This is a genomic window from Anabaena lutea FACHB-196 (genome assembly GCF_014698305.1).
Lineage (GTDB): Bacteria > Cyanobacteriota > Cyanobacteriia > Cyanobacteriales > Nostocaceae > Anabaena > Anabaena lutea.
Genome location: NZ_JACJST010000018.1, coordinates 1 through 115,343, shown reverse-complemented (window position 1 = coordinate 115,343; position 115,343 = coordinate 1). Strand labels below are relative to the sequence as shown.

At 38.3% G+C, this 115,343-nt stretch carries 92 protein-coding genes (1 of these 92 running past the window's edge); 48 read left to right on the top strand and 44 right to left on the bottom strand.

Going from position 1 to position 115,343, the window contains the following annotated elements; genetic code table 11:
* Positions 1 to 659 carry the 5' portion of an AAA family ATPase gene (locus H6G59_RS18685; RefSeq protein ID WP_190717048.1) on the bottom strand. 724 nt of this gene lie to the left of the window's left edge, so 659 of the gene's 1,383 nt are visible here — the first part of the coding sequence; its start codon is at positions 657 to 659; the stop codon falls past the left edge of the window.
* A 233-nt stretch (positions 660 to 892) separates the two neighbouring features.
* Between H6G59_RS18685 and H6G59_RS18680 the strand changes: the two genes are divergently transcribed.
* Positions 893 to 1,285, top strand: coding sequence for a hypothetical protein (locus H6G59_RS18680; RefSeq protein ID WP_190717046.1), 393 nt, complete (start codon positions 893 to 895; stop codon positions 1,283 to 1,285).
* 68 nt (positions 1,286 to 1,353) lie between these two features.
* Here the strand turns inward: H6G59_RS18680 and H6G59_RS18675 are convergent, their stop codons facing one another.
* On the bottom strand, positions 1,354 to 8,385 hold the full coding sequence (locus tag H6G59_RS18675) for a phytase (protein ID WP_190717044.1): 7,032 nt from the start codon (positions 8,383 to 8,385) through the stop codon (positions 1,354 to 1,356).
* A gap of 312 nt (positions 8,386 to 8,697) precedes the next feature.
* On the opposite strand from H6G59_RS18675, the gene H6G59_RS18670 reads away from it, so the two are divergent.
* Positions 8,698 to 8,859 carry a hypothetical protein gene (locus tag H6G59_RS18670; protein WP_190717042.1) on the top strand — a complete coding sequence of 54 codons (162 nt, stop codon included), beginning with the start codon at positions 8,698 to 8,700 and terminating at the stop codon, positions 8,857 to 8,859.
* Positions 8,860 to 9,170: 311 nt separating this feature from the next.
* Here H6G59_RS18670 and H6G59_RS18665 read toward each other — a convergent pair whose 3' ends face one another.
* Positions 9,171 to 13,139: a glycerophosphodiester phosphodiesterase family protein gene (locus H6G59_RS18665; RefSeq protein WP_339327977.1), complete on the bottom strand. Its 3,969-nt coding sequence runs from the start codon at positions 13,137 to 13,139 to the stop codon at positions 9,171 to 9,173.
* A 595-nt stretch (positions 13,140 to 13,734) separates the two neighbouring features.
* Between H6G59_RS18665 and H6G59_RS18660 the strand changes: the two genes are divergently transcribed.
* The 5 genes from H6G59_RS18660 to H6G59_RS18640 all read left to right on the top strand — a co-directional run bounded on the left by H6G59_RS18660 (position 13,735) and on the right by H6G59_RS18640 (position 26,001).
* Positions 13,735 to 16,044, top strand: coding sequence for a TOMM precursor leader peptide-binding protein (locus H6G59_RS18660; RefSeq protein WP_190717038.1), 2,310 nt, complete (start codon positions 13,735 to 13,737; stop codon positions 16,042 to 16,044).
* Between the two features lie 672 nt (positions 16,045 to 16,716).
* Positions 16,717 to 17,802, top strand: a complete 1,086-nt coding sequence (locus H6G59_RS18655) for an amidohydrolase family protein (RefSeq protein ID WP_190717035.1) — start codon at positions 16,717 to 16,719, stop codon at positions 17,800 to 17,802.
* A gap of 207 nt (positions 17,803 to 18,009) precedes the next feature.
* Positions 18,010 to 18,495 carry a hypothetical protein gene (locus H6G59_RS18650; RefSeq protein WP_190717033.1) on the top strand — a complete coding sequence of 162 codons (486 nt, stop codon included), beginning with the start codon at positions 18,010 to 18,012 and terminating at the stop codon, positions 18,493 to 18,495.
* Positions 18,496 to 18,773: 278 nt separating this feature from the next.
* On the top strand, positions 18,774 to 20,180 hold the full coding sequence (locus tag H6G59_RS18645) for a radical SAM/SPASM domain-containing protein (RefSeq protein WP_190717031.1): 1,407 nt from the start codon (positions 18,774 to 18,776) through the stop codon (positions 20,178 to 20,180).
* A gap of 58 nt (positions 20,181 to 20,238) precedes the next feature.
* A complete protein-coding gene (locus H6G59_RS18640; RefSeq protein ID WP_190717029.1) occupies positions 20,239 to 26,001 on the top strand; it encodes an AAA family ATPase in 5,763 nt (1,920 codons plus the stop codon).
* A gap of 171 nt (positions 26,002 to 26,172) precedes the next feature.
* Here H6G59_RS18640 and H6G59_RS18635 read toward each other — a convergent pair whose 3' ends face one another.
* On the bottom strand, positions 26,173 to 26,595 hold the full coding sequence (locus H6G59_RS18635; protein WP_190717027.1) for an META domain-containing protein: 423 nt from the start codon (positions 26,593 to 26,595) through the stop codon (positions 26,173 to 26,175).
* A 205-nt stretch (positions 26,596 to 26,800) separates the two neighbouring features.
* On the opposite strand from H6G59_RS18635, the gene H6G59_RS18630 reads away from it, so the two are divergent.
* The 5 genes from H6G59_RS18630 to H6G59_RS18610 all read left to right on the top strand — a co-directional run bounded on the left by H6G59_RS18630 (position 26,801) and on the right by H6G59_RS18610 (position 29,835).
* On the top strand, positions 26,801 to 28,204 hold the full coding sequence (locus tag H6G59_RS18630) for an AAA-like domain-containing protein (protein WP_190717025.1): 1,404 nt from the start codon (positions 26,801 to 26,803) through the stop codon (positions 28,202 to 28,204).
* A 335-nt stretch (positions 28,205 to 28,539) separates the two neighbouring features.
* Entirely contained in the window at positions 28,540 to 28,812 is a 273-nt protein-coding gene (locus H6G59_RS18625; protein ID WP_190717023.1) for a hypothetical protein, read from the top strand.
* Between the two features lie 209 nt (positions 28,813 to 29,021).
* Positions 29,022 to 29,285 (top strand): hypothetical protein, encoded by a 264-nt coding sequence (locus H6G59_RS18620; protein WP_190717021.1) that lies wholly within the window; start codon positions 29,022 to 29,024, stop codon positions 29,283 to 29,285.
* Positions 29,266 to 29,670, top strand: coding sequence for a type II toxin-antitoxin system VapC family toxin (locus H6G59_RS18615; protein ID WP_190717018.1), 405 nt, complete (start codon positions 29,266 to 29,268; stop codon positions 29,668 to 29,670). The genes H6G59_RS18620 and H6G59_RS18615 overlap by 20 nt, the downstream gene beginning before the upstream one ends.
* 27 nt (positions 29,671 to 29,697) lie before the next feature.
* Positions 29,698 to 29,835, top strand: coding sequence for a hypothetical protein (locus H6G59_RS18610; protein WP_190717016.1), 138 nt, complete (start codon positions 29,698 to 29,700; stop codon positions 29,833 to 29,835).
* Here H6G59_RS18610 and H6G59_RS18605 read toward each other — a convergent pair.
* Both H6G59_RS18605 and H6G59_RS18600 read right to left on the bottom strand, forming a co-directional pair.
* Complete coding sequence (locus tag H6G59_RS18605; RefSeq protein WP_190717014.1) at positions 29,828 to 30,214, bottom strand: type II toxin-antitoxin system VapC family toxin; 387 nt, start codon at positions 30,212 to 30,214, stop codon at positions 29,828 to 29,830. The genes H6G59_RS18610 and H6G59_RS18605 overlap by 8 nt on opposite strands.
* Entirely contained in the window at positions 30,211 to 30,429 is a 219-nt protein-coding gene (locus H6G59_RS18600) for a type II toxin-antitoxin system Phd/YefM family antitoxin (protein ID WP_190717012.1), read from the bottom strand. Before H6G59_RS18600 ends, H6G59_RS18605 begins: the two co-directional genes overlap by 4 nt.
* 102 nt (positions 30,430 to 30,531) lie before the next feature.
* Between H6G59_RS18600 and H6G59_RS18595 the strand changes: the two genes are divergently transcribed.
* Complete coding sequence (locus H6G59_RS18595; RefSeq protein WP_190717010.1) at positions 30,532 to 30,690, top strand: hypothetical protein; 159 nt, start codon at positions 30,532 to 30,534, stop codon at positions 30,688 to 30,690.
* Positions 30,691 to 31,209: 519 nt separating this feature from the next.
* Here H6G59_RS18595 and H6G59_RS18590 read toward each other — a convergent pair.
* The 8 genes from H6G59_RS18590 to H6G59_RS27410 form a co-directional block, all read right to left on the bottom strand.
* The gene (locus H6G59_RS18590; RefSeq protein ID WP_190717008.1) at positions 31,210 to 31,677 is read right to left on the bottom strand and encodes a hypothetical protein; all 468 of its coding nucleotides are present in this window, start codon (positions 31,675 to 31,677) and stop codon (positions 31,210 to 31,212) included.
* Positions 31,678 to 32,197: 520 nt separating this feature from the next.
* Complete coding sequence (locus H6G59_RS18585) at positions 32,198 to 33,316, bottom strand: IS701 family transposase (RefSeq protein ID WP_190717006.1); 1,119 nt, start codon at positions 33,314 to 33,316, stop codon at positions 32,198 to 32,200.
* A 55-nt stretch (positions 33,317 to 33,371) separates the two neighbouring features.
* The gene (locus H6G59_RS27645; RefSeq protein WP_277924644.1) at positions 33,372 to 33,497 is read right to left on the bottom strand and encodes a hypothetical protein; all 126 of its coding nucleotides are present in this window, start codon (positions 33,495 to 33,497) and stop codon (positions 33,372 to 33,374) included.
* Between the two features lie 464 nt (positions 33,498 to 33,961).
* Positions 33,962 to 34,627, bottom strand: a complete 666-nt coding sequence (locus H6G59_RS18580; protein WP_190717004.1) for a hypothetical protein — start codon at positions 34,625 to 34,627, stop codon at positions 33,962 to 33,964.
* Between the two features lie 624 nt (positions 34,628 to 35,251).
* Complete coding sequence (locus H6G59_RS18575; RefSeq protein ID WP_190717002.1) at positions 35,252 to 35,953, bottom strand: DUF2589 domain-containing protein; 702 nt, start codon at positions 35,951 to 35,953, stop codon at positions 35,252 to 35,254.
* Between the two features lie 57 nt (positions 35,954 to 36,010).
* Positions 36,011 to 36,931: a hypothetical protein gene (locus tag H6G59_RS18570; protein WP_190717000.1), complete on the bottom strand. Its 921-nt coding sequence runs from the start codon at positions 36,929 to 36,931 to the stop codon at positions 36,011 to 36,013.
* A gap of 400 nt (positions 36,932 to 37,331) precedes the next feature.
* Positions 37,332 to 38,237 carry a DUF2589 domain-containing protein gene (locus H6G59_RS18565; RefSeq protein ID WP_190716998.1) on the bottom strand — a complete coding sequence of 302 codons (906 nt, stop codon included), beginning with the start codon at positions 38,235 to 38,237 and terminating at the stop codon, positions 37,332 to 37,334.
* 105 nt (positions 38,238 to 38,342) lie between these two features.
* Positions 38,343 to 40,151 (bottom strand): tetratricopeptide repeat protein, encoded by a 1,809-nt coding sequence (locus H6G59_RS27410; RefSeq protein WP_190716996.1) that lies wholly within the window; start codon positions 40,149 to 40,151, stop codon positions 38,343 to 38,345.
* 290 nt (positions 40,152 to 40,441) lie between these two features.
* Here H6G59_RS27410 and H6G59_RS18555 point away from each other — a divergent pair, with 290 nt between their 5' ends.
* A complete protein-coding gene (locus tag H6G59_RS18555; protein WP_190716994.1) occupies positions 40,442 to 40,738 on the top strand; it encodes a hypothetical protein in 297 nt (98 codons plus the stop codon).
* 594 nt (positions 40,739 to 41,332) lie between these two features.
* Here the strand turns inward: H6G59_RS18555 and H6G59_RS18550 are convergent.
* Positions 41,333 to 42,199 carry an RNA polymerase sigma factor gene (locus H6G59_RS18550; RefSeq protein WP_190716992.1) on the bottom strand — a complete coding sequence of 289 codons (867 nt, stop codon included), beginning with the start codon at positions 42,197 to 42,199 and terminating at the stop codon, positions 41,333 to 41,335.
* Between the two features lie 182 nt (positions 42,200 to 42,381).
* Between H6G59_RS18550 and H6G59_RS18545 the strand changes: the two genes are divergently transcribed.
* Positions 42,382 to 44,628 carry an AAA-like domain-containing protein gene (locus tag H6G59_RS18545; protein WP_190716990.1) on the top strand — a complete coding sequence of 749 codons (2,247 nt, stop codon included), beginning with the start codon at positions 42,382 to 42,384 and terminating at the stop codon, positions 44,626 to 44,628.
* A 248-nt stretch (positions 44,629 to 44,876) separates the two neighbouring features.
* Here the strand turns inward: H6G59_RS18545 and H6G59_RS18540 are convergent, their stop codons facing one another.
* Positions 44,877 to 47,057, bottom strand: a complete 2,181-nt coding sequence (locus H6G59_RS18540; protein ID WP_190716987.1) for an alkaline phosphatase PhoX — start codon at positions 47,055 to 47,057, stop codon at positions 44,877 to 44,879.
* Positions 47,058 to 47,642: 585 nt separating this feature from the next.
* Here H6G59_RS18540 and H6G59_RS18535 point away from each other — a divergent pair.
* Positions 47,643 to 47,861, top strand: coding sequence for a hypothetical protein (locus H6G59_RS18535; protein ID WP_190716985.1), 219 nt, complete (start codon positions 47,643 to 47,645; stop codon positions 47,859 to 47,861).
* Positions 47,862 to 47,932: 71 nt separating this feature from the next.
* On the opposite strand, the gene H6G59_RS18530 is transcribed toward H6G59_RS18535, so the two are convergent.
* A complete protein-coding gene (locus H6G59_RS18530; protein WP_190716983.1) occupies positions 47,933 to 49,456 on the bottom strand; it encodes a phenylacetate--CoA ligase family protein in 1,524 nt (507 codons plus the stop codon).
* Between the two features lie 254 nt (positions 49,457 to 49,710).
* Here H6G59_RS18530 and H6G59_RS18525 point away from each other — a divergent pair, with 254 nt between their 5' ends.
* From H6G59_RS18525 to H6G59_RS18505, 5 genes are all read left to right on the top strand, one after another.
* Positions 49,711 to 50,217, top strand: coding sequence for a DUF1993 domain-containing protein (locus tag H6G59_RS18525; protein WP_190716981.1), 507 nt, complete (start codon positions 49,711 to 49,713; stop codon positions 50,215 to 50,217).
* A 218-nt stretch (positions 50,218 to 50,435) separates the two neighbouring features.
* Entirely contained in the window at positions 50,436 to 50,663 is a 228-nt protein-coding gene (locus H6G59_RS18520; RefSeq protein ID WP_242038915.1) for a hypothetical protein, read from the top strand.
* Positions 50,664 to 50,694: 31 nt separating this feature from the next.
* Positions 50,695 to 51,081 (top strand): type II toxin-antitoxin system VapC family toxin, encoded by a 387-nt coding sequence (locus H6G59_RS18515; protein WP_339327976.1) that lies wholly within the window; start codon positions 50,695 to 50,697, stop codon positions 51,079 to 51,081.
* Between the two features lie 11 nt (positions 51,082 to 51,092).
* On the top strand, positions 51,093 to 51,206 hold the full coding sequence (locus H6G59_RS18510; RefSeq protein WP_277924643.1) for a DUF1993 family protein: 114 nt from the start codon (positions 51,093 to 51,095) through the stop codon (positions 51,204 to 51,206).
* Positions 51,207 to 51,597: 391 nt separating this feature from the next.
* A complete protein-coding gene (locus H6G59_RS18505; protein WP_190717057.1) occupies positions 51,598 to 53,346 on the top strand; it encodes a serine/threonine-protein kinase in 1,749 nt (582 codons plus the stop codon).
* Positions 53,347 to 53,379: 33 nt separating this feature from the next.
* Here H6G59_RS18505 and H6G59_RS27640 read toward each other — a convergent pair whose 3' ends face one another.
* Positions 53,380 to 53,511 (bottom strand): hypothetical protein, encoded by a 132-nt coding sequence (locus H6G59_RS27640; RefSeq protein ID WP_277924642.1) that lies wholly within the window; start codon positions 53,509 to 53,511, stop codon positions 53,380 to 53,382.
* Here H6G59_RS27640 and H6G59_RS18500 point away from each other — a divergent pair.
* The gene (locus tag H6G59_RS18500) at positions 53,511 to 55,601 is read left to right on the top strand and encodes a serine/threonine-protein kinase (protein ID WP_190716977.1); all 2,091 of its coding nucleotides are present in this window, start codon (positions 53,511 to 53,513) and stop codon (positions 55,599 to 55,601) included. The genes H6G59_RS27640 and H6G59_RS18500 overlap by 1 nt on opposite strands.
* Positions 55,602 to 55,765: 164 nt before the next feature.
* Here the strand turns inward: H6G59_RS18500 and H6G59_RS18495 are convergent, their stop codons facing one another.
* Positions 55,766 to 56,131: a winged helix-turn-helix transcriptional regulator gene (locus H6G59_RS18495; protein WP_190716975.1), complete on the bottom strand. Its 366-nt coding sequence runs from the start codon at positions 56,129 to 56,131 to the stop codon at positions 55,766 to 55,768.
* Positions 56,132 to 56,200: 69 nt separating this feature from the next.
* Here H6G59_RS18495 and H6G59_RS18490 point away from each other — a divergent pair, with 69 nt between their 5' ends.
* Positions 56,201 to 56,956, top strand: coding sequence for a glucose 1-dehydrogenase (locus tag H6G59_RS18490; RefSeq protein WP_190716973.1), 756 nt, complete (start codon positions 56,201 to 56,203; stop codon positions 56,954 to 56,956).
* A gap of 33 nt (positions 56,957 to 56,989) precedes the next feature.
* Positions 56,990 to 57,712 carry an SDR family NAD(P)-dependent oxidoreductase gene (locus tag H6G59_RS18485; protein WP_190716971.1) on the top strand — a complete coding sequence of 241 codons (723 nt, stop codon included), beginning with the start codon at positions 56,990 to 56,992 and terminating at the stop codon, positions 57,710 to 57,712.
* Between the two features lie 149 nt (positions 57,713 to 57,861).
* On the opposite strand, the gene H6G59_RS18480 is transcribed toward H6G59_RS18485, so the two are convergent.
* From H6G59_RS18480 to H6G59_RS18450, 7 genes are all read right to left on the bottom strand, one after another.
* The gene (locus tag H6G59_RS18480; protein ID WP_190716969.1) at positions 57,862 to 58,419 is read right to left on the bottom strand and encodes a DUF4276 family protein; all 558 of its coding nucleotides are present in this window, start codon (positions 58,417 to 58,419) and stop codon (positions 57,862 to 57,864) included.
* On the bottom strand, positions 58,416 to 59,609 hold the full coding sequence (locus tag H6G59_RS18475) for an AAA family ATPase (protein ID WP_190716968.1): 1,194 nt from the start codon (positions 59,607 to 59,609) through the stop codon (positions 58,416 to 58,418). The genes H6G59_RS18480 and H6G59_RS18475 overlap by 4 nt, the downstream gene beginning before the upstream one ends.
* Positions 59,610 to 59,663: 54 nt before the next feature.
* Positions 59,664 to 60,248, bottom strand: coding sequence for a Uma2 family endonuclease (locus H6G59_RS18470; RefSeq protein ID WP_190716967.1), 585 nt, complete (start codon positions 60,246 to 60,248; stop codon positions 59,664 to 59,666).
* Between the two features lie 81 nt (positions 60,249 to 60,329).
* On the bottom strand, positions 60,330 to 60,752 hold the full coding sequence (locus H6G59_RS18465) for a DUF29 family protein (RefSeq protein ID WP_190716965.1): 423 nt from the start codon (positions 60,750 to 60,752) through the stop codon (positions 60,330 to 60,332).
* 64 nt (positions 60,753 to 60,816) lie between these two features.
* A complete protein-coding gene (locus tag H6G59_RS18460) occupies positions 60,817 to 61,401 on the bottom strand; it encodes a DUF4276 family protein (RefSeq protein ID WP_190716963.1) in 585 nt (194 codons plus the stop codon).
* 11 nt (positions 61,402 to 61,412) lie between these two features.
* Positions 61,413 to 62,639, bottom strand: coding sequence for an AAA family ATPase (locus H6G59_RS18455; RefSeq protein WP_199332073.1), 1,227 nt, complete (start codon positions 62,637 to 62,639; stop codon positions 61,413 to 61,415).
* Positions 62,640 to 62,702: 63 nt separating this feature from the next.
* Positions 62,703 to 63,905, bottom strand: a complete 1,203-nt coding sequence (locus H6G59_RS18450; RefSeq protein ID WP_190716961.1) for a phosphoglycerate kinase — start codon at positions 63,903 to 63,905, stop codon at positions 62,703 to 62,705.
* 88 nt (positions 63,906 to 63,993) lie between these two features.
* Here H6G59_RS18450 and H6G59_RS18445 point away from each other — a divergent pair, with 88 nt between their 5' ends.
* From H6G59_RS18445 to H6G59_RS18360, 18 genes are all read left to right on the top strand, one after another.
* Positions 63,994 to 64,401 (top strand): universal stress protein, encoded by a 408-nt coding sequence (locus H6G59_RS18445; protein WP_016949615.1) that lies wholly within the window; start codon positions 63,994 to 63,996, stop codon positions 64,399 to 64,401.
* A 353-nt stretch (positions 64,402 to 64,754) separates the two neighbouring features.
* Positions 64,755 to 65,735, top strand: coding sequence for a hypothetical protein (locus tag H6G59_RS18440; RefSeq protein WP_190716959.1), 981 nt, complete (start codon positions 64,755 to 64,757; stop codon positions 65,733 to 65,735).
* A 20-nt stretch (positions 65,736 to 65,755) separates the two neighbouring features.
* Complete coding sequence (locus tag H6G59_RS18435) at positions 65,756 to 66,019, top strand: asr0689 family protein (RefSeq protein WP_190716957.1); 264 nt, start codon at positions 65,756 to 65,758, stop codon at positions 66,017 to 66,019.
* Between the two features lie 8 nt (positions 66,020 to 66,027).
* Positions 66,028 to 66,252, top strand: a complete 225-nt coding sequence (locus tag H6G59_RS18430; RefSeq protein ID WP_190716955.1) for a hypothetical protein — start codon at positions 66,028 to 66,030, stop codon at positions 66,250 to 66,252.
* A gap of 94 nt (positions 66,253 to 66,346) precedes the next feature.
* Positions 66,347 to 67,171 (top strand): NifU family protein, encoded by an 825-nt coding sequence (locus H6G59_RS18425; RefSeq protein ID WP_190716953.1) that lies wholly within the window; start codon positions 66,347 to 66,349, stop codon positions 67,169 to 67,171.
* A gap of 138 nt (positions 67,172 to 67,309) precedes the next feature.
* Positions 67,310 to 68,464, top strand: coding sequence for an NHL repeat-containing protein (locus H6G59_RS18420; RefSeq protein WP_190716950.1), 1,155 nt, complete (start codon positions 67,310 to 67,312; stop codon positions 68,462 to 68,464).
* Positions 68,465 to 68,495: 31 nt separating this feature from the next.
* Entirely contained in the window at positions 68,496 to 70,847 is a 2,352-nt protein-coding gene (gene hypF / locus H6G59_RS18415) for a carbamoyltransferase HypF (protein WP_190716948.1), read from the top strand.
* Between the two features lie 60 nt (positions 70,848 to 70,907).
* Positions 70,908 to 71,168 (top strand): HypC/HybG/HupF family hydrogenase formation chaperone, encoded by a 261-nt coding sequence (locus H6G59_RS18410; RefSeq protein ID WP_190716946.1) that lies wholly within the window; start codon positions 70,908 to 70,910, stop codon positions 71,166 to 71,168.
* A gap of 56 nt (positions 71,169 to 71,224) precedes the next feature.
* A complete protein-coding gene (gene hypD / locus H6G59_RS18405) occupies positions 71,225 to 72,376 on the top strand; it encodes a hydrogenase formation protein HypD (protein ID WP_190716944.1) in 1,152 nt (383 codons plus the stop codon).
* Between the two features lie 24 nt (positions 72,377 to 72,400).
* Complete coding sequence (locus tag H6G59_RS18400) at positions 72,401 to 72,655, top strand: tautomerase family protein (RefSeq protein ID WP_190716942.1); 255 nt, start codon at positions 72,401 to 72,403, stop codon at positions 72,653 to 72,655.
* A 72-nt stretch (positions 72,656 to 72,727) separates the two neighbouring features.
* A complete protein-coding gene (gene hypE / locus H6G59_RS18395; RefSeq protein ID WP_190716940.1) occupies positions 72,728 to 73,822 on the top strand; it encodes a hydrogenase expression/formation protein HypE in 1,095 nt (364 codons plus the stop codon).
* Positions 73,823 to 73,876: 54 nt separating this feature from the next.
* Positions 73,877 to 74,218, top strand: coding sequence for a hydrogenase maturation nickel metallochaperone HypA (gene hypA, locus H6G59_RS18390; RefSeq protein WP_190716938.1), 342 nt, complete (start codon positions 73,877 to 73,879; stop codon positions 74,216 to 74,218).
* Complete coding sequence (gene hypB / locus H6G59_RS18385; RefSeq protein WP_190716937.1) at positions 74,209 to 75,012, top strand: hydrogenase nickel incorporation protein HypB; 804 nt, start codon at positions 74,209 to 74,211, stop codon at positions 75,010 to 75,012. Before hypA ends, hypB begins: the two co-directional genes overlap by 10 nt.
* A gap of 362 nt (positions 75,013 to 75,374) precedes the next feature.
* Positions 75,375 to 76,166, top strand: a complete 792-nt coding sequence (locus tag H6G59_RS18380; RefSeq protein ID WP_190716935.1) for a DUF928 domain-containing protein — start codon at positions 75,375 to 75,377, stop codon at positions 76,164 to 76,166.
* A 54-nt stretch (positions 76,167 to 76,220) separates the two neighbouring features.
* A complete protein-coding gene (locus H6G59_RS18375; protein ID WP_190716932.1) occupies positions 76,221 to 78,473 on the top strand; it encodes a CHASE2 domain-containing protein in 2,253 nt (750 codons plus the stop codon).
* Positions 78,474 to 78,619: 146 nt separating this feature from the next.
* Entirely contained in the window at positions 78,620 to 82,726 is a 4,107-nt protein-coding gene (locus H6G59_RS18370) for a two-partner secretion domain-containing protein (protein WP_190716930.1), read from the top strand.
* 179 nt (positions 82,727 to 82,905) lie between these two features.
* Positions 82,906 to 85,470 carry a CHAT domain-containing protein gene (locus tag H6G59_RS18365; RefSeq protein ID WP_190716928.1) on the top strand — a complete coding sequence of 855 codons (2,565 nt, stop codon included), beginning with the start codon at positions 82,906 to 82,908 and terminating at the stop codon, positions 85,468 to 85,470.
* A gap of 68 nt (positions 85,471 to 85,538) precedes the next feature.
* Entirely contained in the window at positions 85,539 to 89,687 is a 4,149-nt protein-coding gene (locus H6G59_RS18360) for a two-partner secretion domain-containing protein (RefSeq protein ID WP_190716925.1), read from the top strand.
* A gap of 131 nt (positions 89,688 to 89,818) precedes the next feature.
* On the opposite strand, the gene H6G59_RS18355 is transcribed toward H6G59_RS18360, so the two are convergent.
* From H6G59_RS18355 to H6G59_RS18320, 8 genes are all read right to left on the bottom strand, one after another.
* Entirely contained in the window at positions 89,819 to 91,585 is a 1,767-nt protein-coding gene (locus tag H6G59_RS18355) for a ShlB/FhaC/HecB family hemolysin secretion/activation protein (protein WP_190716923.1), read from the bottom strand.
* A 269-nt stretch (positions 91,586 to 91,854) separates the two neighbouring features.
* Positions 91,855 to 92,466 (bottom strand): class I SAM-dependent methyltransferase, encoded by a 612-nt coding sequence (locus H6G59_RS18350; RefSeq protein WP_190716921.1) that lies wholly within the window; start codon positions 92,464 to 92,466, stop codon positions 91,855 to 91,857.
* 396 nt (positions 92,467 to 92,862) lie between these two features.
* Positions 92,863 to 93,234: a hypothetical protein gene (locus H6G59_RS18345; protein ID WP_190716919.1), complete on the bottom strand. Its 372-nt coding sequence runs from the start codon at positions 93,232 to 93,234 to the stop codon at positions 92,863 to 92,865.
* Positions 93,227 to 94,228: an LLM class flavin-dependent oxidoreductase gene (locus tag H6G59_RS18340; RefSeq protein WP_190716917.1), complete on the bottom strand. Its 1,002-nt coding sequence runs from the start codon at positions 94,226 to 94,228 to the stop codon at positions 93,227 to 93,229. Before H6G59_RS18340 ends, H6G59_RS18345 begins: the two co-directional genes overlap by 8 nt.
* A 126-nt stretch (positions 94,229 to 94,354) precedes the next feature.
* Entirely contained in the window at positions 94,355 to 94,690 is a 336-nt protein-coding gene (locus H6G59_RS18335; protein WP_190717054.1) for a hypothetical protein, read from the bottom strand.
* Positions 94,691 to 95,094: 404 nt separating this feature from the next.
* A complete protein-coding gene (locus H6G59_RS18330) occupies positions 95,095 to 95,406 on the bottom strand; it encodes a hypothetical protein (protein ID WP_016949635.1) in 312 nt (103 codons plus the stop codon).
* Between the two features lie 2 nt (positions 95,407 to 95,408).
* Positions 95,409 to 95,672 carry a hypothetical protein gene (locus H6G59_RS18325; RefSeq protein WP_016949636.1) on the bottom strand — a complete coding sequence of 88 codons (264 nt, stop codon included), beginning with the start codon at positions 95,670 to 95,672 and terminating at the stop codon, positions 95,409 to 95,411.
* A gap of 36 nt (positions 95,673 to 95,708) precedes the next feature.
* Positions 95,709 to 96,137, bottom strand: coding sequence for a hypothetical protein (locus H6G59_RS18320; RefSeq protein ID WP_190716915.1), 429 nt, complete (start codon positions 96,135 to 96,137; stop codon positions 95,709 to 95,711).
* Between the two features lie 1,302 nt (positions 96,138 to 97,439).
* On the opposite strand from H6G59_RS18320, the gene cysK reads away from it, so the two are divergent.
* Positions 97,440 to 98,381 (top strand): cysteine synthase A, encoded by a 942-nt coding sequence (gene cysK / locus H6G59_RS18315; RefSeq protein ID WP_190716913.1) that lies wholly within the window; start codon positions 97,440 to 97,442, stop codon positions 98,379 to 98,381.
* A gap of 195 nt (positions 98,382 to 98,576) precedes the next feature.
* Here cysK and H6G59_RS18310 read toward each other — a convergent pair whose 3' ends face one another.
* The 4 genes from H6G59_RS18310 to H6G59_RS18295 form a co-directional block, all read right to left on the bottom strand.
* A complete protein-coding gene (locus H6G59_RS18310) occupies positions 98,577 to 99,068 on the bottom strand; it encodes an ArsC/Spx/MgsR family protein (protein ID WP_190716910.1) in 492 nt (163 codons plus the stop codon).
* A 186-nt stretch (positions 99,069 to 99,254) separates the two neighbouring features.
* On the bottom strand, positions 99,255 to 99,866 hold the full coding sequence (locus tag H6G59_RS18305) for a cysteine dioxygenase family protein (protein ID WP_190716908.1): 612 nt from the start codon (positions 99,864 to 99,866) through the stop codon (positions 99,255 to 99,257).
* 228 nt (positions 99,867 to 100,094) lie between these two features.
* On the bottom strand, positions 100,095 to 100,580 hold the full coding sequence (locus H6G59_RS18300) for a hypothetical protein (RefSeq protein WP_190716906.1): 486 nt from the start codon (positions 100,578 to 100,580) through the stop codon (positions 100,095 to 100,097).
* A gap of 181 nt (positions 100,581 to 100,761) precedes the next feature.
* The gene (locus H6G59_RS18295; RefSeq protein WP_190716904.1) at positions 100,762 to 101,031 is read right to left on the bottom strand and encodes an antitoxin; all 270 of its coding nucleotides are present in this window, start codon (positions 101,029 to 101,031) and stop codon (positions 100,762 to 100,764) included.
* A gap of 355 nt (positions 101,032 to 101,386) precedes the next feature.
* Here H6G59_RS18295 and H6G59_RS18290 point away from each other — a divergent pair, with 355 nt between their 5' ends.
* Positions 101,387 to 101,953: a Uma2 family endonuclease gene (locus H6G59_RS18290; protein WP_190716902.1), complete on the top strand. Its 567-nt coding sequence runs from the start codon at positions 101,387 to 101,389 to the stop codon at positions 101,951 to 101,953.
* 39 nt (positions 101,954 to 101,992) lie between these two features.
* Positions 101,993 to 102,241, top strand: coding sequence for a type II toxin-antitoxin system RelE/ParE family toxin (locus tag H6G59_RS18285; protein ID WP_190716900.1), 249 nt, complete (start codon positions 101,993 to 101,995; stop codon positions 102,239 to 102,241).
* A 64-nt stretch (positions 102,242 to 102,305) separates the two neighbouring features.
* Here the strand turns inward: H6G59_RS18285 and H6G59_RS18280 are convergent, their stop codons facing one another.
* The 4 genes from H6G59_RS18280 to fdxB all read right to left on the bottom strand — a co-directional run bounded on the left by H6G59_RS18280 (position 102,306) and on the right by fdxB (position 106,607).
* Positions 102,306 to 102,902, bottom strand: coding sequence for a cytochrome c oxidase subunit 3 (locus H6G59_RS18280; RefSeq protein ID WP_190716898.1), 597 nt, complete (start codon positions 102,900 to 102,902; stop codon positions 102,306 to 102,308).
* A gap of 336 nt (positions 102,903 to 103,238) precedes the next feature.
* Positions 103,239 to 104,882, bottom strand: a complete 1,644-nt coding sequence (ctaD, locus tag H6G59_RS18275) for a cytochrome c oxidase subunit I (RefSeq protein ID WP_190716896.1) — start codon at positions 104,880 to 104,882, stop codon at positions 103,239 to 103,241.
* A gap of 98 nt (positions 104,883 to 104,980) precedes the next feature.
* Positions 104,981 to 105,949 (bottom strand): cytochrome c oxidase subunit II, encoded by a 969-nt coding sequence (locus H6G59_RS18270; protein ID WP_190716894.1) that lies wholly within the window; start codon positions 105,947 to 105,949, stop codon positions 104,981 to 104,983.
* 364 nt (positions 105,950 to 106,313) lie between these two features.
* Positions 106,314 to 106,607, bottom strand: coding sequence for a ferredoxin III, nif-specific (gene fdxB / locus H6G59_RS18265; RefSeq protein ID WP_190716893.1), 294 nt, complete (start codon positions 106,605 to 106,607; stop codon positions 106,314 to 106,316).
* Between the two features lie 1,083 nt (positions 106,608 to 107,690).
* On the opposite strand from fdxB, the gene H6G59_RS18260 reads away from it, so the two are divergent.
* The gene (locus H6G59_RS18260) at positions 107,691 to 109,280 is read left to right on the top strand and encodes a helix-turn-helix domain-containing protein (protein WP_190716890.1); all 1,590 of its coding nucleotides are present in this window, start codon (positions 107,691 to 107,693) and stop codon (positions 109,278 to 109,280) included.
* A 122-nt stretch (positions 109,281 to 109,402) separates the two neighbouring features.
* Here the strand turns inward: H6G59_RS18260 and H6G59_RS18255 are convergent, their stop codons facing one another.
* On the bottom strand, positions 109,403 to 110,386 hold the full coding sequence (locus H6G59_RS18255; RefSeq protein ID WP_190716888.1) for a sucrase ferredoxin: 984 nt from the start codon (positions 110,384 to 110,386) through the stop codon (positions 109,403 to 109,405).
* 1,010 nt (positions 110,387 to 111,396) lie between these two features.
* Between H6G59_RS18255 and H6G59_RS18250 the strand changes: the two genes are divergently transcribed.
* Complete coding sequence (locus H6G59_RS18250; RefSeq protein WP_190716886.1) at positions 111,397 to 112,365, top strand: ROK family protein; 969 nt, start codon at positions 111,397 to 111,399, stop codon at positions 112,363 to 112,365.
* 289 nt (positions 112,366 to 112,654) lie between these two features.
* On the opposite strand, the gene H6G59_RS18245 is transcribed toward H6G59_RS18250, so the two are convergent.
* Positions 112,655 to 114,343 (bottom strand): potassium channel family protein, encoded by a 1,689-nt coding sequence (locus tag H6G59_RS18245; protein WP_190716884.1) that lies wholly within the window; start codon positions 114,341 to 114,343, stop codon positions 112,655 to 112,657.
* A gap of 167 nt (positions 114,344 to 114,510) precedes the next feature.
* On the opposite strand from H6G59_RS18245, the gene H6G59_RS18240 reads away from it, so the two are divergent.
* Complete coding sequence (locus H6G59_RS18240) at positions 114,511 to 114,999, top strand: hypothetical protein (protein WP_190716882.1); 489 nt, start codon at positions 114,511 to 114,513, stop codon at positions 114,997 to 114,999.
* The last annotated feature ends 344 nt before the right edge of the window (positions 115,000 to 115,343 follow it).

Sequence of the window (115,343 nt, the reverse complement as noted above, 5' to 3'; positions counted from 1 at the left end):
TAATTACCAAAAACTTCCGAAGGACTGGAATACAAGAAGTTAAATAATGGATTTTGAGAAATAATATTATATTTTTCTTTTGTAGATAATGAAAACTCTAAAAAACACCTATTTCTGTTAACAATCCATGTCATTCTATTTTTTAAAGTTTCTGTATCTTGAATTGCATCATATATTTCTATATATGGCTTTGGTAAAACATTCATTACATCTCCTGGCAACATATCTGGTAAAAGGGAAAACTCTTGTTCATTTCCTTTATATATCATTTCAACAATTTCTATGGCTTCTTTTTTATGTGTTGTAAATACATTACTAATAATTTGATCATTCTCTATACCAATACCAACGGTAAACTTATTATTAGGTTTGATTCTAGATATTTTAGAGAATAATTGTGTGGCTGAAGTAAACTTAACATTGGGTCCATTAAGTAATAATGCACCAGGATCATAAGTTGCTTCTAGAGTTTGTTTCATCAACAATAAGGGTTGCATGATGCTAGATTTTCCCGAACTATTAGCACCTGCAAGAATTGTTAACGGGCGTACTTCAATACTGCATTCATCATAAAGTGACTTATAACCACTGACAGAAATTTTTGTAATTCCTTTGACATTTTTGTTTTGTTTGTCATTATTGGAATCAGATTGATTCATAATTCGACTTTCCCTAATTTCAGTTTATATTATAATAATACTCTGTGATTTCTGATAGGTTGCGTGGTGCAGCTATATTTACTTGTGTGGGTAATTAACAAAGTTTATTGCTTTGTTATATATCACTACTGGTAGATTTATTGTGGTGGTTTATAGCAGTTTATCACAAAGAGAGAAAAATACACCAATTTACTACTATGATTGATACATAACAGATATCCTTGATCAGCATTATGACTACAGTTGCTATTATACCTACATCAAATGCCAGTGGAGAAAGGTATTATCGCGCTATTGCTGGAGATAAACAGTCTGTTGGCAAAACTGCCGATCAAGCTTTAGATGCTTTAACTACACAGCTAGGTGAAGTTGAATTTCGGGCATTATTAATTATTGATAACTTTCGTCCTGATCAATTTTTCACTAATGAGCAAAAACAACGTTTATCCGAACTAATGAGTATGTGGAGAACAGCACGAGATCAAGGACAAACACTTCCCTCAGAAATACAAATTGAATTAGATAATCTTGTTAATGCTGAACTCAATGCTGCTACAGCCAGAACTGCATCTTTAGCACAACAAAAGTTTTCATATTTATTATTCCCACAATTATCAAAAAAATAGTCGGCTTAAGCCGACTTTTACTATTAGCCTGGGAATATGGCTTACGCTATCATTCCCAGGCTCAATTATTAAGCAACTGAAGCAATGGAAAAATTGAATCGAACAATTAGATCATTGTAATCTGCATCACCACCACCAGGTAAATCTTCAAAACCAAAAGTGTTATCTCCTAACAAACGAATGTGATCTACTCCATCAGAATTTACTCCCAAATAAGGGAAGTAAACTTGAGGATCATTACTAGTGTTACTATCGGTTAACTGGGACAAAGTCCCATTGACAATTATCATCGGAGCCAATATTGAACCACCGGCAATCATGGCGCTGTCTGTAAATAAACCTTGGTTAGCAACAGCAAATTTGATGATTTCACCAGTGTCTGCATCTTTAATGATATTGTTGATTGCAGCTTGCAGATAATTGGCTCGATTAGCTGCATTTGCTTGTAGACTACCAATTAATCCTTGAGCATTATCTACTTCATAAAAGTAGACTTCGTTATTAAATGCGGCTTCTCGATAAACAGAGAAATCTGCTTTCACCTTACCTGATATATCTTGAAAATCAATTAGTTCTGCTTGGTTTTTCCCTTGCAATGCTGTACCTGTAGTTAAGGATTCATCAGTGGACTGAATATTAACTACTAGAGAATTGAATTCTGTAACAGTGGTACTTTCCTTCCAAGAAATTGTGAAACCATCATCTTCTTCTGTAATTCTTTGGGTGGAAGAATCTGCAAAGATAATGTTTGTAGCTGATATCTTTCCAGCCCGGAAGGAGTCAATTGTACCGTCTTTTACTAAGAAGAATTTCAAGTTATGACCGGAATTAAATTCCAGCAAGCGTCTCAGATTGTCAGTCTCAAACTGATTTGGACGATTAGCAATAGCAGAGAAAATCGTTTTACTTTGGCTTCTGGCACGATTTATCGCTGCTTGGTTATAACCTTGTTCTCCAGGTGCAATACCGTTGATTCTTCCTTGAGCATCGTCAACAATAAATACACCTAGTTCATTGACAAAACTAGAATTGCTTTCGAGAAGAGTGGCTTTGAGTCTGACTGTGTCACCAATACCTTTAATGGTAAAGATGTTGTTGTTAGTAATAGCAGCTAGTGGAATATCTTCGTCATTGATAGTTCCCTGGGTTGTACCATTTGTAGAACCTATAACCGCGCCGTTGGTAGCATTAATTAACTTGACTGTGAAAGTCTCATCTTCTTCCACCCGGAAATCTTGTTTTGTTTGAACAGTAAAGATTTTCTGGGTTTCACCAACTGCAAAGGTAAGATTTTCACTTTTACTAGTAAAGTCATTATTACTAGCTGTATCGCCGGCGTTAATAGCTGTGGAAACCGTTACTTTCTGTTCTGTTTGAGCATCCCCTGTACGAGTAACAGTAAAGGTGATAGCATTTCCTTCTGTAGCTTCAGCAGATGCGATCGCAAATACGCTGACATCATTAACTACTCCAACTGCTATATTAACCGTTGCATCTGTTGTCGCGTAGACAGTTCCATCAAAACCATTCCAGCTAAAGCTAGTATTACCATTGAAGTTAGCTGTGGGAGTGAAGACGAGTTTAGCAATATCAGCAACTACGATTTCTTGATTAACTGTAACCGCTGTACCGTCTAACTTTAAAGTTCCGTTCCCAGGTAAACTGGTAATTTTAATCTTCGTCAGACTATCACTGTCTATGTCAGTGAATGCAGATGTGAAGTTCTCAACGGTGAAAGTGATATCGGTGTCTTCGGTTCCAGATTTACTGATGTTGGTGATAGTAGGTGCATCGTTAACTGGTGTGACTCCTATATTAACCGTTGCATCTGTTGTCGCGTAGGCAGTTCCATCAAAACCATTCCAGCTAAAGCTAGTATTACCATTGAAGTTAGCTGTGGGAGTGAAGACGAGTTTAGCAATATCAGCAACTACGATTTCTTGATTAACTGTAACCGCTGTACCGTCTAACTTTAAAGTTCCGTTCCCAGGTAAACTGGTAATTTTAATCTTCGTCAGACTATCACTGTCTATGTCAGTGAATGCAGATGTGAAGTTCTCAACGGTGAAAGTGATATCGGTGTCTTCGGTTCCAGATTTACTGATGTTGGTGATAGTAGGTGCATCGTTAACTGGTGTGACTCCTATATTAACCGTTGCATCTGTTGTCGCGTAGGCAGTTCCATCAAAACCATTCCAGCTAAAGCTAGTATTACCATTAAAGTTAGCTGTGGGAGTGAAGACGAGTTTAGCAATATCAGCAACTACGATTTCTTGATTAACTGTAACCGCTGTACCATCTAACTTTAAAGTTCCGTTCCCAGGTAAACTGGTAATTTTAATCTTCGTCAGACTATCACTGTCTATGTCAGTGAATGCAGATATGAAGTTTTCAACGGTGAAAGTGATATCGGTGTCTTCGTTTCCAGATTTACTGATGTTTGTGACAGTAGGTGCATTGTTTGTAGGTGCAACAAAGTCGAAGTCCGCTGCTGTGAGAGTATTGGCTTGAACATTTCTTAAAATGCCAAAATCTCGTACAGAACCATTGATAGTGGCTTTGACAATTGTATCAGCCCCAACTTGCACTAGGATGAGGTCTGCAAATTCTTGAACTTCAGGGATGCCAGCAACTACAACCTTATCTGCACCTTTCGTGAAATCTAATACTTCCCCAGGGGCTTCGGGAACTGCGCCATTACCCAGGAAAAAGCGGTCTAACCCAGCACCGCCGGTCATTTGCGTACCTTTGCTACCAGCGAACAGTGAATCATCACCAGATTCACCAAATAAGCGATCGCTTGCTAATAACCCAAATAAAGTATCATCATTGTCACCACCATAAAGGCTATTGTTACCTGTTGTGCTGGATGTACGTAGTAAATCGCTGCCAATTCCACCTCTGAGGGTGTTATTGCTACCTTCTATCACAAAAAGCTCATCGTCTCCAGCACCACCATCAAGGGTGTTATTAGTACCTTCGACTACAAAAAGCTCATCATCTCCAGCACCACCTTTGAGGGTGTTATTGACACCTTCAACTACAAAAAGCTCATCATTTCCATCACCACCATCAAGGATGTTTCCACCCAAAATACCTTCAGCATATAAGCTGTCATTTCCTCCCAGTCCTTGAATTTCCTCACCCTGTTGGGCATATAACTCATCGTTACCCGCAGTACCCAATGTGAGTTGAAGATTATTAGGTAGTTCGAGAATTCCTAGTTTCTCTGGAATCGTTGTACCGGCAACATTGAAATCGTTATCGTTCATCAAAGCCAAAGTGTTCGGTGCAACTAACGCCAAACCCTCTAATTTTTCAACTCCGGTGTAACCAAGTTGGGCTGCATTTGCAATCAAACTTTTGCTAACAACAGTAATCCCAGCCGCAGTTAACTCCGCAGGAGATAGTTCTTCAATCGTCTTCCCAGCTGGCAAAGTAAAATTAGCAGGATTATTGATATTAGTCGCTGCGGCTAAATCAATTTTGTAGATGAGTTTATTAGAAGTGTTATCACTTCTGTCATCTCGTTCCACAACGGCAAATTTACCATTACCTAGGGAAACAGCATCACCAATCTTATCTGTTTTCGCAGTCCCACTACCTGTAATATCGTCGAGAAGATAGAGATACTCACCTGTTACCTGTTTAGTAACTATGTTAAATTCCAGAATTCTGAGATTACGAGAACCTCTAGAGGTTGTATCACCAGCATTATCTGGATTATCAATGGGACTCTGAATAAAAGCATAAAGCTTGTTGCCTTCTAGTGCTACAGCTTCAAACCCTCGGTTATTCCGGCGTTGGGCGTAAACTGCTGGTAATACCTCAGTTCCAAATGTTCCTGCTGGTTGGTCTGGTTCGGTTGCTGTGGCTGTTCCTTGGGGAATAAAACGCTCAAGTAACTTCCCATTCACATCAAAATGATAAATCGCTGGACGGTATTCATCCACCAGCCAATAGTCGCCATTTTCAGCAACGACAATTCCCTCTACGTCTGCACCAAAAGGGTCATTAGTTAAAACTTGACCATTTAAATCAACAGCAATTTCATCAGTGTAAGCTGTACCACCTTCCCCAGCTTGCACATTAGGAAGTCCAGTTAACGGAGTTGTACCATCAGCACGGAACAAGCCCGTTCTATCGGTAATGGTAATTGCACCTGTCGTTTGATTAAGTTCAAAACTGACTATTTCTGGTTGAAAATCGGGTAATAAAAATGGTCTGTTTTGACCTGTGGGTTCACCATTAGGACCACGATCTGTATGGGTAACAAATTTCAAATTACCGTTAGCTGCTACTCCTTGGAAATACAACCCCGAAAATCCACCTAAGAAGATATCTTGACCTGCGGAGGTTGTCCCTAATTTGGGCAAGTTGGTAAATTCGTAATTAGTTAATCTGGGTTGGGCTACGGGGTTGCGAGGGTCGTAACTAGTGGTATCAATTTTTAGAACATCGGGTAGGGTATTAGCGATATTTTCCCAAGGTACAAACTTAAAGTTGCTGCTGATGTTTTCTATTTCACCATCATCTTCAACTAGAACAGCCGGATCATTATTACCATCTTGGGTAACAAATAAACCATTGGGAAATGCAGTTCCTAAAGGTACGTTAACGACATCTGCACCGTCTGACTCTTGTACACTGTCAATTCCCCCATTATTACCAACACCAAAACGCCCCAAAAAGTCGTTATTGCCTTCGCGGGTGTATGCTGCAAAGGTATTATCACCTTGGCTGGATGCGAGTAAGTAGCCTGTACCATTTGCACCGTAGTAGATAGTTAAACCTTCTACGTCATCGACAAGATTATTACCACCCAAAGCTTTGACTTGATCAATGAGTTTGCCTGTGTTGCTACCATTGGGTTCGGCATCAAATTTCCAAATACCGACATTTTCTTGACCAATGTAGAGGAAACCTGTTTCTTGGTCTGCAACCATACCCTCGGTTTGGGGGTCAACATCACCAAACTCAGCCGGAGGAGTAATAGTAAAATTACGTACTCTTTCTGCACCTATTTTACCATTACCCATATCAATGAGTTTGAATTGGGCAACATCTCCAGTTTCACGACGACTGGTAAAGACGTAGTAATCATTGGTGAAGGGGCTACGATAGAGAGCGAGTCCATAGGAACTACGAGATGATGGTTCGTAGGGAAGATCAAAGGGTGCTGCTTGAAAAAGAGTACCAATGCTGCTATCGGTGATATCTTCTAAATAGTTGCCGTTGCTAGAGTTGGGGTTAATTTTGAAGATTGCTAGTTTATCATTATTGCGATCGCTTGCTACTGCAAAGTCTACCGTTTCACTACCCAGTTGGAAACCATATTGCAAGTCAATATTGTTGTAACGAATCCCACCCGGATTAACTGTTTGCAATAATTCACCAGACAAGTCATAAACCCGCAAACCGCCATTTTTTACCGAAGTTAATACCAAGCTATCAGCAGAATCAGTAGCATTGACATAAATAGCTGGGTCATCAGCATCAGCCCTTTGATCTACAGGCAGATTATCATCATCCAACAGTGCCGGCGTGGTTTCTACTGTAGGTGTAGCACTGGGAAGGATTTCATAAAAGCTCACAGTATTACTCACTTCATGAGAAACTGCCAGCATTGGTTTAGCATTAGGACTATCTTGTGCAGAGATAAATTTTAGACCTTCAGGACTAACATCACCTTCAGTTGTAATATACTGAACAAATTCAGGTGCAGTCGGGTCACTCAGGTTATAAACCATCACCCCACCACCAGCACGTTCTAAACCCACAAATCCATAAGGTACATCATCAATCACACCAACAACTACACTTTCTGGTTCAGGACCCTTATTATCGGAACGAGTGTCAACCTCATCAGCAGATCCATCATTAGCATTGAAAAGTGTCGGTGTGGCTTGTGACAGAATTTGTTCAATCTGATCGCCGCTATCATATACTAATTGACCTTGATCATTCCAAATTGAGAAAGAACGACCACCGAAAGCATAAAGTTGATCAAAATCTCCGTCTCCGTCTGTATCTCCCAGAGTATTGGTAATAATCAGACGACCCAGATTTTCATCCTTTTGTAATTCAGCCGCATCGGGAAAAGCTGTAGGATCAAGTATGACATCCTTAACTCTTGTTTCTTCATTGAAAATGTCACCTTCTCCATCATTAGGTGCAGGTAAAATATCATCACCAGTGGGACGAATGCGAGCATCTCCTTCATTGGCTGTGATGTAATAGGTTTCATCACCAACTTGAAAAGAGCTAATTCCATCCGGTAGATACATCCCCAAGACAGGCCAATTTTGGATATTGATGCCATCGTCTCTATCACTAGCATCTAGACCATTTCCAGGTAAACTATGGTCTTTAAAACCTAGAGGTACAACATCAGTAATAGTCCCGCTGGCAATATCAAGAATAGCAACAGCATTATTTTCTTGGAGAGTAATAAAAGCAGTTTGATTATCATCAGAAACTGCAATATACTCTGGTTCAAAATCTTCAGATGCTGAAGCATTAAGTCCAAAAATCCTGACTCCTTCTGCTTTTAAAGTTGCTTCCTGTCCATTAAATGCAGTGAAATCAGCAGTGGTAACTTTACTATTATCTAAACTGGCAATATCTCCAGAAACATCAATAATGCTAACTGAACCTTCTGGATCAATAGTATAATCTTCACTTGGTTCTCCTTCATTAGCAACAAGTAATTTGCTACCATCAGGAGTAAAGGTGAGCATATCAGGTAAAGCGCCTACATTCACTTCAGAAAGTTTAGTGAGAGTAGTAGCATCATAGAAAGCAACTTTACCAGCATCGGTACTGTTATTAGCGGAAATGGCAACAGCAATAATGCTATTTGCATTTCCTATTCCTTGTCTAACAGCGACACTCTGAATTCCTCCACCTAAGCTAGAAAGATCAATATTAGTAATCTTAGTAGGATTGTTTGGGTTAGAAGCATCAATTACTTGAATAACTGGTTTACCTTCAAATTGCCCAGTCACAAAAAGGCGTTTTGATTTGGGGTCAAAATCAGAAATTTCTGCACCGTCTAATTCAATTGTGCCTAGTTGATTAAGTTGAATTGTATTTGTCATTGTTATGTCTAGAATTAGATTTTGAATGTTACTGAGTTTGTAGTCAGGACTTTAGTCCTCTGGAAATTTCGCCAAAAGGGTTAAAACCGTGACTACAAACCAAAAGCTATCCCAGCAAAATTAAGAAATAAATAATAACACGTTAAGAACTCAGTGAATTCAAAATAGAGTCTACGGCTTCTTTGCAGAAGGAGTTGACACCAGTCAACAAGTATGTCACTATTGTGCTTATATATTTTAGTCACAAAACAGAATCATCTTTAACTAGTCTCATATCCGCAAAATTACGATTTTCATTGTACTTCAACCTGTATGTATTATACATTTGTCCGCATTGGTGATGGCACAATTGGTAATACTGGTTTTGGAACTGGTCAGTTATTAGCTACTTTATCAGGTACATCTGGCTTTATTGATGCTGATGTGAATGTCAATCTGTTTGCATTTTTTCAGCAAACCCTAATTAGTGGTTGATATTGTTGGTGGGTTTCGTTCCATTGCTACGCGAAAGTTCACGTTCCACAACCCAACCGAGAATACTGGTAATTGAAGACAGAATTTTCATCTTCATCCTGTTCATCCTTAAATCCTGGAAATCCTGATTCAGACAATCAATTTAACGCTGAGAGAGGAAGAGAAGTGTTGACATGGAGTTTTATATGTGTTATCCTTATCTTGATAAGGAAGAACTATTTTATTAAAAATAATCAGCATCAAGAAAGCGATCGCACTTCATCTACAATGCGATCGCTTTTAATATCCTCTTTTTATTTGCCTACACTAATTTATGATTCAAAAACGAAATTAGCAGCAGTCAAACTAGTGGTATTCACTCCTGTGAGAATAGCAATAGTTTTGTCACCAACGGCAATACTGTTACCACTCAGGGTCAAGTCTGCAAAGTCAAAACCTGCACCTTGACCAGCAATACCTAACACATCAGTACCGATTTCAAAGTCAACAACGGTGTTAGCAGCACTGGGTAAATCACCGTTGAGAATCCAGAATTGGTCAGCACCTGCACCACCAGAGAGTAAATTACCACCACCTTCAACAACGTAGAATTTATCATTACCTACACCACCTAGGGCGCGACCATCTGCACCTAAGTAGAATTCATCATTACCTACACCACCAGAGAAACGGTAGCCACTGGCATCAACAGCATAGAATTTGTCATTTCCACTGCTACTAAAAGCGTCATCGCCATCAGCAGCAAAAATTTTATCCTCACCACTACCTGTAAAGATGCGATTGTTACCAGCTAAACTGCCGCCAAAAGGAACATCTACTGTATCGTTCTCTGCACCAGAGAACACTGTGTCATTGACTCCATCAAAGTCAACTCCAGCTACTAGGTCATCTTTACCCGGTGTTCCTGTAACTAGGTTATTGGTCTCTTGACCTATACCAGGTGCAAGGTTAAGGGGCTGATCTAATTTGAGCAGAATGATTTCGTTGTTGTCAATGACTGGATTTTGTGGATCATTACCCGGACGACCGATTGAGAAGGGATAGTTGTTATCATTGGCAACTAAAATGGTATCTTTGTCAACAACCAAAACATTTTCAATCGTCACAAATGGGAAGTCAAAGGTTGTTTGTCCATCTCCATTGAGGTCGTTGGGGTCTTGGATATTCAGAAGGTCAGCTACTTCTACTTTTTCTACAAAGCCGTTAGCATCTTTTTTGGACAAATCAACTTTGTAGACTTTCTTAAATTCAGCAGTGCTTCCCTGACCATTATCCCGCTCAATCACTAAATACTCATTATTATTAATGACTGTGAAATCACCAATAGCATAGCTGGGGTTTTCCAACTTGTAGAAGCCTTGTAAACCCTGGAATTCCTGAGAAGCGACATCAAATTTATAGATTCGTAGTGAACCTGCGGGATCACCGAAAACTGTTCCTTCCAGTAAAGGATACAAGGTTTTTTGGTCGGGACTAATAGCCATACCTTCAAAACCTTTTGAACCACCAAGATTGGAAACAACAGCTTCACCTACAAATTGGTCACGCACCAAATCTCCTGTACTGGGGAAGTCGGTAAAGTAACCGTCAATTCCTAGTTCAATAAACTGTTCATATTCCTTTTTGGGATCTCCGTTGTAGTCTGATGCGAGGAAAACATCTTCGTTACGGAAGGTGTAAGGGTGGACAAGCAATTCGGCATTATGGGCATCTTGGACTAGAGTTGTGGGAGTACCAAGAACTCTATCAGCTTCGTTAATTGTTCCATCCCCATTCAGGTCATCTGGTTGACCATCACCATTGTTATCTACGGTGTTAGCAGGAATAATTAAACGCTTGCTGGGACCAATACCAGAGGCATATTCGGCAATTTTAGCTAGTTCTGCTGGGGTGGTAAGATCTCCATAGGTGCGAGAATCTCCACTAACTACGAAATCATAGGGCTTTTGTGTGGCTCCGCCATATAATTGAATTAGTGGGATGTCAATATTCTTCGCAGGCATAAGAACATTATTGAGTTCTTGGAGATTGCCTACTTCAAAAGATTGAATAAATACCCGCGTTGGATCGGTGAAGTTATTAGCAACTAAGGTGTCAACTAGTAACTGTCCTAAATTGGTGTTGATTTTGGTAGTACCATCTAGGCGTGTACCTTCAGTTGCAAAGTAGGTGGGGTGTTTGGTTTCTGGATAAATACCAATTTTGCGACCTGTTTCTGTTTCTACCTGTTTGACTAATTCAATGATTTCTTGCAGAGTGGGAACTTCTAAGTTGTCGTTATCATATTCTGTTCCCCGCAGATCTGGTAGACGTTCGATCGCTTTGAGGGTTTTAATTTCTGCTAAAGTCAAGTCTTCGGTAAACCAACCGATAATGGTGCGACCATCAACAACTTTGGTGGTTTTACGGTCTGCAAATTCTGGACGGGTAGCAATATCTGTGCTGGTATCTGTGCGGTTGATTGTACCATCAGCATTGAGAATTGCTAAGGCGTTTTCGTGACGGGCGATTAAAATTCCGTCTTTGGTAGCTACCAAATCAGGTTCAATAAAATCAGCCCCATCTGCGATCGCTAATTTGTAAGCTGCTAGAGTGTGTTCTGGACGTGAACCACTTGCACCTCTGTGGCCGATTACTAAAGGTGCATTACCATCTAAGGTATTAAACTCGGTTTTAGCAAGAACATCGGGGTTTTGGGGCGATCTTACAAATTCTGCGGTAATGCGATCGCGTGCTAAGTCACCTGTACCGGGAAAATCGGTAAAATATCCATCAACACCTAAATTGATAAACTGTTTAAATTCTTCCTGTGGATTGCCATTATAATCTGAGGCTAAATAACGTCCTTCATTGCGGAAAGTGTAGGGATGTACCAGCAAACCCGCATCATGGGCATCTTGGACTAAAGTAGTAGGAGCAGTCAGAGTTTTATCAGCATCGTTAACTGCACCATCACCATTGACATCATCCGCTAAACCATCGTTATTAGCATCCACACCCTTAACAGAAACAATCATTCGTTTCCAGGGGCCAATACCATCCGCATAGGTAGCAATTTCCTCTAACCCTGCAACTGTCCGCAAGTCTGCATAATCGCGGTTGTCACCACTAACCACGAAATCGTAGGGTTGAACTTCTTGCAGAGAACCATCAAGATTCACATCATAAGCATCCAACAACTGAACCAGAGGAATATCAGTTATCTCATTTAGTTCTTTGAGGTTAGCAACTTCAAAAGATTGAATAAATATCCGACTAGGATCTGTGAAATCTGCTGCTTCCAGAGTTGCTAACAGCGGTTCTTCTAAAGATAAATCAAGATTATCGTGAAAAGTTGGATGTTTAGTTTCTGGATAAATACCAATTTTGCGACCTGTATCTAGTTCTACCTGTTTAACTAAATCAATGATTTCCGCCAAAGTAGGAATTTCATACAAATCATTAAACACTTGAGTGCGGAAATTTTGGGGCATTTTTGCCCGCAGGGTTTTGATTTCTGCCAGAGTAAAATCAGAAGCAAAGTATGCAGTGACTTCTACACCATCCAGCATTTTCGTAGATTTACGGTCTGCACCAAAAACTTCTGCTACGTTGGTAGTATCATCTAGCATTGGTTCATGACGCGCAATTAGCACACCATCTTTAGTAGAAACCAAATCTGGTTCAATGAAGTCTGCACCTCTTTCAATTGCTAACTTATAAGATCCCAGGGTATGTTCTGGAAGTTCACCACTAGCACCCCGGTGTCCAATCACAATTGGCGCTTCACCATTTAAGGTATTTAGTGTGACTGTGTTAGGTGTAGGAATAGGTGCATCTAACAGCTTACCACTAGCATCAAAATGTAATAGATAAGGCCCAAATTCGTCACCAATCCAGATTGAACCATCTTCCGCAATTACAAAAGATTCAATATCAAAATCTGCACCAGTTAATAATCTTGCGCTAGTTCCCTCATTCACAATTGTGAAAGGAACTTTGTTATTAGGGTCAGACAATTGAATGAAATCTAAAGTATTAACAGTACCATCACCATTTTCTGTTCCCTTAAAATTGGGATCTACACGATGGATACGCAGCAAATAATCGGCACTATTATCTTTGCTTCCATAACCATTATCTGATAGGAAATACAAAGTATTATTTTTAGCGAATTGTACGCCGCTAAAACCTTGGATTGGCTGTCCGGGAAAGGGTCCAGTTCTACCATTTCCAGAGATCCCATTTCCCGAATCAGGACCCTCAGCAAAGGTATCAGCAGGTAAAGAAGCAAAACCGATTAACTCTACTTGGGAAACCATATATTTAGTATTTCTCTTCTTGCTTTTTGTGTTTTACGCATTATTGAATTTCTCTTTACATCTCTGCGGTGATTAAAAATTAAATTCAAATCCGCTAAATTTGAGTTTAAAAAATGAGATTTTTAATTCAAATTCATCGAAGTTAGTATGAAGAAATTCAACTAGCAATCACAATAATTTCATTGAAAGATTAAGGTAAAAATAAATTCAGTAAAATAAAAGGTTAAAATAAGTTTATATATATAGTTAAGACTTACGTAAGTATTCAGGATAGAGAATACTCCAAGTTAGGAGAATAAAGACTTTTCGAGTCAAATTTAATGATTTTGATAAAATCTTGCTTCTCTCTATTCTTCATTTCATAAGCATTCTGAACCAAAGGTCTGCGAAGCGTCTCCTGAACCGGAGGTCTGCGTAGCGTCTCCTGACTCCTGAATTCTTACAGACTTACGCAACTGTCACAAATTTTTATACCAATTAAACCCTCTGGATTTTGTAGGTCTCAAACCCTTGCAGTACCGTTAAATTTTAGTGAACCAAATAAATTACACTTTAATTAATACAAATATAGAAGATGATCAATAAACCCGATTTCCAGCCTTGTTACTCCGTTGAAACCATAGAACCAGACCAGGTATTTCTCTTATCCGAGAGAGAAGCAGTTTGGTTGAGCGATCGCTTTTCCTGTCGCATAGCTTCTTTAGTACGAGATGCTCATCTTAGCATAGACGAAATTATCGACATAATCCAACTCGAACTACTGCAACAACAACCAACTGATCAAGAAACAACCGACTTTTTCCAAAATGCTCTCAATGTCACTATCAAGACCCAATATGCCCTATTTCAAATGGAACAACAGGGCTATCTGGTAGAACAAGATGACTCACTACCCTCCCACCTAGCCATCTTCTGTCATCATCTCAACATTACTCCCACAGTCGCTGCTCAACGATTACAATCAGCCACAGTCGCAGTCAAAGCCATAGGTTCTCTTCCTAGCGACGACTTCATAGCCATCCTCAAATCTCTGCATATTCAAGTAGCTGATACAGGAGATTTCACAGTAGTCTTAACTGACAACTACCTCCACCCTCAGCTAGAAGAATTTAATCAACAAGCATTAAAGTCACAATCTCCTTGGATGCTAGTTAATCCCTTAGGAACAATTACCTGGATGGGACCGATATTTTCTCCCCACAAAACCGGGTGCTGGGAATGTCTAGCACACCGTTTACGAGACAATCAACCAGTCCAAAGTTTTATCCAAAGACATAAGAAGAATTCCCCCTCATTTTCCCCTCCTCTAGGGTTTCTCACTTCTACAGTGCAAACAGCATTAGGAATGGTAGCTACAGAGGTTTTTAAGTGGATTATCCAAGGTGGAAATCAACAATTAGAAGGGACTTTATTCACCTATGATACGCTGACTCTCCAAACCCAAAACCATATCCTCATTAAGCGTCCCCAATGTTCTAGCTGTGCAGAGATAGCCAATGGATTGAACAACAAACCCCTACCCATTGTTCTAGGACACCGTAAGAAAAATTTCACCGCAGACGGAGGACATCGTTATTGTTCACCCCAAGAAACTTTCAGAAAATATCAACATCATATTAGTCCTATTACGGGCATTATCCGAGAACTACAAAAACTACCAGGAAATGGGTTAACTCATACTTATTTAGCCAAGCATCATTTTCTCAGTATCTTTGACGATTTAGACAGTTTACGTCAAAACATCGGCGGTAGAAGTGCAGGAAAAGGGAAGACTGACATTCAAGCCAGAGTGAGCGGTTTCTGTGAAGGTATTGAAAGGTATTCTGGAGTATTTCAGGGAGATGAAATTAGACACAAAGGCAGTTATCAACAATTGGGAAATACAGCTATTCATCCCAATGTCTGTATGAATTTCAGCGAACAGCAATACCAGAATCGGGAACAATGGAATGCCAAAAGTAAAGGTTGGTTTCAAAAAATCCCTGAACCATTTGATATAGAAAAAGAAATCGACTGGACACCAGTTTGGTCTTTAACCCATCAAGAATTCAAATATCTGCCAACAGCTTATTGCTATTATGGCTATTCTCAACCCCATAAACCTGACTGTTGGGCAGACTCCAATGGATGTGCGGCAGGTAATACCCTCGAAGAAGCTATTCTCCAAGGATTTATGGAATTAGTTGAGCGTGATTGTGTAGCCTTGTGGTGGTATAACCGTCTACAAAAACCTCAAGTAGATTTAGATAGTTTCAACGAGCCTTATTTTCAAGAACTCAAGAAATATTACCAAGCCATTAACAGAGAATTATGGGTTTTAGATATTACTAGTGACCTCAATATTCCAGCTTTCGCTGCAATTAGTCGCCGCACAGATCAAGAAACAGAAGATGTTATCTTAGGCTATGGAACCCATTTTGACCCTCAGATTGCCATTAGTCGAGCTTTAACAGAAGTTAACCAAATACTACCTAACGTTTTATCGGCTCAAGCAGATGGAACTACCCAATATCCCCCATCGGCTGATCCCTTAGCAATAGAATGGTGGAAATCTGCGACTGTAGCAAATCAACCTTATCTCCTTCCTGATACTCTCAGTGTCCCGAAAGTCTGTGCAGATTATCCGCAACTAGCCAGTGATGATCTTCTCGAAGATATTAGGCTTTGTCAACAAATAGTTGAAAAAAATGATCTGGAAATGCTAGTTCTAGATCAGACTCGTGCCGATATTGGGCTGAGAGTAGCTAAGGTAATTGTGCCAGGAATGCGACATATGTGGAAACGCTTAGGTACAGGACGGCTTTATGAAATTCCTCTCAAAATGGGTTGGTTGAAAGAGTCTTTGACAGAAGACCAACTCAACCCTTATCCGATGTGGATGTAGTTTAACCTGAGAAAGCATTGTCGGTCTTCGAGAATAGAGACTTCCAAATAAAAAAATCTCCTGTAGGGTGGGTTAGGACTAAAGTCCGTAACCCACCATAAATTTAAGGGATAATGGTGGGTTATGCTGCGTAACCCACCCTACAATTTTTGGGTAATTTATTTTTTTGTGTTCCCTAAACTTTACAACTCGGAGGCTTTTGGCATCTGCCATACCTGAATTAAACTGAATTAAACTGAATTTAACTTAAGTAAACTGAATTTAGTTAATTTTTAATAGTCCTGATTTTAACTCAACTCTTGAGGTGAAAAACCAAAGATACTATAGTAGTCCGGTTAAACTTCTAATAGCTTGCGTGCCTTAGGCATACTAACTCGTAGAAGCTATTCCTAAAGTTTGTTCACCTTTCATTTTTCATTTAAGATTGCTGTACTTGTATTAGGACAGAATTAATTACATGATTTCTATCAATTCTTTATCATCCAAAGATTTCAGCCTAGATTTTGTGTAATTAATTTTGTCTATTTATTTAAATAACCTCAAATTTTTAATTCTCTGTTCGCATAGTAAACTGTAGAGAAAGCTTTGACAGGTAGCAATATGAATGATGTTTGCTCAAAGTTTTAAACAGGATAATTTATACTGATAACTGTCTGAAATTTTCCAGGTTTTATGCTGCACGGATATAAAATTATTGATGCTGATTCCCATGTGATTGAGCCGCCGCAGATATGGGCTAAGTACCTAGCCCCGGAATTTAAGCATTTTGCACCCTCCCCAGACATGAAAATTCACGGGGAAGATATTGTAGAAAAGATATCTCTACAAGTGCGAGAAATGGGCAATCAAGAGATGATGCAGGCTCATCCCCATGCTTATCTTCATCGCTACGATCCAGAATCTCACCTCCAAGCAATGGTGCAGATGGGGGTCGATATAGCGTTTATTTATCCAACTTACGGATTGTGGCTCTTTGCCATTGATACCATGCCCGCCGAAGTGGTGGGAGCGTTTACCCATGCTTACAATACGTGGTTATACGAAGAATTTTGTAGCTATGCTCCAGACAAATTGAAAGGAGTAGGAGCGATTAATCTTCATGCACCAGAGCAAATGGTATCAGAATTATATCGTATAGCTGATTTTGGCTGGAAGGCGGTGTTTTTACGTCCTAACCCCGTTAAAGGGCGACTCTTGAGTGATCCTGCCTATGAGCCATTTTGGACAGTCTGCGAGGAGTTAGGCATAGCTGTAGGAATTCATGAAGGAACCCATAGCCGCTTACCAACTACAGGTGCAGATAGGTTTAATACTCGTTTTGCCCTACACGCTTGTTCCCACCCTATGGAACAGATGATGGCCTTGTTGGCCTTAATTGAAGGAGGGGTGTTAGAACGTCATCCTCAGCTAAAGGTAGGGTTTCTAGAGTCTGGTTGTGGTTGGCTTCCTTATTGGCTCTGGAGAATGGATGAAGAATATAAAAATTTACAGTGGGAGGTTAAAAATCATGTAAAAATACCTCCATCGGAGTATTTCCGTCGTCAGTGTTTTGTGTCTATTGAACCATCTGAACCTTATCTAGCTCAAATTATCGAGTATATCGGTGATGATAACTTAATTTTCGGCTCTGATTATCCTCACATGGATCATAAACCGGACATCGTGAAAACCGTTGTCGAGCTTGAAGCGAAGTTATCTCCAGAAACAGTGCAGAAGATCGTTTGGGATAATCCGACTCGATTCTATTACTGTACATAAATTAAGATTTGTTTGTAATTATCAAACATTAATTAAACTGTTTGGTATTTATCCAAAAATAAATCTTTCCATTTTTATCGATAACATTTACTAAATCATAAAAGGAGAATCATCATGTTTGGAGGCAGAAATTTTGTGTCAAAGTGTAGAGAGATACATGAGAACGAGAACAACATCGAAATAATACCAGTAAAAGAACTATTGCAAATGAGCAAAAAACTTTCTCAAGTTATTGCTTATATATGGCTGAATCAAAATAGTGAAATTGCGAAAGAGTTAAGTAAATACTTCACAGACACTCATATAGACGGTGATAATCATGATAAAATCTATTACCTGTTATTTGCTCACGAGAGTGGTGAGAGAGAATATCAGAAAGCATATGAGTTACTATCGGAAGCCTTTGGAGATCGAGAAGGCTTTCTTCCCATATTCAACCCATCATATAGGGAATATTGGGGTACGAAAGTCATATATAATGCTTTTGAAGGTTGTATTTTGGATGTTGATCGCAATGACAAGCAGACGTTGGTTTGCCACATTCCCTATCCTCCACGTCCTATAATTTCAGATAGCGAATGTGATAAAACGGCACCACTCACTACAGGAGAATTGGCAGAATGGATAGAGCAACCTTTTAATATACCTCCGTACTGTTCACCAAACCCTTATATTCCTACAACCTGCACTTAAATGAAATAATCAAGGTGTTGTAATTTTGAGTATTAAGCTTGTTACCGCGTTTCCCTAGTACATGAAAGCCTGTAAAGCTTATAAATCAAGGGTTAGATTGTACTTAACTCAAACAGGAACTGCGATAAGTTTAATAACGAATAGGGGTAATATTTAGTGATTATTGCCCCTCAAAGACTTACCATCTGACTTATTGAAACAGTCTGTAAAAAAAAACTTTTGTACTTCTTGATAAAATAAGACTTAACAAGTATTAAAATTATCTAATATAAAAAATTATGATTATTAAAGACCCTCAGCAACTTTTACCAAATCAAAGAAATTGTGATTGGGCAATACCAGAAATGATACTTGAAATTCCCGCTCACAATGTTCCCTTACATCCAAAAAGTATAGAAAAACTGTTAATAACAGCAAACGCAAAAAAGCAAATAATAGCTTTTCAACCTATCCTGCCAGTAGCATCAGAATTAGGTTTACCCTCCTATCCCATACTGGCATATTTATATCCGCAAGAATTAAGTCATATTTGGCATCAATTACGCCAAAAAATTGAACTTCAAACTCAAGAAAATTTATTTACTAAAATATCTTATACTCTCATTTCTCAAACTGATATTGATGAGCAAATACATTACTTTGCTAACTATTATGGAGTAGCAGTTAAACCCTCATATGTTAGAGTAATTGTCGGGAATACTTGTAATCTCAAATGCGTCATGTGTCCTTACCATAGTGCTGTGATAAAACCCACCCATAGCACAGACTTCTTCAAAGGTAACAAAGCAATGTCTTGGCAGATGATGCAGAAACTAGCTAAAGAGTGTGGAGAAGCAAAAATTGGCATCTTAGTTGGTAGTATTGAAGAACCAATACTTCATCCTAAAATTGTAGAGTTTGTCCAACTCTGTAAACAGCAAGGAGTTCCCAGAGTCCATATCACAACCAATGGACAATTATTAGATAAAACTTGTTCTCAAGCATTATTAGAAGCTGGTTTAACAAGTATTGATATTAGTATTGATGCTGCTACTCCAGATACTTATCGAAAAGTTCGGGGAGCCGATTTTAACAGAGTTATATCTAATGTTATTAATTTTATTCAACTCAGAGATAAATTGAATATTAACTGTGAAATTAGAACATCTTTTGTGAGAAATAAAAATGTATCTCTTGAAGAAGAAGAACAGTTTCGAGAGTATTGGTTATCAAAAATAAATAGTATTTTTATATTGAACCTTGCCGAGTATAAAGAAAGTAATATGCGTCTTAAAACCATGAACGAAATTGGCAATAGTTCTTTACAATATTACAAACAAAAAGCGGATGGACGTTGGCCTTGTTTGTTCCCTTTCACTGAAATTGTAGTTTTACCTGATGGCGCAATATACTACTGTATTGAAACCTTGTTTAGACTTGGGTTTGAACAAAATATCGAAAGTTTAGGAAATTATAATGAACAAACACTAGAAAATATTTGGTGTGGAGATTTATTTAACAGACTGAGACAAAATTTAATACTTAATCAGTTAGAAAATACACATATATGTAAAAACTGTGATACGTGGACATCACAAGTAATGACAACATATATAGAAGAAAAATATCAAGTTTTAACAACTACAATTACAGAAATTTACCAGAAAATGAACTCTAATGATAAAGGTTATCTATCTAGAGGATAATTAAAATTTTAAATATGATCAAATCAAGTGCATAAAAAAATGGATGGCTACAAAATTTATGGTTAATATAGCAGAATATCAGACAAATGAAAAAATATATGAAAGTGCTAATTCACTAGTTTATCGAGGCATTTTTAAGCTCAATAATCAACAAATTATTCTAAAAATCCTTAAAGATAATTACCCTACTCCTTCAGAATTAACTCGATATAAACAAGAATATGAAATCATTAGTTTATTGAACGATAATAATATTATTAAAACCTATAACTTACTTCGATATCAAAATAGTTTAGTAATAGTATTGGAAGATTTTGGGGGTCAATCTTTAAAGATATTAACATCCAAACATCAATTTACCTTAGAAGAATTTCTAACTATCGCTATCAAAATTACTGAGAGTTTGGCAGCTATTCATACTGCTAACATTATCCATAAAGACATTAATCCTTCTAATATTGTCTATAACCCAAAAACTGAACAACTTAAAATAATTGATTTTGGGATTTCTACCCGTTTATTTCAAGAAAATCAGACAGTTGACAACATTAATCAATTAGAAGGAACTTTAGCTTATATCGCTCCAGAGCAAACTGGTAGAATGAACAGATCAATAGATTATCGTGTTGATTTTTACTCTCTAGGTGTTACTTTTTATGAACTGTTAACTCATCAACTGCCCTTTGTAACTGATAACCCAATTGAATTAGTTCATTCTCATATCGCACAACAACCGCAAAGACCTCATGAACTAATTTCTTCTATTCCTGTGCCAATATCTAATATTGTCATGAAATTATTGGCTAAAACCCCAGAGGAAAGATATCAAAGTGCATGGGGAATTAAAGCCGATTTAGAAACCTGTCTTCAGCAATTAAAAACTACAGGCAAAATTGCTCATTTTTCTTTAGGTAATCAAGATATTGCTGATAAGTTTTATATTACTCAAAAACTCTATGGACGAGAGCAGGAAATTAATCAACTATTAACCACTTTTGAGCGAGTCAGCCAAGGTAAATCGGAAATAATTCTGGTTACTGGTTATTCAGGTATCGGTAAATCTGCCTTAGTCAATGAAATTCATAAACCCATTACGCAACAAAGAGGATATTTTATTAATGGCAAATTTGACCAGTTACAGCGAGATATTCCTTACACAGCAATCACGCAAGCTTTTCAAGGTTTAATCCGCCAACTTTTGAGTGAACCGGAAATAATTCTACAAAATTGGAAAGATAAAATATTAGCAGCTTTAGGAAATAATGGTCAAATAATTATTGATGTCATTCCTGACTTAGAAAAGATTATAGGTAAACAGCCATCTGTTGAGCAACTAGGAGCAAATGAAGCGCAAAACCGCTTTAACTCATTCTTTGCTAGATTTATTCAAATTTTCAGTCAAAAGGAACACCCTTTAGCTATCTTTTTCGATGACTTACAATGGGCAGATTTATCATCTTTGAATTTACTTGAAAAATTAATTACCAATGCTGACAGCCAATATTTATTAATTATAGGAGCTTACCGAGATAATGAAGTCAGTCCTACCCACCCTTTAATGCAAACATTAGAACAAATTAAAAAATCTGAAACTACAGTTAATCAAATCATGCTTCAAGCTTTGGGAATCAGCGATGTTAAACAATTAATTGCTGATACTTTAAATTGCTCCAGGGAATATATACAATCTTTAGCAGAGTTAGTGACTAAAAAAACTGCTGGTAATTCTTTCTTTATTACTCAATTACTCCGTACATTATACAAAGAAAAACTCTTGGTATTTAACGTTCCTCAAGCTCCTATTAATCAAGGAGAACATAGCCGAGGTTTTTGGCAGTGGGATATTCAGCAAATTCAACAAGTAGGAATAACTGATAATGTAGTTGATTTGATGGTTAGAAAAATTGAAAACCTAGACTATAATACCCAGAACGTTTTAAAATTAGCTGCTTGTATAGGAAATAAATTTACTTTAGAAGTTCTTTCCATTGTCAATAAAAAATCTCAAACACTTACTTCTCAAGAATTACAGCCTGCACTCAAAGAAGGATTGATTATTCCCTTAAGTAATGATTACAAAGTACCCTTGCTATGGAGTCAGGAAGAACTTTTAAATACTACTGCCAATATATCCTCTAATTTTATTCCAAAATATCCTAAATTTGTACATTATAAATTTTTACATGACAGAGTTCAACAAGCAGCTTATATTTTAATTCAACAAGACGATAAAAAAGCAGTTCATCTAGAAATAGGTCGCCATTTATTGAAAAATACTCAACAAAATGAATTGGCAGAAAACATTTTTAATATCGTCAATCAACTGAATGAAGGAATAGATTTGATTAGTGACCAGCTAGAGAAAAATGAGTTAGCTAGATTAAATTGTCAGGCTGGAAAAAAAGCAGAAATGTCAGCAGCTTATGAATCAGCTTTAAAATATCTAGAAAATGGAGCAAAAGCATTAGCCTTAAATAGCTGGGAAGATGAATATGAATTAACTATTGAAATATATATAAAATATTTGGAAGCTATTGCTTTAACTACAAAATTTGAACAAGTAGAAGAATTGTCTAAAATAATTCTCAAATATGCTAAACAAAGTCTCGAAAAAACAAGAGTGTACCAGATTATAAACTTGTCATACTATGCTCAATTACAACCAGAAAAAATCATAGATATTGGACGAAAAGCTTTAGCAGAATTAGGAATATATTTACCAAGCGAAGCAAGTGAAATAGAAAAAGAAATTAACCAAAAACAAAAAGATATAAATTGGTTATTAAATCAAATAAATATAGAAGATTTAATTAATTACCATTTAATGAATGAGTTAGAGCATACTGCCATAGTATCAATACTACAGCAGATGAATACTGCTACGCTTACCATAAATTTTTCCTTATTTATTTTAGTTATATTAACTCAGGTACATCTCTGTCTTCAATATGGAAATCCTCCTCAATCTCCTAGCATATATATTCTTTATGGAATGATTTTATGTTTAAGGGGAGATACTGATTTAGGATTTGAGTTTGGTAATCTGTCTCTAAAACTACTTAAAAAATTTAATATTTTTAAATTAGAAGCCTTGGTAACGCATGTTTACTATTTTTCATTATGGCACTGGAAAGAGTCTATTCAAAATAGAATTGTAGAAGAAAAATTACTAAAAGCATTTCAGATAGGTATAGACACAGGAGACTATGAATACGCTAGCTACACAGCCATAGACTATTGCCTTATCCGGTTTTTTAGAGGAGATAATTTAGATGATGTTGAGTATAGCTATACGAAATATACCAGACAAATATTAAAATTGCGGCAAAGATATTCACTTAATTATATTAAAATATGCCAAAGCATCGTAGTGGAATTAGTACGTAAAGAAAATATCTATTTGGAAGATTTAACGCAAGATAATAACGAATGGTTGTTATTTATCAGATACTTTGCTACAACAACTTCCTGCTATTTTTTAAAAAATTATATTCAGGCTGCTGCTAACGCAATTAATGCAGAAAAATATGTTAAAGCTTGCGGCGTATTTTTACCTGCTACACAGCATAATTTATACTATTCTTTGAGTTTAATTGCCTATTATAATACTTGTGAGAAAAATCAGCAAAAGGAATTTATTGAGCAAGTAGACAAAAATCAGGAGAGTATGAAAATATGGGCTAATAATTGTCCAGCCAATTTTCAACATAAATACGATTTAGTTGCAGCTGAGAAAGCACGAGTATTAGGAGAAAATTGGCAAGCAGAAGAATTGTATGAAAAAGCTATTCAAGGTGCTAAGAAATATGAATTTATCCATGAAGAAGCTTTAGCTTATGAACGAGCAGCAGAATTTTATTTAGAACTGGGTAGGGAAGAAATAGGTCAGTTGTATCTGAGAAATGCTCATCATTGTTACGCTCGCTGGGGAGCTAAAGCCAAAGTCAAACAATTAGAAGATGAATATCCAGAATATTTTATAGGAATTACAAACCAAGGGAAAGTTAAAAGCCTCAGCACAACTATCTCTACTAGCGGTAGTAATGGAGAAATCCTCGATTTAACAACAGTTATTAAAGCATCTCAAGCCCTAGCAGGAGAAATTGTTCTAGGTAAGTTGCTGGCAAAGTTAATGAAAATTGTGATTGAGAATGCAGGCGCTCAAAAAGGCTTTTTGCTTCTACATTCTGATGATAACTGGGTGATTGAAGCAGTGGGAGCAATAGATTCTGATGATATTACCATACTACAATCCATCCCAGTAGAGTCACCAGATGCCTCTACCCAGACTCCCTTACTCTCAACCTCTATCATCAACTATGTAGCCCGCACTCAGGAAAATGTAGTTCTCAATGATGCCTCTCAGGAGGGACAATTTACCCGCGATTCATATATTGTCACTACTCAACCTAAATCAATTCTCTGCACTCCTTTACTGAACCAAGGGAAACTGAGCGGTATTTTATATTTAGAAAATAATCTCACAACCGGGGCATTTACACCAGAGCGTGTTGAAGTCTTAAATATCCTTTCTAGTCAAGCTGCTATCTCGATTGAAAATTCTCGCCTTTACACAACCTTAGAAGAAAAAGTAGAACAACGTACTCAAGAGCTATCACAAACTCTGGAAATTCTCAAAGCAACTCAAGCTAAATTAGAATTTGAAAATGCCCTGCTAAAAAGTGCCGAAGAAAATTCAATTTATGATTATCAAGTTGGCGGTAGTTTGCCAATTGATGCTCCTACTTATGTAGTGCGTTCTGCTGACCGTTATCTTTATAAAGCATTAAGAAGTGGAGATTTTTGTTATATTCTCAATACCCGACAAATGGGTAAATCAAGTTTGATGGTGCGGATGATGCATTACTTGCAGCAAGAAGGTTTTTGCTGTGCTGCTATTGATATGACTCGAATTGGCAGTGAAAACATTACTCCAGAACAATGGTACAAGGGATTGGCGGTGGAATTGTGGCAAGGTTTTGACCTGCTTGGTAAGGTTAATTTAAAAGCTTGGTGGCAAGAAAATATCGAACTTTCTCCTGTACAGCGATTGAGTAGATTTTTTGAAGAAGTTCTGTTAAATGAAGTTAAATTATCAGATAATACTCCTGCACCTAAAATAGTCATCTTTTTAGATGAAATTGATAGTATTTTAGGTTTAGATTTCTCAGTTAATGATTTCTTTGCCTTAGTTCGCTCCTGCTATAATCAGCGCGGTATTAATCTAGAGTATAAGCGGTTGTGCTTTGTTTTATTGGGAGTTGCTACTCCGAGTGATTTAATCACAGATTATCGCCGCACGCCTTTTAATATTGGTCAAGCAATTCAATTGCATGGCTTCCAACTTCACGAAGCTCAACCTTTGCTGCACGGGTTCTCAGACAAGGTTAGCAACCCGCAAGCGGTACTTAAAGAAGTTTTATTTTGGACTAATGGCCAACCTTTTTTAACTCAAAAAATTTGCCGAATGATTTGTAGTTCTTCAGCTGCTATTCCCGAAAAAAATGAAAAAGTCTGGATTGAAAATTTAATCCGCACAAATATTATAGAAGATTGGGAAGCTCAAGACGAACCAGAGCATTTAAGGACGATTAAAGATCGCATTCTCAAAGGTGAACAACAAGCTAAATCACTGCTAGAACTCTATAGACAAGTTTTAGAGTATGAAAAGGTGAAAGCAGTTGATAGTCCTCAAGAGCGAGAATTGATATTATCTGGGTTATTGGTTAAAGAACAAAATTATTTAAAAGTTCACAACCGAATTTATGAAGCTATATTTAATAATAGTTGGATTTCCCAACATACAGCACTTTGCAACTAAATGAGGTACAGAACCAAGGATTCACAAATCAAATTATTCTTCTTCCTCCTGCCTCCTGCCTTCTGCCTCCTGCCTCAAAACCAGTGACTTTGTACTTCATGCAAAAGAAAACTGCTGTATATGATACGCTTGGCAATAATAAATCAGCAAGCCCTTATTACTTAGTTAACTTTATTTGCGAAATATTAAATTGATGCTTTGTTGGTTGCTGGCGTTACTTAGCATCATATATGATTCGTTTATTGGTATATATTTAGTCACTTTAGTAATAGTATCAAAATATTCTGCTTCTCGTTGCTCGGACAAAGGGTCAGGGTGAGGACAGTCTTTTTTGGTGACCACTAAATTGAAAATCTTAATGGATGTTTCGTATTCTAATCTGTAATCAGCAGTGTAGCTATTGCATACTGTAGAGCCGTTAAGCGTCCTTTCACCAAAATTGATACTAATCGGGCTATATCCTAGTGTTCTTAGACCACCTAAAAGGTTATAAGTATCATTAATACGATTAGCAAAAGCTTTATCAGTCAAGCCAGACGGATAAACAAAAGCGAACGGTAAATATAAGGCAGATTTAACAAAAGAACTACTCATAAAGTCCTTTGAATATTTGGATTGTTAAATTTAGAGTATATTTTGTTTTATCAATTAAGAATTGAGTTAAATTCAGGATCATCAAAATTCAGCTTAATTCAGTTAAATTTATATATTATAGAATTCCGTGTAGTATTATATACGTAACTTAGTCTTAAATTTCCTAAAAAATACCAATGTTTACCCAAATCAACGCCACTTCGTTATGGTTTTTAATTTAGATGAGGCAATTAAAATTGCTAACTATGCAGTTTTGGCAAAGTTCAATAGAGCCTTAACGGATATTGAGATAATTGTACTTAAAGGAGCTTGGCAACGAGAAGAATATGACCAAATTGCAGCTAAAAGCCAGTACACAACAAGTTATATCAGTCAAGATATTGCACCAAAGCTTTGGAAATTATTAACAGAAGCTCTAGGAGAAAAAGTTAAAAAAAGTAATTTTAAGGAAGCTTTAAAACGACGTTGGGAAAAGCAATGTTGGGATAGGCAATTTACATCTGAATATTACTTACCAAACCCAGAATTAATAACGACTAACAGCCAACAGTGTCACAGCAAGCTGAAAGAAGCTCGTCCTCAGACCTATTTAACTCAAGCTAAACACAGCTTACCGATTTCAGAATTATATGTGGAGCGTTTTGGCATTGAATTTCTCTGCTATGAAACTCTGTTGCAGCCCGGTTCCCTGATTCGGATCAAAGCACCTAAACTAATGGGTAAAACTTCCCTCATGGAACGGGTGTTAGCTAAAGTGGCAAAGCAGGGGTATCGTACAGTCAGTTTAAGTTTAGAAATGGCAGATCGGCAAACTCATCTGACTCACCTGAATAAATTTTTACGCTGGTTCTGCCTCAATCTTAGCCGAGAATTGAAGCTACCTAATCAGTTAGATGAATATTGGGATGAAGAAGGTATGGGTGCTAAGGTAAGTTGCACAACTTATCTAGAAGAATACCTCTTAGCAGCAGCAGATAGTCCTTTAGTTTTATACTTAGATGATGTGGATGCACTTTTTCCTTATCCTGAAGTTTATGAAGATTTTTTTGGGTTGTTGCGTTCTTGGTATGAGAAAGCCAGAAGCCGCTCAAACTGGAAAAAGTTGCGATTAGCGATCGCACATTCCACCGATGTTTATATCCGCCTAAATATTAATCAGTCTCCTTTTAATGTGGGATTACCCATTGAACTGCCAGAATTAACTAAAGACGAAGTTCAGGTATTTGCTCAACAATATGGATTAGCTGATAATTTATCTTTAGTAGATCCTTTAATGCAACTGGTAGGTGGTCATCCTTATTTGTTGCAACAAGCATTTTCTCACCTCAAAAGTTATCCTAACATCACTCTTGAGCAATTGTTAGCAGAGGCTAGAACTGACGCAGGTATTTATCGCCATCATTTAAGAGAATTTTGGTTGAGTTTACAACAGGAACCAAAACTGATGACAGCGTTTAAAACAGTGATTTCTGCAACTAAGCCTGTGCGATTGGAAACAATATCAGCTTATCAGTTACAGAGTATGGGGTTAGTAAAGCTTGCGGGTAATGAAGTCGAGCCGCGTTGTCAATTGTATCGGAGTTATTTTGGTGATGTGATTAGGAGTTAGGTGAATGTAAACTATCTTTTTCGCGCTCTTGAGCGATCGCAATTTCTATAAAGCAACTTTTGTCAATTAGCTAAAGTATTCAAAATGTTTGTAGTTTTCTACAAATTCTCCCTATTCTCCTGTGCAGACAGCCTGACAGATTCTACGTCAACTTTTACCGATAAATTAAGCGTGGGGTAGGGGTTTAGCAGTGCTAAACCCCTACGATAAATATGATTTTTACGGAAATACATATTCAATATTTTTTGTCAATGCGTAACTCCTAGCTTTACTTATCGCTCTTTGGTTAAAATTCAGCTAAAATAATTAAACAGCACAAAGCAGGTGTAATGATCATGCAGGCTATTTTTTGGACTGTAGAAGAAGTTGCCCAAAGAGCTAAACAATTTTACGAAAATGGCATTCGGCAACAAGTAGAGTGTGATGATAACATTGGCAAGATGATTGTAATTGATGCGGAAACCGGCGAATACGGAATTGATCAAACTGGTGTAGAAACAGCATTAAAGTTAAAGCAGAAAAAACCAAATGCGAGATTATTTACGATGCGGATTGGTTATGATGTTGCTGTCAGCTTTGGGGGAGCGATTGAGCGTACTGTCAAATGATTTACGGGAGATTGATTGACGGTAAAGCAGTAGTGCCAGTAATTTTTCGTTTACCTACACAACCAGATTTTTCTGTTGATTTTATTATTGATACTGGATTCAACGACCATCTTACCTATAAAGTGGTCATTTCACTGTTACAATCCTGTAAATAAATGGAATGTGAGATATAATTAACTTGTTACTCAATCAATTTATATTAACTGGCTATGGATTCTTTCAACCTACGCACAAAAGTTATTACAGAAATAAATCTTGTCCCATCAGATAAATTAGAAGAATTATATAATTTTATTCATTATTTTCGATTAGGTATAGAAGTATCTCAACCTTCACTTAAAAAAAATATGCAGTTTGCTGGCTGTTGGAATGATATGACAGATGAAGTATTTGCTAACTTCAATGAAGAAATGATCACACGTCGCCAGCAAGCATTTTTAGGAAGAAGAAGTGATGAAGCCAGTCTTGATTGACACAAACATTTTATCCTTTTTCTTCCGAAATCATAGTCTAGTTGTTGAGCGTTTTCAAGCCTATCTGAAAGAGCATAACAAAATCAACATTAGCATCATCACTTATTATGAAATTGTCAGTGGATTAAAACATCGTGACGCGCAAAAACAACTTATATCTTTTTTAGAATTTGCTTCATACAATACGGTTTTACCCCTAACGACAGGTTCTGCAACCATCTCTGCTGATATTTATGCCAATTTAAGAAATAAAGGAACGCCAATTGACGACATTGATATTCTGATAGCAGGAATTGCCATAGCCAACGATTTGATTATGGTCACAAATAATATCAGAGATTTTGGAAAAATAGAAAACTTAGAAATTCAAGATTGGAGTCAGTAATATTACAATTTGCTACGCCTATTACTTATGATTGTAAATAAAAGGCGATCGCACTTCTCCCCACAAAACAGCGATCTGCTTGCAGCAGCGCTTCGCTATCGCTCTCTGGGACAGGTAGGGCGATCGCATTTCCAATTTCCCCAATGCGATCCCCTGGCTAATTGATGATGGTTGCAGGGTACTGCGAAAAAATAGCATCAGCAGAGATGAGAGGAATATTTTCGGCTATGGATTGAGCAATAATCAGCCGATCAAAGGGGTCTTTATGGTATAAAGGTAGATGAGTATTAACATAAAGGTGGTTTACTTTGATGTCAAGTACATTAAGACAACTTTGAATAATTTCTGCCTCCACAAACTCTTGATATGAACTCTCAAATTTTAGCTTTCCTAAATTATGCTTAATAGACATTTCCCAAAGACTAGCAATACTCAAATAAATAGTATTATTTTTATCTTCGATTAAATCTTTTAGACGATCGTTCAGTTGCGGATCGTCATTGACGAACCAAAGAAATATATGGGTATCTAATAATAACTTCATTCCATATAATCCTGAAAGTCTTCGAGAGGCTCGTTAAAATCTGATGACATCCATACTTTCCCTTTAGCACTGCCTCGTTTTAAGGGGTGTTGAATTGGGGAAATCTCTGCCACTGGTTTATCATTTTGGGTAATAACGATCTTCTCTCCTTTGATTACCAAGTCGAGATATTTACTCAAATCAGACTGGAATTGATTTATTTCTAGTTTAGTCATGATTAGCAATTCTCTTAAAAGAAGTGTGAGATTCGTTTTTTTGCCTATCGCTAGTGTAGCCCATAAATCGTCAGCGATCGCACTTCTCCCTACAAAACAGCGATGTCTACGACGGGCTATGCCTACGCATTTCCTATTTCCCCAATGCGCTCACCCTTCTCCTCACAAAAACGCGATGTCTACGACGGGCTATGCCTACGCATTTCCTATTTCCTGAAAGCGATCGCTATTAAATCCATCGGCGATCGCCCTAAAACGTAGGGTGGGTTAGCAATAGCGTAACCCACCGAGATAGGAATGGTGCGTTACTTGCTTAATAAAGCTAAAACTTAGATATATCAAGAGTTTGAAGGTGAAAACGGTGAATCAGGTGCAAGGAATAAGCTCTGAAACTAGAAAAAACCTATCACTTGAACAGATTCAAGACGATTCTTGTCTTCTTCTAATTCTTCCTCCTGACTCCTGAACCGGAGGTCTGCGAAGCGTCTCCTGACGGATGTATTCTGACTCCTAGCCCATGACTTACGTCACGCTGCGCGAACACAGATAACTTTTATGCCTACGGCACGCTACGCGAACAGCAAACCCTAGTTACACATGAACAAGGATCTGAACCTTAATTTATAGCAATCCTAAATGATTCCTAAACACTAAGCTCCCCGACTTTTTCAAAAAGTCGGGGATGTGAACACCGAAAGAGCGTCGGTTCACTAACAATCAAGACCTTGATTCTCGGTTATCAATGAGCGCCGAAATGCCCATTTCTCGTCATGGGTTGGATTACTTGCCAGGCGGTTTAGCCCTCAATAGATCGGAAAAGTCGTTTCCGTCGATACCTGGGTCGGGCGGATTGAATCCTGCATCTATATATTTATTGTCTTTATCAATTAACCACATTCTTAGATACTGATAACAGGTTTCAACGTCCCCACCTGGTGCTTTAGTGTTGCAGAAAGTCAATATTCTTTGCTTCCTGTCTGATTGCTTCCAAGCCGCTTCAAATTCTGCGATATAAACAGATGAATTAGGCATCATTCTAAGTAGAGAACCAAAATCAAATGCAATTAATTTAGTATCTGGTGTTAAATTTAACTGCCTAGATGGAATACTTTCAACAGGAATTTTAACGGTGACTGACTGATTTTTTCCTGGGGTAATAGTGTTGGTAGCAGCAAAGCTGCTGACTGATGTAGATGACCACAGGAGAATTGCCCCAAGTGCAATCTGTATTTTGCGGGATGTACTCATTTTGTGTTAAGAAAGATGTAGCTATGTCATGGACTCTAAGCGGTTTTCTCTGACCGCTTACTTAATTAGACGTTCGCCAACCCCAATTTGGGAATTTTTCGAGTTACAGGCAAATTTTCTCCCAAAAAATCCACCCTAAACTCCTAGAACTCTTTCTCACATTGCTTTTGAGCCGTTGCAAAATCTTCTCGACTTCCCCACGCGCCGCCCAACTTATCAGCTACGCCCTTGGGTTTACCTGGGGGATGCTACGCTTTTGCGATCGCACTTCTCCCTAGAAAAAAAGCGATTCCTGCGGTGTTCTCGTTGCGATCGCTCTCTGGGACAGTTAAGGAAATGTAGGTTGGGTTGAGCGACAGCAAAACCCCACATTAACCAACAATAATAAATAAGTTGGGTTGCATTTCATTTAACCCAACCTACGATATAATGACTTTTCGAGGCTTAACCGAGCAGTAATGTAGGGTTGGAGTAGTAAGCGTAAATTATTCAGTCGGTTATTCCAGCCAGAAATTTTGTTCTACCAAGGATGTTGGCGCAATTTTAATAACAAGTTTTTATCTGAATAATCATTACTAGTATTTTCTGGCTGATTGATGCCAGAGAATTGCAAACTTATCATCAAAAATGCACTGGAGACAATTTCCCACCACCGCTCAATTTGATGGTAATCAGTACAACGAAAATCTGCCCAACCTAGCTGATTTTTATATTGTTTAAATCCATACTCTATCCAAGTCATTAAACCATAATTATTGCCAATTACAGACGGAGGTGCATCTGATAAGTTGGTCATCACATACCAAGTAGAATTATCAGGTAGGTTATTTTTATCTGTTGTTATTTGCCAATATCTCCAATTTCTACGTTTGCCAAAAATGATTTCTCTCATATAGCAGTTTGTACTTTTACTATTGGTAAAAATTCGCTCAAATTCTTTCCATTTATTGACTTTAACCCTTTGCTCATTAGGCATTAAGACTGCATGATTACTTCTAATTGCCATGATAAATGGCAGTTTATATTGATTCAATATGCTCAAGAATGTTTCACTCTCCTCGTAAAGACTGTCTGCTAACACCAATTCCAATTTCAACCCCATTTCTTGCAGTTCTGTAATTATTTCTGCTACTAGTTGCGTTTTCGTTTTATAGATATCATTCTCTTTGAGTCGCTTTTTAGGTTTATACACCTTGAATAGTAATGGAAATGTTATTCCCTGCCAGATTCCATAAGCATTTACCGATACTATTCCATTTTCTATTTTCCCTAGATTTCCTATATACTGTCTATCCACATAATCTGTTGTTTTTCCCTTCTTTTTATCTCCAGTTTCATCAAGAATTAAGACGATTTCTTTCCCTCCTAATTTCTGGAGAATTATCTCTAGTCTTTGTTTTCTTATTTCCTCTATAGACCAAGGTGATTCTGTTAGGAAATAAACCAATGATTCTTCGTTAATTAATCCTACTGCTTTGGCAATTGCTGGTAACGTCTTCCTCTTAATTTCTGCTGTCATTCCCAAATGTAATTGCTTGAATGCTTCGTAACTTTTCACTTCTGGGAAGAATTTTTGGTAGACGGTACAATAATTATCTATAAAGCTGACTGTCGTGTTAGGAATTCTTGGCTGTGTCATAGTAACAGAACTCCTTGTAGTTTGGGAGTGGATTCCAGAACCTAAACCTTTGGCTTTATGGTTTTTGGACTACCTTAATATGAGTTAGACGTTTCCCCACCGCAATTTGTGAATTTTTCATGTTACGAGCAAATTTTCTCTCCAGAAATCCACCTTCAAACCCCAATATCCTTTCTTTCATTACCTTTTGGCTCTTGTAAAATCTGTTCAACTTCCCCAAAAGCCGGAGAAAACTGCGATGTTTGAGAATATTAGGCTATGAAAGGCGAACTGCTTGCAGCAGCGCTAGTTCCTCGCACTTCTCCCTACAAAAAAAGCGATTCCTGCGGTGTTCTCGTTGCGATCACTCTTTAGGGTAAGGTGAGTTAGCGACAGCGTAACCCACCGAATTTAATCATAGGAGTAGTAGCGTACTTTCCGATTCAGAGCGATCGCACTTATCGCTTTCGGAAAGGTCGGTTAAGTTCCAGAGTGATGTGAGAGAAATCTGGTCAGCGTTTAATGCACTGGTGTTGAAAGCGTTGTCTATTGTTCTATTTGAGGAATTACAACCTCACCTGTCACCTCACTGCTTTCATCTTCTCGCCAGAATTGGAGGACTTATATATTATATCACATCCGGTTTCCTCATCTTCCTCTCCTTACTTATCTAATTAATTGTTTAAGCACAATTACAATTTCTTTCTCCCCAGATACTTGTATTAGACGATCGCAATCATCAAGCACTGCTCTATTGATTCTGCAATTTGTAACCGCCGCACGATAACTCGCAATTACTGGGTTCAATCCTGACCCCGAATAATTGTTATTCAACTCTTTGCTTACGAATTCCCATTTTTTATAATCTTGTTGTACTCGATAGTTTTTCTTCTCTATTTCCTGCGCCACCCTCCTAATTTCTCTTATTACTATATACTCCTCCTGCCTCATTTGTTGCCACAGTTGGGGTCCGCTTATTGGAAAGAAATGGTTCACCATTTGACGCGGATTCTGGGCTACATTATCTACTTTATATATCCTTCCACTTGTCACCTTAACTTTCTGTTCATATAGGTGCGCTGGGGCTACCATCCCTTGTTTGAAAAGATCCTCTAGCTTATTTCCTACTTCCATCGCATCTCTTCTGACTTCTTGCTTTGCTACTGAATGATACATCAGGCTATTTATAGGCAACGCCTCCGCTAAATGGCAATATAAATAATGATGTCTTTGCAGCGACATCTCTATTTCTACTCTCAGCTTATTATTGTTGGTCGCAACTACTCTTACTACATTGTTATTGTCGATATCTACATAAGGCATATCTTTCATCCTTCTTGTTTAGGGGTCGGTTTTTCTGCTTTGTACTTTAGTGTTTTCGATTTTTTTTTACTTGTACACACACCAAGATCATGAGAGTACGTTTGTCTCGCATATATTCCCACAAAAATAACGATGAATTACCCAAGTTCTACCGGCTTCCTATCTGTCCTCATCTAGATTATTTAACCCACTTCTCTGTTCGCGTGATACAACTACTTCTGTTACAAATCAAACTTCTTATGCTTTTGGATGTTTTCATTTTGTACGTTGACTGTTTGTAGTAATTCCAAAGCAGATTTCGACGCATTCCGATCCATATTTAAAGTCAACAAACAACCCGGACATTTGAACTCAGATTGAGAAAGTAAGCTGTATATAGACATTTCAATGAAAAAATTGCACTTCGGGCATGGGATACCAGGAGAACGGGGCTGTGAAGGTGTTGCAGACATAGATTAAATCCTTGCAAAAAAATATAAACTAAAAGATTTCGGCGTTAGAATGTGTCTGGTGCAGAGGCACTCCAGGCACAGAGAGGAAGAGTTAAGAGGGTGGAATGTTTGTACTTTGGCTTACACTATGCCACACTAACATACCCCAAGCAATGCTAGATTTAGCCACTCAATAGTTTAGTTAACCAGCATTAGTAGTTCCTTCCTCTGGAGACGTTTCTGGAGATGTTTTTTCGCTCTCGGCTTTTTTGAGGCTGTGTTGTGTAACAAATGTAGTACTATTAAATACTGTCATTAAACTGGCTAATCCCACAGGTAAATCTGCTTGCTTCATTTTTACAGTTACCTTCATATTGGCATCCAGACTGGAAGTTACTTTACCATCCTCCGAACGCCCAGCGGAAGGAGACAAGCGAGCCTTAAACCCCTTTAATTCTCCAATTTCGTTCGTATTAGCTTTCTCCTCCACAGACTTAACACCATTTTCCAAAGCACCCTTTTGTCCAGCAGGTTCGCTTTTGTATTCAATTTCCGAAAAAAGGCGAATGTTAAAATCAAAATCTGCTTGCTGAATTTGTAGCAGTGGTAGTGGAATTAGGGACAGCAGTGGAACTTCAACGCGGAAATAATCATTTTCTCCCGTTTTAGGGTTAGCCTGAGTATACCAGAATGTCACCATTTTGAGGCGGCCGAATGGCTTTTTTGTCTGTGGATCTATCGCAATATCTGGAACATTTTCATCAGACAATTTTTCCATGCCATACTCAAGCATATACTCAACAAAACGTTGAGATGCGGTAAAATCAGCCTCAATTGTGGCGATGAGAGGTCCACCAATCAAATCTCGAAAATTAATCAGCTTATCGTCTTCTACACTACTCATAATCAATTTACCTAAAAGAATTGTAAATTTCTAGTTAACTTCATCTAGCTCCTAATTCTACTCTTGGACTTTTTGCAAGCTTTGGCTGCTTTCAGATATCATCCATCGGTAGTTATCCAATTGTGCTTTAATTCTGAGAGAGGAAATCATTTCTGGAGGTAGTTCTTTTAATTCAGTAGGGTTGACAATAATATTAGCATTAGAACCTCCGGGCATTAATGTAATTAATTCTTTAGTATCTCGCCTACTCACAACACTATTAGCAACTTCATTAAATAACTGCCTTAAACGATTCCTGATATCTTCTGTATCTCTATTAAATATCTCTTGTGTTTGTTCTAGTAACTCTTGAATATCTTCATGTCCTATTACGCCATCTTCAAGTTTATCTGCAATAATCTCTTTCACATTAGCTTCAGTAACACGACTATTACGCAAATAAAGATTTTTTCCTCGTTCAAAAAGTTCTTGAGCAATAATTTTTTGCAAAAATTTTGCAAATTTTCTATCGCGCATATTTTCTTTGACTGATTGCCAAAAATTGATTACATCACGTCGCTTTTTTTCTTCGTTAGAGATTGAAGATTCTGATTCCGTCCGAGAGACTAAGGGTGCTACTGTAGTAATTTGCCCCGTTTCAGTTTCTGGTATGCGATTGGTTATACCCAGTTCGCCCATAAATTTTATCACCGCTTCAATTGCCTGCTTAACTGCTTTACGGGCAATTTCATCGCAATTTTGCCGTGTTTGTTCAATATCAAGGGTAGAACTATCTTCTAAAGTTTGAATTGCAAATTTTAAGTCAAATTCAATTGCTTGTAACATCCCCACCGGGACTTGAAAATTACTCAGGGTGTTTTCTTTCCCATCCTCAAATTTTTTGTATTTGTGGCTCAGTTGACTGGAGTATTCATTGGCTAAGTCTTGAGCCGTTGTCAAATCATTAAGAATTGAACTTACAAGTTTGCTAAGTAACATTTGATCCTCGCTATTTTACAAGACCTTACCCTCTGACCAGATAATTACTAATTCGTAATTCGTAATTCGTAATTAATGGACAGAGCAACTCAATTTATTGATGGAGATAAAAACATTATTCCTTTTTTTTCAAGCCCCCGACTTGAGTCGTGGGTTAACAACTACGAATTACGAATTATCAATTACGAATTATTTTGACAAACTCATCTGCTGATGCCAGTTGTATAAGTCATCAAAAATATTTGCAAAAGCATTAAGTAGAAGAATGGGGCTTTCATTCTTCTACTTAGGGAGCAATTTGTACCCAAATCGACTAAAGTCTTTACAATGGTAACAAAGTCAGCAGCAAGCCACCAGAATTTGAAGATTCAGTAGATGAGGACTTAGCTCCTAGTTGCTCCTATGGTTTGGCCGGGATAAGCACAGTAATGGTTTTTGAAGCCTTAGGATCGGCACATTCAATTTTCAGTTTAATTTTTTGTAGCTCTGTTTTTTTGTTAGTGTCAGGGTCATAGGTTAAATTGAACTCGACAATACCGTCTTCGTTTGTAGTACCAAGAGTAACTGCTAACCCAGTATCGGTGAGAGTCGTTGCAGTAGTAAGCTCCTTGCCAGCAACACGTAAACCTTTGTCGTCAAACAAAGTAGCTGTAATCTCTACTGTTTCCTTCTTGTCTCCAGACTTAATAGCTATGACATCCGGTGATACTTGTATGCTTGGCTTAGTTGATGTTGGTGCGATGCTACTTTCTAAGATGTTGAGAACTTTCGCCAGCCCCGCAGGCATATCATCTTGCCCCGCATGGATTTTTAGATCCATAGTGTACTCAACAGAGTATTTGGATTCCTGTGTGGCCTTAGAATCCTTTTTACTGGAATAACTGGCGTTGAATTCAGTTGAACCCTTGGCAAACCAACCCCCAAAGGTCGCCGATGACTTATTGCCAACACTAGTTTCTGAGGAACTATTATCCTCTTGGTATGTGGATGCCTCAGCCTTGATGTTGGCTTTGAATTGGATGTCAACTGAATCTACTGCTAAGTAAGGAATGGGAACAATGGTTAGCAAAGGAACCATCAGTTTAGCTTCTTTTCCGTCAACATAGTAGACAAACTCTACTTGAATAGGACGACGGTTATCGGCAGGACCTGTTAAACCAACATTCTGAATAAAATCTACTGTCGCACCTGCTGCTTTGACTTGTGCATCAACCGCTGCGTTCAAAGGTCCTCCAATCAAGGAAGAAAATGGAATACCTTGTAAGGCACTAGTTGCTACTGTTGAAGGACTCGTATCAATTGGCATTGTCGTACTTAACCTAATTTTAAACCTAACTATAGATAGAGACGTTTTCCCACCCCAATGTGTGAATTTTTCAACTTACAGGCAATTTCTCCCCAAAATCCCCCATCAACCCCTAGAACCCTTCCTCCTCTTACCTTTCAACCTCTGCAAAATCTTCTCAACTTCCCCACGTGCTGGATACAACAACTGCTGACTCAAAGCACCTTCATAAACTTTTATCGCTCCCGACTTATCCCCCAACCCTAATAAAGCTCTCCCTAACCAGTAATCAGCCATAGCCGGATTAAACGCTCTCAACTCCTGACATCCCTCACCAGCCACTTCCCACCATCGTTTACTAACTCCAACATCCCCCAACACTCCGTAACTCTCCCCCAGCCACACCGCAGCAGGTACAGATTGCAGATAACCCCATGCTGGTAAAAAATGCCATCCTTTCTCCAACGCCGGAACCGCTTCCTGATGCTTTCCAGCCAACGCTAAAACCCGTCCATGACGAAACCAAGCATCAGCTAATTGGGGTTGTAGTTTTGTTGCCTGTTCTGAAACCTGACACCCTCTTTCAAACTCCTGAAAGTGTTCGACTAACACTCGTCCCGCAGTCGCCCAAACACTCCAACGTTCAGAAAACCGCCTTAGCATTTCTTCCACTACGTCTTCCAGGAGAGGGGCTAAGAGACTTATTCTATCTACAATTTGATCCCCCCTAGCCCCCCTTTTTAAGGGGGGAATCGGATCACTATTCAAAGTCCCCCTTTTTAAGGGGGGAATCGGATCACTATTCAAAGTCCCCTTTTTTAAGGGGGAAATCGGATCACTATTCAAAGTCCCCTTTTTTAAGGGGGGAATCGGATCACTATTCAAAGTCCCCCTTTTAAAGGGAAGCCAGTCGCTTGCGGGGGTTCCCCCCGTTGTGCGAACTGGCGTGGATTTAGGGGGATCTGCTATTACAAAAGGTAAAATTTCACACAACGCCCGATAAATTTCACAATCATGGGGATAGAGATGATAAGCTTTCCCCATCATCTGCGCCGCCTGCTGATATTCCCCTATGTCAAATAAACACCGTCCGTAGTAATACCAACCATAAGGATGATTTGGATGTTCGGCGGTAAACTCTGCTAACACCTCCACACCTTGCGCCCAATCGCCCCGGAGAATATGATAATATGCCAGGGATTTATGAGCCTCAGCCCCATGCGGAGTTTGTTGTAGTAGAGAGGTAATCATCTTTTTAGTCTGTTTTCCCTCCTGACCAGATACAAATCTCATCTGACAACATTGATCAATTTGTCGTTGCAGCACCCGAAAATCATCCCCAGCTAAGGCTATAACCCTGTTCAAACGCCCTCTAGCTGTTTGCATATCCCCCACCGCCATCAGTGCGTCATAGCTGTAAATCAAGGAAAAAACATCATCTGGGTTGATGGATAAAACTTGCTCCAAGGCGCTGAGAGTACCAAGAGAATTTTCTTTATGCTGATGCACCTGTGCCAAAGCGAGCCAATGAACTACTTTGTCAGGTTCTAAAGTTGCTGCTAAATTAAAAGCGACAATTGCCTGGTTACTATCATCTTGACAAACTGCAATCAATCCTTTGATATGATGCTGAGTCCCTTCATTTTCCGACCACGATAGGGCTTTTTGATATATTTGTATAGCCTCTTTTTCCAGTCCCATTAACTGCAAGATTTTCCCTAATTGCAGATGCACATTAATTAATTGAGGTTGTCGCTCAATCACTCGCTGATACTCAATTACGGCTTCTTGCAATTTGCCCATTTCATAAAGTAAATTAGCCAGTTCTAATCTTTTTTTCCATCCTTGGGGATATTTCTGGACATACTTATTTAATGTGATGAGTTTCTGTTCTTGTCTAGCTGATTTTTTTTCTAAGACAAGGTGAAAATTCATCTGTATTCCAGAAGATTGGCAGAACTGTACCAATGATGTGGTAAGCTTTACAGACATATTACAGTGATTTAATAGTTAATTTTTTTCGTCTTTGCTTTTCGTGGTGATTGGTGATTAATAATTAGATTTAGGACAGCTATATTCTAGAGAAGTAACTAAACATAATTTTTTTTATAAAAATAGGAATAACGGTTGGTAATCAGATTGGGGGTTAAGTACGATCGCATACAGTAAGTGTTTCACCATTATCTCTCTATAAAAGCGATCGCTTTTTTGAAATTATTTAAGAAGTGCGATCTGCTTGCAGCAGCATTGTAGACATCGTACCGGTAATTGAGAAGGTGCGTTACGAAGAGAGTCAACGCACCCTACAAGAGCAAGCGATTAGAACCGCTAGTAGTTTTTTTTACAATACTCATACGAAAATACCTTTTTTGTTACAATTTACGTTGATTAGTAGTTTTCTATTTATTGGACGTTTCCGCACTCCAATTTGGGAATTTTTCGAGTTACGGGCAAATTTTCTCCACCAAAATCTACCTTTAACCTCCATAAAGCTTACTCAGCAGACTTTTCAATCCTCTTAGAGGTTGTTTGATAGCTTGCGTGGCGTAGCCATAAAGTTTCGGGTGGTATTTAACACTTGTAGATCCCCCTAAATCCACGCCAGTTGCTCATAGGCTAAACCCCCAAGACCGCACTGGCTAACCTTTTTAAGGGGAACTTTGATTCCGGGCTAGGGGGGTCTGAAAATATTTGATACACAATGAGGGACTTTTCCATCCTCTAAGAGGGTGTTTCAAAAGTTTTTTGTTGTAATATGAGACACTTATGATCCCCCCAACCCCCCCCTGACAAGGGTAGGTTTTTAATATTATCTGTTAAGGCAGGACTAGGAAGACAAGGAGGGAAAGTAGACAAGGAAGATTTTCTCCGCACAATGGTCTTTTTGTTACCAAGAGAATATGATTTTGTACGGTTTTCCTCCCTTGTCCACTGTCCTTCCTTGTCCCCCAAGTCTTGCCCTCACGACAATGTAAAATACCTACCCTTGTGAGCAACCCCCCCCTTGAAAAGGGGGGCTAAATTCTTCAAAGTCCCCCTTATGGGGATTTAGGGGGATCTGAAAATATTTGATACACAATCAGAGACTTTTCAATCCTCTAAGACAAGGTGAAAATTCATCTGTAGCCCAGAGAATTGGGTGAACCGTACCAATGATGTGGTAAGCTTTCCAGGCATATTACAGCTACTTGATAGTTAATTTCTTCCTGCTGGGTTTTTGTGGGTATTGATGATTCCCAATTACAAATCATTGTTTCATTAGATTGAAACTCTTCCATTATCGGAATTACGTTTTTTAAGGATGATGAAAGGGAATCAATAGGAGTGTTATCTTCCCCTGCAAGATAGCTATTTAACTGCTTTTTTAGAATCTCTCGTGCTTGTTGAATGCGTTTGCGAACATTCTCTTCCGAGAGGGCGAGTTGCTTGGCGACATCTTGATAGGATTTGTCTTGGCAGCAATGTAAAATAAAAGGATAACGCAATCTCTCAGGTAAAGATTCAATTTGATGGTACAGATATGCTCCCATCTCCAAATTCAAAATATTGGTTTCAGGAATTTCTAGCTGAGAAGCAAATCCTGGATGATCTGCAAATTCAATATCTTCAATGTTTTCAATTACTTTGGCTTCTCGTTTGCGTTTTCGATGCAAATCCATGCAGAAATTATAAATAATTTGTTTTAACCAAGATTGGGGATATATAATTTTATTTATCTGTTTTGTCCATTCGTTACAGGCTTTGAGCATTGCCTGATTTAGTACATCTTCAGCATCATGAGAATTACCTCCCATCCACTTTAGACAAAGATTGTAAAAATCATCTTGATATGATTCCCATAATTGCCAAAAATCCCCACAATTATTTGAAGATAAATCTCTGAATTGGCTTTTTTTTGGCAAGACATTCCTGAATTCTATCTCTGACAAGCCGAATAAAAGTTCTTGTTCTGGGTTCGCTTGTATATATGACTTCCTGTTCATTATTTAAACCCTGAGTGATTATGCACCAGACAAAAAGCTGGAAGATTATGGATATATATAATGGGTGTTCAAATAATATCTCGCTTGTCAATTCCATAATTCAGTTAAATTCAGTCATTCAAAAACCTAAAACCATGTGACAATTAACACTGAACCAGGGTTTAAGTTTCTAAAAAATACCAATGTTTGCCAAACTCAACGCCACCTATCAACCAGGTGGTAGTCTCCCGCCTGATGCCCCTACCTATGTAGTGCGACAGGCTGACACCGAACTTTACGAAGGGTTATTAGCTCTTGAGTATTGCTATGTTCTCAACGCTAGACAGATGGGGAAGTCTAGCTTAAGAGTACGAACAATGGATAAATTGCGAACTCAAGGATTTGCTTGTGCAGAGATTGAATTAAGCGGTATTGGTAGCCAACAAATTACTGCGCCCCAATGGTATGGGGGAATTATTCAAGAATTAGTCAGCGGGTTTAAGCTCCAAATAAATCGGCGTAGTTGGTTAAAAGAACGGGATGATCTTTCTCCTATTCAGTGCTTAAATCAATTTATTGAAACTGTATTATTAACGCAGATTCAAGCAAAAATAGTTATCTTTATTGATGAAATTGATAATGTACTGGGTTTAAAGTTTTCCACTGACGAATTTTTTGCCCTGATTCGCCACTGCTACGAAAATCGAGCGCACAAGCCAGACTACAGGCGATTATCTTTTGCTTTGTTGGGGGTAGCTACGCCTTCAGATTTAATTCAAGACAAACACTATTCCACTCCTTTTAACATCGGTCGAGCTATTGAATTGCAAGGATTTAAAATCAAAGATAGCGAACCTTTAGCAAAAGGATTAATAGGAAAAGTTAGTAACCCAGAAGCAGTGTTAAAAGAAGTTTTATATTGGACTAATGGGCAACCTTTTTTGACTCAAAAACTGTGTTGGTTAATTGTAAATCGCTGCAATAACAATACAGAATTTTCTCCTCGGCAAAATGGTGAAGAATCGCAGTGGATAGAGCAAATTGTCCAGAACAAAATTATCAAAAATTGGGAAAGTCAGGACGAACCAGAGCATTTAAGAACGATACGCGATCGCTTACTTCGTAATACTCCCAAAAGCACACAATTATTGCAGCTATATCAGCAGATTATACAAAAGGGAAAAATCCCTGATCACAACTCCCCTGAGTATCTAGAATTGCGGCTATCGGGACTTGTCGCCCAACATCAAGGAAGTTTAGTAGTCAAAAATCCAATCTATGCGAAAGTCTTTAATTTGGATTGGGTAAATCAAAAGCTGACAATACAAATCTCTAATTCAGGGTTGAATAGGCTCAAAGACACCTCAGAAACCGTCTTTGTATCCATTAGCCCCTATAGTCCTTTGTCTATAGAAAATATGGATAACTCCCTCTATTCTCCCTGTTACCCAAGTGGTGCAGTTCCCCTTGATTCTCCTTTTTACATCAAACGAGCCGCAATTGAGAAGCAAGTTTATGAAGAAATTAGAAAACCTGGAGCTTTAGTCAGAATTAAAGCCCCTAGAGAGATGGGTAAAACATCTTTACTACTAAGAACCTTGGATCATGCTACTAACCAAGGCTATCGCACTGTTAGTTTAAATCTAGAACAAATTGATGATGTAATTTTGAATGATTTGAATCGATTTTTGCGCTGGCTATGTGCCAATGTTACCCGTCAACTTCAGTTGGAACCAAAATTAGAAGACTATTGGGATGAAGATATCGGTAGCAAAATTAGTTGTTCTCTATATGTTCGCAATCATCTGTTAAACCAAATTGATACTCCTCTCGTTTTAGCCTTGGATGAAGTCAACTATATTTTTGAACATCCTCATGTAGCAAAAGATGTTTTACCTTTGTTTCGTTCCTGGTATGAAGAAGCTAAAAGACAACCAATTTGGCAAAAATTACGGCTGATTATCGTTCACTCAACTGAAATTTATGTACCTCTTCAGTTAAAGCAATCTCCATTTAATGTAGGATTGCCAATAGAGTTAAGTAGCTTCAATTTAGAACAGGTGCAACAGTTAGCTCAATGCTATGGGCTGAACTGGACTGATAACCAGGAAGCTAGAGAACTTATGGCTTTGCTAGAAGGACATCCAGCATTAGTACATCTGGCTATTTATCATCTCAGCCGGGGGGAAATGACCTTTGCTCAATTCCTGGATACAGCAGCGACATCAAAGGGAATTTATTCCTCTCACTTACAGCGTCATCAAGTAACATTGCAAGAACAACCTGAATTAGCAAAAGCGTTAAATACAGTTATCAATGCAAAACAACCGATATCGTTAGATCCACTCACAACTTATAAATTAAGCAGTATGGGACTGATCAAACAGTTAAAAGATAAAGTGATCCCAAGTTGTGAATTATATCGGCAATTATTTGACATCCAGAAATAGCAAACGGGAGCATTCCATGTTGGCAGATATAGCAGGAGTCAGGAGTCAGGAGTAAAACCCTCTTGTAGTGAGAGTTTCATTATCAATTGATGTCCTAACCACCCTGTCCACGGCTATACATAAAAATAATTCTGCAAGAGGTCTATTGATTGCTAAAAAAAATGGGAAAGGGAAGAAAACTCTTCCTCTCCCAAGTTGCCTAAACTGTTAAAGCACCGCCTAAATCAACCCCGTGGTACTAAATTAATTTATGATTCAAAAGCGAAATTAGCAGCAGTCAAACTAGTGGTATTCACTCCTGTGAGAATAGCAATAGTTTTGTCACCAACGGCAATACTGTTACCACTCAGAGTTAAGTCTGCAAAGTCAAAACCTGCACCTTGACCAGCAATACCTAACACATCAGTACCGATTTCAAAGTCAACAACGGTGTTAGCAGCACTGGGTAAATCGCCAGTCAGAATCCAGAATTGGTCAGCACCTGCACCACCAGAGAGTAAATTACCACCACCTTCAACAACGTAGAATTTATCATTACCTACACCACCTAGGGCGCGACCATCTGCACCTAAGTAGAATTCATCATTACCTACACCACCAGAGAAACGGTAGCCACTGGCATCAATAGCATAGAATTCGTCATTTCCACTGCTACTAAAAGCGTCATCGCCATCAGCAGCAAAGATTTTATCCTCACCACTACCTGTAAAGATGCGATTGTTACCAGCTAAACTGCCGCCAAAAGGAGCATCTACTGTATCGTTCTCTGCACCAGAGAACACTGTGTCATTGACTCCATCAAAGTCAACTCCAGCTACTAGGTCATCTTTACCCGGTGTTCCTGTAACTAGGTTATTGTCTTGAATCAGGGAAGTATTGGGAGCAATAAGGAACGCCAACTGACCACCTTGTACCAGGTTTTCGTTAGCAGTTGCGGTTCCATCTCCATTCCCATCAATGTTGGTGGCGGTAATAATGGAGCCATCACGAAGGCTGTGAGCCTGCACATCAAAGATAAACTGTGTACCAGGAGCGTTACCGAACAGTGTGGAAACATCAAGAATACCGGAACTTTCCCAGTTACCAATATCGGTGGGGCTAGAATCGGTTTGGCCTGAAGGTACTCCAGAGCGATCTATTTGTGCTATGCGGGTCGCAGTTGCAGCAGGATCAGCAGCGGAGGGATCAATAGTCCAGATAGAAGCTTCTTCCCCAGAAGTTGCACCAAAAAGGTCAGCACCAATAGCGCGGTCTTCTTGAAGATAGATTAAACCATCATCAGCCCAATCTAAGTTGTCAGGACTACGCAGACCCAAATCTTTCTTACCTTCATCGTTACCATCGTAAAGGATGTTCAGGTTAGCTTTGATTTCAGTTGCGCCAAAGTCAACATCAACTTTATAAGTTGTACCCCAGGTATCTTTACCATCAAAGATTTCTGGACGGCCAGTGGAAGCCAAAACTGCTTGAGTACCATCAAAGGGGTTGGTAGCTACGTCTTCAGGACGAGAGAATAAGAAAGCATCAACGTCTGCTGCTAACGCATCTTGTTTCTCTTGGGTAGCAAAACCTTGAGCATCGTAACCTTGAGTACCAGCTAGATCAGGACGGTAGTAGTCAATTTCCACAAATTGACCATTTGTGCTGTTACCGCTGCCATTAAAATCTCTAGGATCAGCTTCAATTGCATCTGAAGCATTTGCTGTATCGTCAGCAACCCAGACATATAATTTGCCTTCAGCTAGTCCATTGCGATCTAAGAAACTGCCATCACCATTAGCATTCTTTTCGCCAACGTATAGAATTAATGGAGCCGGTCCACGATCATCACCTATCAACAAAGCTACTTTATCAGTGCTGCCAGTATCAAGTTCAGTTACGCTTTCCCAAGCAGCACGACCCAACCAGGGTAAAGCCCACAGTTCATTAGTAGCAGTATCTAAAGCAAATAATGACCCACCATCGGTTTCTTCACCAGTAAAATAAATGCGATCGCTAAAACCCTTACCAGTGCCAAAATGGTTGGCTTCAATCAAGTTCGCTGAACAAAAACGGTTAATACCCTCAAATTCTAGGTCAGATGCTTCTTCTACAACGTCACCAGCGCGGTTATAAATGGTGTCATAAGCCAAACCTGAATCCACTACTTGCAGTGTGCGTTTATCAATATCAAAATAGCTGATTCGTGCGCCTGGTAGGGAAGCACCGCTTTCTAAGGTATACTTATAGCCAACATTATTAGCCAATTCATGGTTAACCAGGACTCGAACTGTAGTTTCATTTAGTTCAAACGCACCTGTACCATCGAGAATTCCGGGAGGAGTATAACCGTCTATGGTTTCCCCAACTGTAAAGATAGGATCTACGGTATAACCGTCTAGTCCCTGTACTTGAGCCGGCTGAGTTGTATCGAATGATGCAGTAGTCATAAAATTCCTCAATTTATAATTGCAATGCTTTTTAATCAATTAGTTCAAAAGCATTTATCGACAATATCTAATAGTTGTAAAAATGAGTTTTTCTAAAATTGTATGTATTAGATAATTTTAAGAAAAACTAAATTTACTAGCTATTAAACATCGCCTATAGTATCATTCGATTTTTAGGTTAAGGGAAAACTATGACTTAGGTATTTATTGATTAAAAAAAGTTAAATTTACGGCAATAAAATTAACTCCTACATAATTAGTTTAATAAAACATTAAATTCTCATAAATATTAAGTTAAAATTGAATATAAGAGTCAGAGTTCAGCATCTTGCTCTTGATTTGTGCCAATACATAATCACGCTTCTCTACAAGATACTGATGCAGAAAGTCTTTGACAATCCCAAATCTAAAATCTAAAATCTAAAATCCAAAATTGTATTACCAATTACCAATTATCCGCCTTAAAAGTATGAAGGATAATTTTGAAGGTTTTTATGATAATATCTATTCAAAGCTTTGTGGAATCTCCGCTTCGTAAAAATCCTCTGCTTGTAGAAATTATCACTGATTCTTCAAATTACCCTCATGAAACGTATCACATCACTACTTCTCGCTACCTTTATAGCGTCTATTTCAGTGTTGGGTATTGCAGAAAATGCTGATTCTGCAACTCATAATTATCGTCGTCATACAACTACCCAAGTTCGACGTTATCGGACTTGTTTTGGTAGAAATCGTTACAGATATTATCATGGCAGGTATTATAGATGTCGTTATTATAGAAACAATAGACGACATCATTAGACCTTTTGCACAAATAGATGATCCTGTAGAGACGTTGTATGCAAGGTCTCTACATCCTTTTTCTATGGATTTTACTTCCTCGTATATCGGTGTTTGACACCAATAGGAAAATACTCTGCATCTCCATTTGCAGTTAATGTCACCTGTGGTGTTTGATATTCTGAGGGAACATAATTAGCAAACTCGCTATTCAAACGCAACAATTGGGAAAGAATGGAAGAGGTTATAGTTTCTTTCTTCTTTTTGTTACTCTTCACTCCTGGTGCTAATTCCACAACTACAGATAAAAACCGATTTTTGTCCGCGTCTTCTTTTACTTGTAAAACAAATTTACCTGTTACCCATTCTCTAATTATCGGTTGTTCTAATCCAACTGTGACATTTTCTGGATAGATATTGGCACCAAAATAGGAAACTGTAAAATCTAACCTTCCGAAAACATAGACGAAAGGTAATTGATGAATTCCTCTGGGTGAGTCGTGAGTAGAAGAAGAGAGATTTTGATCTTCTAAGGGATTAAATCCCCATTTTGCTAAAAACTTTAGCATCTCTTCGTAACTAATTAACCCGCCATGATCTAAAATGTTATATCTAATTAAGGGAATGCCATTGTCACCAGAAAATAGCAAATTCCCATCTTCAACTTCAAAAAAGCGAATACAGGGGTCATACTGTACTAATGTGGGTAATCGAGATTCTCCAAATAATGCTTTAGCAGCATCAGGATTTTCCGCTAGAAACCGCCGAATGCAGATACTCAAAGGTGTTTCATTTCCTAAAACTCCTGCGTCTGCTGTTCCATACATGGAAGCAAAATCGTAACAGGGATTTTGAGAACCTACTCTTTCACCAACTAAACTTCGCCATTCTTCACTAAATACTTCTCCGGCCATCACTAATTTAATCTGATATTGCTGCCATTGCACACCAGCAGCAATACCCGTATCAATAACATCTTTGAGAAATGGCGGATATCCTAAGAGGACAACTTGCTCAAAATGATTACCTAGTTCTTGCACAACTCGCAATATTTCGGTTTTGTTGTTGCCCGGAGTAATTACTGTGATAGGATAGCCCTTGGTAGCGAGATGACGACAGCAATTAGTGGTGAACATTCCCCCCACCCATGTTCCCAAGGTGAAACAAACTACCGCTAAGGTGTTTTTGGTGTCTGCGTCAAAACTATCGTGAAAAATTTGCTCAAACCTGGTGGCTATTTGTAGTTCATCTGTATAAAAACGCGGCCAAAATGTGGGTTTGCCCGTTGAGCCAGAGGAAGCCGCGATCATATCACAGCTTCCTAATTTTCCATTATTACACAATTGGGGTAAAGAATAACGGGAAATATAATTTTCTTTATTGATTGTAGGAATTTTTTGGAAATCTTCGACAGTTTGAATAGTCTGGGGATTGATGCCTCTTTCTGCTAAAAATGCTTGATAAGCGGGTACAGTAACAGCTATATGTTGAAAGAGTGCGATCGCTAATTCTTCGCTGGGTATATCGAGATGCTCTACTAGTTTCTCTTCTAAGGGAGTAGACAAAAAATTTTCTAATGCCAGAATTGCCCTTTCCGTCGGTATTTCGTGCTTCATAAAAGTTGTGCGTGGAAAAAATCTGGTCGCTGTTTGTGAGTATTTTATCTATAAATGCAATTTTCCAGCTATCTTTTAGAGGTGATGCAACTCCGGTAGAGGCAATAGCGCTGAGTCCTGATCAAAAAATTCTAGCTAGTAGTAGCTTTGGCAACTCCCAGAATAAATATTGGCTTTTTACCTACTGTTAATTAATCCTTTAAGATGAGATGGGACATATCAAAGTTGTTTGAACTCTTTCTGGAGAAATATCAATGACCATTTCCATGTACAAAGCTACAGTACCCGTATCTATTCACTCACTGAATAACCTGATAGCTATTCTTGAAAAAGGTGCTGAATATGCAGAAACAAAAAAAATAGATCCTTCTGTGTTGATTAATAGTCGTCTATTCCCAGATATGTTTCCATTATCAAGACAAGTACAAATTGCCTGTGACGTAGCAAACAGAGGTACTGCAAAACTAGCAGAGATAGAAGCGCCTAAGTTTGAGGACAATGAAACCACATTCCCTCAACTTATTGACCGAGTTCAGAAAACTATCTCTCAGTTAAATACGCTTAAACCTGAGCAAATCGACGGTTCAGAGGAAAGAACAATTACCTTAGAGGCGGGTGGTAGCACTCTATCTTTTCAAGGAATGCCATTTCTCCTGTATTTTGTTTTACCAAACCTTTATTTCCACGTTACTACAACCTATGACATTCTCAGACACTGCGGTGTAGAACTTGGCAAACGAGACTTCCTAGGTCAGCCCTAAATAGCTCAAATTAGCCCCTACCAAGGGGTTAAATTTTAGATAATGCCCATTAGCCCAATGGGTTGATTCAGGAATTTCTAATTCTTGTGACAGAAATTTATTCCTGAGCGATGCCTACGGCGTATTCCTCCGGGGAAGCTACGCGTAGCCTCTCGTAGAGATAGAGAGCGCAGCTATAGTTATAATAGATAAATACCATGATTCCCTATTATTATATTATGACGACAAAATTAATCCAAAAAGTTATAGAAACAGTTAAAACTTTACCAATAGAAGAACAAAGTAATATTCTTCAACGTTGGTTATATGAATTAGAAACACATAAAAATGCTCAATCAAATCAATCTCAAGTTAAATTATCGGAATTACTTCTTTTACCTGAATTAGAAGAAACTGAAACGTTGTTTGAACGAGATCAAGACACAGGTAGAGATATTACATTATGAAATATTTATTAGATACTTGTGTTATTTCTGAATATGTAAAAAACAACCCAATCAACAAGTTATTAACTGGATAGATGAGCAAAAAGAAAGTAGTTTATTCATTAGCATTATAACTATAGCTGAAATCAAAAAAGGAATTGTGAAAATAGAAAAATCTCAACCAAGTCGCTATCAAAAACTAGAGCAATGGCTAAAAAAACTTGAACAAAGATTTAATAATAGAACTTTACCGTTAAATGAGAATATTCTTGATACTTGGGCAACAATTTGTGGTCAATCTGAAGCACAAGGGAAAAAACTACCAATTATGGATAGTTTAATAGCTGCTACGGCATCTGAAAATAACCTCATAATTGTTACTCGTAATATTAGTGATTTCGGTTTCTCATCTGTTAATGTTTTTAGTCCTTGGGATTAATATCTGACAGGATGGTGAGGATGTTTATTTTACCAAACCTTTATTTCCATGTCACAACAGCCTATGACATTCTCAGACACAGTGGTGTAGAACTTGGCAAACGAGATTTCCTTGGTCAGCCATAAAAAGCTTCAATACGCTTCATAGCAGTAGAGAAGAGAGTTATTGTTTAGTCAATTTTCTCTCGTTCCCATACTCTGTATGAGAATGGATTCTAGAAGGCTCTGCCTTCCATGTAAAGTAGAGGCAGAGCCTCTTGTTTGCATTCCCAGTCAGAAACTGGGAACGAGATCAGTATTTAAACAGCTTTGAATATTTCTGCAACAAATCTGCGTAAAGTGCTTTTTACCTGTTGTAGCCATTAATAATATCTGGAAATATTGACTTTCTGGGAAAGGGGAACTGGTAAAAACGTGAAAAGTCTTTACAGTTACAACCTGCTTTATGTCATATTGTTTCCATCTGATACAATCTAAAATCCCAAATCTCAAATTGGTCAATTTATCCTTCCGTACCATGCTGGTATATTGCAGTAAAAAACACGCAAATAAGGGCAGTCACAGTTTTTGCACTCACTGCGGGGAAGCATTACCGCTGACTGTGGGACAGGTGATAGATAATCGCTATGAAATTGCGCGTATACTGGGGCAAGGTGGCTTTGGACGCAGTTATTTAGCTATTGATAGGCAAAAATCACGTCAAAAGTGCGTATTAAAGGAATTTGCACCTCAAGTTGTCAAACCACAGGATTTACAAAAAGCCAAAGAACTGTTTGAACGAGAAGCAAGTGTATTAAAAAAAATTCAACATCCTCAAATTCCGCGTTTTCACTCGTCGTTTCAAGCCAAAATTGGCACTAAAGATTTTTTCTTTTTAGTCCAAGATTATATTGAAGGTGATAATTATTACCAATTATTTCAACAACGTCAAAGTCTGGGGAAATCTTTTAGTGAGGAGGAAGTTGTTAACCTCCTGCATCATATTCTTCCTGTGCTGACTTACATTCACTTTCTAGATATTGTTCACCGCGATATCTCACCAGATAATTTGATTTTACGCCAAAGTGATAATTTACCCGTGTTGATTGATTTTGGTGGAGTGAAACAATTACCAGCTTCTCAGGGTTTTTGGCGAACCCAGTTAAGTGGTGAGGGGACTTTATTGGGTAAAAAGGGCTATGCACCTGAAGAACAGTTAATTCAGGGGAAAGTATTTAAAAGTAGTGATTTATACTCTTTAGCTGTAACGGCTTTGGTTTTACTGACGGGTAAGGAACCACAGTCACTTTACGATAGTTATAACGGGACTTGGTATTGGGGAAAGGAAATTAAGGTTAGTCCCAAACTAGAAACTGTCTTCAAAAAGATGTTGGCATATAAACCGAGCGATGCCTACGGCGGGTTACACCAACGCTATCAAAAAGCTGATCAAGTTCTCAAAGATTTACCCGCACCATCTTCTCTCCATACAGCAAATACTATACTAAATCCTGTCAAAAGCCAGAATACTTATATGACTAAGCTGAAAACAATGGTAGCTGCACCAGGTATAAAAAATGCTAAAGCTATTAGTAGTAAATTCCATAGCCAGACTCAGTCTGTGGTTCAACAAATACCCATGCCGGCTTGGCTGCGTCCTTTTGCTGTCAGCTTTTTGGGAACTAGCGCCATTGTTTTAACTGGTGCTGGTGTTTGGGCGGCTGGAAACTATGTTTTTCGTTCAGTAACATCAATTACAGTTCCAGAAATTTCCCTACCGCAAATTCCCTTAGGAGGAAACCCAGCTAGTCAACCAGTGAGTAACAAAAACGGAAAGCGCAACATTAACGAAGTTTTTAGTCGTCTCAAACAATTAGAAATTTCTTCCAGCTTTTTTACTAAAACAGTAAATGAAATATTTTATACTCGCAAACCAGAACTAAAAGGACGCAGCTTGAGTGGAGATCCTCAAGATGCAGGATTACGTGATGAATGGAACAGTATTGCTGATGATTTGTTAAAAAACATAGAAAAGGCAAATCTCAGTGAATCTGCGCGGCGTAAATTGGGAAGTTATACTAAAAAAGATTATGATCAGTGGGGACAATTAGCGAGGGAAGGTAAGTTAAAGAAGTATAAGTCCCTTGATGAACTCAAAGCAGAAACTTATGAGAAATTTGAACCGTTGTTTCCTGGTCAAGAGCGTGGGAAACTAAACCAACAGACCTTTCTGCAAATATGGTATGCGATCGCAGCTGATAAAGTAAGTCAAGCGCGTAAAAATTAAAAACTAAAAATTAAAAATCAGCAATTTCCCTGTTCAACATGACCAATGACCAATGACTAATGACCAATGACCAATGACCAATGACCAATGACTAATGACCAATGACCAATGACCAATGACCAATGACCAATGACCAATGACCAATGACCAATGACCAATGACCAATGACTAATATGTATTGTTCTCAAGGACATCAAAATCCGTCTGGTAGTAAGTTTTGTCTCCAATGTGGGGAGAAAATATTAGAGAAGAGTATAGCTTCTGGTATTCAAGCGGGACTAACTTTAAGCGATCGCTATGTTATTGTACGTCAACTCGGACAAGGAGGGTTTGGACGTACTTATTTAGCTGAAGATATCAACCGTTTCCGAGAACCTTGTGTTTTAAAAGAATTCTCTCCCCAAGTTCAAACTCCCTACGTTGTCCAAAAAGCCGAAGAACTGTTTCAGAGAGAAGCAAGTGTTCTTTATAAATTGCAACATCCCCAAATTCCCAAATTTAGAGAACTATTACACATCAATTTGCAAGGGAAAGAACACTTATTTTTGGTACAAGATCATGTAGATGGGGAAACTTATAATTCTTTATTAAATAGCCGTAAACAGCAGGGTTTAAGATTTACAGAGATAGAAGTTCGTCAGCTATTACAGCAAATTTTACCCGTATTGGAATACATTCACTCAGTTGGTGTAATTCACCGGGATATTTCTCCTGATAACTTAATGCTTCGCAATGCTGATCAATTACCAGTATTAATTGATTTTGGTGGTGTCAAACAAGTTGCTGCAACCGTCGCTTCTCAATATTACCAAACCGGAGCAATGGCATCTCCCACACCTGCAACTCTATTGGGAAAAGTCGGATTTGCACCCCCAGAACAAATGCAAACCGGGGTAGTGTCTCCCCAAAGTGATTTATATGCCTTAGCAGTGACAGTGTTAGTTTTACTGACAGGTAAACAACCTCAAGAGTTAATTGATACTTATGATTTATCTTGGCAATGGCGGCGGGAAGTGAGCATTAGTCCGGCATTGGGACAAATAATAGATAAAATGTTATCGTCAAACGTGAGCGATCGCTATCAATCAGCCCGTCAAGTTATTCAAGCCCTTAACCCGCAACCGGTTAATTATCCCGCTACACAACCACCTACCCCCACACAACCCCCCATATCTGCAACTGTTGCAGTTTCTCCTCCCAAAATCCCAGCACCCCAACCTGTGCTTACTCCCACTCCGCAAACCCCAAGTATTTGGACAGCAACCAACGTCTTTATTGTTACCTTAGCCTTATTTGCCAGCGCAGGTTTACTGTGGTGGGGATTCCATAGCCGCACAAGAGATATAGGAGAAAGCAACCCGACAATTACATCTAGTCCTACCCCGACTGAAACGGAGTCACCCGAACCCGAAGTCAATTATTCACCAGAGGAAAAACAACGCAAAGAAAAATTGAGCGCTCGCCGTCAACAATTAAGTATAGATTATAACTTTTATATTAGTTTAGTTAATCAAGTATTTAGGGAGAAAAACCCCAATTTAAAAGGACGTACCCTCAGCAATGATCCAGAAGATGAAAATTTGCGGGCAGAATGGGATAAAACCGCCGCCCAAGTCCTAGAAAAGCTGTCAGCAATCAGTTCTGACTCCCGTCGTCAACTGGGAACTTACACAGCCGCAGAACGCGATCGCTGGAAAGTAGAAGTTAATAAAGTCAACGTTGGTAGTCGTTCTTTATATGATTTAGGTGATGCTGCATTTTTACGTGAATTTCCTGAACAGCGAGGTAAAGATTTTATTAACCAACCCATTGGGCAAGTTTGGTACGGATTTGTAAATGATCAACTTAACGCTATTCTTGCCAACAGCGCATTTCAAAGAATAGTCTTTCCTGAAGGTGGTACAAGTAAAACAGTCAGTGGAACTCTCCAACCAGGAAGAGGTAAAGTTTTCATTGCTGGACTAGCCAAAGATCAAATTATGGAAGTTACGCTAGAAGCAAATTCAAAAATATTACTATCAATTTATTCTCCCTCTGGGAAAATCGTATTTTTAGAAGATTCCCAACAGCGGACTGTATCCAAGACATTACCAGAAAAAGGATTTTATGAATTTGTCGTTGTTTCCACAGCCTCAGAACCCGTAGATTATCAACTGACTGTCAGAGCAGAAAATCCCCCAGAACCAGAACCAACAGAAACACCAACGGAAACACCCACAGAAGAACCCACACCTACAACCACACCAACACCATAATTCGTAATTCGTAATTCGTAATTCGTAAACAGGGAACAGGGAACAGGGAACAGGGAACAGGTAATTCTTAATTTTCCCCGCGTCTCCGTGTCTCCGTGTCTCCGCGTCAGTCTAAATGACAAGTATTCAAATGGACATGATATTACTCCTGACTCCTGCTGTAATTACATCCGGTTACGTTTATAAATAAGATTTAATTCCTCTTGATGTTGCCAAGCCCAATCTGCTAATACGGCGATGGGTTCAATTAATTTTTCACCAAAGGGCGTAAGTTTATATTCTACTTTTGGCGGTACGACTGGATAAACAGTACGTTCAACAATTCCGTCTGATTCTAACTGTCTGAGAGTTTGCGTCAGCATCTTTTTGGATATTCCCGGAATCTGGCGTTGAAAATCACCATATCGTATAGTTCCAGAACGCAGGATACACAAAATTAGTGGTGTCCATTTATCTCCCACTATATCAAGCATTTGTCGTACAGGGCAGTCTTGACTCAGGAGAATTGGACGCTGTTCCTTGGGAACCATAAAGTGCCTACTTGTCAAAAAAATTCCATTCAATCAGACTACTGTAGTGCTGGAACTGGAGTAAAGACAATGAACTCATTAGCAAACAAAGTTGCCCTAGTTACGGGTGGAACTTCTGGAATTGGACGCACAAGTGCGATCGCATTTGCTCGTGCAGGGGCTAAGGTTGTAGTGGCTGGTAGACGGGAAGAAGAAGGTAATGAAACTACCCGTCTCATTCGTGAAGCTGGTAGCGACGGTTTATTTGTGAAAGCAGATGTAGCTCAAGAGGCAGATGTAAAAGCACTCATTAACTCCACAGTGAATACCTTTGGTAGCCTTGATATCGCCTTTAATAATGCGGGACTGCTGGGGGAAAATGCCTTGTTAGCAGACCAATCAGCGCAAGCTTATGACCGACTTTTTGGAGTTAACGTTAAGGGTGTTTTTCTCTGTTTGAAATACGAAATTGCCCAGATGTTAGCTCAAGGGAATGGGGGAGCGATTGTTAACACTTCATCTATTAACGGTTTCCGTCCATTATCACCTGGACTTTCCCTGTATGACACCTCAAAAGCTGCTGTGGTGATGCTGACAAAATCAGCTGCATTAGAATATGCAGCCCAAAAAATTCGGATTAATGCGATTGCTCCTGGCCCTATTGAAACTGAGATGCTAAATCAGGCTACAGGCGGCAATTCTAAAGCTTTTGAAAGTTTTGTGCCGGCTGGACGTTTGGGACAACCTGATGACATTGCTAATGCTGTTCTCTGGCTTTGTTCTGATGCTGCTGATTTTATCAATGGTCATACTCTGGCAGTAGATGGTGGGATTTTGGCTGCTTAAATATCTGTTTAGAAAAACAAAAGGAGCTTAATTATGAGCAAATTAGCAGGTAAAGTCGTATTTATCCCCGGCGGTGCAGGTAATGTAGGTGAAGGCATTGTGCGGTCATTTCTCAAAGCTGGTGCGATCGTTGCAGTCCCATCTCGTAAAGCCGAAAAACTAGAGGAACTACGCACATATTTAGGTGACATTGCCACACCCGACAATTTTATTCCCATCGTCGGAGAAATTAGCCAAATTGAAGATGCAGAACGCATTCGTGACCAAATACTCAAGCAGTTTGGTAAACTTGATGCTGTGGTTGCTTCCCTTGGAGGTTGGTGGTTTGGAAACAAGCCGATAACACAGGTATCAATCGCTGAATGGCAACAATACCTGAATAGCAATTTAACCAGTCATTTTATCACTGCTCGTACTTTTCTGCCTCTTTTGAAAGAACAAAAGGGCGCTAGTTACACACTCATAGGAGGAGCAGCAGCGGAAAATCCCGTTCCTAATGTTAGTTTAGTCAGCATTCCAGCGGCTGGACAACTTATGTTAGCTCAGATATTGATAGCTGAAAATAAGAATAGTGGTGTGCGAATTAATGAAGTTATTATCCATAGTTGGGTAGCAACTCGTGTTAGTCAAGAACAGAGTCAACCAAGTTGGATTACAACTGAGGATATTGGTGAGTTTACCGCTTGGCTTGCGTCTGATGCTGCATCTATGGTGAATGGTAGTCTTTTGCGTTTATATGAAAAGCCTGCTGTTTAAATTTGGCTTGGGGTTGTTTTAAATATAGTCGTAGGGATGAAGTTTCATGCTTCATCTTTTACACTTTTAATTATACTTAATCTAAAGCAGTAATAAGTAGGTTCAAGGGGAAATAACGACGAGGAATACTTTATTCTAATTTGAACACTTTAAGATTGAATAATTTTTTTGATTGAATTAATAAAGTAATAAAAACTGCGGGAGCGTGTGTTTTCAAGATTCAAGTAAGGTGCTATGATTCTTGAGCCGTTTATTTTCTGGTATTCAGGCACTAGCGATTTTAGTTCTTTTGATGGACTTTCAAGAATATCAGGATTTCGGAATTTATTTTTATTTTGCAGCAATGAAAGATTGGTTTTATCATAAGCTTTTTCCACCGCCTCTAAATCAGCAATATACCAGCTTTCTAGTTCACGACACGCAATACACACAATAGATTGAAACTTATTTGCTGATTCGCATTTTTGTTTAAGTTTGGTTTTAATTATTTGGCAGTCGCCAGAATCCTGATCACGTAAAATGATGAATGTTGCGTTAGGATTATTATATCCTTGAAGTTTTCGTGTTATCTGTTTTTCCAAGTCTTGTTTACCCTCAAAAACAATATACCTAACATTTATATTTGCTTCTAATATTATATTTGGTAAAATTCCTTGAATCATTGCTCTTGCGGATGGTTCTTCTAATACAAAAACAAGCTCTCTCATAGCGGGTCTGCCCCCTCAAAAAAACCTTGCCGCCAGAGATAGCCAAGTTTATCACCTTCATTCATGTATGTTGTGATTTGTTCATCATCACTCGCTCGCTTGACTACTGTATAACCTCTTTCTTTTTGTAACCAGAATACCTCTTCTAGTTCGCAACCATTTAAAAAATCAGGGGAATGAGTGGAGACAAAAACCTGACCACCTTTGCGTGCATATTCTCTAAATTCTTCTGCAAGTTCATAAAGAAGTTTAGGATAAAGTTGATTTTCTGGTTCTTCCACACATAGCAGTGGATGAGGTTTTGGGTCATACAAAAGCACTAAATAAGCAAACATTTTGATAGTTCCATCAGAAACATACCGCGCTAAAAAAGGATCATGAAAATCGCCATCTTTAAACCGCAGCAATACCCGCCCTTCTTCAGTAATTTTTGAATCAACTTCGCTGATACCAGGAACTCGTTGTTTCAGCTTTTCAATGATTTTCTGGAAAATATCAGGGTGTCTTCTATAGAGAAATTCTGTCACACTTGCTAAGTTTTCACCCTCTTTTGAGAGGTGTTCTGCATAACTCGATTCCCTTTCTTGTCGCGCTTGTTGGATGTAAAAGTCAGAAATATGCCAGTTTTCAAGCAAATCACCAATTGCTTTACTTGCCGGAAATTTTTCAAATTGTGCCAAACCTTTCAATGCAAGGATATCTGGAGATTTTAACTCGTGGTCTTCTCGTTTTAATTCTTTTTCATCTATAACCTGATCAGGCTCATTGATAACAGCCTGTCCCTTGCCTTTGGAAAAATCAATAAATCGCCAAGGCTGACCTTTACTACCTCTTCGGTATTGAAGAATCTCTTTTTCTATTATAGGGCGACCATCTTCTTCGTTGATTGTTAAAGAATAGGTAACTAATGGGGATTTTTCACCTTGAGGAATACGAAATTTCAATTCAATTTCTATCGGTCCGGTTGAATTGCGGCTTCTTACTTCCTGAAATCCTTTACTTCCTCCTAATTTAGTGAGGGCAACATGAACATTATCAGTTAAAGCATCTTTTAAAAAACTAAATACATTAAAAAGGGTTGTTTTACCTGTACCATTTGCACCGACAAAAACGCACATTTTAGGAATTTTTTTAATTTCCACGTCTTTGAAAGCTTTAAAGTTTTTTAGACGCATACTTTCTATTTTCATAACTCACCATTCAACGCTTTTTTTAAGAGGATGGTTTAAAATTGATGGCATTATTTATTCTTTATCCTCAAAATTAACATCTTGATAAATGTCAATTAAACTAATTTCAAAATCAAGATGTTGTAACTTAACAAGATCATTTTCAGATTTATATTCCCGAAAAATCCATTCTTCGTCATTAGTTTTGCTATAGTGCATCACCTGATATTGATTTTGTTCCACTAAAACATATTCTTTAAATTGCGGAATAGAACGATAAAAAGTAAATTTATCACCTTGGTCATAATTTTTTGTAGACTTAGATAATACCTCAACAATTAATAAAGGATTAGTAACGGTAGTATTATTTTTACCTGTATAAAGAACCTTTCCATCAGTTACAATTACGTCAGGATATGTATATTCTTTATATTCTGGTATCCATAAACGCATATCTCCCATAAAAACTTCATGGTTTTTGCGTCTGAGAGCATAGAGTAAAATAGCAGCAATAGCTAGTGTAATTTTGTTATGATTACCAGTCCCACCAGTCATAGGTACAATTTCTCCATCCCGATATTCACTTTTATAAAGTGCTTTTTCTTCTAGTTCTAAATATTCTTCAGGTGTATAAGTATGTTTACGAGTTTGTATTTCCATATTATTCTCCTAGATTTTGTTTATTAATTGTAGATAATAAATAGTAAAAGTATTTTTTCATTGATGGCCATCGCACTTGATTTAATTAAAAATAAAATTTAATGCCTGTTTGAAAATCAATTCTTGATCTACCATATTTTTTAAGGTTAATTCATCATAAATTCCGCCAAAAGCTTCTAAAGAAGCATTATCTAAAGCGCGATTATAAGCTTCTGCTAAAATTTCTTCTATTTCTTTTTTGTCCATGTAATATCCTCCAGCTTTTCGGCGTTTGTTGATCCGATCAATTGCGTCAATAGCATTGCGAATGGAAACATCCCAAGAATGAGTTGTCCTTTTTTCTGCCTGTTGTTTAATTAAATGAACTAAAAGCACTACACAATAGCTATAAATTTTATTGATTTTATCTTCTTTGCTGATTTCCTCTAATTCATCAATTAAAGATAGAGTCGCTTCTAGGTTGCCAGCAAGGACTAATTCTCTGAGTTCTAGTAATTCTTCCATGATTTGTTTTCTCCTTGAAGTTTGCTATTTCTAGGATAGCAAGGTTATAAATTAAGTAGTTTTTTCAGGTTATAATTCTTCTTAATCCATCACGAAAAACTTGGAAACTTCTTGATTGATTGTTTTCTACATCCATGTGGGGCGATACTTTCTGGGCAAAGTCAATTTTTTGCAACCCTGTCTCATAGCCATACTTTTTGAGTATCTTATCTAATTCTTCCCATGTCCCACCTTTGATAGCATCTGGATTACGAAATTTGGCTTGCTGGGATAAAGAAACAGGGATTTTTTCATATTCAGCCCTGATTGCTGCTACATCACCTATAAACCAAGATTCAAGTTCTTCTACAACAATTCGATGAAGAACAATATTTCCTTTTTTTGTAGTTACAACACTACTAGCATCACAGAGCTTCTTTTTTAATTCTTGACAATTTGCTCTATCTTCATCTACTAAAATCACTATTCGCCAGTCATCCGGTATAAAACTAGCATAAGTTTTCATACGTTCAGGTAATCTTTTTAAAAGGCTATTTTTATTGCCAAAATTATGAACTTCAAAAGTATGTATATCACCTATAATTTTGGGGACAATAAACTTTAAAGCAGTTGCAGTTGAAGATTCTTCTACTAAAAACTCGATGTGCATAATTGCTAATACTAATAAGGTAATCCTCTTAGATATCCTTCAGACCAGAGATCACCTAAACCTGCTTCGGACTCTATAAAATGTTTAGCATTAGGGATTTGATCAGCCCTTGTAACAGTTGCATAGCCATTATCATCACGTTGAAAAATCCAAAGTTGTTTGGCATCTTTGATGGTATTTACAAAGAATGGAGAGTGAGTAGAAACAAAAACTTGTGCGCGTTGTGAATATGCCTTTAACTCTTCGCTCAAAGAGTCAAGAAGCTTGTGATGCAGACCATTTTCTGGCTCTTCAATGCAAAGTAGCTGAGGTGGGTTTGGATCATTCAATAATATTAAATATGCTAGTAACTTGAGTGTCCCATCTGAGGAAAACCTTGCTAAAAATGGTTTAGTAAAAGGCGCATCTTTAAATAAAAGAGCCAATCTACCATCAATTGTTGGTTCAGATTCTACTTTCTCTAACTGGGGAACACGACTGGCCAGTAACTTCAAAATTTTGGATAAAGTTTCTTGATGTTCATCAGCAAGGTATTGAACTACATTGGCAATATTATCTCCTTCACGAGAGAGGTGTTCCATTGCACCAGAAGTTGCTAATTGACGAGCTTGATCTGGTATGAAATAAGAGAGAAACCATCCTTCAATAAAACGTCGTAAACTAGCAATACGTGGGTTATCAGACAATTGCCCAATAGTTTTAATCGCTAGAGAACTTGGATCATCCATTTGATAAGGGATTCTACTGTCATTTATTTCTGGATTTTCACCACTAATTACTTCACCTTTTCCATTTTCAAACTTCAAAAAATCAAATGGTTTACCATGAGAACCTCGTTTCCATTTAAGAGCTTCTCTAGAAACTATTGGCGCTCCATTTTGTACAGCAATGGCAACTGTATATGTGATTTTAGGAGAATCTTTAGCCTCACGATACTTTATTACAATTTCAATCTCCTGATTTTCACAATCACGGGAAATGACTTCTTGAAATCTTCCCCGCTTTTCTAAGGCTTTTCTAACATTAGTAGTGAGGCAATCTGAAAGAAAACCTATGACATCAAAAAAAGTAGTCTTGCCACTACCATTAGGACCAAGAAAAACGGAAAAAGGTTTGATATCTTTTAGGGTAATATTCTGCAAAACCCTATAGTTTTTGACGGAAATTTCTTCAATTCTGGCCATTACATCATCACTTAATATAACTCTGGTGCTGCTATAATTATTAACTATAGACAAAGGCAAGGGTACGGCATAGCGCACCCCTACTCAAATTGTCATTAGTTAACGGAATTTAACAGCTTACGCATCATCTAAAGCTGCAATACCAGGTAAAATCTTACCTTCCAACAACTCTAAACTAGCACCACCACCAGTAGAAATGTGGCTCATTTGATCAGCCAAACCTACCTTTTCCACAGCGGCTACAGAGTCACCACCACCGATAATGGTAGTTGTGCCGGTTTTGCCGATTTCTGCTAGAGTATGAGCGATCGCTTCCGTACCCGCAGCAAATTTATCAAACTCAAACACACCCATAGGCCCGTTCCAAATCACAGTCTTACAATCAGCCAAAGCCGCTTGGAAAACCTTCACAGAATCAGGGCCAATATCTAAACCCATACCATCGGCAGGGATATTTTCAATGCTGACAGTAGTAGCATTAGCATCAGGCGCAAACTTATCTGCGGAGACGATATCTGTAGGTAGCAACAAAGCCACACCACGTTCTTTGGCCTTAGCTTCCAAAGACTTCGCTAATTCCAGCTTATCTTCTTCCACCAAAGACTTACCCACACTCAAACCACGGGCTTTGTAGAAGGTGAAAATCATCCCACCACCAATGATCAGTTTGTCGCACTTTTCCAACAAAGTTTCAATTACGCCGATTTTGCTAGAAACCTTGGAACCACCGATAATAGCCGCCAAAGGACGTTGGGGATTTTCGATCGCATTTTGCAGATATTCCAATTCCTTCTCCACCAAATATCCAGCCACAGAAGGACTGAGGAACTTGGTTACACCTTCAGTCGAAGCATGGGCGCGGTGTGCAGTCCCAAAGGCATCATTTACATAAAAATCAGCATTAGCTGCCAACTTTTTTGCAAATTCAGGATCGTTTTTCTCTTCTTCTGGATAAAAGCGGACATTTTCCAGTAACAGCACTTGGCCATTCTGCAACGCGCCAACTTTAGCTGCAACTTCATCACCAATAGAATCATCAGTCTTGACGACTTCTTGCCCCAACAACTCAGAAAGGCGCTTGGCAACAGGCGTTAGACGCAATTTTTCAGTTACACCCTTGGGACGACCAAAATGGCTTGTTAAAATCACCTTAGCGCCCTTTTCGGTCAAATCCTTGATGGTTGGCAGCGCAGCGCGAATGCGAGTATCGTCGGTAATGTTACCTTGATCATCCACAGGAACGTTAAAATCAACCCGCACCAAGGCGCGTTTACCAGAAATATCAGCCGCAGATAAACTTGCTAAACTTTTTTTGGACACAACTAAACCCTCCTGATTGCCTTTTTGTTATTGTTTTGAAAGTATAACTATGAAGATTTTACCGGAGTACGGGGTGTCCCAGTGATTTATGTTTAAGACAGTTCTGTTTCCAATTGATCAAAGTCGGGCTGCGCGGGAAGCTGCGGATGTAGTTGCCAACGTAGTACAGAAGTACAGTAGTCGCTTAGTACTCCTGTCAGTCGTGGAAGAACCAACCTCAGATACCCCTAATCCTGATCCTATGGTGTCTCCAGAGGCGGTTGCTAAACTGCTAGAAAATGCCCAAGCCTTATTTTCTCAGCAAGGAATTACAGCCGAAGTCCTGGAAAGACAAGGTAAACCAGCCTTTACTATCTGTGATGTTGCTGATGAAATCGAGGCCAGTTTAATTATTATGGGCTGTCGGGGTTTAGGCTTAACGGATGAAGGCGCAACTGATAGCGTCACCAGTCGCGTCATTAATCTTTCCCCTTGTCCAGTTTTGATTGTTCCTTAGTGATATATTTGGGCAGGCATCTCGCCTGTCCTATCATGAATTCCTCACAGACTTTTAATTGCTATTGATATTGGTAATTTCCCGCTAGGATTTTCTCAACCAACTGTTTTATAGTGAGAAGAATTGACTTAGGCAATCAAAGGAGTGGTCATAAGATTGCGGGCAAAAATACCTGTTAATTGAAATTTTGGCTGATCGTGTTTTATCTCTCGGTGAGAAGAGATAGAAAAGTTTGAGATTGGGGAATCTGTTGAAAAGACTCGAAACTTGCGTAAATCGGCTTAGTTTATAGCCCCACATTTGTTGTGTGTGGGTGTTGACTTAATTCCCCAACCGGCTAGAGTACGCCAATTATGACCCCTAGTATTACAGATTCAGCAGTCAAGGCAGCGATCGCAGCTATTGCTTCGGAGTCTGCAACAGCAGAGGAAAAAATCCAAATGCTGATAGAAATGGCGCAAGGCTTTCAGAAAAAGCCGAAAACTGCCCAAGACCTACGAAATGCAGTAGGGTTGTTTTATCGTGCCTATGAAATGTGCGGTGACAACTATCTTTTGCTAAAAGCACGGGCTAAGGTGGGAATAGCAGGTACTCTGCAAATGATTCCTGATGCAGATTCTCAACTGTTGCTACAAGCAAAGGAAGGTTATGAAGAAGCCTTACCAATATTACAACAATTGGCGACACCAGAGGAAGTAGCAGAAGCACAGATGAATTTGGGCTTAGTTTTGCAATCCCTTGTTCCCAACAATTTAGCGCGGATAACAGACAGCATTCAAGCTTATCATCAGGCTTTGCGGGTGTTTGGCTGGGAAGATTACCCACAGGAATATGCGATTTTATCTAACAATATAGCGATCGCATATCTTTCTATGCCAATGGCATCAGAACGGGAATATTTACGTCAAGGGTTAGCAGTGCAGTCTTTTGAAGTAGCACTCAAACATATTAACCTCATTGACCATCCGAGGGAATATGCCATGTTGCAAAACAACTTAGGTAACGCTTTGCAATATTTAATCAGTTCCCATCCTGTAGAGAATAACTTACGGGCTATTTCTGCCTACAACGAAGCCTTAAAAGTGCGGAATCCTCAAGATACACCGTTAGAATATGCTAACACAATTTCTAACAAAGCCAACGCCCTATTTAACTTACCCGACAATCCAGAAAAACCAGAATTAGGTAATCAGCAAAATCTATTAACAGCCAAATCCTACTATCAAGAAGCTTGGCAAATATTTACCGAAAATCAACAACTAGAACAAGCGGAAGTAGTAGCCAAAGCACTACAAGATGTAGCAGCAGAAATGCAAGCATTTGTCTTGCATTAAACCCTCAATAGGAGAATTCCATGTTTGATTTTGTCAATAACCCAGCATTTAAAGAATTTCTGTATAGTTTGAATACAGAATTAAATCTCACGACAGCATTTACTTGGTTAATCATTGCTGTGATTTTATCAATGATTGGTGGTGCAATTGGCGGCATGATCCTTGCAGGTAAAGACTTAGGCTATAAATTCGCCGCAACTATTGGTAGTTTGTTCGCACCTGCGGGAATAATTCCTGCCATTATTCTCGGCTTATTAATGATGAATTTCTTATCTAACTACTAGGAGGATATATGTTAGAACTAAGCTGGTTTTCTTTTAAGTTACTTCTCAAAGGTAAACTATTCCGAGATCCTATCTATTTTCTCCGTCAAACCGCTATTGCTAGTAGTGTTGGCACACTAATCTTAGTATTATTAGCACAGGCAGCTATCCCCCTTTGTATTCCCATTACTGTAGCGAGTTTAGTAACTGGTGTAATCATGCCTTTTCTGCTACAAGACTTTAGAATGAAATGAGTTTGCATAAATACCAAATTAAAAGTTATCAATCCCTACAGAATTATCTGTGGGGTTGAGTTTTAATGTTTATAATTAATTAAGCAGATTAATAATGACTCAACTAGAAGAATTGATTACAGATATTAACAGATTTGAAGCGATTATTTCCGAATGGGATGAAAGTCAAAGGTGTGTAGCCGTAGGTTTACAACGGGCTATTGAATCTCTACATAAAGCCGCATTAACTAATTTAATTAAAAGTCTTAAACAAGAAAATATATCAGCTTTAAATCAGGCTGTAAATGATGAAATTGTTTATGCAGTTTTGTTATATCATAACTTAGTTAAACCTCCATTATCAGAACGTATCCAAACAGCATTAGCCGAAGTTCGTCCCAGTTTACAAAATCATCAAGGAGATGTGGAATTAGTAGCCATTAAATTACCAGATACAGTAGAAGTTAAATTAATTGGTAGTTGTAGTAATTGTGCCACTTCTACCTTAACTTTAACCCAAGGAATAGAACAGACTATTAAAAAACATTGTCCAGAAATTACAAGAGTAGTTGCGGTTCAGGGTAATTCTCATCCTCCTGATAATTCTCTCCCTACAGACTCCTATTGGGTGAAAGCAACAACATTAGATAACATAATTGAAAATCGCATCTTAGCCGTTAGAGTTGCCAATAATGATTTAATTATATACAGACTAGGTGATCAGATTAGTTGTTATCTAAATAGTTGTTCTCATTTAGGTTTTCCTTTAGATAAAGGGAAGATCGAAAATGGCATTATTACTTGTGCATCACATCAGTTTCAATATAATTTAAACACAGGTGAATGTTTAACTGTACCTAATGTTTCCCTGCAAAGCTATGAGGTGAGAGTTAAGGGTGAAAATGTATATGTGAAAGTAGAAAATTCACACCGCAGATGATCCGCAGCTTAATTCACTTAATTAAACACTATAGGAATCATAAATTATCTTTGAAAAAGTTCAAGTATTGTAGGCAATGCCCACCAAAACCATCATACTACCTATATTTCAAAAATCAAACATTAGTCTTTTATCAAGATGATTATTGAAAATCTCCAATTATTATCTCAGAAAAGTGCAGAAGTAATATTAGGAAACAACACCACACCCGAACAAATAGCCATACCTATTGCACCCACCCCTTCAACAATGTTCGGTCCCCGTGCAGCTTGTTTATTATCAGAAACAGGAATATTATGGGTAGCAGATACAGGACATCATCGTTTATTAGGTTGGCGAAATTTACCCACAAAAGATCATCAACCTGCTGACTGGGTAATAGGACAACCAGACTTTTATTCTGAAGGACAAAACGCCAAAAGTATACCAGGAAAATCTACATTTAGTGTTCCTACAGGTATTTGTAAATGTGGTACAGGTTTAGCCGTTGCCGATGCTTGGAATCATCGCATTTTAATCTGGTATAATGTTCCAGAATATAGTAATGTTCCCGCAGATTTAGTATTAGGACAAATTAATTTTATTGATAATGAACCAAATCGAGGAAATCGAGAACCTGCGGCAAATACCCTACATTGGCCTTACGGTATTTTCTATCATCAAGGTAAGTTATTTGTAGCCGATACCGGAAATAGACGTTTATTGATTTGGAATCAATTCCCCACAGAAAATGGACAACCTGCGGATATAGTTTTGGGACAACCAAACATGATATCACGCAATGAAAATGGTGGTGGTTCTCCCACTGCTTCCAGTATGCGTTGGTGTCATGATATCACCCTGTGGGAAGATAATTTAGTGGTTACTGATGCAGGTAATAACCGGGTAATGATTTGGAAAGGAATACCAACAGAAAATAATGTCCCTTGTGCTGTGGTTTTAGGGCAAAAAAACTTTAATTCGGTGGAATTGAATCAAGGGGTTTATTTCCCTAGTCGTAGTAGTTTAAGTATGCCTTATGGAGTAGATATCTGGAAAGATTGGTTAATAGTTGCAGATACAGCTAATTCTCGTTTGCTAGGATGGAAGAAACCAGAATCTCTTTTATTATTACAGGGTGCGAATGCTGATGTCGTAATTGGACAAGATAACTTTACCAAGAAAAGCGAAAATCGGAATTTTGGACTACCAACAAGACAAAGTTTAAATTGGTGTTATGGAATTAAAGTTTGTGGTGGAACTGCGGTAATTGCTGATTCTGGAAATAATCGCGTTTTGATTTGGAAGTTTTGATTATTTCGCGCAAAGACGCAAAGGAAGAAAGATGCCTATTGAAGAAATTAGGGTTCGTGGGACTGTGCAAGGTGTCGGTTTTCGTCCTATTGTGTATCGTTTGGCTAAGGTTTGTGGGTTAAAGGGTGATGTTTGTAATGATGGTGAAGGTGTTTTAATTCGTGTTTCTGGTAGTGAGGAAGAAATTACAGTATTTATAAAAAAAATATATCAAGAATGTCCTCCTTTGGCAAAAATTAATGAGGTGAAGAGGAGTCCATATTTTGGGGAATTCGATTTTGATGATTTTGTGATTTCTCGTAGTGTTAATAGTGTGGTGAAAACAGAAATTTCTCCTGACGCTGCAACTTGTCCCCAATGTCAAAAGGATATTTTTGATCCTTTTAGTCGTTATTTTCGTTATCCTTTTACTAATTGTACTCATTGTGGTCCCAGGTTGAGTATTATTCGCGCTATTCCTTATGATAGAAATAACACCAGCATGGTGGATTTTCCCATGTGTAAGGAATGTGAAAAGGAATATAAAAATGTAGAAAATCGCCGTTTTCACGCCCAACCTATCGCTTGTCATGTATGTGGATCTCGTGCATGGTTGGAAAGGGCTGACGGTAAACCTGTCATTTCTGATATGTTCTCAATGTTAGATGATGTGGATGCTGTTTGTACCTTATTACAAAAGGGTGAAATTGTCGCTATTAAGGGTTTGGGTGGGTTTCATTTAGCTTGTGACGCAACTTTAGAAAATGCAGTTATAAAACTGAGAAACCGCAAACAACGTTATCATAAACCTTTTGCTTTAATGGCAAGAGATAGCAATATTATTTCTGAATATTGCTATATTAATGATTTAGAAAAACAATTATTAACAAGTCCTGCTGCACCCATTGTTTTATTAAAAATAAAAACAGATAAAAAATTACCATGTTCTATCGCACCGGGACAAGATACTCTGGGTTTCATGCTTCCTTATACCCCCTTACATCATTTAATTCTGAGAAGAATGAACCACCCGATAGTTTTAACTAGCGGGAATATTTCTGATGAACCACAATGTATAAATAATGAAGATGCAAAAGATAAATTATCAAAAATAGCCGATTATTTTCTTTTACATAATAGAGATATTGTTAATAGGGTAGATGATTCTGTTGTTAGAGTTATCGATAATCAAATACAAACCCTCAGACGTGCTAGGGGATATGCACCTGCACCAATTCCTTTACCACCTGGATTTGAAAAAATACCGCCAATTTTAGCAATGGGTAGCGAGTTAAAAAATACCTTTTGCTTATTACGAGAAAGAGAAGCTATTCTTTCACAACATTTAGGAGATTTAGAAAATGCAACCGCATTTAACGCCTATCAAGAAACATTGAATTTATACTTAAATTTATTTGCACATAAACCAGAAATCATTGTTATTGATAAACATCCAGAATATCTATCATCTAAACTGGGTAAAGAACTAGCAACAGCTAATCAAATTCCACTTGATCAAATCCAACATCATCATGCCCATATAGCAGCTTGTATGGCAGAAAATCAAATTCCCTTAAACTCAAAACCAGTTTTAGGAATAGCATTTGATGGATTAGGTTATGGTGAAGACGGTAAACTATGGGGCGGAGAATTTCTATTAGCAGATTATCATAACTTTCAAAGATTAGCGACATTTAAAACCATGCCCATGATAGGAGGAAAACAAGCAATTTATCAACCGTGGAGAAATACATACTCTCAATTAATTAATGCTTTTACTTGGGAACAAATCAAAGATAAATATAGTGAATTAGAAATAATCAAATTTTTAGAACATAAAAACCCCAAATTACTGAATCAAATTATAAAAAAAGGCATTAACTCACCCTTAACATCATCAGTAGGGAGATTATTTGATGCAGTAGCCGCCGCAATAAATATATGTAGAGAACAATGTAGTTATGAAGGACAAGCAGCTATAGAAATGGAAGCCATAGCAGATGTAACTATCTTAAACAATGATGAAGAAACTCTAAATTATCCATTTAAATTTGAATTATTAGATAATATTTATTATATAGATACATCTTCCGCATGGCGAGAAATACTCAATGATATAAACCAGCACATCTCCTCACCAGAAATAGCTGCAAAATTTCATAAAAGTTTAGCTAGTGCAGTGGTAAAAATGGTTAACCAAATTAGACAAGAACATGAATTTTACCAAGTAGCATTAACAGGGGGAGTATTTCAAAATCGAATTTTATTAAAACAGGTAAAAATGCAATTAGAAAAATTAGAAATAAACGTCCTCACTCATAGCATAGTACCTGCAAACGATGGCGGATTATCACTAGGACAAGCTGTTATAGCTGCTGCTAAATACTTAAAAGAAATAATATAAAAACACTCTGTTGTCTCTGCGCCTCTGCGTGAGATAAATCTTCAAAAAAGGAAAAATAAAATGTGCTTAGGAATACCCGGACAAATAACAGAAATAACCAACCCAGAACACAAACTAGCCATAGTTAATATTGGAGGAGTAAAACGCCAAGTAAACATAGCTTGTATAGTAGACGAACAACACCCACCAGAAAAATGTATAGGAGACTGGGTACTCGTTCACGTTGGTTTTGCAATGAACCGAATTAACGAACAAGAAGCAGCAGAAACATTGCAATTATTGCAAGAAATAGCAGCAGCCCAAACAACAATTAGCAATTAAATATTCTCTTCCTTCTTTCTTCGCGTCCTTCGCGCCTTTGCGTGAGAAATAAAAATATGAAATATGTAGACGAATTTCGTAACCCCGAAAAAGCCCAAGCATTACAAAAAGAAATCGAAAAACTCAGCCAACAAATAGACAGAAACATCAAAATAATGGAAGTATGCGGAGGACATACCCATTCAATTTTCAAATACGGAATCGAAGAAATATTACCCGATAACATCGAACTAATTCACGGACCGGGCTGTCCAGTGTGCGTCATGCCCAAAGGTAGAATAGATGATGCGATCGCACTCTGCCAAAATCCTAACATAATTTTCACCACCTTTGGCGACGCAATGCGCGTACCCGGTTCAAAAACCAGCCTCTTACAAGCCAAAGCCCAGGGTGCAGATATTCGCATGGTTTACTCACCCTTGGATAGCCTCAAAATAGCCAAAGAAAACCCCAATAAAGAAATAGTCTTCTTCGGTTTAGGCTTTGAAACCACCGCCCCCAGCACAGCATTTACAATACTCCAAGCCGCAGCAGAAAACATCACGAACTTTAGTATGTTTTCTAATCATGTATTAGTTATACCCGCCCTCCAAGCATTATTAGAAAATCCCGATTTAAAACTGGATGGTTTTGTAGGGCCTGGTCATGTAAGTATGGTCATAGGTACAGAACCCTACGAATTTATTGCCCAAGAATATCATAAACCAATAGTTATTTCTGGCTTTGAACCATTAGACATATTCCAATCAATTTGGATGTTGCTAAAACAAATAGTCGAAAACCGTTGTCAAGTAGAAAATCAATATAATCGCTTAGTAGAACCAGCCGGAAATCAAAACGCATTAAAAGCCATGAATCAAGTTTTTGCAGTCCGCGAAAAATTTGCATGGCGTGGTTTAGGAGAAATTCCTAATTCCGGTTTTAAAATATGCGAAAAATATGCCCAATTTGATGCTGAAGCTAAATTTACAATTCCTAATTTAAACGTAGCAGATCATAAAGCTTGTCAATGTGGAGAAATTCTTAAAGGAGTCTTAAAACCTTGGCAATGTAAAGTATTTGGAACAGCTTGCACACCAGAAACGCCCATAGGAACTTGTATGGTTTCCTCCGAAGGTGCTTGTGCAGCATATTACAAATATGGGCGACTTTCAAATATGGGTAAAAGAGATAAATCAGGTGTATCTACCGAACCTATATCAGTCTAAATTGCACAATTTGAGGAAAATTACATGGCTTATGTAACCGTCAGAATTAGTAAAAATAACTCCATAGAAAAAAAACGGAAATTAGTCAAAGCTATGACTGATGCTTTAGTCTCTGTTTTAGATACTAAACCTGAGTCAATAATTATTCATTTTGAAGAAATTGAACGAGAAGATTGGGCAGTTGGTGGCGTTTTGCATTATGACAAAAACAGCAATAAACGCGAAGATAGAGATGAAAGAAAAGACAGAGACGAAAGAGATGATAGAAAGAATTGGTAAATAATTTAAAATGACAGGCAATATGCCTGTCATAAAAATAAGAAAAACCTATGCTGATAAAAAAAATTAAAAATGACAATTAACTCAAATCAAAATTACCTATTTCAAAAAATAGAACAAGTTCGTCGTCGTCAGGGAAAAATCCGCGATACGCATATTAATCTCGCACATGGTAGCGGTGGTAAAGCCATGCGTGACTTGATAGATGATGTCTTTGTAAAAACCTTTAATAATCCCATTCTTTCCGAATTAGAAGACCAAGCAACATTTGATTTAGCCAGCCTTTCCCAACATGGAAATAGATTAGCATTTACCACAGATTCCTATGTAGTAGATCCCTTATTTTTCCCTGGTTCAGATATAGGAGAACTAGCAATTAACGGCACAATTAATGATTTAGCCGTCAGTGGTGCAAAACCTTTATATCTTACCTGTAGCATGATTTTAGAAGAAGGTTTACCAGTAGAAACATTGCGCCGTGTAGTTTCCAGTATGCAAAAAGCCGCACAAAAAGCCGGAGTGCAAATAGTCACAGGAGACACCAAAGTTGTTAATCGTGGTTGTGCTGATAAACTATTTATTAACACTACGGGAATTGGCATAATTCCTTTAAATATTGATATTTCTCCCCGCAACATTCAAGCGGGAGACGTAGTAATTATTAATGGTGAAATAGGAAATCATGGAACAGCAATATTAATTGCTAGAGGAGAGTTAGCATTAGAAACAGATATAGAAAGTGACTGTCAACCATTACATGAATTAGTCGCGGAAATCATCAAAGTTTGTCCCCAAATTCACGCTATGCGAGACGCTACCAGAGGAGGTTTAGCCACAGTATTAAATGAATTTGCTCTCACAGCAAACGTAGGAATACGCATCAATGAAAATGCAATTCCTATTCGAGAAGAAGTCAATGGAGTATGTGAAATACTCGGTTTAGAACCCTTGTATCTAGCCAACGAAGGAAAATTAGTCATAGTCGCCCCTCCAGAAAAAGCCGAAATTATTTTATCAACAATGCAAAATCACCCAACAGGAAAACAAGCATCTATCATAGGTGAAATTATTCCCAAACCACCAGGAATAGTCCTCTTAAAAACTGCCTTCGGTGCAGAAAGAATAATTGATATGCTAGTAGGAGATCAACTTCCCAGAATTTGTTAAAACTCCTCTTCTCTGCGCCCTCTGCGTCTCTGCGTGAGATAAAATCATAAACCTATGCACGAACTAGGAATTACCCAAAATATCATCGCTATAGTTAGGGAAAATGCCCAAGGAAAAAAAGTCCAAAGAGTATTATTAGAAATTGGTCAATTATCAGCTATTATGCCCGAAGCAATTAAATTTTGTTTTGATATTTGTGCCAAAGATACAATAGTAGAAGGTGCAGTATTAGAAATATTAGAAATACCAGGAATGGCTAAATGTCGTCAATGTGATACAACTTTTTCTGTAGATCAACCGTTTGGAATTTGTGAATGTGGTAGCGTGCAGTTAGATATAATTACTGGTGAAGAACTGAAGATTAAAGAAATAGAAGTGGAGGATTTATGTGTGTAACTTGCGGTTGTGCTGATGATAATGAAGCGAAAACTACTAATTTAGATCATGCACATCATCATACCCATACTTTAGCAGATGGAACTGTAATTACCCATACTCATCACCATGAAGAAGCGCCCCAAATTCATGCAAAAATTCATAATACAACAATATCTTTAGAACAAGAAATTTTAGGAAAAAATAACTTATTAGCTGCCCAAAATCGCGGCTGGTTTAAAGGTCGAAATATCCTGGCTTTAAATTTAATGAGTTCTCCTGGGGCGGGAAAAACTACTTTATTAACTCGTACGATTAATGATTTAAAAGATAAATTAACTATCAGTGTTATTGAAGGTGATCAAGAAACTACTAATGATGCTGAAAAAATTAAGGCAACAGGCTGTAAAGTTGTGCAAATTAACACAGGTACAGGCTGTCATTTAGACGCATCAATGATAGAAAAGAGTTTACAACAACTCAACCCACCATTAGATTCTGTGGTGATGATTGAAAATGTCGGAAATTTGGTTTGTCCGGCTTTATTTGACTTAGGAGAAGCTGCTAAAGTTGTAATTTTATCGGTGACGGAAGGAGAAGATAAACCAATTAAATATCCCCATATGTTTCGCGCTAGTGAAATCATGATTCTTACGAAAATTGATTTACTTCCCTATGTACAATTTGATGTTCAACGCTGCATTGAATATGCGAAACAAGTAAACCCTAAAATGCAGATTTTCCAAGTTTCTGCTACTACTGGTGAAGGGTTAGAAGATTTGTATAGGTGGTTAAATCAAAAAGTTGCGAATTAATACTCGTAGGTAAGTAATGTAATTTAATTACGAATTACGAATTACGAATTATTTTAATACCTTTCCCAAAGCCTCTTCCGACAAAGGGAGAGGTTTTTAATCTCCGTGTAATATCAATTCACTTACGGCAGAATTCAGGAGTCAGGAGTCAGGAGTCAGGAGTCAGGAGTAAAACTGGCTTGGTGTTTAGGTTTCAATTTTTATTCTGTACCTCATTGATCTGCAATCTGCTGTAAATTAAAGCTACAAATGAATCCCCGCGTCACCGCGTCCCTGCGTCCCCGCGTCTATCATGTTGGCATTGATAAAATTTTAGACTAGTGTTAGATATGTATCATCGAAATTAATCTAAGCTAGTGTATATGAGTAGAAAGTTTTCTTCTGTTCAAGGAAAAACCCGCACTTTGGGAATTTTGACGGGAATCTTCATGATTCCTATCATACCAACTCAGAGTCACGCACAGTTATACCAAGGATTGCGAGTGAGCGTAAAATTCCCGCCAGCGGAAGATTTGGGCGCACCGGCACGAACTTCAGGAGCGGGTTCGCGGGGTACTGTTTGTGGTAATCAGAGCTTAAGTAATGGATTGATGTCAAACAATCTTAATCAGAAGCAAACATATCTGACTGCGTTGACTCCAGAAAATAATGTGTTGACGACAGTGGCTCCCAACCCCACAGTTTATGTACAGGTTCCGAAAGCTATTAATAAGAAAGCTGAATTTCGTGTGATTGATAAAGAAACGGAAACTGTTGTTTATGAAAAAATTTTTCCAATTGTGAATACTCCGGGGATAGTGAAGATAAGTATGCCAAAGACTGTCAACTTAGCAGCGAGTAAAACATATCAATGGCAATTCTTAGTTATCTGCAATCCTATGGATAGAGAAGCAGATAAAGCACTTGAGGGTTGGATTAAACGTACTTCTTTGAGTAAGAAACAAGCGGCTAGAATAAGATGGCTAAAAGCGAACTCTGTAGAACAGGCAAAATTGTATGCAGAATATGGGATTTGGCATGAAACTCTGAAGATTTTGGATCAGTTGCGCGATCGCGATTCCCAAGCACAAGCAGAATGGATAGAACTGTTAAACTCAGTTAAGTTAGAAAAACTTGTCGAAATTTCTTCCTCTTCCCCTAAACCACAATATTAGTCCCTCAACAGTGCTGAGTTCTTGAGTATTTAATCCTTTGATTTTCCTGAGGAGATGGGCAAGATAAAACGTTTTTTGTGGGAATGGCGGGCTGTTGGGATTACTACTCCAAGTATAGCGGTATTAGTAATCCTTTTGCGCTTTCTTGGTTTATTACAATCTTGGGACTGGGCAGCTTTTGATCAATATATGCGTTGGCGGCCGCCTCAACCCCAGGATGACAGAATTGTGATTGTGGGGATTGAGGAAGCAGATATGCAATATCTTCAGCAAGGTTACATTGCTGATGGTGTTTATGCGAAGTTGCTGAAAAAACTCAAAGCCAGAAAGCCAAGAGCAATTGGTTTGGATATTTATCGAGATCTCCCTTTTGAACCAGGCCATCAGGATTTAGTGAAGGTGTTTGAATCAACCGAATATGTGATTGGGATTCAAAAAGTAGTGGGCGATCGCAATAGTCAGCCTGTTCCACCACCACCTGTACTTAAAGCGAAAGATCAAGTAGGGGCAAATGATGTAATTGCTGATGCCGATAACAAGATCAGACGCGGTTTCATTTATCTAGCAGATGCCAACAATAAACCTGTCTACAGCTTTAGCTTTTATCTAGCATTACTTTATTTAGAAAAAGAGGGTATTACTGTTCAGGGAAATAAAGATTGGCAGTTAGGGAAAACGGTATTTTCTCGCTTTCAATCTCATGACGGGGGCTATATCCGCGCCGATGACAATGGCTATCAGATGTTATTGAATTACCAAGGTTCGACCGGCTCTTTTAATACAGTTTCCCTCAGAGATATTTTAGAAGACCGAGTCCCAAAAGATTGGGGACGCGATCGCATTATCTTAATTGGGATGGTGGGTGAAAGTTTCAATGATTTATTCTACACTCCCTACAGTGGCGATTTGCTCAGTATCCCAGAACCCATGTCTGGGGTGGAAGTTCAGGCACATCTCACCAGCCAAATTTTGAACGCCGCCCTCAAAGGTAACGCCTTAATTAAAAGTTGGTCAGAACCCCAAGAATGGCTGTGGATTGCCTTCTGGTCAGGGGTTGGTGCTATCCTGACTTGGCGGTGGCGATATGTAGGTAAGTCCTTTAAATCCTCTTTTTGGTGGTGGGGAACTACCCTGATATTGGCGCAAGGGGTTTTATTAGGTAGTACATACATAGCTTTTGTTTGGGGCTGGTGGTTGCCTGTTGTTGCCCCATTTTTAGCACTGACCGGTGCGGCTATTGCTATTACAACTTATATTGCTAACACCGCAGATTCAATTCGCAAAACTTTTGGGCGTTACCTCACAGATGAGGTAGTTGCCACCTTGCTGGAAAGCCCCGAAGGATTGAAAATTGGCGGTAAAAGGGCAAAAATCACCATCGTCACTTCCGATTTAAGAGGATTCACCGCCCTATCAGAACGACTGTCTCCAGAAGTAGTGGTACAAGTTCTCAACATCTATCTGGAATTCATGTTAGATGCGATCGCACAACACCAAGGAACCATTGATAAATTCATGGGTGATGGTATTGTCATTCTCTTTGGTGCGCCCACACGCAGGGCAGATGATGCTCAACGAGGAGTTGCTTGTGCTGTAGCCATGCAATTAGCAATGACTGCTGTTAACGAAAAGTTAGCCCAATTGGATTTACCAACTTTAGCAATGGGTATTGGTATTAACACTGGAGAAGTTGTCGTTGGCAATATTGGCTCAGAAAAACACACCGAATACACCGTCATAGGCAAAGAAATGAACCTCGCTTTCCGCATTGAAACTTATACAACAGCCAAACAAATTCTCATTTCTGAAGCAACTTTAAAAGCAATTGGATCAGCAACCCTCAGAATCGACGGAGAACAGCAAATCAAACCAAAAGGAGTTAAAGAATTAATCACAGTTTATGATATTGGTGGTATTGGTGAACCATATAACTTGTTTTTAACCAAAGACACAGATATCTTTGTTGATCTGATAGAACCAATTCCCATCATCTACCAAATAGTTGATGGTAAGCAAGTTTCTGCCCATATATTCAAAGGACATTTAATCAAACTATCAGATCAAGGAGCCTTAGTGCAAATCGAGAACACAGAATTAGATACTTCTTCACTTCCTAATTTCATTAATATTAAGCTCAACCTATTAATAGATGGCAATCAAGAAAAATTGAGTGAAGACATCTATGCAAAAATTTCCGATCAACCTGCAACCCCAGGTAATTTTTATCTGCAATTCACCTTTAAACCTCCAGCAGAAGCAGGTATACTTTTTAAAGCTCTTTCTCAATCAATGAAAGATCATAAATGAAAAAGGCGGGTTTAGTATGTATAGCCAAGCCACTGCGTTGGGCGACTTCGCTGTAAAGCAAGTGGCGCGCGACTTCTAATAGGCAGAGCTAGTAATAAATTAGACTTGTGCATTTATCCTCTAAAATCCTCTAGAAATCCAATATCATGAAGAAAATTTCCCTCCAACAACTAATTCTATTGTTTATTTTCTTCCTCTTTCCTAGTAATAAGCTAAAAGCACAAATAACACCTGACCACACATTAGGACAAGAAAATTCAGTTGTTAACAAAGTTAACGAATTCAAAGACCTGATCAATGGTGGGGCTGCTAGAGGAGGCAATTTATTTCACAGCTTTGAAAAATTCAATATTGGTGAAAATAGAAGTGTGTATTTTGCTAATCCTGTAGGAATTGAAAATATATTAACTCGTGTGACCGGTGGTAATGCTTCTCATATTTTCGGAAAGTTGGGAGTAGAGGGAACAGCAAATTTATTTTTAATTAATCCCAACGGGATTATCTTTGGACAAAATGCCAGTTTAGATATTCGCGGTTCATTTACTGCGACAACTGCGGATGGTATTAAGTTGGGTGAAAATGGTTTATTTAGTGCCACAGCACCAGCCACAAGTAATTTATTGACAATTCAACCCAGTGCGTTATTTATGAATGCTTTGAGAAATCAACAAGGGTCAATTAAGAATGAAGGTAATTTAACTGTTGCTAATGGTAAGAATATAACTTTATTTAGTGCAAATGTCATCAACACAGGCACATTAACAGCACCAGAGGGAATAGTTCAATTAACAGGTGCAGAAAATCTGAGAGTGAGAGGAAATTTAGAAACAGGGACGTTATTACTTGATACTAAAAATCTGAATATTGGTGAAGATGATAATGTCACAATTAATAAAACTACATTAGAAGGATTATCTGGAAATACAAATTTGATATTTCAGGCAATAAATGATATTAAAATTAATTCTTTAAATAGTAATATTTTAGAACTAGCTAATGGTAGCGGTAAAATCAAATTTATTGCTGATGCTGATGGGAATGGTATCGGTAGTTTTCAGATGGATGCTGCTAATACTATTAAAACTCCTGGACGGAGTGTTGATATTAAAGGCGTTAATTTAACTGTTGGTGATATTGATACTAGCTCAGAACAGGATGGAGGAAATATAACTTTAACTGCCACTAGTGGCCATATCTCCACTCTAAACCTATACTCCTCCTCATATTCAGATTCAGGAACAGGAGGAAATGGCGGAGGGATGACTCTCACTGCTGGTGGCCATATCTCCACTCTAAACCTAGACTCCTCCTCATATTCAGATTCAGGAACAGGAGGAAATGGCGGAGGGATAACTCTCACTGCTGGTGGCCATATCTCCACTCTAAACCTAGACTCCTCCTCATATTCAGATTCAGGGACAGGAAGAAATGGCGGGGCGATTTCTCTATCTGCTGGTGGCCATATCTCAACTCAATCCCTATACTCCTCCTCATCTTCATTTTCAGGAATAGCAGGAGATGGCGGGGGGATGACTCTCACTGCTGGTAGCCATATCTCAACTCAATCCCTAAACTCCTCCTCATTTTCATTTTCAGAAACAGCAGGAAATGGTGGGGGGATGACTCTCACTGCTGGTGGCGATATCTCTACACAAGACCTAAACTCCTCCTCATCTTCATCTTCAGGAACAGGAGGAAATGGCGGGGCGATTTCTCTATCTGCTGGTGGCGATATCTCCACTCAATCCCTATACTCCTCCTCATCTTCATTTTCAGGAATAGCAGGAGATGGCGGGGGGATGACTCTGACTGCTGGTGGCGATATCTCCACTCTAAACCTAGACTCCTCCTCATCTTCATTTTCATTTTCAAGAGCAGCAGGAAATGGCGGAGGGATGACTCTCACTGCTGGTGGCAATATCTCCACTCTAAACCTAGACTCCTCCTCATCTTCATTTTCAAGAACAGCAGGAAATGGCGGAGGGATGACTCTCACTGCTGGTGGCGATATCTCTACACAAGACCTAAACTCCTCCTCATCTTCATTTTCAGGAATAGCAGGAGATGGCGGGGGGATGACTCTGACTGCTGGTGGCGATATTAAGGGTATCAAAGATGAATTTAGCAATGAATTCCCGGTGTTTTCTTCCTTTTCTGTTTCCCAAACCGGAAATTCAGGACAGAGTGGTAACGTTACCTTAGCAGCTAGAAATAACATTACAAATTTAGATATCTTAACTTTGTCCTCTTCCTCAAAATCTGGAGATGTTCAAATTAATGGTTTTGGCGATTTATCATTAACTAATACTGCCATCATCACCAGTAAACAGGTGACAATTAAGATTTTTGGACAAGAAAGAACCCTGGATGTTGGTGGAGTAGGCCAATCAGGAAATGTGAATATTACCAGCACAGGTAATCTCACCTTCAAAGATAGTCGCATAGAAAGTGACACCAAAGGCAGTGAACCCGCAGGAAATGTAACTATCACCAGTCCTGCAATTGTCACGTTTAATAATAGTAAAATTGCCAGTAACACCAGCAGTACAGGAAAAGCCGGCAATATTCAAATTAATGCCAACAACTTAACCCTGACAAATGCTTCAGAAATCTCCGCTTCCACCACAGCAAAAGGAAAAGCTGGAGACATTACCCTTAATACACCCACTCTAACAGTAGCCAATGGCGCTGAAATCTTCGCCACAACCACAGGCAAAGGTGATGGCGGTACAATTACTATCAATGCAGATAAAGCTGTTAATCTCGGTATCGGTGTTAAAGATTCTTCTCCTATCCTTTCCGTTGAAACCAGTGGTGCAGGAAAAGCCGGAAATATCGTTGTGAATACTCCTAACCTCACCGTATCTGATACCGCCCGTATTACCGCCACAGCAACTGCAACAGCTACTAATAAAGATGGCGGTGGTAGCATTACTTTAAACGCCTCAAAAATGAACCTAGCCGGAGTTGTCGGTGTTTTTGCCGAAACCCAAGGACAAGCACCCGCAGGTACGTTAAAACTTAATCCTTACGAAAATCAACCCGATTTAGATATTACCCTCTTCCCTGGTTCAATTATTTCTGCTTCCACTACTGCTAGTGGTAAAGGTGGTGACTTAATTATTACAGCACCGGAAAATATTAACATCGCAGGAAAAGGAAAATTAGCAGTAGAAAGTAAAGGAATAGGTGATGCTGGCAATATTCAAATTACTACTCAAAACTTAACTTTGAGTGATGGTGTGCAAATCTCAGCTTCTACATCTGGTAGTGGTAAAGGTGGGAATATCATCGTCAAAGTTAAAGATAATATTACCTTGAACGGAACAAACACCGGACTATTTGCTAGTACCGAAAAAGGTTCTATCGGTGATAGTGGTAGTATTGATATTGACCCCCAAACCTTAAGCATTAAAAACGGTGCAGGGATAGGAGTTAATAGTGAAGGAACTGGTAAAGGTGGAGATGTTTCTATTCAAGCAGGTACTCTGAGTTTAGATAATAAAGGTTTTATTAGTGCGGAAACTGCTTCTAACCAAGGTGGGAATATTAATCTGACAATTAACGATTTATTATTGTTCCGAAATAATAGCAAAATTACCGCAACAGCAGGAACAGGAGGAGATGGTGGAAATATCAAGATTAATTCTCCTTTTATTATTACCTTTCCCAATGAAAACAGTGATATTACAGCTAATGCTTTTCAAGGAAATGGCGGGAAAATCAACATTAATACTAATGCTATTTTTGGACTAGAATTACGTCCTCAATTAACCCCAAAAAGTGATATTACTGCATCTTCTCAATTTGGTCTAGCTGGAGATGTGCAAATCAATACACCTGATGTAGATCCTACTTCTGGCTTAATAGAATTACCCGGTAATTTAGTCGATGCTGAATCATTAGTAGGCACGGATATTTGTTCAGATAAGCAAATTGCTAAAAACAATTCTTTTGTAATTACAGGTAAAGGTGGTGTACCTGCTGATTCTGATGAATACATTAGTAATTCACCTGGGTTAGTAGAATGGGCAACTCGTTCAAAAAAACAGGAAATAATACCTATGGTTATGAGACAGCAACAAAGGATAAATAATCAGCCACAAAATTCAACTAAGTCGGTAATTCAGCAAGCACAAGGATGGATAATTTCTGCTGATGGGAAGATAATTCTCACAGCAGAAGCACCAAATGTCACACCTCAAAGTTCAGCTTTAAATCATCCTGATTGTCATGCTACCAGTACTAATTAATCGTCTTTTTTGAACGGGGTTATCGGTTGAATGCAATAAATTTAAATTAAGGGCGGGGAAACCCCGCCCGTACAGGGTTTACGATTAAATGACTGAATCTCAAAAAACTCTTACTCTTTGCGCCTGGAGCGTGAAAAAAATCACCCTCTTAATCAGCAACACACAAATCGGTAAATACCATGAAAAAGATTTACTTTCTAACTCTGAGTTTATTATCTCTAGCTTGCAGTTTTCAAATAGATGCGGTGAGAGCAAATACGACTCTTAATAATAGCGGTAATTATGTAAATGTCAATAATCAAATTATTATAAATTCCCTTTCTCTAGAACAACAAGCTCAACAATTATATCAACAAGGACAATTTAAACCAGCTATTTCATTGTTGCAAAAAGCTATTAAAGGCTATGGGGAACAAGGTGATATAGTTGGTCAGGTGATAGCTTGGAGAAATCTAGCTTTAGTCTATCAAAAAATTGGAGACTTGGCACAGGCAAACCAAGCCATAACAACTGCTCTTAATAGTCTTGAAAAAATAGCAGATATCAAAGAACGCCAACAAATTTTAGCTCAAACTCTGGAAGTTCAAGGACAATTACATCTGTCTATGGGTAATGCCCAAAAAGCTCTAGATACTTGGAATCTCGCTGCTAATACATATCAAAAAATTGGCGAAAATACAGGAGTAATTAGAAGCAAAATCAACAAAGGTCAGGCATTACAGGCTTTAGGATTATATAATCAATCTGTCAAAACTTTAACAGACACTCAGAAAAGTCTTGAACAACAACCAGATACTCTACTCAAAGCTAAATCACTCCAAAGTTTAGGAGATGTGTTGCGTAGTATCAGACAATTAGATAAGTCTCAAGCAGCTTTGGAGCAGAGTTTAGTATTATCCCGAAAATTATCCTCGCCGTCAGCAATTACGGAAACACTTCTGAGTTTAGGCAAAACTACCAAATTACAAAAAGATCAAACTCAAAAAGCCCTAAATTACTATCAACAAGCTGTTAAAGAATCTCCTTCATCTGATTTGATGATTCAGGCACAGTTATACCAATTAGAGCTATTGTTAAATGAAGAGAGATTGTCAGCAGCCAAAGAATTAATCCCACAAATCCAAAGCAGTTTTACTCAATTACCTCCTAGTCGCACAGCGGTTTATTCCCGCATTACTTTAGCTAGAACTCTCCTCAAATCGAGTCAAGAAAATTATTCTCAACCCCTAATTGCCAATGAACTGGCAACAGCAATCCAATTAGCAAAGAACTTAGACGATAAAAGAGCCGAAAGTTATGCAATGGGAACTTTAGGAAATCTCTATGAACAGAATCAACGCTATGAAGAAGCGCAAAAATTAACTGAAAAAGCCTTGCTTCTTTCTCAAAGTAACAACGCACCAGAACTTAGTTATGAATGGCAATGGCAATTAGGCAGAGTTCTCACAGCCCAAAAAGAACAAAAAGGTGCGATCGCAGCTTACACAAAATCAGTTAAAACTCTTCAATCTATACGTACTGACATTGTAGCAATTAGCTCAGAAGCCCAGTTCGACTTTAGAGAGCGTGTTGAACCAGTCTATCGAGAGCTAGTTGCATTACTATTGCAACTAGAAGCTACTCAAGAAGACCTCAAACAAGCCAGAGAGGTAATTGAATCATTGCAACTAGCAGAACTAGACAACTTCTTTCGTAATGCTTGTTTAGATGCTAAACCTGTGCAAATTGACCAAATTGACCCCACATCAGCGATATTTTATACAATTATTCTCAAAGACCGTTTAGAAGTAATTGTGGCTCTACCTCAGAAACCTCTACGCCACTACAATAAAATATTACCTCAGTCAACAATAGAAGCCAATATCGCTGCACTACGGGCTGCTGTCGCTAGTCCCAGAGAACGAACTTTAAATCAAAACAGGCTAAAACTCTCCCAAGAACTTTATAACTGGTTAATAAGTAAGATTGAAGGAGAACTGCAAACTAGTAATATCAAAAATCTAGTTTTTATCTCAGATGGAGCTTTACGAAATATTCCTATGTCTATTCTTCATGATGGTAAACAATACCTAATTGAAAAATATAGTATTGCTCTCGCTCCCAGTTTACAACTGATAGATCCTAAAGCTTTAGCTAGAGAAAAAATTCAGCTTCTTGGTGGTGGATTAAGTGAAGCTCGTCTAGGTTTTTCTGAACTTCCTAATGTCATCACTGAATTAGAACGAATTAAAGTTCAGGTTCCTAGTTCATTTTTGCTAAAAAATAATGCTTTTACTGACAATAAATTAGAGGAAAAAGTTAAAGAAAATGCTTATCAAGTAGTTCATTTAGCTACTCACGGTGAATTCAGTTCTAAAGCTGAAGATACATTTATTCTCACTTGGGATCAACGACTCAATGTCGATCAATTAAATAGTCTTTTACGTCCTAATAGAAACCAGATTCGCCCAATTGAATTACTGGTTCTCAGTGCTTGCAAAACTGCTGCTGGAGACAAAAGAGCCTCATTAGGATTAGCCGGTGTGGCAGTGAGAGCAGGGGCGCGTAGTACTCTTGCTAGTCTTTGGTATGTCGATGATGAAGCTACTGCCTTATTAATGACGAAATTCTATGAGGAATTAGCTAACAGCAAACTTACTAAAGCTGAAGTTATTCGCCGCGCTCAACTTACAATTTTACAAACTAAGAATTTTTCCCATCCCTATTATTGGTCAGCATTTGTTTTAGTAGGAAATTGGTTGTAATATCAAGTGATGTCAAAAATTAATTCTCTGTCGGATAGGGAAAGTAAATTTTCACCAAGGAATATAACATGATACCTCAACTCCAGCTACATAATTATCAGTTAGGAATAGCAACTTTATTTGCAATAGGAGGAATATTAACCTCTGTCAATCAAACAGTATTGGCTCAACTCACACCTGATCAGACATTAGGTCAAGAAAGCTCAATTGTTAAGCCTATTGACGCAATCAAAGACCGCATAGAAGGTGGTGCAACCAGAGGTATTAATCTATTTCACAGTTTTCAAGAATTTAATATTGGTGAAAATAGAATTGTTAATTTTGCTAATCCTGTAGGCATAGAAAACATATTAACTCGTGTGACTGGTGGTAATGCTTCTAATATTTTCGGAAAGTTAGGAGTAGAAGGAACAGCGAATTTATTTTTAATAAATCCCAATGGGATATTTTTTGGCAACAATGCTAGTTTAGATATTCGCGGTTCATTTACTGCGACAACCGCTGATAGTATTAAGTTGGGTGAGAATGGTTTATTTAGTGCGACAAATCCCCAAAGTAGTAATTTACTTTCTATCCAACCAGGAGCATTATTTACCAACGCCTTAAGAAATTATCAAGCGCAAATTAATAATCAAGGGAATTTAACAGTTGATGAAGGTAAGGATATAACTTTTTTTGGTGCCAATGTCATCAACACAGGCACATTAACAGCGCTAGAGGGGAACATTCAATTAGTAGGAACAGAAAATCTGATAGTCAGGGGAAATCTTAATACAAATACATTATTACTTGATACCAAAAATCTGACTATTGCTGAAGACAATAACGCCACAATCGATAAAACTACATTAGAAGGATTATCAGGAAATACAAACTTGATATTTCAAGCAATAAATGATATTACGATTCATCCTTTAAGTGGTAACAGTTTAAGTCTAGCTGATGGTATTGGTAAAATTATATTTACTGCTGATGCTGATGGTAACGGCGTTGGTAATTTTCAGATGAATACGGCAGATACTATCCGCAACAATGGACAGAGTGTTGAGATTAAAGGTGTTAGTTTAAATATTGGTAATATTAATACTAGCTCCGAATTGGGTGGAGGAAATATAACTTTAACTGCCACTAGTGGCAATATTACTACACAAAATCTAAATTCCTACTCAGGTTCATTGTATGGATATGGAACAGGAAAAAATGGTGGGGCGATTACTCTGACTGCTGGTGGCGACATCACTACACAAGACCTCAACTCCTACTCACGTTCAAATTCAGGCACAGCAGGAAATGGCGGGGCGATTACTCTGTCGGCTGGTGGCGACATCACTACACAAGACCTCAACTCCTACTCATTTTCATTTGTAGGAACAGCAGGAAATGGCAGGGCGATTACTCTGTCGGCTGGTGGCAATATCTCTACACAAAACCTCAACTCCTACTCATTTTCAGATTCATTTGTAGGAACAGCAAGAAATGGCGGGGCGATTACTCTGTCGGCTGGTGGCGATATCTCTACACAAAACCTATTCTCCTACTCATCTCTAGAAGATGGTGGGGCGATTACCCTGACTGCTGGTGGCGATATCTCTACACAAAACCTCAGCTCCAACTCATTTTCAGATTCATTAGTAGGAACAGCAAGAAATGGCGGGGCGATTACTCTGTCTGCTGGTGGCGATATCTCTACACAAAACCTATTCTCCAACTCATCTTCAGATTTATTTGAAGGAACAGGAGGGAATGGTGGGGCGATTACTCTGTCTGCTGGTGGCGATATCTCTACACAATCCCTAGACTCCTCCTCATATTCATTTGAAGGAACAGGAGGAAATGGCGGGACGATTACTCTGTCTGCTGGTGGCGATATCTCTACACAAAACCTAAACTCCTTCTCATATTCATCTTCAGGCACAGCAGGAAATGGTGGGGCGATTACTCTGACTGCTGGTGGCGATATTAAGGGAATTAGAGATGAAGACGAAAAAATTCCAGTTTTTTCTTCCTTTTCTGTTTCCAAAACAGGAACTTCAGGACAGAGTGGTAACGTTACCTTAGCAGCGAAAAATAAAATTACAAATTTAGATATCTTAACTTTGTCCTCTTCCTCAAAATCTGGAGATGTTCAAGTTAACGGTCTTGGCGATTTATCATTAATTAATACTGACATTATCACTAGTAAACAGGTGACAATTGATAATTTATTTTTTGGAAAAATAACCTTGGATATTGGTAAAGAAGGTCAATCAGGAAATGTGAATATTACCAGCACAGGTAATCTCACCTTCAAAGATAGTCGCATAGAAAGTGACACCAAAGGCAGTGAACCCGCAGGAAATGTAACTATCACCAGTCCTGCAATTGTCACGTTTAATAATAGTAAAATTGCCAGTAACACCAGCAGTACAGGAAAAGCCGGCAATATTCAAATTAATGCCAACAACTTAACCCTGACAAATGCTTCAGAAATCTCCGCTTCCACCACAGGAGACGGAAAAGCCGGAGACATCACCCTTAATACACCCTCCTTAACAGTAGCCAATGGCGGGAAAATCTTCGCCACAACTACAGGCAACGGTGATGGGGGTGCGATCGCTGTCAATGCACCCAATAGAGTTAACCTGGGTCTCGGTGTCCAAGACTTTTCCCCTATTCTCTCCGTTGAAACCAGTGGTGCAGGAAAAGCCGGCGATATTATCATCAATACTCCTCACCTCACCGTATCCGATACCGCCCGCATCACCGCCACTGCCACTGCCACTGCAACAAACACCCAAGGCGGTGGTAGCATCACCTTAAATGCCTCTAAAATCAACCTAGCGGGTGTGGTGGGAGTTTTTGCCGAAACCCAGGGACAAGCACCCGCAGGCACGTTAAAACTTAATCCTTACGAAAATCAACCCGATTTAGATATTACCCTCTTCCCTAATTCCACTATTTCCGCTTCTACGATTGCTAGTGGTAACGGTGGTGACTTAATCATCACAGCACCGGAAAATATTAACATCGTAGGAAAAGGAATATTAGCAGTTGAAAGTAGAGGTAGCGGTGATGCTGGCAGTATTCAAATTACCTCCCAAAATTTAAAGATTACTGATGGTGTGCAAATATCAGCTTCTACATCTGGTAGTGGTCAAGGCGGTAATATCAATATCAATACTAATAACTTTACTGCCAATACTGGAGGACAACTTATTACTGCTACTTCTGGTAATGCTAAAGCTGGAAATATTAACCTGAAAGTCAAAGACAATATCACCTTAGATGGTAGCGAAACTGGACTATTTGCCAACACAGACACAGGTTCAACTGGTGATAGTGGTAGTATTGAAATTGACCCCAAAACCTTAATTATTAAAAACGGTGCAGGAATAGGAGTAAATAGTCAAGGTAGTGGTGAAGGTGGAGATATTTCTCTGCAAGCTGGTACTTTGAGTTTAGATAATCAATCCTTTATCACTGCCGAAACTGTCAGTAACCAAGGTGGAAACATCAATCTCGATATTCAAGATTTATTCTTGTTAAGAAATAATAGCCGTATAACTGCAACTGCCGGTGCTGGAGGAAATGAGGGAAATGGGGGAAATATCAAGATTAATTCTCCCTTGATTGTGGCTTTTCCCAATGAAAACAGTGATATTACAGCTAATGCTTTTCAAGGCAATGGTGGGAAAATCAACATTAATACTAATGCTATTTTTGGACTAGAATTACGTCCTCAATTAACCCCAAAAAGTGATATTACTGCATCTTCTCAATTTGGTCTAGCTGGAGATGTGCAAATCAATACACCTGATGTAGATCCTACTTCTGGCTTAATAGAATTACCCGGTAATTTAGTCGATGCTGAATCATTAGTAGGCACGGATATTTGTTCAGATAAGCAAATTGCTAAAAACAATTCTTTTGTAATTACAGGTAAAGGTGGTGTACCTGCTGATTCTGATGAATACATTAGTAATTCACCTGGGTTAGTAGAATGGGCAACTCGTTCAAAAAACCAGGAAAGAACACCTCTGGTTATGAGACAGCAAGAAAGGATAAATAATCAGCCACAAAATTCAACTAAGTCGGTAATTCAGCAAGCACAAGGATGGATAATTTCTGCTGATGGTCAGATAATTCTCACAGCAGAAGCACCAAATGTCACACCGCAAAGTTCGGGTTTAATTCCTCCTAGTTGTCATGCTGCTTCTGGTATAGCAGGTGATAGGTAATACTGTTTCACTTTAAGGTTGATACAAATGGACAGACGCGGGGACGGGCAAGACGCAGAGATTCATTTGTCGCTTTAATTAAGTGATGTGAAAAGTCTTTTTAGAGAATTTTATGCCTTCACCAAAAATATCTAAAAAGGGTTATATTCTATGGAGAAATAAAGTCCATTTTCTTGTAAAGAATTTCCGCTTTTTTCGACATTAACTAAAGGAATACCCCAATCAATTTTGGCGTTAAAATTTTCCCCTACTAGCAAGCGCAAACCTACACCTACAGAAGCTAAAGTTGGCTGTTTGATATCTACATTAGAACTAGAGTGATTCCAAACAGTACCCAGATCAAAAAAGGGAGATACTTGTAAAGTGGTTTCTAACTTAGGAATGCGAAGAATGGAGGTACGAACTTCTGCGGAAGCAAATAAGCCATTATCAGCTAATAAATAATCCTGTCGATAACCGCGTACACTTTGTTGTCCACCGGCGCTAAATTGTTCTAAAGCAACTAAAGGACGATCGCTCAATTGGATATCTGATCTCAGTACTAAAGTTGTATCTGGTGTTAATAAACGTAAGTACTGGGTTTGTCCACGCCATGTCACAAACTGACTATCAGGGGCTGTGTTATTATTTGTGGCATTAAAAGCATCAATACCAAAGCTAAATTGCGATCGCACCGCAAAGACTTGTACATTATCCCGCTGAGTATATTCCTGAAAAAAGCGGATTGCAGAAATCCTCGTTTCCCCTTGATCATTTGCACCGGAAGATAAGGGATAAGGCTCATTTAACAGCGATGTTTCTGATTCTTGTCTAGAACCACTTATCCCCAAGGTAAATTCTTGATTAGGGGTTTGGTACAGCGGTTGACGATAGGTAATTTGATAATTGCGAGATGCAGATTGAATATCTAAGACGTTAAAGGGTTTTTCAATAATGTTAGTATTGGTGCGACTGTAGCTCAACCCGATAGTACCGTTTTGGGGGTTAATGGGGACAGTGTAGCCCAGATCATCGATGGAATGGCTTCCGTCAGTATTGATATAGCCAACATGAAAGCGATCGCCAAATCCTAACAGATTATTGTGATTGATTTGCACTTGACGACGTACAGTTCCCACACTAGGCGATCGCTGATTATCAATACTTATCTGCGTTGAAAAAGCATCTTTCTCTCGCACCTTAATCTCTAACACACTCACACCGGGACGGGAACCAGCGGCTAATTCTGCTGATAAGCCAGCAATTAGAGGATCAAGTTGCAGCATTTGCAAAGCTAGAAGTAAGCGATTTTGATCCAAAGGAGTCTTTGTTCCTAATCCCAATCTACTGCGAACATAACCAGGTTGCAATCGTTTTAAACCGGAAATATTAATTGATTCCACTTCACCTTCAACTACTGCAATTTTCACAGTCCCATCTTGCAATTCTTGGGGAGGTATATAGGCTCCAGAAGTGATATATCCTCTCTGCACATATAATTGATTAATAATTTCTTGAACTTGCTGTAATTCAGCAAAAGAAATCGGGCGTTTAGTAAAAGGTTCTAGTAATTTGGCTAGTTCTTTTTGACTAAAAACAGTACTACCAATAACTTCAAATTTTGTAACTGTAATTTTCCCAGGAATCTGCTCCAAAGATGGTTGGGGGATTAATGGATTTGGCTCTGTTTGTGGGAATAATTCTTCCAGCGGTGGTAAGGTATTTTCTGGTAAAGGTTGAGGATTAGGTAATACTGACGGTTGTTTTTCTGTTCCTCTTAGTTGCTCAAGTGTCGGTGTTCCAGTTTGGATAATTACTTGAGCATTAACTGGTAATAGAAGACTGGAAATAAAAAATTCAAAAGACAAAATGGAAAAATAAAATATCCATTTTTTGAACTTTTGGTGATTACTCTTCATGATAATTAAATCTGATTTCTTAAATCTAATAGCTAGAATGCAGACTGAATCACCGATATAGTGATTTCACTTACCGATAGATATTATTATACATTTATAGTATATCTTTTTATACTCTATTCACCGCCAAGATGGTTAAGACATTAACTGATAGCCCATAGCGCAGCCTAAGAGACACTGAAAAGCTTTTAGCACTCAATACCTTCACCATTTTTCTGTAGGTTGAGCGTAGCAAAACCCAACTTAAGAATCAGGAATTATTTTAATTGTTAAGCAGGTTTGGCGAAAATTGTCAACAACACAAAACCTAATAAATAGTAGTGACCTAAGCACAAAAGTCCAGCATCAGAACCTAGTTGTTCACGCTGTTCTCGACTATAGAATTTAATTCCTGCCGGAGATTTTGCCATGAATTGAAATATTGAGTTATTAGCAGTGATATCAACTAAATAAAAGCGTCCACCGGGAGAAAGTACCCGTGCTACTTCATTTAAAACTTGTTCTGGTTGAGAATAATGTAAAAAACTGATAGTATTAAATACGGCATCAAATTGACCTTCAGCAAAAGGGAGGTTTTCAGCATTCCCTTCAACATAAATTAATCGGGGATGGTGACGATTATTTTGTCTAGCAACCCGCAACATTTGCGGAGATAAATCTAATCCTGTTCCTCGGATTTCTGGAAACTGACTTGCTAATCGATCTAGTAAACGTCCAGTACCACAACCTAAATCAAGGACATTCGCATTTGGTGCTAATTCGACTTTGGAAAGCAATCTTTTATGAATGGCTTGATAAATAAAAGAGGGAAAAGTCCAATCATAGCTGGATGACCAACGGTCAAAAAGTTGCTTTTTATTATTGATAATGTTATTGTTCATAGCTGGTATATTCTGATATTTATTTCATTATAACTAGATAAATAATATTTGGTTTTTGAAATATACGTAGGGTGGGCAATGCCCACCAACGCAATGATTCGTAATATCAAATCACTTAATTAAACCTCGTCTGTGCGTCTGTCCATTTGTATCAACCTGAAAGTGAAACGGTATAAGGCATAGCCTACCTAAGAGACTTAAAATTTTTCAGCTATCATTAATAGACATCTCCGACAAAGATTGTAGAGCCGAGAATCCCTACCCATGAAACGTTTCTACAAGGATTCCAGATAACGCATATTTAATTTTCACTGCTATGTCTAATGATTCCTCTAGATAGATCCTCGACTTGTTTGAGAAGCCGAGGATCAGGTCATGGAAATCTAATGAAAGAACTTACAACCAGTCTCGATAAGCCGAGATTTCATTAATGCCAATTTCAAAGGGCATTCCTTTGCCAAATGGCGGATAAACTCGGATTTTCGCGTCAGTGGTAAATCGTTCCAGCCGATTACCCAATTGAGGAATATTACTGACTATATGCCAGTAAGATACTATATCTGGACAGTCTACAATCAGCATCAGAGTGGTAAGATGAGTTGTCATATACCACTGACAATTAGATAGCAGAACTTGGGTAATGCGATCGCACGAATGATAAAAGCACCTCCCAATCGACTGTTCTAATTCCATATGCAGCATTCCGTCCTCTTTTGTCACCTCTATAGGAGGTAAGTCATCAGGAGGAAGCAAGGGGAGTTTAGACATAATTTCGCACCTCTTGATTGTAGCGCTGCAAACTCTCTCGATTTTTTTGCAGAGAAGAAGATGAGGGTTTGAGCGCTAGTGTGCCGAGATCTAATTCGTCCTGAAATTTCTTGATTTTGTCGCGACAGGTTTCTACATCACCAATAATCGAATTTTCAAGCAAATAGTCTTCATCAAAACAGATATTTGTTCGATCAAATGGTTTCTGAGGCTGGGGACTATTCTGCATTACTTGAGTGGTGTTAGCGATCATTTTCTGGCTAAATTGGCGGATGAAAGGTAAGGCTTCGCTTACAGCTTCATCAGAGGTTTTAGCCACAAAAAAGAACCGTGCTAACAGAAATTTATCCGCACCACTGGAATTTAATTGCCGATATTTGCTGACTGTATTCTTCAATCTTGTCAGGGAAAAGGGCGGACCCCCCATTAAGCCAAAGGAATTTTCAGCAGCAAATTTAATAGCATCATCATCACCACTGGCAATATAGACAGGGATAGGTTTTTGTAGTGGTTGGGGATAAACTGTCAAGCGATCGCACTGATAGAATTGCCCATTAAATGATACGTCAGTTTCATATAATAGCTTTTGAATAAGTGCGATCGCTTCTAGCATCATGGCACGGGATTTAGACATCGATACGCCAAAATGCTGATTTTGTTGAGGAAAAGGTCCCCCTTTAGCTACCCCAAAAGCCAATCTACCACTACAAAGATTATCCAAAGTAGCAATATCCTCAGCTACCCGAATTGGGTTGTGAAACGGCAATAATACCGCCCCAGTCCCTAAACGAATAGTTGACGTAACACCCGCCAAATGTGCCATTAACAGCAAAAGTGACGGGCTGAGATTGGATTCATTAAAATGATGTTCACTCACCCAGGCTTCTTCAAAACCTAAGTTTTCCGCCTGTTTCACCAGTAAAACCTGTTCAAAGATGGCGCGACGGACATCGTGATGATGATTTTCGTAATTGCAGAAAAGTCCTGTTTTCATTTTTGGCAAACAAAATTTTAGTACAGCACAGCAGAAATAATTAAACAGTTAGCATCAGACAAAAACGTAAATTACATCAACATTATTGCCTTCTACCTTCTGCCTTTTAACTTCTACCTCCTTCCACTAAGCTGCCACTAAATGCAACTCTAACCATAAGCGCGGTTCGGATTGCTTAAGTTTAGACATCGGGTCATGCAGCAATCGCTTGGCATTCATACAAACAACTTGAATGAGTCCCATATTTTCTGCTACTTCCCTCAGTATTTCTTTTTGCGCTTGCACATAGGGCAAAATATCTTCAGAACAATAAATCCCTACATATTGAAAGCGTTTAGCAGGTCGTCCCCAGAAGCAGGTGATGACTTTCACATGACACCCTTCCAGTAGTTCCCCAGTGTTCGGGTAATAGTGGTTAACGACTCTTGTGAATTCTTTAGCTAGGATATCTTCAGCAATCATTTGACTGACTATTTCTGTAGCGTCCATCACTGTGATTAGCATAACATAAATTTGTCAGCCAAACATGACAAAACGCCAATTAAAGTTAAATATATTCTTAAAATAATTCGTAATTCGCAATTTGTAATAGTGCCTACGGCAGGCTACCGCCAACGTAATTCGTAATAGTGCCTACGGCAGGCTACCGCCAACGTAATTCGTGAAATACATCTTCAAAAAAAAGAGGTGTACTCTAATTGAGTATCACCTCTAAATAATGACCATATATAATGAATTCAAAATTTATTAACTGGCACAATTGAGTAAGAGACACGAAAGAAGAACCTTTTATTAGCTGTTTATTGTTGGGCAAAAAACAGCAAAACCTCTCCCCATTTCCGGCTGATTAATACAGCACTTCTGAATTAACGGGAATTGCGTTCAGCAACTAAAACATCAGCTATGATATCTGGTACATTCTTTAAATCCACATATCCCTCAGAACCAGAGATAGGAGAATTAAATGTATAATTTGGGTCACAGGCTCCTGTATCGTAAACTTGAATAAACCACTTATCAGGAAAACCCTCAACACCCAATTCCACAATGTACCAAAACTCACCCATTAACCGCGAGTTAAAGATAGTGAACCAATCTCTGTAATCTTCAGAAATATTCCAGTCTGCCAAAAGGAATTCTAGAGCTATTTTTCCAGCATCAGTTGAAGTCAATAGCATTATTACTCCTGATGTGCAACCTCATTGGAAACTTCAGGATATAAACCCAATTGTTTAGCTAATTCCTTCGCTATAAAAAATAAAAACTGAGCGCCATCTTGATTGCCTTCATGAGCAAACATAGTAGCTACTTGTAGCATTGAATGTACTAAACCAGAATCAACCAATTCAGGTTGAGATTCTAAAACTTCTGGTTCTTGACCATTAGGACATTGGAGCAATTCATCAATTAAATTAAAATATTGTGTTTGGCGTTCGTCTGTCATGGTGAATTAGTTTAGGGTGAATAAGAAAACTGAAAATTATTGCTCTATACTTTGTTGCCAAAGCCTTTCTAGCATTTCGACTTGTGCTTTTAAAACAGCAGTGCGATATACAAGATACCTGTCATAAACAAGAATCCCGAAGCCAATACAAATAGGTGTACCCAAGACCAACCATTGCAAAATTGTAGCGATTCTATATTGTTCCACTAGAATTTGCAGTTGTACAAAAAAATTATATTTAGATAATTTTCTGTTAGCTGGAGATTGAGGAGTATTTATGCTCTCTGGTTGGAGAGATAAAGAATCAGAACCTTTATTAATATTGGTGACTTGACAGGATAAATTCTGTGTCTTAACTAACTCTATATGTCGTCCCCAAATTAAATTAAATACTAATAGCCCTGGAGAAAGCACAGCTAAAGTAACGAAACAAACTGTCAGAATATTTAAAATTTTTAATTTCATCTTCGCTCTCCCTTCCTAGGTAGCATTAACCCAGTAAGAAAATGTATTTTATGGTCTATTACTGCACCTTCTTCTTGTCAATTCTCAAACAGCCATCAAATTTTAGATTCTCAATATACACCTAGTAGATGACACCCAATATTTAAAATCTCAAATCTCAAATCTCAACTCTTCTAATTTTTTGCATCTAAAATTGGCAGGTTTATGAGTTACAACTAGATGTGCAATCTACTCATAAAGTATTACTAAGCAATTCAAAATTAAAAATCCCAAATATACTCCCTTTTGTATTCACTAATACTGACAGGATTTAACTGCTTTTGAAGAGAGATTAGAACCGACTTAGGGGTAAGAAGTCCCCCCTAGTTCTCCAGACTTTCGTCTAGGAATTTCGGGGGGTAGAGGGGAATCTCTGCGTAAATCCTATTCATGTTTATAGCAGTCACCTCTCCAGAACACAGTTTACCCCACCGGGATTAAGATTATTAAACTCATTACAATAGTACTCAAAGCCTAAAAGACTTATCTACTCAGACTTATAAAATTTATTTGGGGTAGAGGTGCTAGTGTTTTTGATAGGGGGTACTAGCATTTATCTGTTGGGGTTCGGGGAAGTTTGTACTCAAGTTAAACCCATTATAGGCTAATGTTTGAGGATATTTGAAGGTGATAATTAAGGGTAAAAACTTGTACTCAAATAACAATATATCATGACAAAGTGGAACTGAATTTAAAATAAACTAAATATCTCAAAAAAACAATTAAATAATTCGTAATAGTGCCTCCGGCAGGCTACGCCAACGTAATTCGTAATTCAGTTTTGCAACAGGGACGTAAACCCACGGAACTTGTTAAACTTTGTAAGAGGATGTCTGAGAAGTATCAGAATTGATCAAGATCCCCCCTCACCCCCCTTTCCCAGGGGGGATAAATTACTCAAAGTCCTCCTTTTTAAGGAGGATTTAGGAGGATCTACAAGTGTTAGATACCACACGAAAAAGTTTTCAGACATCCTCTAAAACCGATTATTTTATCAACATACAAGCACATTATTTAGATGCTGATTATTTTGGGTTTTGCATCTTCACCCAGTAAAAATGATACTATCTTGGTAGCATATCCTAGTCTTTTTTGGGTTGTGTGCCATGAATATTTTGATTCAACACCAGGCATCATCACTATTTTAAGCAGCCGTGATATCTGCTCCCAGTAAATGTTACTCAACTACAAATTAAATAAGTAAAAACCTATTATTATGAGTAAAGACTTAGAAGTAATATTTAGAATTTTAGGAGTTAATAAATGCGAATTGCTCAAGATGTAACAGAACTTATTGGCAAAACACCCTTAGTTGGGCTGAACAAAATTCCCCAAGCCGAAGGAGTAGTTGCCAGAATAGTTGTTAAATTAGAAAGCATGAACCCAGCAGCTTCCGTCAAAGACCGAATTGGGTTGAGTATGGTACTTTCAGCCGAAGCAGAGGGTTTAATTATCCCAGGAAAAACCGTTTTAGTCGAACCTACCTCTGGTAACACCGGCATAGCTTTAGCAATGGTAGCAGCTGCCCGTGGCTACAGTTTGATTTTAACCATGCCAGAAACCATGAGCCAAGAAAGACGTGCCATGCTGCGCGCTTATGGTGCAACTTTGGAGTTAACACCGGGTCCCCAAGGAATGCGGGGAGCAATTAGCAAAGCTGAGGAAATAGTGGCTCAGACTCCCAATGCGTTTATGTTGCAACAATTTCGCAACCCAGCAAATCCGAAAATTCACCGAGAAACAACGGCTGAGGAAATTTGGACAGATACTGACGGGGAAGCAGATATATTAATTGCTGGTGTAGGAACCGGAGGAACAATTACTGGTATTGCAGAGATACTTAAACAACGCAAGCCAAGTTTTCAAGTGATTGCGGTTGAACCTAGCAACAGTCCTGTCCTCTCTGGAGGTGAACCCGGTTCCCATAAAATTCAAGGAATTGGTGCAGGATTTGTACCCGATATTTTGCGTCAAGAATTAATTGATGAAGTGATTCGCGTCAGTGACGACCAAGCAATGTCTTATGGACGCAGATTAGCAAAAGAAGAAGGTTTATTATCAGGAATATCATCTGGTGCGGCTTTGTGTGCTGCTATTCAAGTCGGTCAGCGTCCAGAAAATGCTGGTAAATTAATTGTGATGATTCAGCCTTCTTTTGGTGAACGCTATTTGAGTACTGCGATGTTTCAAGAATTGATGAGTTAAGTTAATTTATTGACCCAAATTCTTAGTATTTTTTAGGTTGGGTATTGAAACGCTCACATAATCAGGATCTACAAAATTTGAAGATTTGCAAGATTGAGGATTATTCTGATTCATCCTGTAAATCCTTTAATCCTAAAAATCCTGATTCTGAAATTTTTCATCCTCAGAATCAGGATTGACTGAATATTAAAATATCTAATGCTGGTGTTGTTCTTTTCCGTGATGTTTACAACCACCTTCACCGTGATTGTGTTCATGATTATGACCATGAGAACAACCTTGGAGGTTCTGCTGCATTAGGCTTTCGCTAATTTCCTTTAAAGAGTTATCGACAGCTTTTAAGCCTATCCATGCGTCGATTTGCTCGACATCAAAGCCTACTTCACGTCTATCTCCTACTTCCAGTAAAGGACGACGAATTAATAAAGGATCTCTGAGCATCATTAATAAAGCGGTGTCACCGTCGATTTTCTCAGGGTTAACCTCTCCTGATTTTACCCTCGGTGCGGCTTTGTTGAACCATTCGACTACAGGGCGATTTCCAAAAAATGAACGCAATCTTTCTGCTGTCCAAGGTTCTGTTAATAGACTGTATGTTACTACCTCATGACCTGCGGCTGTCAGCAAAACTTTTTGCTTTGTACCACCTTTACAGCCTGGTTTTTCATAGAAAATTACTCTGGCCATTGGTATTTCTCCTATAGTGTTCTGGTTCAATTTCTGGATAGGAAATAATTAACCGCAGATAAACGCAGATAAACGCAGATGAAAGATGATGGATTTGATTTATAGGTAAATATTCAGGATTTTTTTACCTATCAGTTCTTACCTATTTATCACAATAATCAGTTTTTTCTGTTTTTGCCACTACATTTAAAATTTTTTAGCAATGTGGTTAATGATATCAAATTCAAATCTCTTTTTGGGGTCGGTTTCTCCATATATATTCAATGTGACTGTCGGTTCTTCTCCCACAGCTTGCACGCAATGTATTGTATCAGGTGTAAAACTGATAATATCACCTGGAAATAAATTTATTTCTCCGGTTTTTTCAATTTGATCAGGAAACTCTGGATGAGAACTACGCCGCCAAAATGTATTTTTTTCCTCACCTTTTAAGACTGCTACTACTCCCCATGTTCCATGATTATGAATATTGGAAATTGTCCCCGGTGCAAATGTGACTGTTTGCACGGTTAAGGGAAATCCTAATTCATCATATAACAGTAAAACTGATGTTCCCGTTTTACTATCAGGTTCTAAAAATTGACTGTTTACCCAATAAGAATTTATAATTAATCGCCTTACCAGCATTCTAATTTCAGGGAGACGAGTTGATTCATCCTCAACATTATTGAGAACATCTTCTACCTCTGTCAGAAACCGATATAGGCGATAATTATCACGCAATAAATCCCATATTCTCGCTGATTTACAGATTTGATGCTCTCCATCTCCAGCTACAAACCAATCCTTACCTTGCATAATTTCTATCCTATCAATTAGGAATATTTGGGTAAGAAAAGCATGGGAGGATTGGTTTGAGGCATCTTAGTTATAGGAGTCACAGGAGATGAAGGAAGCATGGGTAAGATAACATTATTGTTACTAGATGTTGAGAGTGTGTGATCAGAGATTTGGGTGTAAAACCAATTATTCATGGTGATTGGGGACTAGGTAATAGTTTTTGACAATTACAAATTACGAATTATTTTAATCATCTTCTTCTGGTGGACAGGTTAAAATATCCAGAAGAATGCCAGCACCAAAATCATTTTTTTCATCAATACCTTTAATTCTGGTACTGATTTCCTTGGCTTGCTCTAAATCTCCGAGTTTAGCTAATACCAATCCAGAAGCAGCATAAGCATTCAAGTACAATCTGATTTGTGGTTCTTCGTGTCGCTGCACTAAGATGGATTTTAGGTCTTCCCAATTATCAGGTAACTTTTCTATTTCTTTAATTTTAGCAATTAATTGCTCTGCTGTTGTCAGTGCTAGAGGATAATTATTTTTGTAGTAAAAATATCTATAAGCTGCTACTAAAACATCTGTATTTCCCTGAGTTTTAGCTAAAGCTTGTTGCATATACTTTTCTGAGATTTCTGTATTTTCCCAAGTCTGTGCTGCTAATATCAATAATTCCTTTACATCATCTGCTACATCAAACCATGAGAATTTGTTTTGGTTAGGTTGCATAATATTTAAACATAGTAAATTGTCTGAATCAGGATATCCAGGATTTAAGGATTTTCAGGATGTAATTTACCAATTACCAATCTAATTTATTTTAGAACATACACTAGACGTAATTCTGTAAATTTTAGATTATCTCAATATCTATCTTGAAAAATAATAAATAGTTAACCAAAATCATAACTTACACACAAATAATACCATCCTGTAAATCCTGATGTTGAATATCATCTAAGGGTAATAATCCTGCATCCACATCGGGAAAGTCTTCTTCGATGTCGTCTAATGTAGCAAAGATTTCCAGTAGAGATTTTTTCTTGTAGGGTTCAATAATTAATTTTCCGTCTTCTTCTCGGATGATGACTTCTGTTGTTGATAAACTTAATTCGGGAGGAATTGTTAATGTTTGGGTGTTTCCTTCTTGAATCAGTTTAACGTGATATTTTGTATTCATTTGAATTATCCTCTTTTTGATTGTTTACTCTTTAGAGTAGAGTTAGGTGGGTGGATAAAACAAAGGTGCTAAATTGTTGCACATTCGTAAAAAACTGCTATCTTATTCTTCGTTGCGTCCTTCAGCTTTTTCTTCAATGGCGCGATATTCATCTAAACTATAACGACGCTCAACAGTGGTAATCATTATGCTGTCACCGATTACGTAGCAAGTATTATAATTATAGCAAAATTGCGGCTAATTGTCAGAATCAGGATATCCAGGATTTGAGGATTTACAGGATGCGATTGGATGATGTTTTAATACTTGTAAATAATGTTAAAATTAAACCATCAGTAATCATGGAGTAAATGTCATGGTACGAACTAAACATAGATTTGCAAGTTTTGAAGAATATTTATCTTATGATGATGGCACTGATAACTTGTATGAATTGTTTAATGGAGAGTTAATTGAAATGCCACCAGAATCAGGGATTAATGTGCAGATTGCCACATTTTTATTAATTCAATTCGTTTCACTCTTAGGCTATAAAAGAGTGCGGGGACATGGTTTGGAATTGGAAGTAAGAGGAGAACCAAGAAACCGTTATCCTGATCTGACTATTATTCGAGAAGAGCATATTCAACAATTAGCAAGCCGTAACACGATTCGCCTCTCAATGTTACCACCTTTGTTAGTTGTTGAAGTTGTTAGCCCTGGGGAATTACAAAGAGATAGGGATTTCATCGCCAAGCGGTTACAATACCAAGATTGTGGTATTCCTGAATATTGGATTATTGACCCGCAAACTAAAAGCATATTAGTTTTAGAATTAATTGATAAAACTTATAATGAAATTGGTATTTTTTCTGGTGATGATTTAGTTATTTCTCCACAATTTAATGAAATCAAATTACAAGCATCGCAAATTTTTGATTAACATAAAGGCAAAGTTTCGTCATGCTCGTGAGGCGAATACATGAATCAATGTTTAATTTCGCCCCAAGCAATTCGAGATTTAGACAGCATTTCAGAATATTTTTTAACCAGAAATATTGAGGCTGGAGAAACGGTTTTTAAAGAGTTCACAAAAAAATGTGACAATTTACTCTATTTTCCCAATATGGGGCGTAGTTATGAGTATATAAGACAGGGAATGCGTGGCATTCATCTTAATAGTTACATCATTGTTGTGAACGGTCGCCAAGATTTAGAATCTTTATTTTAAGATTAGAAAATTGATAAGAGGTAAAAGGATTGTAATTACCAATTACCAATTACCAATTACCAATTTACAAAGCGTTAAGAATGTAAACCAAAGTGAAGAGAACAATCCAAATAATATCAACAAAGTGCCAGTAAATTTCTGCCATTTCGATGCCAGTGTGTTTGGTGGCAGAATAATGATCACGACGTAAAGAACGCCATAACACACCCAAGATTAACAACAGTCCGATAAAGACGTGTAAACCGTGGAACCCAGTCATTAAATAAAAGCAATTGGCGAAAACATTGGTGGTTAGACCGTATCCCAAGTTCATGTATTCATAAACCTGACCACCTAGGAATACAGCACCCATAATTGCGGTAATGAAATACCAAAACCGCATCCAACCTACACTATTTCTTTTAATTGCCATATCACCAAAGTGAATGACAAAACTGCTAGAAACAAGAATGATAGTGTTAATTGTAGGGATAAATAATTCTACCTCAGTTCCTTCTGGTGGCCAAACTGCGGTAGTACCTCGAAAAAACAAATAGGTGGCAAAAAATCCCCCAAACATCAAAGATTCAGAAACCAGAAAAGTCAACAGTCCCCAAACTCGCAAATCTTGATGTTCTTCGTGTCCAGCTTCGTGATGTTCACTGGTTGTAATTGCAGTCATTTCATTTACCTACTATTCATTTCTCTATTAGCTGTCTCACCCGCCTGGGAATGAATTCCCAGTCTAATAGCCCAAGTCCGTTAAAACGGACTGAAAACCGGATTTGTTAGTCGGTTTTAACCGACTTTTGCTATTAGCCTTGTACTTGAGTACTGGTTGTAATTGCAGTCATGCTATTTACCTACTATTCATTTCTCTATTAGCTGTCTCACCCGCCTGGGAATAAATTCCCAGTCTAATAGCCCAAGTCCGTTAAAACGGACTGAAAACCGGATTTGTTAGTCGGTTTTAACCGACTTTTGCTATTAGTGAGTAAACTATGTCAATGTCTGCGTTTTAACTGACAGCCTCAGTCACCGATGAAGATTCATCATGAATATGACCGTAGTCATAAGGGCCATGAGTAACAACAGGTAAAACTTCCCAGTTTTCGATAATTGGAGGTGAACTGGTTGTCCATTCCAAAGTCAGACTTTCCCAGGGATTATCACCTGCGAGTTCTCCTTTTTTCCAACTGGTAATGGCGTTGTAAGCGAAGGGAATCACAGAAATACCCAAAATGAATGCGCCAATGGTGCAAAGCTGGTTTAAGCTGACAAATTGGGGGTCATACATGGCAACTCGGCGGGGCATTCCTTGTAAACCCAGTTTGTGCATGGGTAGGAATGTCAAGTTAGTACCGATTAAAGTGAGGACAAAGTGAATTCTTCCCCAGGTTTCGTTCATCATTCTGCCGGTCATTTTGGGGAACCAGTGATATATACCTGCGTAAATACCAAAGACGGAACCACCAAAGAGAACGTAGTGGAAATGTGCGACTACATAATAGGTGTCGTGGACGTGAACATCAAAGGGTGCTGTTCCCATTGTTACGCCGCTTAATCCACCCATGACGAACATGGAAAGTAAGCCGATCGCAAATAGCATGGCGCTGGTGAAGCGAATCTTGCCTCCCCAAAGGGTTGCAACCCATCCGAAGATTTTGACACCGGTGGGAACTGCAACTATGAGGGTAGAAATGGTGAAGAACATCCGCATCCAACCGGGTGTGCCACTGGTGAACATATGGTGAACCCAGACGAATAAACCGACGACGCAAATAGCAACTGTGGAAAATGCGATCGCTTTATAACCAAAAATCGATTTGCGCGCATGGGTGGGAATTACTTCCGACATAATCCCGAAAATCGGCAGAATCATCAAATAAACCGCCGGATGAGAATAAAACCAGAATAAATGTTGGTAAATAACGATGTTACCACCTGCATCTGGTTTGAAGAAGGAAGTACCAAAGTTAATATCAAACAACAGCAGAATTAAACCTGCTGCTAATACTGGTGTAGATACAAGTGCGAGGACGGAAGTTGCTAAAATTGCCCAGCAAAATAGGGGAACTTGATCCCATTTCATGCTGGGAACTTTCATCAACAAAATGGTGATGACAAAGTTGAGTGAACCCAAAATTGAGGAAGTTCCCACTAACACGATCGCTAAAATCCACATGGTTTGCGCGATAGGTGCTGTAACTAAGCTTAAAGGTGGGTAAGCAGTCCAACCTGATTGGGAACCACCAAAAATAAAACTGAGTAACAACAGTAAACCAGCGGGTGGGTTTAACCAAAATGCGATCGCATTTAATTTGGGAAACGCCATATCTCTAGCACCCACCATCAACGGGACTAGATAGTTACCAAATCCCCCAATTGCACTGGGGACAATCCACAGGAAGATCATGATCGTCCCGTGATTGGTCATGAAGGCGTTGTACAGATTAGGATCAAGAAAATCGGAATCTGCGGTGGCTAACTCGGTGCGAAGTGCGATCGCCATCAACCCACCGATCAGATAAAATGCAAACGCTGTCACCAAATATTGAATCCCAATCACCTTGTGATCAATATTAAAAGTGAAATAATCTCGCCATTTCCACGCTGTAGGGTGTGTGTGTGGCGTATTTGGTGGAAATTCTAACTGTGTCATCCGATTTTGGATTTTAGATTTTAGATTTTGGATTAGGGATTTTCAGTTATCAGTGGTCAGTTATCAGGTAATAATAACTAATGACCAATGACTAATAACTAATGACTAATAGCTAATGACTTAATAGCTTCTGCACTCACTCCCATATCATTTATGTATGGCGTAAGAAATTCAGAAGTAGATAAATTAGCTGGATTTACAGCCACAACTTGAGGTTGTCCTTGCTGTTGTGCTAACTGGTTTTCTGTCAACCAGCTATCAAAATCTTCTTGGGTGTGGACTATCACTTGCGATCGCATGGAACCGTGATAACCACCACACAATTCCGCACAAACTATCGGATAAGTACCTGGTTTGGTAGCGACAAAACGTAATTCTGTAGGGATACCAGGAAGTGCATCTTGTTTGAGACGAAATTGGGGAACCCAGAACGAATGAATTACATCATCTGCTGATAAATTCAACTGCACATCAGCACCAACAGGAACGTGTAATTCACCAGCAGCAATACCAGTTTCGGGATAGTTAAATAACCAAGCAAACTGAATCCCTTTCACATCAACAACCAAATCCGCTGGTTTACCTTGAGTTTGGGGACTTGCACCAATACCAATCCCAGCAGTTACAGCCTCAGAACCATCATTCATGGTAGCAGCCATTGCACTACCGGAAACATGAGCCATCTGTCCATGAGGATGACTTCCTGGTTCTAAGCCTCCCATTTGGTTATAAATATCCACACTGTAGATACCCAAAGCAATCACAATTACAGTAGGAACTGCTGTCCAAAAAATTTCTAAGGCTAAGTTACCTTCTACAGGTGTACCATCACCATTATCTCCTGGACGGCGACGATACATAAACAAGAAAATTAGAATCGTTCCTTCTACTACTAAAAATAAAGCAACAGCAATGGTAAACATGATATTGAAAAATCCGTCTACCAAAGGCGCTTGTTGCGATGCTTGTACCGGTAGTAGATGATGATTTTGACCAATCCAGATGCTGATAGGGGAAATTATCATCCCAGCTAACAGCGTCCACAACGACACAGGAACTTTTTGCATACTAGCTGATCTCTATCCATTATCAGTTATCAATCTGTTCACTGATTTAAACCAGCGTTTTTGATTTTCACTTACTAACGTTCTAACTTACACCTAATCAGAAAGGGGGTAAACTTCCATATTTTTTCATATCTTACATTCTGAAAATGCTCAGATTCCCGACATCTTCTAGAAACCGGGAATCTAGTTTTTTAATTCTGTTAATTAATAACAATTTGTAATTTATATTTTTGTTTATTGTGAACTTTTTAACTACTTCAGATAAGGATTGAGTATTCCCCTCTAATTACCTTGTTTGACTAATGTATGGAATTAAATCATGTCTCCTGGAGAGGATAATAACTTTAGTTAATTCCCAAAAGTCTTAGTTGTCTACTGTTGTATGAGAATAACAGTTCTTGGGACAAATCCGAGAACAAGCTTCACAACCAATACAGTTTTCTGGAGAAGTAACTGACATTACTTTCCGTTCAATTTCTTCATCATCTTCATCTTCCACAAATTCGCCTTCTTCGTTTAGCGCCTTCAACCCTAAAACATTGTGGCCACATACTTTAATACATCTGCCACAACCGATACATTTATCTTTGTCAATTTCTTGAGCAAATTTAGGTGTCCAAGCCTTACCGCCAAAAGTCACTCCTGTTAATGTTGCCATGAATTTATCCTCAGCAATTCTGCTTACAAATTAGTTGGTGATTTAATCTTCATACTAGCCTAATATTTTTTAAATTTGCTAATAAAAATTAACTTTTTTATCATGTTTTGCTGACTTGCTAAATAATCTCAATTCCCTTTAGATAATTAAGTATCTTAGCTGCAATTGATTATTAATAAATTTCCTAAAAATCAATCTCAATAAATCCTGATTTAGAGCAATTTAAATTTGATTAAATACAACCTTAACTCTATCCTCCCAATCGAGACAGGTACATCATAGTCTCGTAGGGTGAGCAATGCCCACCAAACTTACACCAAACTTATATTTCAAAAATCAAATATTATTTCTAGAATAATCCATTTAATATTGATATTTTTTAGCAAATAGAATATGAAAACTCTAGATAAACAATGCGCTTTAACAGTATTAGTAGATACTAAAAAATACCAAATTAAAAAATAATCGTGACAGATGGAAAACCGCAAAGCTTATGCAATCAGTCCTTTACAACCCCAAAGCTAAAATCTCAAATCCAACATGATAAAAATATTAGTTCCTTGTTATGCAAACGTCTATACAAATACAACTATAAGAAAAGTTATATTTTTGTCTTAATTCAATTTATGCCCAAGAATAAATTTATGAAAAAAGCTGTAACTTCTATAGCAATATCTGAATTTATCTTAATTGCAAATAAAAACAATTCAGCATCAGTTAGATGTTCCTCAAAAACACTTTGAGTAAGGATTTGTGGTCAAACAACAACACAAATATTAAGAAATATTCCTAAGCTCATTGTGAACAAACTTAGCAAAATCTTTATGAAATGTATAGTTAATGAAGAAGTAATGAAGCCTTAGTTTCAATATCTTAAATCAGTGAATAGTCAACAGTGAACAGTTATTAAGGATATGCTGTGATGTTTCACTAAACTATACAACTGATAACTGATAAGTGAGGCGAGAAAAACATTTCTTGTCATGGAGATACTTTGGTAGCAAGTTATGAATCAAAAGGAGACATCGAGGGGAGACTTGAGCCAAACATCTCAGCACAGCAATTAAATTAGGAAGAAGTCTAATGCCTTATACAATTCCTAACAAAAATTGCATTGGATGTGACAACTGCCGCCCCCAATGTCCTACGGGTGCAATCAAAATCGAAAATAATGAATATTGGATTGATCCTTGTCTTTGCAACAATTGTGAGGGTTATTATCCTGAGCCACAATGTGTAATTGCTTGCCCAACAAACGCTCCCATACCTTGGCAAGCAAAAAAAGGCAGATGCAAGGTTGACGCGCGAGAACCTACCAGTCCTGATTTGTTTTCCAACGGCAAGAATCACCCTTTTGCTTCGGCAATAGTTATCTGGGAAGCTTGCAATTTACTAGCACAACGCAAATCATTAAATTGGGAAACAGATGCAGAAGGTAATTTACATTATAGCCGACAAGTTAATCAAGGTCGGGGTGCAATTTCTTTTCACATCCAAGACCCATTTCAAGTTAGCAACCTAGCTCAAAATTTACAAGCAATCGAAAATATAGATATTCGAGCAGCTTGTATTCATCTAATTTTTGCTGCCCATGCTACAGCCTTAGATCAATCCTGGGAACAGGAATTTACCATTGACGAACGACAAATTGAAAACTACTTGGGGTTAGAGAAACGCAAAGACCTGAATAAAATAGCCAAGCTATGTTTAATCAAGAACATCATCCAACAAGCTTGCTCACTTATTGTTTCCATTGACTGGCCTGAACGGGGTAGAGTTCCCGGATTTTCCATCACAAATAGTCGCTTATGGCATTTAACAAATATTCAGCACCATTTTCAAGAAGATGCTCAGGGGTCTAAATATTTGATTGGACTGACATTTACAGTCAAAGCAGGCATCTGGGCGCAGCATTTCTTAAATAAACAAGCCTGTAAGGAGCGAAGTGGATTCTATCAATATGGTAGTCTCCCCAAAACCGTATTAACTACAGTTATGAGTCTTTGGCAACAGCATGAAGGCGCAGTTAGACTTATGTTATGGTTACTATTTAAAACCAAAATGGGTAGAGAACAACGCATCACCATTCCTACCTTGCTGCGCGTTGCCTATGGTGAAGAAAAAGTCAACCTAGCTTCTAGATTACGAGATGAACGTAAACGCTTATTGCGAACATTTGAAAATGATTTGGAAGTTCTCAATCATTATGGAGTCAAAGCATTATTTGACCCAATTACCTACCCGCCAGAAATTCAACCTTTGTGGGCGAAATTAGTTGATATTCCTGAAGATCCAGATGAGGCTTTAGAATTTTGGATTAATGACGGTAGCGGTGATAATCGTCTCACAGATAGTGGACCTCGTGGGAAGTGGAATTTGTTGATGAATGCACGAATTTTATCTTTTGAACTTCCCCCAGAATGGGAACAGCACAGTTCAGAAGCAGAGAAAAAAAAGCAGCGTCATGTTAGGAGTAAAAGAACTCTTAAAAGTACAGATGATTTATTAGGTGAACAGATTTTGCAAGCTCGAAAGAATATCAATATTTCCCAAAGAGAATTAGCCAAGCTTACAGGTAAAAGCCAAAGCTGGATTCGTGATGTAGAAAATGGTCGTCTTAAACCTAAGTTAGAAGATCAAGCGCTTTTAAGAAAGGTGCTGAATATACTTTAACTTAATTTTAAGTGCGATCCTGTTCAAAAATTCTGAATCGTTTGATTCCCTAAGTTGGGGTAAAGCGTAATGCTCAACCCCTACCACACACTTTTGTTCTTCTTTTCTGCTGATTGATTGCACTAATAATTATTTGCATAAGTAGCAACTTTTCTATCAGCAAGCCAAAGATTAGCTACAGCATATTTAACAACCACAGATTCTTGTGTAGCATGACAAGAACTTTTTAATGCTTGTGTTTTAACTGGATCTTTCACAAGTTTAGCCTGGTATGTGTAGAGAGAACCAGCGGGATTTTCAAAAGTTAGCTCGGCTAACATTGTATTATTATCTAAACTTTGCTCTAAAATTTTACCGGCTACTTTGTAGTTGAACCAATCCCAACCTTGTTGGAGTATTATTTCTCTTTCTAAAATCTGTAATGCAGATGGCAAAATTCCCCAACCACGATATACTTTATTCAAAAATTGAATATCACCAGTCCGAGTTAAAATTGCTCTGAAGGAATCTTGATCTAGTACACCATAATATCTGGCTTCTGGAAAATCTATCGCTGTGGGAGCAAAACGATGTCCACCAAAGTGAGTCGATTTCCACATCCTGACATGATCTAAATTTAAATCAGCAATAGTATTTTTGGCATAAAAGTAAAAAGGATTGCCATATCTCGCGCAACACTGATCATGGCTACCGTGAGTACATACTAAAATATCTCTAGTTATACTGGTTTCTACTTGATAATCAGGACTGTCTCCCGATAACCATTTCCGCACAACTCCTGCAACTTGCTCAATATTCGGCAACTTAAACTCTTGCTTGCTGTAGCCATTACTTAAACCTTGTTGTTTTTGATAAATCAGCAAAGTTGTTGTTTCTATTTTATGCGATTCATCATTAGTAATTAACAGAAACCGAATCGGTAATTTACTGCGCTGTACTTCTTCAACTAAAACACGTAAATTATCTGGAACCCATTTGGATTTAAATGCTTCGGAAATCCAAGGTTGAGGGCATTCAACCAAAATATAAGTTTGATAATTGGTGGCACTACCAATAATTTCTTCTCCTATTTGTCGAGAATAATCGGAGCAAAAAAAAGTATCCATATAGGTTTACTCAAGAATCAATTTTATAGACAAAGGTAATGAAAAAATAAAATTGTGTTTTTAGCTACCAGTTCTGAGGCTAATTGGTTTACCAGCTAAAAACAGGTGGCCACTTTATAAGTTTCTGGTTTTTTAAAGTCTTTCCGGTTAATAAATCCTCCATTCCCCAAACTTAGCCTTTATGAAAACAGTAATTACGTGGCAGATAACTCAAGTTGGTATTAAATTTATTTATGTCTAAATAAATTTGCGTAATTAAAGAGCAGATAGACATTGCCCCCAAACCCTTTCCTCGTAGGGAAGAGAAGATTAAAAACCTCTCTTCTTGTAGGGGAGAAGTTTGGAAACAGGTCTTATCTTTAATTAAGACTCCCTTATCAATGGCTTTTGTCTGTATACCTAACGGCATATTTTCACAAGGTTGAAGTTGATTAATTTTTAAAAGCATATTGCTAATAATTCTCAATTGACTACGAAAAAAATATAAGCTATCAAACTATGGGCTGGAAGAACAATCAGACAATTGAACTTACCAACTAAATATTAAATCATTTAACTTACTTTAGCCTCAACCTATCTAGGTTATTGTCAAAATCAGCCGGAAGACAGAGAAGGATTTTGATCTCTGGTGCTGTACTCAAAGTGCATCAACCATTAAGATACTGAAAACCTGATTTTGCAAGTTTTTTGAGTTTCTGTATCAAGAGTAACAGAATTTAATCATAAAAGCAAGTAGTTGATAAATTTTCTCATTTTTGCAAATATTTCTCATCTTGTTTGGCTTTAAACAAGTTTAATCCGCATTTCATAAAATAATCATTAGAGTTTTCAATGTAATAAATAGATATGCTGTTAATAATGCGCCCAAATTTATGGGAAAGGGTCACTTTATGCACGACGGCAACAGTCTATTGGCGTGATAATTGAGTAATTGGTAATGGGGAAAAAGGTAATGAGTCAAACTGGTTTCCTATTACCAATAACCAATAACCAATAACCAATAACCGATTATGACATTAATATTAGCTCTTGATTTTGGCGGAACTAAACTAGCAGCAGCGACAGTAAAAGCTGGTTCTAGAGAATGGTTGCGTTATGAAAATCGCCTCTCACCAGCAAATGCGGATGCGTTGAGTGATATAGAAATTATGCGATCGCTCATTGATTCCGTGCTAGATAAAAATAAACCCGATGCTATCGGTGTCAGCTTTGGTGGCCCAGTAGACGCAGCCACAGGAATGGTAAGACTTTCTCATCATGTTCCAGGCTGGGAAAATATTCCCCTCAAAGACTTACTAGAAGAAGATTACAAAGCTCCTGCCAGTGTAGACAACGATGCTAACGTAGCTGCTATTGGCGAACATCGATTTGGTGCTGGTCGGGGATATGATAGCTTGTTTTATATCACCATCAGTACAGGAGTGGGTGGCGGTTGGATACTCAACGGTAAACCTTGGCAGGGTGCTGGTGGTATGGCTGGGGAAATTGGACACATGGTTGTAGATCCCACAGGGCCAGTCTGTTTATGCGGAAAACGGGGATGTGTAGAACGTTTAGCCTCCGGTCCCTACATGGTGCAAAATGCGCGGGAACTTTTGGACAAAGAAGCTCAGGATTTCTCAACCAACACAAGAGGAGAAATACTTAGATATTTAGTAGGCAATGATTTAAACTTACTCACCGGGCAAGTCATCAGCACAGCTGCTGCTAATGGGGATGAATTGGCTCAGGAAGTGTTGTACAAAGCGGCTTGGGCTTTAGGTGTAGGTATTGGTAATGTAGCCAACTTGATGAATCCCCAACGCTTTGTTTTAGGTGGTGGTGTCACCAAAGCCGGGGACAGTTTTTGGGCAACGGTACGCAAGGTAGCACAGGAAACCGCATTACCAGAAGTTAATTTTGAAGTTGTGCGGGCGTTGTTGGGGGATGATGCGCCGTTATGGGGGGCTGTGGCTTTGGGTTTGGATGTTGCCCGGTGAATTGGTATAAGTAGACCAGTATAAATATTTGTCGTTGGGATAAGGCAGGGGGAAAGAGGGTTTTAGCCTAGTTCATTCCAAATAGTGCCGCCGAAAGACTAGGACTAGGCCAACTGTCTTCAATTTTCAATTTTTAACAAGTTCCGTGGGTTTAAGTCCCTGTTCCAAAACTTAATTACAAATTACAAATTACAAATTACGAATTACGAATTACGAATTACGAATTACGAATTACGTTGGCGCAGCCTGCCGGAGGCACTATTACGAATTATTTTAATTGTTCACATCATCAACCTATAATCGGCTGCTGTTCCTCGCGCCATAATTGATATAACCGATTTGCAGGAATAGTCATATACAAAATATCTCCAGCACTGAGGTTAGTTTCTAATAAATCCCAGCCATTTAAAGTTTGATGATTTGTCTCTAAATACAAAGGTACAAAATCAGCAGATCTGGCTACATCTTTCACCCATTGACCACAAAAAGGGTGTAAAGGTGTAATTAAAGTGGCAAAAGCTACCCACAAACTATCGGCAATAATCCCATTCCCAATAATCCTACCCCCAAGGGCAGCAGCAGCAAAAGCAGGGGCAGCTAATTCCGCCGGACTCAATACAGCTTCAAAATCAAATACCTGTTGTGCCATTCCAGCAAAATCAGGATCAGCGTAATTAACAATTACAGGAATTTTGGGTTTTAAACACTTAGCTTTGAGCGCAATTTCTAAATTAGTCGCATCGTTATTAGTAACAGCCAAAACGGCTGCCGCAGTATCTATATTACTGATTTGTAAAGTTGTCAGAAAACTGGCATCAGCAAGAATTACGGGAATACTCATTCCCCTAGCAGTGTTAACATATCTATTATTAGGATCTGTTTCAATTACGACTACTTCATGGCCACTGGCGTGAAGTTGCTGGATAATTCTAATACCAATCCCACTCAAACCACAAACAATATAATGACTACGTTGGGGAATTCTGGCAGCATCCCAAAATTGTTTGAGGCGAGTACCTAAAACAAAATCGGTGAGCATAGCATACCAAATACCAAAAACTGCTGCCCCTGCCAGCATCATAAAAACTGTAAATAATTTAATGCTGTTGGGTGCTTGTTCTACTACTTTATCATTACCACCAGCACCTGTAATCATGCCCACAGCAAAATATAAAGCATCAACAAAGGAGATATTTAATTTAGTAGAAACATAGGTAAATGTAGCCAGTAAAATAATTACTACTAGCACCATTGCCATGACTATTACAGATTGGGCGTGTTTCTGAAACTCCCGGATACTTGTAAATATTTTTAGCAGTTTTCTTGCTAATGATTTCCGCGATTGATTGACGCGAGGTTGAATGCCAATAATTAAGCGATCGCCCACTTTTAATCTTTGTTCAGACAATACCGCTGATACTAAATTCATCTTCCCAACTACAGGTAGATAATAAATCAGCATCCGCGTCTTATCTTCCCATAAATCACTTATTTTCTGACCTATCCAAACATGATCCTCGTCAATATATTCTTCCTGAATTGGCCAAGTTTGCTCAAATAACTTAATTTGTCCTATTGCTTGATTTCCTAAAGCAGCAAAAGTAAATACTGGTGCTGCCAACCCGACAACACTCATACTTAAATGGTCTACTATAGTTTGATCTAGACGTTCACCTAAATTTGTATTATAGAAGCGGTTAATAATCCGAATATGGGAATTCAGTACCCGCGCTTGCATCATAATTGACAAATTTAGCGCATCATCAGAACCAGCAATTACTAAAGTATGTGCTTGCTCAATTCCTGCTGCTTTTAGGGTAGAAGCTGCGTATAAATCGCCAACAATTACATCTCCCGAAGCTTCGCCAGGTATGGGTTTGCGATGAATACCAACGACTAAAGCACCCTGTTGTCTCAGCAAACGAAAGATTTTATATCCAGTACGTCCTAAGCCACAAACAATTATTCGAGGTTTCATGAAACAGCCGCATTATTTACAGGAAAGGCTGCATATCAGTTCTTCATTTTCATTGTTGCTCACTTAGGAGAGAAATTACTGTAGCTGAAAATACGATAAGTTCAAATTAGATGGCACTTTCACAAGTTTTTTAAGTCAAGTTGATTTAAATACCTGGAATGTGAACCATGAAAAATCTATTACAACTAACCAAACTAAGTAGTATTTTGGCTCCCTTATTAGTAGCGGTAACAGTTTCTAATATAGCCTTAGCCCAGCCACAATCAGGCCCCATTGCTGAACCTAATGTCAAGCTGAATGTACAACGCACTAGTGGTAATTGTCCGCAAACAGTGGGGTTATGGTGGATTACTCTACCTTATGAAGGTGGCGCAGAACATACAGTAGTTGCGGATACTAGAGCATTTGCAGATTCAGTTAAATTAGTTTCTTCTAATCAGCAATATGTAGAATTTGTTTCCCCATTACGCAGTGACTACGCTTCTTGTGTTGGTCAAACTCGTAACCAAGAATATAAATTCTACACCGTGCAATTTAAGAACAAAAAAGCTTATTTCCGGGTAGATTTGCGAAAAATTAACGCCCCTGCTCAGGAAATTACCTACAAAACTATCACAGCCTCCCGTCCTTATGTGCGATGGGCGATCGCAGACTAAGTAAAATTACAAAAAAACTCTGTGTGATATCATGTTCACTTAATTACTTATCCAAAAAAACTCTCCGCGTCGGCCTTAATTATCAGTCTTTAACCGAACACGATATGACTCTGCTCTGCGCTTACTCCGCGCCCCTCTGCGTTTAAAAACTCTACTCAGACCAGCTTTAAGACACAATCAACATCCACATACTGCTACCTAAAACAACAGATCCCAAGGGGAGCAACGCGATTTTGTGAGGTAGGGCAAAAAAAGTGCGATCGCCAAGTTAAAAACAGGCATCACTAAAAAATCTTTACCGTACAAAAAAATGATTTTACACATAACAAATAAATAATATTACT

What these genes read in the sequence shown, in the direction of transcription:
- H6G59_RS18680 (WP_190717046.1), top strand. Translation starts at nt 893, where the DNA reads ATGACTACAGTTGCTATTATACCTACATCAAATGCCAGTGGAGAAAGG.
- H6G59_RS18675 (WP_190717044.1), bottom strand. Translation starts at nt 8,385, where the DNA reads ATGACAAATACAATTCAACTTAATCAACTAGGCACAATTGAATTAGAC.
- H6G59_RS18670 (WP_190717042.1), top strand. Translation starts at nt 8,698, where the DNA reads ATGTATTATACATTTGTCCGCATTGGTGATGGCACAATTGGTAATACT.
- H6G59_RS18660 (WP_190717038.1), top strand. Translation starts at nt 13,735, where the DNA reads ATGATCAATAAACCCGATTTCCAGCCTTGTTACTCCGTTGAAACCATA.
- H6G59_RS18655 (WP_190717035.1), top strand. Translation starts at nt 16,717, where the DNA reads ATGCTGCACGGATATAAAATTATTGATGCTGATTCCCATGTGATTGAG.
- H6G59_RS18650 (WP_190717033.1), top strand. Translation starts at nt 18,010, where the DNA reads ATGAGCAAAAAACTTTCTCAAGTTATTGCTTATATATGGCTGAATCAA.
- H6G59_RS18645 (WP_190717031.1), top strand. Translation starts at nt 18,774, where the DNA reads ATGATTATTAAAGACCCTCAGCAACTTTTACCAAATCAAAGAAATTGT.
- H6G59_RS18640 (WP_190717029.1), top strand. Translation starts at nt 20,239, where the DNA reads ATGGTTAATATAGCAGAATATCAGACAAATGAAAAAATATATGAAAGT.
- H6G59_RS18635 (WP_190717027.1), bottom strand. Translation starts at nt 26,595, where the DNA reads ATGAGTAGTTCTTTTGTTAAATCTGCCTTATATTTACCGTTCGCTTTT.
- H6G59_RS18630 (WP_190717025.1), top strand. Translation starts at nt 26,801, where the DNA reads ATGGTTTTTAATTTAGATGAGGCAATTAAAATTGCTAACTATGCAGTT.
- H6G59_RS18625 (WP_190717023.1), top strand. Translation starts at nt 28,540, where the DNA reads ATGCAGGCTATTTTTTGGACTGTAGAAGAAGTTGCCCAAAGAGCTAAA.
- H6G59_RS18620 (WP_190717021.1), top strand. Translation starts at nt 29,022, where the DNA reads ATGGATTCTTTCAACCTACGCACAAAAGTTATTACAGAAATAAATCTT.
- H6G59_RS18615 (WP_190717018.1), top strand. Translation starts at nt 29,266, where the DNA reads ATGAAGCCAGTCTTGATTGACACAAACATTTTATCCTTTTTCTTCCGA.
- H6G59_RS18610 (WP_190717016.1), top strand. Translation starts at nt 29,698, where the DNA reads ATGATTGTAAATAAAAGGCGATCGCACTTCTCCCCACAAAACAGCGAT.
- H6G59_RS18605 (WP_190717014.1), bottom strand. Translation starts at nt 30,214, where the DNA reads ATGAAGTTATTATTAGATACCCATATATTTCTTTGGTTCGTCAATGAC.
- H6G59_RS18600 (WP_190717012.1), bottom strand. Translation starts at nt 30,429, where the DNA reads ATGACTAAACTAGAAATAAATCAATTCCAGTCTGATTTGAGTAAATAT.
- H6G59_RS18595 (WP_190717010.1), top strand. Translation starts at nt 30,532, where the DNA reads ATGTCTACGACGGGCTATGCCTACGCATTTCCTATTTCCCCAATGCGC.
- H6G59_RS18590 (WP_190717008.1), bottom strand. Translation starts at nt 31,677, where the DNA reads ATGAGTACATCCCGCAAAATACAGATTGCACTTGGGGCAATTCTCCTG.
- H6G59_RS18585 (WP_190717006.1), bottom strand. Translation starts at nt 33,316, where the DNA reads ATGACACAGCCAAGAATTCCTAACACGACAGTCAGCTTTATAGATAAT.
- H6G59_RS27645 (WP_277924644.1), bottom strand. Translation starts at nt 33,497, where the DNA reads ATGAAAGAAAGGATATTGGGGTTTGAAGGTGGATTTCTGGAGAGAAAA.
- H6G59_RS18580 (WP_190717004.1), bottom strand. Translation starts at nt 34,627, where the DNA reads ATGAAAGATATGCCTTATGTAGATATCGACAATAACAATGTAGTAAGA.
- H6G59_RS18575 (WP_190717002.1), bottom strand. Translation starts at nt 35,953, where the DNA reads ATGAGTAGTGTAGAAGACGATAAGCTGATTAATTTTCGAGATTTGATT.
- H6G59_RS18570 (WP_190717000.1), bottom strand. Translation starts at nt 36,931, where the DNA reads ATGTTACTTAGCAAACTTGTAAGTTCAATTCTTAATGATTTGACAACG.
- H6G59_RS18565 (WP_190716998.1), bottom strand. Translation starts at nt 38,237, where the DNA reads ATGCCAATTGATACGAGTCCTTCAACAGTAGCAACTAGTGCCTTACAA.
- H6G59_RS27410 (WP_190716996.1), bottom strand. Translation starts at nt 40,151, where the DNA reads ATGAATTTTCACCTTGTCTTAGAAAAAAAATCAGCTAGACAAGAACAG.
- H6G59_RS18550 (WP_190716992.1), bottom strand. Translation starts at nt 42,199, where the DNA reads ATGAACAGGAAGTCATATATACAAGCGAACCCAGAACAAGAACTTTTA.
- H6G59_RS18545 (WP_190716990.1), top strand. Translation starts at nt 42,382, where the DNA reads ATGTTTGCCAAACTCAACGCCACCTATCAACCAGGTGGTAGTCTCCCG.
- H6G59_RS18540 (WP_190716987.1), bottom strand. Translation starts at nt 47,057, where the DNA reads ATGACTACTGCATCATTCGATACAACTCAGCCGGCTCAAGTACAGGGA.
- H6G59_RS18535 (WP_190716985.1), top strand. Translation starts at nt 47,643, where the DNA reads ATGAAACGTATCACATCACTACTTCTCGCTACCTTTATAGCGTCTATT.
- H6G59_RS18530 (WP_190716983.1), bottom strand. Translation starts at nt 49,456, where the DNA reads ATGAAGCACGAAATACCGACGGAAAGGGCAATTCTGGCATTAGAAAAT.
- H6G59_RS18525 (WP_190716981.1), top strand. Translation starts at nt 49,711, where the DNA reads ATGACCATTTCCATGTACAAAGCTACAGTACCCGTATCTATTCACTCA.
- H6G59_RS18520 (WP_242038915.1), top strand. Translation starts at nt 50,436, where the DNA reads ATGACGACAAAATTAATCCAAAAAGTTATAGAAACAGTTAAAACTTTA.
- H6G59_RS18510 (WP_277924643.1), top strand. Translation starts at nt 51,093, where the DNA reads ATGGTGAGGATGTTTATTTTACCAAACCTTTATTTCCATGTCACAACA.
- H6G59_RS18505 (WP_190717057.1), top strand. Translation starts at nt 51,598, where the DNA reads ATGCTGGTATATTGCAGTAAAAAACACGCAAATAAGGGCAGTCACAGT.
- H6G59_RS18500 (WP_190716977.1), top strand. Translation starts at nt 53,511, where the DNA reads ATGACTAATATGTATTGTTCTCAAGGACATCAAAATCCGTCTGGTAGT.
- H6G59_RS18495 (WP_190716975.1), bottom strand. Translation starts at nt 56,131, where the DNA reads ATGGTTCCCAAGGAACAGCGTCCAATTCTCCTGAGTCAAGACTGCCCT.
- H6G59_RS18490 (WP_190716973.1), top strand. Translation starts at nt 56,201, where the DNA reads ATGAACTCATTAGCAAACAAAGTTGCCCTAGTTACGGGTGGAACTTCT.
- H6G59_RS18485 (WP_190716971.1), top strand. Translation starts at nt 56,990, where the DNA reads ATGAGCAAATTAGCAGGTAAAGTCGTATTTATCCCCGGCGGTGCAGGT.
- H6G59_RS18480 (WP_190716969.1), bottom strand. Translation starts at nt 58,419, where the DNA reads ATGAGAGAGCTTGTTTTTGTATTAGAAGAACCATCCGCAAGAGCAATG.
- H6G59_RS18475 (WP_190716968.1), bottom strand. Translation starts at nt 59,609, where the DNA reads ATGAAAATAGAAAGTATGCGTCTAAAAAACTTTAAAGCTTTCAAAGAC.
- H6G59_RS18470 (WP_190716967.1), bottom strand. Translation starts at nt 60,248, where the DNA reads ATGGAAATACAAACTCGTAAACATACTTATACACCTGAAGAATATTTA.
- H6G59_RS18465 (WP_190716965.1), bottom strand. Translation starts at nt 60,752, where the DNA reads ATGGAAGAATTACTAGAACTCAGAGAATTAGTCCTTGCTGGCAACCTA.
- H6G59_RS18460 (WP_190716963.1), bottom strand. Translation starts at nt 61,401, where the DNA reads ATGCACATCGAGTTTTTAGTAGAAGAATCTTCAACTGCAACTGCTTTA.
- H6G59_RS18445 (WP_016949615.1), top strand. Translation starts at nt 63,994, where the DNA reads ATGTTTAAGACAGTTCTGTTTCCAATTGATCAAAGTCGGGCTGCGCGG.
- H6G59_RS18440 (WP_190716959.1), top strand. Translation starts at nt 64,755, where the DNA reads ATGACCCCTAGTATTACAGATTCAGCAGTCAAGGCAGCGATCGCAGCT.
- H6G59_RS18435 (WP_190716957.1), top strand. Translation starts at nt 65,756, where the DNA reads ATGTTTGATTTTGTCAATAACCCAGCATTTAAAGAATTTCTGTATAGT.
- H6G59_RS18430 (WP_190716955.1), top strand. Translation starts at nt 66,028, where the DNA reads ATGTTAGAACTAAGCTGGTTTTCTTTTAAGTTACTTCTCAAAGGTAAA.
- H6G59_RS18425 (WP_190716953.1), top strand. Translation starts at nt 66,347, where the DNA reads ATGACTCAACTAGAAGAATTGATTACAGATATTAACAGATTTGAAGCG.
- H6G59_RS18420 (WP_190716950.1), top strand. Translation starts at nt 67,310, where the DNA reads ATGATTATTGAAAATCTCCAATTATTATCTCAGAAAAGTGCAGAAGTA.
- hypF (WP_190716948.1), top strand. Translation starts at nt 68,496, where the DNA reads ATGCCTATTGAAGAAATTAGGGTTCGTGGGACTGTGCAAGGTGTCGGT.
- H6G59_RS18410 (WP_190716946.1), top strand. Translation starts at nt 70,908, where the DNA reads ATGTGCTTAGGAATACCCGGACAAATAACAGAAATAACCAACCCAGAA.
- hypD (WP_190716944.1), top strand. Translation starts at nt 71,225, where the DNA reads ATGAAATATGTAGACGAATTTCGTAACCCCGAAAAAGCCCAAGCATTA.
- H6G59_RS18400 (WP_190716942.1), top strand. Translation starts at nt 72,401, where the DNA reads ATGGCTTATGTAACCGTCAGAATTAGTAAAAATAACTCCATAGAAAAA.
- hypE (WP_190716940.1), top strand. Translation starts at nt 72,728, where the DNA reads ATGACAATTAACTCAAATCAAAATTACCTATTTCAAAAAATAGAACAA.
- hypA (WP_190716938.1), top strand. Translation starts at nt 73,877, where the DNA reads ATGCACGAACTAGGAATTACCCAAAATATCATCGCTATAGTTAGGGAA.
- hypB (WP_190716937.1), top strand. Translation starts at nt 74,209, where the DNA reads ATGTGTGTAACTTGCGGTTGTGCTGATGATAATGAAGCGAAAACTACT.
- H6G59_RS18380 (WP_190716935.1), top strand. Translation starts at nt 75,375, where the DNA reads ATGAGTAGAAAGTTTTCTTCTGTTCAAGGAAAAACCCGCACTTTGGGA.
- H6G59_RS18375 (WP_190716932.1), top strand. Translation starts at nt 76,221, where the DNA reads ATGGGCAAGATAAAACGTTTTTTGTGGGAATGGCGGGCTGTTGGGATT.
- H6G59_RS18370 (WP_190716930.1), top strand. Translation starts at nt 78,620, where the DNA reads ATGAAGAAAATTTCCCTCCAACAACTAATTCTATTGTTTATTTTCTTC.
- H6G59_RS18365 (WP_190716928.1), top strand. Translation starts at nt 82,906, where the DNA reads ATGAAAAAGATTTACTTTCTAACTCTGAGTTTATTATCTCTAGCTTGC.
- H6G59_RS18360 (WP_190716925.1), top strand. Translation starts at nt 85,539, where the DNA reads ATGATACCTCAACTCCAGCTACATAATTATCAGTTAGGAATAGCAACT.
- H6G59_RS18355 (WP_190716923.1), bottom strand. Translation starts at nt 91,585, where the DNA reads ATGAAGAGTAATCACCAAAAGTTCAAAAAATGGATATTTTATTTTTCC.
- H6G59_RS18350 (WP_190716921.1), bottom strand. Translation starts at nt 92,466, where the DNA reads ATGAACAATAACATTATCAATAATAAAAAGCAACTTTTTGACCGTTGG.
- H6G59_RS18345 (WP_190716919.1), bottom strand. Translation starts at nt 93,234, where the DNA reads ATGTCTAAACTCCCCTTGCTTCCTCCTGATGACTTACCTCCTATAGAG.
- H6G59_RS18340 (WP_190716917.1), bottom strand. Translation starts at nt 94,228, where the DNA reads ATGAAAACAGGACTTTTCTGCAATTACGAAAATCATCATCACGATGTC.
- H6G59_RS18335 (WP_190717054.1), bottom strand. Translation starts at nt 94,690, where the DNA reads ATGATTGCTGAAGATATCCTAGCTAAAGAATTCACAAGAGTCGTTAAC.
- H6G59_RS18330 (WP_016949635.1), bottom strand. Translation starts at nt 95,406, where the DNA reads ATGCTATTGACTTCAACTGATGCTGGAAAAATAGCTCTAGAATTCCTT.
- H6G59_RS18325 (WP_016949636.1), bottom strand. Translation starts at nt 95,672, where the DNA reads ATGACAGACGAACGCCAAACACAATATTTTAATTTAATTGATGAATTG.
- H6G59_RS18320 (WP_190716915.1), bottom strand. Translation starts at nt 96,137, where the DNA reads ATGAAATTAAAAATTTTAAATATTCTGACAGTTTGTTTCGTTACTTTA.
- cysK (WP_190716913.1), top strand. Translation starts at nt 97,440, where the DNA reads ATGCGAATTGCTCAAGATGTAACAGAACTTATTGGCAAAACACCCTTA.
- H6G59_RS18310 (WP_190716910.1), bottom strand. Translation starts at nt 99,068, where the DNA reads ATGGCCAGAGTAATTTTCTATGAAAAACCAGGCTGTAAAGGTGGTACA.
- H6G59_RS18305 (WP_190716908.1), bottom strand. Translation starts at nt 99,866, where the DNA reads ATGCAAGGTAAGGATTGGTTTGTAGCTGGAGATGGAGAGCATCAAATC.
- H6G59_RS18300 (WP_190716906.1), bottom strand. Translation starts at nt 100,580, where the DNA reads ATGCAACCTAACCAAAACAAATTCTCATGGTTTGATGTAGCAGATGAT.
- H6G59_RS18295 (WP_190716904.1), bottom strand. Translation starts at nt 101,031, where the DNA reads ATGAATACAAAATATCACGTTAAACTGATTCAAGAAGGAAACACCCAA.
- H6G59_RS18290 (WP_190716902.1), top strand. Translation starts at nt 101,387, where the DNA reads ATGGTACGAACTAAACATAGATTTGCAAGTTTTGAAGAATATTTATCT.
- H6G59_RS18285 (WP_190716900.1), top strand. Translation starts at nt 101,993, where the DNA reads ATGAATCAATGTTTAATTTCGCCCCAAGCAATTCGAGATTTAGACAGC.
- H6G59_RS18280 (WP_190716898.1), bottom strand. Translation starts at nt 102,902, where the DNA reads ATGACTGCAATTACAACCAGTGAACATCACGAAGCTGGACACGAAGAA.
- ctaD (WP_190716896.1), bottom strand. Translation starts at nt 104,882, where the DNA reads ATGACACAGTTAGAATTTCCACCAAATACGCCACACACACACCCTACA.
- H6G59_RS18270 (WP_190716894.1), bottom strand. Translation starts at nt 105,949, where the DNA reads ATGCAAAAAGTTCCTGTGTCGTTGTGGACGCTGTTAGCTGGGATGATA.
- fdxB (WP_190716893.1), bottom strand. Translation starts at nt 106,607, where the DNA reads ATGGCAACATTAACAGGAGTGACTTTTGGCGGTAAGGCTTGGACACCT.
- H6G59_RS18260 (WP_190716890.1), top strand. Translation starts at nt 107,691, where the DNA reads ATGCCTTATACAATTCCTAACAAAAATTGCATTGGATGTGACAACTGC.
- H6G59_RS18255 (WP_190716888.1), bottom strand. Translation starts at nt 110,386, where the DNA reads ATGGATACTTTTTTTTGCTCCGATTATTCTCGACAAATAGGAGAAGAA.
- H6G59_RS18250 (WP_190716886.1), top strand. Translation starts at nt 111,397, where the DNA reads ATGACATTAATATTAGCTCTTGATTTTGGCGGAACTAAACTAGCAGCA.
- H6G59_RS18245 (WP_190716884.1), bottom strand. Translation starts at nt 114,343, where the DNA reads ATGAAACCTCGAATAATTGTTTGTGGCTTAGGACGTACTGGATATAAA.
- H6G59_RS18240 (WP_190716882.1), top strand. Translation starts at nt 114,511, where the DNA reads ATGAAAAATCTATTACAACTAACCAAACTAAGTAGTATTTTGGCTCCC.